Annotated in this window: 96 protein-coding genes, 1 tRNA gene and 1 riboswitch (2 of these 98 cut by a window edge); of the genes, 30 read left to right on the top strand and 67 right to left on the bottom strand. The window is 64.9% G+C overall.

Annotated features, from left to right (window positions below; genetic code table 11):
- The 6 genes from ACU4IU_RS03635 to ACU4IU_RS03660 all read right to left on the bottom strand — a co-directional run.
- Positions 1-1392, bottom strand: the 5' portion of a protein-coding gene (locus tag ACU4IU_RS03635) for a glycerol-3-phosphate dehydrogenase/oxidase (protein WP_446655890.1). The gene continues 327 nt to the left of window position 1, outside the view; 1392 of the gene's 1719 nt are visible here — the first part of the coding sequence; its start codon is at positions 1390-1392; its stop codon lies beyond the left edge, outside the window.
- Positions 1393-1580: 188 nt separating this feature from the next.
- The gene (locus ACU4IU_RS03640; protein ID WP_446655891.1) at positions 1581-2558 is read right to left on the bottom strand and encodes a Ppx/GppA phosphatase family protein; all 978 of its coding nucleotides are present in this window, start codon (positions 2556-2558) and stop codon (positions 1581-1583) included.
- 9 nt (positions 2559-2567) lie between these two features.
- On the bottom strand, positions 2568-3395 hold the full coding sequence (locus ACU4IU_RS03645; protein WP_446655892.1) for an enoyl-CoA hydratase/isomerase family protein: 828 nt from the start codon (positions 3393-3395) through the stop codon (positions 2568-2570).
- 24 nt (positions 3396-3419) lie between these two features.
- Positions 3420-4541 carry a bifunctional 2-methylcitrate synthase/citrate synthase gene (locus ACU4IU_RS03650; protein WP_139468626.1) on the bottom strand — a complete coding sequence of 374 codons (1122 nt, stop codon included), beginning with the start codon at positions 4539-4541 and terminating at the stop codon, positions 3420-3422.
- Complete coding sequence (prpB, locus tag ACU4IU_RS03655; protein ID WP_139468627.1) at positions 4538-5443, bottom strand: methylisocitrate lyase; 906 nt, start codon at positions 5441-5443, stop codon at positions 4538-4540. Before prpB ends, ACU4IU_RS03650 begins: the two co-directional genes overlap by 4 nt.
- Positions 5443-6939 (bottom strand): MmgE/PrpD family protein, encoded by a 1497-nt coding sequence (locus ACU4IU_RS03660; protein WP_139468628.1) that lies wholly within the window; start codon positions 6937-6939, stop codon positions 5443-5445. Before ACU4IU_RS03660 ends, prpB begins: the two co-directional genes overlap by 1 nt.
- Positions 6940-7134: 195 nt before the next feature.
- Between ACU4IU_RS03660 and ACU4IU_RS03665 the strand changes: the two genes are divergently transcribed.
- Both ACU4IU_RS03665 and ACU4IU_RS03670 read left to right on the top strand, forming a co-directional pair.
- A complete protein-coding gene (locus tag ACU4IU_RS03665) occupies positions 7135-7674 on the top strand; it encodes a DUF4916 domain-containing protein (protein ID WP_139468629.1) in 540 nt (179 codons plus the stop codon).
- Between the two features lie 157 nt (positions 7675-7831).
- Positions 7832-8749 (top strand): universal stress protein, encoded by a 918-nt coding sequence (locus ACU4IU_RS03670; RefSeq protein WP_139468630.1) that lies wholly within the window; start codon positions 7832-7834, stop codon positions 8747-8749.
- 36 nt (positions 8750-8785) lie between these two features.
- On the opposite strand, the gene ACU4IU_RS03675 is transcribed toward ACU4IU_RS03670, so the two are convergent.
- Positions 8786-10774 carry a fibronectin type III domain-containing protein gene (locus tag ACU4IU_RS03675; RefSeq protein WP_446655893.1) on the bottom strand — a complete coding sequence of 663 codons (1989 nt, stop codon included), beginning with the start codon at positions 10772-10774 and terminating at the stop codon, positions 8786-8788.
- A gap of 146 nt (positions 10775-10920) precedes the next feature.
- Positions 10921-11029: riboswitch (TPP riboswitch) on the top strand.
- 22 nt (positions 11030-11051) lie between these two features.
- On the opposite strand from ACU4IU_RS03675, the gene ACU4IU_RS03680 reads away from it, so the two are divergent.
- From ACU4IU_RS03680 to ACU4IU_RS03690, 3 genes are read left to right on the top strand one after another with little or no spacing between them, the layout of a single operon-like run.
- Positions 11052-11681: an ECF transporter S component gene (locus tag ACU4IU_RS03680; protein ID WP_139468632.1), complete on the top strand. Its 630-nt coding sequence runs from the start codon at positions 11052-11054 to the stop codon at positions 11679-11681.
- Positions 11681-13213, top strand: coding sequence for an ABC transporter ATP-binding protein (locus tag ACU4IU_RS03685; protein WP_139468633.1), 1533 nt, complete (start codon positions 11681-11683; stop codon positions 13211-13213). The genes ACU4IU_RS03680 and ACU4IU_RS03685 overlap by 1 nt, the downstream gene beginning before the upstream one ends.
- Before the next feature lie 10 nt (positions 13214-13223).
- Entirely contained in the window at positions 13224-14051 is an 828-nt protein-coding gene (locus tag ACU4IU_RS03690; RefSeq protein WP_248283961.1) for an energy-coupling factor transporter transmembrane component T family protein, read from the top strand.
- 89 nt (positions 14052-14140) lie between these two features.
- Here the strand turns inward: ACU4IU_RS03690 and ACU4IU_RS03695 are convergent, their stop codons facing one another.
- From ACU4IU_RS03695 to ACU4IU_RS03710, 4 genes are all read right to left on the bottom strand, one after another.
- Positions 14141-14683, bottom strand: a complete 543-nt coding sequence (locus tag ACU4IU_RS03695; protein ID WP_446655894.1) for a hypothetical protein — start codon at positions 14681-14683, stop codon at positions 14141-14143.
- Positions 14684-14733: 50 nt separating this feature from the next.
- On the bottom strand, positions 14734-15054 hold the full coding sequence (locus tag ACU4IU_RS03700; protein ID WP_139468636.1) for a putative quinol monooxygenase: 321 nt from the start codon (positions 15052-15054) through the stop codon (positions 14734-14736).
- Positions 15055-15129: 75 nt separating this feature from the next.
- Positions 15130-15732, bottom strand: coding sequence for a class I SAM-dependent methyltransferase (locus ACU4IU_RS03705; RefSeq protein ID WP_139468637.1), 603 nt, complete (start codon positions 15730-15732; stop codon positions 15130-15132).
- Between the two features lie 22 nt (positions 15733-15754).
- Positions 15755-16630: a LysR family transcriptional regulator gene (locus ACU4IU_RS03710; RefSeq protein WP_139468638.1), complete on the bottom strand. Its 876-nt coding sequence runs from the start codon at positions 16628-16630 to the stop codon at positions 15755-15757.
- Positions 16631-16808: 178 nt separating this feature from the next.
- Between ACU4IU_RS03710 and ACU4IU_RS03715 the strand changes: the two genes are divergently transcribed.
- From ACU4IU_RS03715 to ACU4IU_RS03740, 6 genes are all read left to right on the top strand, one after another.
- Positions 16809-18029, top strand: a complete 1221-nt coding sequence (locus ACU4IU_RS03715) for an NAD(P)/FAD-dependent oxidoreductase (RefSeq protein ID WP_446655895.1) — start codon at positions 16809-16811, stop codon at positions 18027-18029.
- A gap of 102 nt (positions 18030-18131) precedes the next feature.
- Positions 18132-19667: an L-piperidine-6-carboxylate dehydrogenase gene (gene amaB / locus ACU4IU_RS03720; RefSeq protein WP_446655896.1), complete on the top strand. Its 1536-nt coding sequence runs from the start codon at positions 18132-18134 to the stop codon at positions 19665-19667.
- A 195-nt stretch (positions 19668-19862) separates the two neighbouring features.
- Entirely contained in the window at positions 19863-20087 is a 225-nt protein-coding gene (locus ACU4IU_RS03725; RefSeq protein WP_172173788.1) for a PLD nuclease N-terminal domain-containing protein, read from the top strand.
- A gap of 725 nt (positions 20088-20812) precedes the next feature.
- On the top strand, positions 20813-21580 hold the full coding sequence (gene map / locus ACU4IU_RS03730; protein ID WP_139468641.1) for a type I methionyl aminopeptidase: 768 nt from the start codon (positions 20813-20815) through the stop codon (positions 21578-21580).
- A gap of 171 nt (positions 21581-21751) precedes the next feature.
- Complete coding sequence (gene radA / locus ACU4IU_RS03735; protein ID WP_446655897.1) at positions 21752-23119, top strand: DNA repair protein RadA; 1368 nt, start codon at positions 21752-21754, stop codon at positions 23117-23119.
- Positions 23120-23162: 43 nt separating this feature from the next.
- On the top strand, positions 23163-23555 hold the full coding sequence (locus ACU4IU_RS03740) for a VOC family protein (protein WP_139468643.1): 393 nt from the start codon (positions 23163-23165) through the stop codon (positions 23553-23555).
- Positions 23556-23559: 4 nt separating this feature from the next.
- Here ACU4IU_RS03740 and ACU4IU_RS03745 read toward each other — a convergent pair whose 3' ends face one another.
- Complete coding sequence (locus ACU4IU_RS03745) at positions 23560-24363, bottom strand: hypothetical protein (protein WP_248283963.1); 804 nt, start codon at positions 24361-24363, stop codon at positions 23560-23562.
- Between the two features lie 36 nt (positions 24364-24399).
- Between ACU4IU_RS03745 and ACU4IU_RS03750 the strand changes: the two genes are divergently transcribed.
- Positions 24400-25431 (top strand): A/G-specific adenine glycosylase, encoded by a 1032-nt coding sequence (locus tag ACU4IU_RS03750; RefSeq protein ID WP_139468644.1) that lies wholly within the window; start codon positions 24400-24402, stop codon positions 25429-25431.
- A 124-nt stretch (positions 25432-25555) separates the two neighbouring features.
- Here the strand turns inward: ACU4IU_RS03750 and ACU4IU_RS03755 are convergent, their stop codons facing one another.
- Together ACU4IU_RS03755 and ACU4IU_RS03760 are read right to left on the bottom strand one after the other, a co-directional pair.
- Positions 25556-26140, bottom strand: a complete 585-nt coding sequence (locus ACU4IU_RS03755) for an amino-acid N-acetyltransferase (RefSeq protein ID WP_446655898.1) — start codon at positions 26138-26140, stop codon at positions 25556-25558.
- 106 nt (positions 26141-26246) lie between these two features.
- On the bottom strand, positions 26247-28787 hold the full coding sequence (locus tag ACU4IU_RS03760; protein ID WP_139468746.1) for an ATP-dependent Clp protease ATP-binding subunit: 2541 nt from the start codon (positions 28785-28787) through the stop codon (positions 26247-26249).
- Positions 28788-28937: 150 nt separating this feature from the next.
- Here ACU4IU_RS03760 and ACU4IU_RS03765 point away from each other — a divergent pair, with 150 nt between their 5' ends.
- The gene (locus tag ACU4IU_RS03765; protein ID WP_139468646.1) at positions 28938-29828 is read left to right on the top strand and encodes a macrolide 2'-phosphotransferase; all 891 of its coding nucleotides are present in this window, start codon (positions 28938-28940) and stop codon (positions 29826-29828) included.
- A gap of 294 nt (positions 29829-30122) precedes the next feature.
- Here the strand turns inward: ACU4IU_RS03765 and ACU4IU_RS03770 are convergent, their stop codons facing one another.
- From ACU4IU_RS03770 to ACU4IU_RS03825, 12 genes are all read right to left on the bottom strand, one after another.
- Positions 30123-30452: a histone-like nucleoid-structuring protein Lsr2 gene (locus tag ACU4IU_RS03770; protein ID WP_092015973.1), complete on the bottom strand. Its 330-nt coding sequence runs from the start codon at positions 30450-30452 to the stop codon at positions 30123-30125.
- 218 nt (positions 30453-30670) lie between these two features.
- Positions 30671-32230: a lysine--tRNA ligase gene (gene lysS, locus ACU4IU_RS03775; protein WP_446655899.1), complete on the bottom strand. Its 1560-nt coding sequence runs from the start codon at positions 32228-32230 to the stop codon at positions 30671-30673.
- Between the two features lie 44 nt (positions 32231-32274).
- The gene (locus ACU4IU_RS03780) at positions 32275-33165 is read right to left on the bottom strand and encodes a Rossmann-like and DUF2520 domain-containing protein (RefSeq protein WP_139468649.1); all 891 of its coding nucleotides are present in this window, start codon (positions 33163-33165) and stop codon (positions 32275-32277) included.
- A complete protein-coding gene (locus tag ACU4IU_RS03785) occupies positions 33162-35021 on the bottom strand; it encodes a PH domain-containing protein (protein ID WP_248283964.1) in 1860 nt (619 codons plus the stop codon). Before ACU4IU_RS03785 ends, ACU4IU_RS03780 begins: the two co-directional genes overlap by 4 nt.
- A 2-nt stretch (positions 35022-35023) precedes the next feature.
- Positions 35024-35524 (bottom strand): PH domain-containing protein, encoded by a 501-nt coding sequence (locus ACU4IU_RS03790; RefSeq protein ID WP_139468651.1) that lies wholly within the window; start codon positions 35522-35524, stop codon positions 35024-35026.
- Positions 35521-35982 carry a DUF3180 domain-containing protein gene (locus tag ACU4IU_RS03795; RefSeq protein ID WP_139468652.1) on the bottom strand — a complete coding sequence of 154 codons (462 nt, stop codon included), beginning with the start codon at positions 35980-35982 and terminating at the stop codon, positions 35521-35523. The genes ACU4IU_RS03790 and ACU4IU_RS03795 overlap by 4 nt, the downstream gene beginning before the upstream one ends.
- 28 nt (positions 35983-36010) lie before the next feature.
- Entirely contained in the window at positions 36011-36967 is a 957-nt protein-coding gene (folK, locus tag ACU4IU_RS03800) for a 2-amino-4-hydroxy-6-hydroxymethyldihydropteridine diphosphokinase (protein WP_139468653.1), read from the bottom strand.
- On the bottom strand, positions 36964-37845 hold the full coding sequence (gene folP, locus ACU4IU_RS03805; RefSeq protein ID WP_218973642.1) for a dihydropteroate synthase: 882 nt from the start codon (positions 37843-37845) through the stop codon (positions 36964-36966). The genes folK and folP overlap by 4 nt, the downstream gene beginning before the upstream one ends.
- A gap of 23 nt (positions 37846-37868) precedes the next feature.
- Positions 37869-38492: a GTP cyclohydrolase I FolE gene (gene folE, locus ACU4IU_RS03810; protein ID WP_139468654.1), complete on the bottom strand. Its 624-nt coding sequence runs from the start codon at positions 38490-38492 to the stop codon at positions 37869-37871.
- A complete protein-coding gene (gene ftsH / locus ACU4IU_RS03815; protein WP_139468655.1) occupies positions 38492-40678 on the bottom strand; it encodes an ATP-dependent zinc metalloprotease FtsH in 2187 nt (728 codons plus the stop codon). Before ftsH ends, folE begins: the two co-directional genes overlap by 1 nt.
- A gap of 179 nt (positions 40679-40857) precedes the next feature.
- Positions 40858-41409, bottom strand: a complete 552-nt coding sequence (gene hpt / locus ACU4IU_RS03820) for a hypoxanthine phosphoribosyltransferase (protein ID WP_139468656.1) — start codon at positions 41407-41409, stop codon at positions 40858-40860.
- Between the two features lie 47 nt (positions 41410-41456).
- Positions 41457-42728, bottom strand: coding sequence for an MFS transporter (locus tag ACU4IU_RS03825; RefSeq protein WP_259357077.1), 1272 nt, complete (start codon positions 42726-42728; stop codon positions 41457-41459).
- A gap of 116 nt (positions 42729-42844) precedes the next feature.
- On the opposite strand from ACU4IU_RS03825, the gene ACU4IU_RS03830 reads away from it, so the two are divergent.
- The gene (locus tag ACU4IU_RS03830) at positions 42845-44119 is read left to right on the top strand and encodes an amidohydrolase family protein (protein WP_446655900.1); all 1275 of its coding nucleotides are present in this window, start codon (positions 42845-42847) and stop codon (positions 44117-44119) included.
- A 3-nt stretch (positions 44120-44122) separates the two neighbouring features.
- On the opposite strand, the gene tilS is transcribed toward ACU4IU_RS03830, so the two are convergent.
- From tilS to dacB, 3 genes are read right to left on the bottom strand one after another with little or no spacing between them, the layout of a single operon-like run.
- On the bottom strand, positions 44123-45145 hold the full coding sequence (gene tilS / locus ACU4IU_RS03835; protein ID WP_446655901.1) for a tRNA lysidine(34) synthetase TilS: 1023 nt from the start codon (positions 45143-45145) through the stop codon (positions 44123-44125).
- Positions 45132-46148, bottom strand: coding sequence for a zinc-dependent metalloprotease (locus ACU4IU_RS03840; RefSeq protein ID WP_446655902.1), 1017 nt, complete (start codon positions 46146-46148; stop codon positions 45132-45134). Before ACU4IU_RS03840 ends, tilS begins: the two co-directional genes overlap by 14 nt.
- The gene (gene dacB / locus ACU4IU_RS03845) at positions 46145-47638 is read right to left on the bottom strand and encodes a D-alanyl-D-alanine carboxypeptidase/D-alanyl-D-alanine endopeptidase (RefSeq protein ID WP_446655903.1); all 1494 of its coding nucleotides are present in this window, start codon (positions 47636-47638) and stop codon (positions 46145-46147) included. The genes ACU4IU_RS03840 and dacB overlap by 4 nt, the downstream gene beginning before the upstream one ends.
- Before the next feature lie 108 nt (positions 47639-47746).
- On the opposite strand from dacB, the gene ACU4IU_RS03850 reads away from it, so the two are divergent.
- Positions 47747-48235: an inorganic diphosphatase gene (locus tag ACU4IU_RS03850; protein WP_101545791.1), complete on the top strand. Its 489-nt coding sequence runs from the start codon at positions 47747-47749 to the stop codon at positions 48233-48235.
- A 26-nt stretch (positions 48236-48261) separates the two neighbouring features.
- Here ACU4IU_RS03850 and ACU4IU_RS03855 read toward each other — a convergent pair whose 3' ends face one another.
- Genes ACU4IU_RS03855 through lysX form a run of 3 tightly spaced genes read right to left on the bottom strand, consistent with a single transcriptional unit; the run spans position 48262 to position 53168 of the window.
- A complete protein-coding gene (locus ACU4IU_RS03855) occupies positions 48262-49167 on the bottom strand; it encodes an alpha/beta fold hydrolase (protein WP_180345609.1) in 906 nt (301 codons plus the stop codon).
- The gene (locus tag ACU4IU_RS03860; protein WP_180345610.1) at positions 49157-49891 is read right to left on the bottom strand and encodes a DUF998 domain-containing protein; all 735 of its coding nucleotides are present in this window, start codon (positions 49889-49891) and stop codon (positions 49157-49159) included. The genes ACU4IU_RS03855 and ACU4IU_RS03860 overlap by 11 nt, the downstream gene beginning before the upstream one ends.
- A gap of 1 nt (position 49892) precedes the next feature.
- Entirely contained in the window at positions 49893-53168 is a 3276-nt protein-coding gene (gene lysX, locus ACU4IU_RS03865) for a bifunctional lysylphosphatidylglycerol synthetase/lysine--tRNA ligase LysX (protein WP_446655904.1), read from the bottom strand.
- 121 nt (positions 53169-53289) lie between these two features.
- On the opposite strand from lysX, the gene ACU4IU_RS03870 reads away from it, so the two are divergent.
- Positions 53290-53931, top strand: a complete 642-nt coding sequence (locus ACU4IU_RS03870; RefSeq protein ID WP_101545790.1) for a VOC family protein — start codon at positions 53290-53292, stop codon at positions 53929-53931.
- A gap of 89 nt (positions 53932-54020) precedes the next feature.
- On the opposite strand, the gene ACU4IU_RS03875 is transcribed toward ACU4IU_RS03870, so the two are convergent.
- From ACU4IU_RS03875 to ACU4IU_RS03920, 10 genes are all read right to left on the bottom strand, one after another.
- On the bottom strand, positions 54021-56561 hold the full coding sequence (locus ACU4IU_RS03875; protein ID WP_446655905.1) for a PhoX family protein: 2541 nt from the start codon (positions 56559-56561) through the stop codon (positions 54021-54023).
- A gap of 191 nt (positions 56562-56752) precedes the next feature.
- Entirely contained in the window at positions 56753-57514 is a 762-nt protein-coding gene (locus tag ACU4IU_RS03880; protein ID WP_139468666.1) for a CPBP family intramembrane glutamic endopeptidase, read from the bottom strand.
- A 24-nt stretch (positions 57515-57538) separates the two neighbouring features.
- A complete protein-coding gene (locus ACU4IU_RS03885) occupies positions 57539-61540 on the bottom strand; it encodes an efflux RND transporter permease subunit (protein ID WP_446655906.1) in 4002 nt (1333 codons plus the stop codon).
- Between the two features lie 213 nt (positions 61541-61753).
- Complete coding sequence (locus tag ACU4IU_RS03890; protein ID WP_139468667.1) at positions 61754-63007, bottom strand: MFS transporter; 1254 nt, start codon at positions 63005-63007, stop codon at positions 61754-61756.
- A complete protein-coding gene (locus ACU4IU_RS03895) occupies positions 63004-63879 on the bottom strand; it encodes a nitroreductase family protein (RefSeq protein WP_139468668.1) in 876 nt (291 codons plus the stop codon). The genes ACU4IU_RS03890 and ACU4IU_RS03895 overlap by 4 nt, the downstream gene beginning before the upstream one ends.
- Positions 63879-64409 carry a peptide-methionine (S)-S-oxide reductase MsrA gene (msrA, locus tag ACU4IU_RS03900; protein ID WP_139468669.1) on the bottom strand — a complete coding sequence of 177 codons (531 nt, stop codon included), beginning with the start codon at positions 64407-64409 and terminating at the stop codon, positions 63879-63881. The genes ACU4IU_RS03895 and msrA overlap by 1 nt, the downstream gene beginning before the upstream one ends.
- A gap of 51 nt (positions 64410-64460) precedes the next feature.
- Positions 64461-65636, bottom strand: a complete 1176-nt coding sequence (locus ACU4IU_RS03905; protein ID WP_446655907.1) for a hypothetical protein — start codon at positions 65634-65636, stop codon at positions 64461-64463.
- Positions 65637-65723: 87 nt separating this feature from the next.
- Positions 65724-66389 (bottom strand): peptide deformylase, encoded by a 666-nt coding sequence (locus tag ACU4IU_RS03910; protein WP_139468671.1) that lies wholly within the window; start codon positions 66387-66389, stop codon positions 65724-65726.
- Between the two features lie 13 nt (positions 66390-66402).
- Positions 66403-67206 carry an HpcH/HpaI aldolase/citrate lyase family protein gene (locus ACU4IU_RS03915; RefSeq protein ID WP_139468672.1) on the bottom strand — a complete coding sequence of 268 codons (804 nt, stop codon included), beginning with the start codon at positions 67204-67206 and terminating at the stop codon, positions 66403-66405.
- A gap of 8 nt (positions 67207-67214) precedes the next feature.
- Entirely contained in the window at positions 67215-67745 is a 531-nt protein-coding gene (locus tag ACU4IU_RS03920; RefSeq protein ID WP_172173848.1) for a MaoC family dehydratase, read from the bottom strand.
- Between the two features lie 85 nt (positions 67746-67830).
- On the opposite strand from ACU4IU_RS03920, the gene ACU4IU_RS03925 reads away from it, so the two are divergent.
- On the top strand, positions 67831-68490 hold the full coding sequence (locus tag ACU4IU_RS03925) for a histidine phosphatase family protein (RefSeq protein ID WP_172173851.1): 660 nt from the start codon (positions 67831-67833) through the stop codon (positions 68488-68490).
- Between the two features lie 32 nt (positions 68491-68522).
- On the opposite strand, the gene ACU4IU_RS03930 is transcribed toward ACU4IU_RS03925, so the two are convergent.
- Positions 68523-69035, bottom strand: coding sequence for an SRPBCC family protein (locus ACU4IU_RS03930; RefSeq protein ID WP_446655908.1), 513 nt, complete (start codon positions 69033-69035; stop codon positions 68523-68525).
- Positions 69036-69118: 83 nt separating this feature from the next.
- Positions 69119-69481 (bottom strand): ArsR/SmtB family transcription factor, encoded by a 363-nt coding sequence (locus tag ACU4IU_RS03935; RefSeq protein ID WP_446655909.1) that lies wholly within the window; start codon positions 69479-69481, stop codon positions 69119-69121.
- A gap of 181 nt (positions 69482-69662) precedes the next feature.
- Here ACU4IU_RS03935 and ACU4IU_RS03940 point away from each other — a divergent pair, with 181 nt between their 5' ends.
- Together ACU4IU_RS03940 and ACU4IU_RS03945 are read left to right on the top strand one after the other, a co-directional pair.
- Positions 69663-70484, top strand: a complete 822-nt coding sequence (locus ACU4IU_RS03940; RefSeq protein ID WP_139468677.1) for an HAD-IIA family hydrolase — start codon at positions 69663-69665, stop codon at positions 70482-70484.
- A 312-nt stretch (positions 70485-70796) separates the two neighbouring features.
- A complete protein-coding gene (locus ACU4IU_RS03945) occupies positions 70797-71726 on the top strand; it encodes a hypothetical protein (protein WP_446655910.1) in 930 nt (309 codons plus the stop codon).
- Positions 71727-71835: 109 nt separating this feature from the next.
- On the opposite strand, the gene cls is transcribed toward ACU4IU_RS03945, so the two are convergent.
- The 4 genes from cls to ACU4IU_RS03965 form a co-directional block, all read right to left on the bottom strand.
- Positions 71836-73308: a cardiolipin synthase gene (gene cls / locus ACU4IU_RS03950; protein WP_172173863.1), complete on the bottom strand. Its 1473-nt coding sequence runs from the start codon at positions 73306-73308 to the stop codon at positions 71836-71838.
- 175 nt (positions 73309-73483) lie between these two features.
- Entirely contained in the window at positions 73484-74656 is a 1173-nt protein-coding gene (locus tag ACU4IU_RS03955; protein ID WP_434594242.1) for an acyl-CoA dehydrogenase family protein, read from the bottom strand.
- A 47-nt stretch (positions 74657-74703) separates the two neighbouring features.
- Positions 74704-76713 carry an acetyl-CoA carboxylase biotin carboxylase subunit gene (locus ACU4IU_RS03960; protein WP_446655911.1) on the bottom strand — a complete coding sequence of 670 codons (2010 nt, stop codon included), beginning with the start codon at positions 76711-76713 and terminating at the stop codon, positions 74704-74706.
- Positions 76714-76730: 17 nt separating this feature from the next.
- Positions 76731-78344, bottom strand: coding sequence for a carboxyl transferase domain-containing protein (locus tag ACU4IU_RS03965; protein ID WP_376906106.1), 1614 nt, complete (start codon positions 78342-78344; stop codon positions 76731-76733).
- Positions 78345-78478: 134 nt separating this feature from the next.
- On the opposite strand from ACU4IU_RS03965, the gene ACU4IU_RS03970 reads away from it, so the two are divergent.
- On the top strand, positions 78479-79105 hold the full coding sequence (locus ACU4IU_RS03970) for a TetR/AcrR family transcriptional regulator (RefSeq protein WP_139907209.1): 627 nt from the start codon (positions 78479-78481) through the stop codon (positions 79103-79105).
- Positions 79106-79169: 64 nt separating this feature from the next.
- Here ACU4IU_RS03970 and ACU4IU_RS03975 read toward each other — a convergent pair whose 3' ends face one another.
- The 3 genes from ACU4IU_RS03975 to ACU4IU_RS03985 form a co-directional block, all read right to left on the bottom strand.
- Positions 79170-80090 carry an NADP-dependent oxidoreductase gene (locus ACU4IU_RS03975; RefSeq protein WP_446655912.1) on the bottom strand — a complete coding sequence of 307 codons (921 nt, stop codon included), beginning with the start codon at positions 80088-80090 and terminating at the stop codon, positions 79170-79172.
- Between the two features lie 93 nt (positions 80091-80183).
- Positions 80184-82361, bottom strand: a complete 2178-nt coding sequence (locus tag ACU4IU_RS03980) for a 3-hydroxyacyl-CoA dehydrogenase NAD-binding domain-containing protein (RefSeq protein ID WP_446655913.1) — start codon at positions 82359-82361, stop codon at positions 80184-80186.
- A gap of 1 nt (position 82362) precedes the next feature.
- Positions 82363-83571 carry an acetyl-CoA C-acetyltransferase gene (locus ACU4IU_RS03985; protein ID WP_172173875.1) on the bottom strand — a complete coding sequence of 403 codons (1209 nt, stop codon included), beginning with the start codon at positions 83569-83571 and terminating at the stop codon, positions 82363-82365.
- Between the two features lie 252 nt (positions 83572-83823).
- Between ACU4IU_RS03985 and ACU4IU_RS03990 the strand changes: the two genes are divergently transcribed.
- Positions 83824-84228, top strand: a complete 405-nt coding sequence (locus tag ACU4IU_RS03990) for a hypothetical protein (RefSeq protein ID WP_139468687.1) — start codon at positions 83824-83826, stop codon at positions 84226-84228.
- A 405-nt stretch (positions 84229-84633) separates the two neighbouring features.
- Positions 84634-87297, top strand: coding sequence for a LuxR C-terminal-related transcriptional regulator (locus ACU4IU_RS03995; protein WP_446655914.1), 2664 nt, complete (start codon positions 84634-84636; stop codon positions 87295-87297).
- A gap of 85 nt (positions 87298-87382) precedes the next feature.
- Here ACU4IU_RS03995 and ACU4IU_RS04000 read toward each other — a convergent pair whose 3' ends face one another.
- Positions 87383-88213 (bottom strand): carbon-nitrogen hydrolase family protein, encoded by an 831-nt coding sequence (locus ACU4IU_RS04000; RefSeq protein WP_139468689.1) that lies wholly within the window; start codon positions 88211-88213, stop codon positions 87383-87385.
- A gap of 68 nt (positions 88214-88281) precedes the next feature.
- Here ACU4IU_RS04000 and ACU4IU_RS04005 point away from each other — a divergent pair, with 68 nt between their 5' ends.
- A complete protein-coding gene (locus ACU4IU_RS04005; protein WP_172173881.1) occupies positions 88282-88926 on the top strand; it encodes a GntR family transcriptional regulator in 645 nt (214 codons plus the stop codon).
- A 76-nt stretch (positions 88927-89002) separates the two neighbouring features.
- On the opposite strand, the gene ACU4IU_RS04010 is transcribed toward ACU4IU_RS04005, so the two are convergent.
- On the bottom strand, positions 89003-90373 hold the full coding sequence (locus tag ACU4IU_RS04010; RefSeq protein WP_258041893.1) for an MFS transporter: 1371 nt from the start codon (positions 90371-90373) through the stop codon (positions 89003-89005).
- A gap of 138 nt (positions 90374-90511) precedes the next feature.
- Between ACU4IU_RS04010 and ACU4IU_RS04015 the strand changes: the two genes are divergently transcribed.
- A complete protein-coding gene (locus ACU4IU_RS04015; protein ID WP_139468692.1) occupies positions 90512-91192 on the top strand; it encodes a DUF2848 domain-containing protein in 681 nt (226 codons plus the stop codon).
- Positions 91193-91200: 8 nt separating this feature from the next.
- On the top strand, positions 91201-91749 hold the full coding sequence (locus ACU4IU_RS04020) for an ureidoglycolate lyase (RefSeq protein ID WP_446655915.1): 549 nt from the start codon (positions 91201-91203) through the stop codon (positions 91747-91749).
- Between the two features lie 83 nt (positions 91750-91832).
- Here the strand turns inward: ACU4IU_RS04020 and ACU4IU_RS04025 are convergent.
- Positions 91833-91905: transfer RNA gene (locus ACU4IU_RS04025), tRNA-Thr, on the bottom strand.
- A 210-nt stretch (positions 91906-92115) separates the two neighbouring features.
- Between ACU4IU_RS04025 and ACU4IU_RS04030 the strand changes: the two genes are divergently transcribed.
- Positions 92116-93234 (top strand): M20/M25/M40 family metallo-hydrolase, encoded by a 1119-nt coding sequence (locus ACU4IU_RS04030; protein WP_446655916.1) that lies wholly within the window; start codon positions 92116-92118, stop codon positions 93232-93234.
- Positions 93235-93275: 41 nt separating this feature from the next.
- Here the strand turns inward: ACU4IU_RS04030 and ACU4IU_RS04035 are convergent, their stop codons facing one another.
- Both ACU4IU_RS04035 and tmk read right to left on the bottom strand, forming a co-directional pair.
- Positions 93276-94433 carry a DNA polymerase III subunit delta' gene (locus tag ACU4IU_RS04035; protein ID WP_139907200.1) on the bottom strand — a complete coding sequence of 386 codons (1158 nt, stop codon included), beginning with the start codon at positions 94431-94433 and terminating at the stop codon, positions 93276-93278.
- A gap of 1 nt (position 94434) precedes the next feature.
- Positions 94435-97323, bottom strand: a complete 2889-nt coding sequence (gene tmk, locus ACU4IU_RS04040) for a dTMP kinase (RefSeq protein ID WP_446657574.1) — start codon at positions 97321-97323, stop codon at positions 94435-94437.
- A gap of 109 nt (positions 97324-97432) precedes the next feature.
- On the opposite strand from tmk, the gene ACU4IU_RS04045 reads away from it, so the two are divergent.
- A complete protein-coding gene (locus tag ACU4IU_RS04045; RefSeq protein WP_248283969.1) occupies positions 97433-98188 on the top strand; it encodes a lipoate--protein ligase family protein in 756 nt (251 codons plus the stop codon).
- Positions 98189-98281: 93 nt separating this feature from the next.
- The gene (locus tag ACU4IU_RS04050) at positions 98282-98776 is read left to right on the top strand and encodes an N-acetyltransferase family protein (RefSeq protein WP_446655917.1); all 495 of its coding nucleotides are present in this window, start codon (positions 98282-98284) and stop codon (positions 98774-98776) included.
- A gap of 273 nt (positions 98777-99049) precedes the next feature.
- Here ACU4IU_RS04050 and topA read toward each other — a convergent pair whose 3' ends face one another.
- Positions 99050-101881, bottom strand: coding sequence for a type I DNA topoisomerase (gene topA, locus ACU4IU_RS04055; protein ID WP_446655918.1), 2832 nt, complete (start codon positions 101879-101881; stop codon positions 99050-99052).
- A 168-nt stretch (positions 101882-102049) separates the two neighbouring features.
- Entirely contained in the window at positions 102050-103708 is a 1659-nt protein-coding gene (locus tag ACU4IU_RS04060) for a methyltransferase (protein WP_446655919.1), read from the bottom strand.
- Positions 103709-103742: 34 nt separating this feature from the next.
- On the opposite strand from ACU4IU_RS04060, the gene ACU4IU_RS04065 reads away from it, so the two are divergent.
- A complete protein-coding gene (locus ACU4IU_RS04065) occupies positions 103743-106019 on the top strand; it encodes a DEAD/DEAH box helicase (RefSeq protein ID WP_446655920.1) in 2277 nt (758 codons plus the stop codon).
- Between the two features lie 9 nt (positions 106020-106028).
- Here the strand turns inward: ACU4IU_RS04065 and ACU4IU_RS04070 are convergent, their stop codons facing one another.
- From ACU4IU_RS04070 to ACU4IU_RS04110, 9 genes are all read right to left on the bottom strand, one after another.
- Positions 106029-106346, bottom strand: coding sequence for an Rv3654c family TadE-like protein (locus ACU4IU_RS04070; RefSeq protein ID WP_139468699.1), 318 nt, complete (start codon positions 106344-106346; stop codon positions 106029-106031).
- Positions 106343-106729 (bottom strand): TadE family protein, encoded by a 387-nt coding sequence (locus ACU4IU_RS04075; protein ID WP_139468700.1) that lies wholly within the window; start codon positions 106727-106729, stop codon positions 106343-106345. Before ACU4IU_RS04075 ends, ACU4IU_RS04070 begins: the two co-directional genes overlap by 4 nt.
- 6 nt (positions 106730-106735) lie before the next feature.
- Positions 106736-106981, bottom strand: a complete 246-nt coding sequence (locus tag ACU4IU_RS04080; RefSeq protein ID WP_139468701.1) for a DUF4244 domain-containing protein — start codon at positions 106979-106981, stop codon at positions 106736-106738.
- Between the two features lie 187 nt (positions 106982-107168).
- Positions 107169-107771, bottom strand: a complete 603-nt coding sequence (locus tag ACU4IU_RS04085) for a GNAT family N-acetyltransferase (RefSeq protein WP_092016110.1) — start codon at positions 107769-107771, stop codon at positions 107169-107171.
- A 42-nt stretch (positions 107772-107813) separates the two neighbouring features.
- Complete coding sequence (locus ACU4IU_RS04090; protein WP_229664004.1) at positions 107814-108410, bottom strand: type II secretion system F family protein; 597 nt, start codon at positions 108408-108410, stop codon at positions 107814-107816.
- Positions 108407-109102 carry a type II secretion system F family protein gene (locus ACU4IU_RS04095; RefSeq protein ID WP_446655921.1) on the bottom strand — a complete coding sequence of 232 codons (696 nt, stop codon included), beginning with the start codon at positions 109100-109102 and terminating at the stop codon, positions 108407-108409. The genes ACU4IU_RS04090 and ACU4IU_RS04095 overlap by 4 nt, the downstream gene beginning before the upstream one ends.
- Positions 109099-110271: a TadA family conjugal transfer-associated ATPase gene (locus tag ACU4IU_RS04100; RefSeq protein ID WP_172173911.1), complete on the bottom strand. Its 1173-nt coding sequence runs from the start codon at positions 110269-110271 to the stop codon at positions 109099-109101. Before ACU4IU_RS04100 ends, ACU4IU_RS04095 begins: the two co-directional genes overlap by 4 nt.
- Entirely contained in the window at positions 110268-111275 is a 1008-nt protein-coding gene (gene ssd, locus ACU4IU_RS04105) for a septum site-determining protein Ssd (protein WP_181270926.1), read from the bottom strand. Before ssd ends, ACU4IU_RS04100 begins: the two co-directional genes overlap by 4 nt.
- Positions 111276-111518: 243 nt before the next feature.
- Positions 111519-114185, bottom strand: a complete 2667-nt coding sequence (locus ACU4IU_RS04110) for a hypothetical protein (protein WP_446655922.1) — start codon at positions 114183-114185, stop codon at positions 111519-111521.
- 337 nt (positions 114186-114522) lie between these two features.
- Between ACU4IU_RS04110 and acs the strand changes: the two genes are divergently transcribed.
- Positions 114523-115343 carry the 5' end (the start) of an acetate--CoA ligase gene (gene acs / locus ACU4IU_RS04115; RefSeq protein ID WP_446655923.1) on the top strand. The gene runs 1117 nt beyond the window's last position, so the window shows 821 of its 1938 coding nt (coding positions 1-821); its start codon is at positions 114523-114525; the stop codon falls past the right edge of the window.

Consider the following 115343-nt stretch of genomic DNA (forward strand, 5'->3'; position numbering starts at 1 on the left):
GACGAGGTCGAGCAGATCCTCGATGAGGGTGCCATAGCGGCGGATGAGTCGTTTGACGCGGTCCTCGTCCCATCCGTACTTCTCCGCGATTCCGGATTGGCCGCGCCTCAGTGCACCGACGCCCTGGGCACCGAGCAGCGGCACGGATTCGGTGAGTGACCTGCGGTCCTTCGCATCGTCGCCGAGGACGAAATCGACGGCGTCTTCGGCCATCACTCGGTAGGTGGTGAACTTGCCGCCGGCGATCGCGGCGAGGGCCGGCTCGACCTCCATCACGGTGTGTTCGCGGGAGACCTTCGTCGAGGCCTGTCCTTCCTTGACGACCGGCTGGAGCAGCGGACGCAGTCCCGAGTAGACGCCGATGACATCCTCGCGGGTGAGTTTGTCGGCGAGGATGGCGTTGGCATGTTCGAGCAGGTAGTCGATGTCCTGCGAGGTCGCCACCGGTGCGTCGACGTCTTCGTTCCACGGGGTGTCGGTGGTGCCGATGACCCAGTAGCCTTCCCAGGGGATGACGAAGAGGACGGACTTCTCCGTCTTCGAGATGATTCCGGTGTTCGGGTCGGCCTTGATCTTGTCTTCGGCCACGGTGATGTGCACGCCCTTCGAGGCGAGCACCTTGAGCCCGGCATCGGCCTTCGCCAGATCCTGCTGCTCTTCGGTCCAGACTCCCCCGGCGAGGATGGTGCGGCGAGCGTGGATGTCGAACTCCTCACCGGTGATCTCGTCCCGGGCGTGGACGCCGGTGACCTGATCGCCGTCGTGGAGGTAGCCGATGACGGAGACGTGGTTGGCGGCAGCGGCTCCGTAGCTCACGGCCGAGCGGACCAGGTTCATGACGAAGCGGGCGTCGTCGACCTTCGCGTCATAGTATTCGAGGGCTCCGACGGCGGCGTCGTCGGCCAAGCCCGGGAAGTGGGCGCTCAGTGCCTTCTTCCCGAGGTGGCGGTGCATCGGCACAGCCCGTTTGCGGCCCGGCCGGGTGGCCATCGTGTCGTAGAGGAGCACGCCGGAGCCGATGAAGGCCCGGTCGATGAGGCGGTGCTCGAAGGGGAATACGAAGGCGACGGGTTCGACGAGGTGCGGCGCGGTGTGCTGGAGCAGCAGGTCGCGTTCCTTGAGCGCCTCCGCGACGAGCTTGAAGTCGAGCATCTCGAGGTACCGCAGTCCGCCGTGCATGAGCTTCGAGGACCGGGACGAGGTACCCGAGGCCCAGTCCTTGGCATCGACGACGCCGACCTTGAGTCCGCGGGTGGCTGCGTCGAAGGCCGATCCTGCTCCGGTCACTCCCCCGCCGACGACGAAGACGTCGAGCGGGTCGGCCGCGCTCGTCTTCTTCAGAGTCTCCAGCGCCTGGTCGCGGAAGTTCGGGGACAGCTCACCATTTCGCATCAGCAGATTCGTGCTTTCCGTCAGAAGATTCGGGCTTTCACCGATGTCGGCACGGGCAGATCAGTGCGGGTGCCGCCTCGGCGACTAATCAAAAACTAGCAGGCGAACCTGAATTCCGGTAGCAATCCGACAGATGCGAAGGCGGCTCAACCGTGTCCGGAAACGTCGGCGTGCGACCCGCCGAAGGCTCAGTCGAGGGCGGCGACGGGCTCGACGCGCATCGCCGATGACTGTTCGGCCGAGTCGAGGAGGTCGAGTTTGCGCATGATGATGCCTTCACGCAGCGCCCATGGGGAGATGTTCATGACGCCGATGTCGAAGATCGTGAAGGCCGCCTCGGCGACGATCGCTCCGGCCAGCACCTGTCCGGCTCGGGCTTCGGAGACGCCGGGCAGGGTGGCACGTTCCTCGGGGGTGCGGGAGGCGAGGGTGTCGATGATGCCTTCGAGGTCGCGGCGGAAGAGCTTCCGCGGAGCATAGATTCCGTCTCCGCTCGGGGCTGCGCCGGCGATGCGGGCCAGCGAGCGGAAGGTCTTCGACGACCCGACGACCTGGTCGGGCACTCCGACCCTGTTGATGTCGCCGGCGATGCGTCCGATCTGCGCCCGGGCATGTTTGCGCAGGCGGTGGATGTCCTCTTTAGTGGGCATCGGGTCCGGGAGGAACTCGGAATAGGTGCGTCCGGCGCCGAGCGGAACCGACACGGCCGCCTGCGGGTATTCGTCCTGACCCGCCGCGATCTCGAGCGAGCCGCCGCCGATGTCGAGCAGCAGGATCTTCCCGGCCGACCACCCGAACCAGCGGCGGGCGGCGAGGAAGGTCACGCGGGCCTCGTCCCGACCCGACATCACGTTGAGGGTGACCCCGAGCTGAGCGTTGATCGATTCGATGAGTCCGATCCCGTTCGGAGCTTCCCTGACCGCCGAGGTGGCGAAGGCGAGGATCTGCTCCGCGCCTTGGTCTTCGGCGATCTCGACGGCATCGGCGATGAAGGAGCGCAGCCGTTCCTGCCCTTCGGAGTCGATCGTTCCGTCGTCGCTGAGGAATTCGGCGAGTCGGAGCACCTCCTTGTGCGAGGTGGCCGGCAGGGGCGGTGCTCCGACGTGGGCGTCGACGACCAGGAGGTGGACGCTGTTGGAGCCGATATCGAGGACTGCTAGGCGCATTCGCTCAGTTTATCCTCTCCGCGGGACTCCGTGAGAACGAACCTGGGGACCGTTCTGCCATGCGGATTTGGCGAAGCCGAATTCCGGCGGCTCCTTGGCGAAGAAGGCTTCCTGACCGCGGATGATCTCGTCCCGGTAGGCGTCATCGAGCCACCGAGGCGGCTCCGTGTCCTCCGTCAGTTCACCGTCGAGGATCGCCTTGGCACCGACCTGGCTGAGCCGGGACAGTCCCACGATCCGCTCCCCCAGGGCCTGTGCCGTCTCGAGCGGGGTGTCGGAGACTTCGTGGAAGAACCCGAGTTCGGCCATCTTCTCGAACTTCACGATCGAGGCCGTGATGAGCAGGTACCGTGCCCAGGCGTCGCCGAGGATCTCAGCCAGCCGCTTCGTGGGTCCGGCCGGGTACACGAGTCCGAGTTTGGCTGCGGTGACGCCGAAGATCGATCCGGGGGCGGCGATGCGGATGTCGCAGGCCGCGGCGATCTCCGTTCCTCCGCCCACGCAGTTGCCGGTGATCGCGGCGATCGTCGGTGTCCGCGAGCTCGCAAGGGCCGCCTCGGCGGTGGAGTTGAGTTCCCAGAAGTCCGCGAGTGCGACGTTGAGGTCGGCGATGTCCGAACCGGCGGAGAAGTGCCCGCCGGCCCCGGTGATCACCAGCGCGCCGATCGAATCGTCGGCATCGACGTTCGCGATGATCTGCGGCAGCGCCCGCCACATGGGCCGGGAGATCGCATTGCGTTTTTCGGTCCGATCAATGACGAGGGTTCCGACCCCACCGGAGACGGTGAAGTCGAAACCCTCGAGATCGACCGGACGGTAGGAGCCGTCTGGTCTCATATGTGTGTTCTGCCTTTCGAGAGGTCAGCCCCGGTTGTCGGGAACCTCGCGCTGGTCCTCACCGTCGTAGGCGCTCAGGGGACGGATGAGGGCGTTGTTCGCCTGCTGCTCGAAGATATGAGCGGTCCAGCCGGTGATGCGTGCCATCACGAAGATCGGGGTGAACTGCTCGGTGTCGAAGCCCATGAGGTGGTAGGCCGGGCCCGAGGGGTAGTCGAGGTTCGGGTAGATGCCCTTGCGCCCGACGAAGTCCTCTTCGAAGGTGTTGTACAGATCCAGCAGATCGTTCGCACCCTTCACCGCGACCATGTCCTCGAAGGCCTTGCGCATGGTGGGAACGCGCGAATCTCCGTTCTTGTACACGCGGTGGCCGAAGCCCATGATCTTCGCCTTCTTCGCCAGTGCCTCGTCGATCCAGGCCGAAGCCTTATCGGCGGTGCCGACCTCTTCGAGCATCGCCATGACGGCTTCGTTCGCTCCGCCGTGCAGGGGTCCCTTGAGCGCCCCGACGGCACCGGCGACTGCCGAGTACAGGTCCGATGTGGTCGAGGTGATGACTCGACCGGTGAAGGTCGAGGCGTTGAACGAGTGCTCGGCGTAGAGGATCATCGACACGTCGAAGCAGCGTACGACCTCCTCGGCAGGAACTTCGTCGAAGACCATCTTGAAGAAGTTTGCGGCGTAGCCGAGGTCCTTCGTCGGGGCGACGGGGTCGAGGCCGTGACGGCGACGGTGGTCGATGGCCACGATCGTCGGCAGCTGGGCGTAGAGACGCTCGGCCTTCGCGAGGTTCGCCTCGGCACCCTCGGTGTCGGCCTCGGGGTCGACGGCGCCCAGGTAGGCCACAGCCGTCTGCACGACGTGCATCGGGTGGCAGTCCTTGGGCAGGCCGAGGATGAGGTCGACGAGCTTGCCATCGATCTCACGCTGGGAGCGTTCGCGTTCCTGGAATTCCGCCAGCTGCGCCTCGGTGGGCAGTTCGCCGTTCCAGATGAGGTAGGCGACGTCCTCGAAGCTGCGCTTGGCGGCGAGCTCCTGCACGGGGTAGCCGCGGTAAGTCAGCGAGTTGGTCTCCTGGACCACTTTGGACACTGCGGTGGTGTCGACCACGACACCGGCGAGGCCCTTCTTGATTTCTTCGGTCACTGGTGACCCTCCTGTGAGAAGTTGAAGACTGCGGCATCGAACTCGTTGTACGCCGCGTAGTCGATCGTGTCATACAGGTCCGCGCGGGTCTGCATGCCCTCGAGCAGGTCCACCTGAGTGCCCTTGTCCCGAATGGTCTGCAGGCCCGATTTGATCGCACCCATGGCGATGCGCAGAGTCGTGACCGGGTAGATCACAAGTTTGACTCCGACATTCGCCAACTGTTCGGTGGTGAACAGTTCGCTCTTTCCGAATTCCGTCATGTTCGCCAGGATCGGCACATCGACGCTGGAGGCGAATCTCTCGAACTCTCCGAGATCTCGCATCGCCTCTGGGAAGATCATGTCCGCTCCCGCATCGGCGTAGGCCTTCGCCCGGTCGATGGCGGCGTCGAGGCCTTCCCCTGCGCGGGAGTCGGTGCGGGCGCAGATGACGAAGTTCTCGTCTCGGCGCCCCTTGACGGCGGCCTTGATGCGCTTGGACATCTCGGCCGCGGTCACGACCTCCTTGCCGTCGAGGTGGCCGCAGCGCTTCGGGTTGACCTGGTCCTCCAGGTGCATGCCCGAGATTCCGGCGTCCTCGAACTCCTGGACGGTGCGGGCCACATTCATGGCTTCGCCCCATCCGGTGTCGGCGTCGATGAAGGTCGGCAGGTTCGTCACTCGGGCGATATTGCGTCCGTGGTCGGCCACCTCGGTGAGGGTGGTCAGTCCGATATCGGGCAGACCCATGGCCGCGGAGAACGCGCCACCGGAGATGTAGACGCCTTCGAAGCCGGTCTGCTCGATGATCTGAGCGTTGATCGGGTTGATGGCGCCGGGGAACTGGACGATCTCGTCGCCTGCGAGCAGCTCGCGGAACTTGGCGCGGCGCTCGGCGGGGGTTGCCTGTGCACCGAGCATCAGAAGATGCCCTTCGATCCGCTGTGCTCGAGTCCGTCGACCGTGAAGCTCAGTTCCGCAACGCCCTTGGCGTCGAGGCTCTCGAGGTTCTCGGCGAGATCGAGGAACCGGGTCTGCTCCGAATCGGAGACGATGCCCTCGGCCAGGGTCTTGAACTTCTCGATGTAGTTCGCACGGGCGAAGGGACGGGCGCCGAAGGGGTGGGCGTCGGCGACGGCGATCTCGTCGGTCAGCGTCGAGCCGTCCTCGAATTCGATCTCCACGCGTCCGCCGAAGGCCTTCTCGTTCGGGTCGATCGAGTGGTAGCGGCGGGTCCACTCGGGATCCTCGGTGGTCTCGATCTTGTGCCACAGCTCGACGGTGTCGGGACGGCCGGCGCGTTCGGGAGCGTATGAGTGCTCGTGGTGCCAGCCCTGGTCCTGCATGGCCACGGCGAAGATGTACATGATCGAGTGATCGAGGGTCTCACGGCTGGCCTTCGGATCCATCTTCTGCGGATCGTTCGCACCGGTGCCGATGACGTTGTGGGTGTGGTGCGAGGTGTGGATGACGATGCGCTTGATCTTCGAAAGGTCCTCGATCTGCCCGCCAAGCTTGCGGGCGAGGTCGATGAGCGCCTGAGCCTGGTACTCGGCCGAGTGCTCCTTGGTGTAGGTGTCGAGGATCGCACGCTTCGATTCGCCCTTGCCCGGCAGCGGGATGGTGTAGCGGGCTTCGGGGCCGGAGAGGATCCAGGCGATGAAGCCGTCCTCGCCTTCGTAGATCGGGTTCGGGGCTCCCTCGCCGCGCATCGCACGGTCGACGGATTCGACGGCCATCTTGCCGGCGAACGCCGGAGCGTGGGCCTTCCAGGACGAGATCTCGCCCTTACGCGACTGACGGGTCGCGGTGGTCACATGCAGGGCCTGCTGGACGGCCTGGAAGGTGATCTCGGTGGGCAGGTGGAGCAGGGCACCGATGCCGGCTGCGGCCGAGGGGCCCAGGTGGGCGACGTGGTCGATCTTGTGCTCGTGCAGGCACATTCCCTTGACGAGGTCGACCTGGATCTCGTAGCCGGTGGCGATGCCGTTGATGAGGTCCTTGCCGCCGATGCCCTTGTGCTGGGCGACTGCGAGCACTGCCGGGATGTTGTCACCGGGGTGTGAGTACTCTGCGGCGAGGAAGGTGTCGTGGAAATCGAGTTCGCGCACGGCCACACCGTTGGCCCAAGCGGCCCATTCCGGTGAGAAGCGGTCGGTCACCGGCAGGCCGAAGATGTTGGCACCGGGATTGAACGGGTGAGCTTGAGCCTGCTCGCGAGCGTGGGTGGGAGCGGAGCGGCGCACGGATGCGGCAGCGACGGAAGCGTTGTCGATGACGCGGTTGATGACCATTTCGGTGACTTCGGAATCGACCGGCGTCGGGTCGGATGCGACCTCGGCGATCTTCCATGCGAGCTGATCTTCGCGAGCCAGGTTCTCTGAGCTCTTGTAGGTGCGGACTTCATGATTGATCATGGATACCCCTTCATAGTCCTTGACCGGAAATGGTCACATAGTGCTGACACAACTGTAGGCCACGTCACTCGACAGGTCCCTGCCGGTCGGAAATTTATCTCGACATCAAGATATTTTACCCGAAGCGTGTCCCAGTTCACCAACGGGGTCCCCATGCTCTTCTGCCGCGAGGGATGGTTGTGGGAATATTGGGTCATGACTCGGACTGCCCTGGACTTCGACGAGAACTGGTTCGACGACGCGGAATACGCGCGCCTGCGCAGACGCATGCCGATCCCCTATGTCAACGCCATCCCAGTGCGGGTGGGCGAGACCGGCAATGTCGAACGCATCGGCCTGCTGCTGCGCAGCCTCGAGGACGGCACCCTCGGACGCGAGGTCGTAGGCGGGAGGATCCGCTTCCACGAGACGATCCGAACCGCATTGGTGCGTCATGCCGAGAACGACCTCGGCCCGATGGCGCTGCCGGTCATTCCGCCTGCGATCAGCCCGTTCCACATCGCCGAGTACTTCCCCACCGAGGGTTCGGCCCTCCTCCACGATCCGCGCCAGCATGCGATCGCCATGTGCTTCATCATGGAGGTCCGCGGCGAATGCACCCCGCGGGCCGATGCCCTCAGCCTCGATTGGCTGACCCCCGAGGAGACCATGCGTCCCGATATCGTCGGCGAGCTCTGCTACGGCCAGGACCATATCCTGCGCATCGCACTGGCCCATCTGGGCTTCCGCGTCTGAGCCAGATGCACGCCCAGGTGAGACGGACCTTCTCGCCCCACGTTTTTTCTACAAGTTGTAGAACCGTCTTGGTAGACTGAAAGCGACGCGGACGATATCGCCAGTCGGGGCCGTCGTCGGCGTCTGGGTTGGACAGGCCCCGATCGAGAGGTGCGAGATGTCTGCTCAAACCAGTTCGTCCGAATCCGGCCTCAGCCTCGAACTCGGCGTCCTCGTCGGCTTCGACGGCTCGGAACTCGCCGCCCAAGCCGTCCGCTACGGCGCAGTCGAGGCCGAACGCCGCAGAACTGTTCTCACCGTCGTCACCGCCTATGAGCTGCCGACGATGATCTATCCGAATATGGCCTCCATCCCCAGTGAACCCGAGGATGACAAGGCGAAGAAGGAAGCAGAGAAGACCCTCGCCGAGGCGGTCGAACTTCTGCGCGATTACTCCGGTGAGAAGTCCTTCCGCACGGCACCCGGCAATTCCGCCGGTGCGCTCGTCACGCTCAGCGCCGATGCCGAGGTCGCCATCGTCGGCGCCCGCGGCCGCGGCGGTTTCATGGGTCGAGTCCTCGGATCCGTGTCCACGGCGCTGCCTGCCCACGCTCACTGCCCGACGATCGTCGTTTCCGAACGGTCGGCCTCGGCAACGGCCGGCAACGGCCCAGTCGTCGTCGCGGTCGACGGTTCCGACAGCGGTCGGGTCGCAATGTTCACGGCAGCCGCCGAGGCCGCCTTACGCGGCACGGAACTCGAACTCGTCGTGGTGCTGCCGGCCGGTGAGGAATGGCTCTACTGGTACCCCGACCTCGAACTCAGCTCCGAGGTCACCGCGCGTCGGCAGAGGCAGCTGTCCGAATCACTCGAGACGGAAGCCGGGACGCTGTCGGAGCAGTTCCCGGATCTGACGGTGACCACCTCGGTGCCGGTCGGCGATCCGACTGAGACTCTTGTCGAGATCAGCTCCCGCGCACAGCTGACGGTGATGGGCACCCGTGGGCGCGGACGGATCCGCAGCGCACTGCTGGGATCCGTCTCGCGCGGAGTCCTCAACCACGCCGAAGGCCCGGTCATGGTGGTTCCCAGCTGATCGGCAGCGCCGTGCTGATCAGCCAGGAGGTGCTGATCAGCTGAGCCCGGCACCTCGACGGCGACGGCTCACCACGAGAAGTGTCGCGCCGAGTGCCAGCGCTCCCGCGCCGACGGCCAAGGGCAGTGCGAGCCCACCGCCGGTGCGGGGCAGGTCTCCATCCCCACTCGCCGAGGCGGTCCCGGATGAATCCGAATCATCGCCCGTTCCTGCGGCGTTCGCCTCGGTCGCATCTGCCTCGGCTGCATCTGCCTCGGAGCCGGAGTCGGCAGTGCCGGCATCTGCTGTCCCCGAGTCTGTTCCGTTCTCGTCATCGGTACCGTCAGACCCGACACCACCCGAGCCGGCACCGTCGGAGCCGGCACCGTCGGAGCCGGCACTGTCGGAGGCGGTGCCACGCGTACCAGCGTCGTCGCTGGTTCCGGCATCATCGGCACCTGCGTCCGCGTCGTCGCTCGTTCCTGCACTGTCGGCGTCATCATTCGCACCTGCATCATCAGCACCTGCCGCGGAGTCGGCACCCGCGCTGGCGCCGGAACCGGCGTCTGCACCGGCGTCGTCATCCGGGGCGGGTTCTTCCGCCTCGGCGCGCCTGAGTTCGACATCGTCGATCTGCTCGGCTGCGGCCTGCGCTTCCGCGCGCTCACCATCGGCCGGTGGCCCACCTGCCGGCACCTCATAGGTCGTCGCCCGCAGCGCCTCGTCGCTGACCCGGACCCGCGTGAAGGCGGGCACGTCGTTGTGGACGCTCTTGCCTTCCCAGTCGAGGCCGGGAACGTAGTCATAGAACTTCGACCCTGATGACGAGGTCAGCGTGAGGTAGAGCGTCTGCCCGTCTTCCTTCTCTTCCTCGGCTCCCGCTTCGGAGCCCTCAACAGGCTTGCCTTCGCCGTCCATGAGGAAGGTGCGGTTATAGATGTGGTCGTGGCCGGAGACGACGAGGTCGATGTCATTGCGGGCCGCGACCGGAGGGATCGCCTTCCGCAGCCGTTTGACGTCGAGGTCGTCCCAATGGGTTGCCGTCGAATAGATCGAGTGGTGGAACCCGAGAACAGTCCAGCGTGCCTGGTCTCCGTGCTCGGCGACGACCTCGTCGATGAACTCGGCGTGGGCATCCATGTCCGGGCTGTTCGAGTTGATGTTGAGGAACAGGACCCCGTCCTCGATGAACCAGTAGTCGCCGCCGGAGGTGATGACGCCGCCACCGCCGTGATCCTGGCTGACATTGGGTCGGTTGAAGTGCTGCTCGTAGGCTTTCGAAGACACATCGTGGTTGCCGATCGTCGTCGCTTGCGGGATCGTGCGGGTCGCTTCCGGTGCCAGGTACTGCGCGTACTGCTCCTGGTTGCCGGCGGAGTTGACCTGGTCTCCCAGCGAGTAGAAGAAGCTCGGGTCGTCAGCAGTGGCCGCCGCCGAGGACAGGGTCCGGTCCCAACCGGCAGCGTCGTCGGGATCCCCGCCTCCGGCACCGACCTGGGGGTCGCCGAAGACGAGGAATTCGTCGTCTCCTCCAGCAGACCCTGTGGTGAACTGCTGCACCTCGGTGTACCCGTCCTCTTCGCTGCCGACCTGGTAGGCGTATTCGGTGTCGGGTTCCAGGTTAGTCATGCTCGCATGGTTGAAGTGACGCTTGAGGTCGGTGGCAAGGCCCGAGTCCGTGGTCTCAGCCTTGTCAGCATCGGCGGGGAGCTTTCCGCCGTCGACCTCACTAGCCGGTGCCCACCGGACCTCTCCCCCACCGGCACTCTCGCTCATCCACGAGAGGTTGCGCGCCGTGGAGTCGGCCCCAACCTGCAACACGGTATCGGTGATCGCCTCGCTCCCCGCGTCCGCCTCGGCGGGCGAATCCGTCCGGTCAGGGCTCGGAGTCTGAGCAGAGTCGGCCTTCGCGCCCTGGGTCGCGGTCGACCCTCCGGAACCGAGAGATGGTTCGGCACGCACAGGCACCGGGGCCGCCACCAGAGCGGCGAGCAGGGTGGCGGCGGACAGGGCACTGAGCGGTCTCTTCAGTCGATGCGTATTCACCCGCCCATTCCTACTGACCAGTAGTGTCCGGTTGTTCGAGGCCCATCGACGGGAATGGGAACGGGAAGTGAATCCTCGATGACCGCCCCCGGCCTCCGCGTCGCCACGGATCCCGGTCGCTGCCCCGCTCCCCTGTTGTACAGTGGTGGCTACGACAGGGGAGCGCCGTCAGGGGCGCTGAGAGTGCAGAAGAAGCTGCAGACCCTCGAACCTGATGCGGTTAGCACCGCCGAAGGAAGTCGAGACTCTTCACCCCTCCTTGAAATGAGGAGGCACAATGCCGAATACCACTACGCCGAGCACCACCCCCACCTCTTCACGCGCCTTCACCGCGGCGCCGAAATCCAAACAGTGGCGGGTGGTCGACTATGTCACCACCGCCGTTCTCGGCATTGCCGTGGGGCTTGTGTTCTGGGTGTTGGCGCTGAGCTGGAAGGTCCTCGAACTCGCCTTCCAGGCATTCCCGCCGTCGATCGGTCTCATCGCAGGACTCTGGGTGCTGGCCGGTCCGCTCGCCGGTGCCATCATCCGCAAACCCGGTGCCGCGCTCCTGTGCGAACTCATCGCCGCCATCGTCGAAGCCGTCCTCGGCTCTCACTTCGGAGCAACCGTCCTGCTCTCGGGTCTGCTGCAGGGCCTCGGTGCCGAACTCGTCTTCGCCGCCTTCGGCTACAAGCGCTTCACCCTGTGGGTCACCGCCGCATCGGGCATGCTGGCGGCTGCGTTCATGGCAGTGAGCGAGAACATCATGTACAACGCCGAATGGCAGTTCGGCTTCCAGGCGATCTACGCAGTCTGCGCGATCGTCTCCGGCCTCGTCATCTCCGGGATCGGCGCCTGGTTCGCCTACCGGGCGATCGCGGCCACGGGTGCTCTGAGCTCCTTCGCCTCCGGCCGTCTGCGCTGATGGCGCTGCCGATCACGGCCGCCGGCTTCTCGTGGTCGCACACCGACCGTGACCGGCCGGCTGTCGGTCCGCTCGATCTGCAGATCGCGGCCGGAGAGAAGGTGCTGCTGCTCGGTGCCTCCGGGGCCGGCAAATCGACGTTCCTCCACGCCGTCGCCGGTGTCCTGCCCGAGGAATCGGGTGAGGCCACCGGTGAACTCCTCGTCGGCGGTGAGAAACCGGATCCCCGCCGAGGCAGCACCGGGCTGGTCCTCCAAGATCCCGATTCTCAGGTGATCTTCTCCCGCATCGGTGATGATGTGGCGTTCGGGATGGAGAACCTCGGACTCCCGTCCGAGACAATCGACGCTCAGGTCTCCGAGTCCCTGCAGGCGCTGGGACTCGATCTGCCGCCGGAGCATCCGAGTGCCGCTCTGTCCGGTGGGCAGAAGCAGCGGCTGGCTCTGGCCGGGATCCATGCGATGGCCCCGGAGGTCATCGTCCTCGACGAACCGACGGCCAATATCGATCCCGCCTCGGCCGCCGAGGTCCGCGATGCCGTGCTCACCGTGCAGGCCGAGACACAGGCGACCATGCTCATCGTCGAACACCGGGTGGAGCTGTGGCTCGATCACGTCGATAGGGTCATCGTGCTCGGCCGCGAAGGCATTGCTGCCCAAGGTCCGCCCGCGCAGATCTTCTCCGATCCGGACCTGACCGACACACTCGTCGACTGCGGAATCTGGATGCCGCGGCACTCCCCCGACCCGCGCCGAGGCGGAACCGCAGAAATCAATAGGACGACGGGCCGCCTCGGCGAGGTTCTGCTGCGCACCCATCGGCTCAGCGTTGCTCGACCGCGCATGGCCACCCCCGCCGCGACCGACCTTGACCTGAGCCTGCGTGCCGGTCAGGCACTCGGAATCGTCGGTGCGAACGGGGCAGGCAAATCGACCACGGCCCTGACCCTGGCGGGCCTTCTGCCCGAATTCTCCGGACAGGTCCTCGCCGAGGCGCCCCTGCGGGACGGAGCCAAACGGGCCCGGCCATTCGCCTGGCCGTCGAAGCAGCTGGCGGCGCGCATCGGCATGGTCTTCCAGGAACCGGCACACCAGTTCCTCACCTCGAGCGTGGCGACCGAACTCGAGCTGGGCCCCCGACTGGCCGGATGGTCTGCCGCCGAGTCGCAGGCACGGGTGGATGAGCTTCTTGAGGGACTCGGTCTCACCGGGTTGGCGCAGGCTCATCCGCAGAGTCTCTCAGGTGGGGAGAAGCGACGCCTGTCGGTGGCAACGATGCTGGCGCCCCGGCCACGGGTGCTCATCGTCGATGAGCCGACCTTCGGTCAGGATGCGCTGACGTGGGCGGGGTTGGTGGAGATGTTCCTCGACGCCTTGGTACACGGTTCCGCGGTGGTCGCGGTCAGCCACGATCAGGCGTTCCTCGAGGCCATAGGTGCCGATGTCCTCAAGCTCGGTGGCTGCCTGAGTGCAGATCGCGATGTCGTCGACGAGTCGGAATCGCGTGTCAGGGCGGGTGATCGCGGTGAGTGAGAGTCTCGATGTGCGTTCTCGCCCCTCCCCTGAGGTCGCCGTACAGGATCCGGGACAGCTCATCCCCGTGGTGCGTTCCACCGCTTTGGCTCGGTGCAATCCGCTGACGAAGATCGCAGTGGCCCTCATCCTCATGGTCGGGGCGCTGCTGAGCATTGATCTCATCTCTGCCGGGGTGGTGCTGCTCGCGGCAGTGCTGGCGCTGCCGGCGACGGGACTCGATCTGGTGGCCGCGGCCAAGCGGCTGTGGTTCCTCCCCGCCGGCGCTCTGCTCGCCGCTTGGGGCACGGCGCTGTTGGCGGAGAAGACTGGGGATGTGGTCGTCGACTTCGGTCCGATTCTGTTCACCACCGGGTCGCTGGCCGCGGCCGCGGCGATCTTCGTCCGTGCCTTGGCATTGGCGATCCCGCTCATCGTGCTCGCGTCGACGATCGATCCGCGTGATCTCGCCGATGCGCTCATTCAGCATCTGCGGCTGCCAGAGGTGGTTGTGGTCTCGGTTCTCGCGGCCTCACGTCTGCTCGGACTGCTGGTCAGTGAGTGGCAGGTGCTGGCGATGGCCAGGCGGGCCAGAGGTGTCGCGGGCGGTTCGCTTCTGCGGCGCACGGGCAGCCTCTTCAGCGGGGTATTCGTTCTGCTCGTGGTCTCGATTCGCCGGGCAACGAACCTGGCGATGGCGATGGAGGGACGGGCATTCGGTCGTCCGGGCCGCACGTGGCGCAGGCGGTCGAGTTTCGCGGTCCGAGATGTCGTGGCGGTGCTTCTCAGTCTGGCTGTCTGCGCGGTCGCGATCGGTGCGGCTCACATGTTCGGAGTCTGGAACCCGATCATCGGCTGAGGCGGATCGGGTGTCTCGGAGCTGCCGTGCTCACAAGAGGTCGGAGCTGTTCCACCGGCGGTCGATCAAAACTGCCGGACGGTCAGAGCTCAGAGCTGCTTGAGGAAGTCCTTGCCGAAGGCCCGCCATTCCTCGAGGGCTTCGGGGCTGGGAAGCTTTGACGTGGTGAGGACGAAGAGGGTTTTGTCTTCGCTCTTCGTCTCGGCTGCGGCTTCGACCTTGATGCCGCCGTCGAGGTTCGCTCTCCAGAAGGAGCGTTTCGCCGTCTCCGAGGTGCGGGGATCACCGTCGAGGGCTACCTCGTTGAGGGTGTCGCCGACGAGGGACGCGAATTTTTCGATGAGTGCGGAACGATCGCCGGGAATGGTGCGGGAGACGGCGACGTCGAAAGTGCCGTCGGCGCGCTGGCCGGGGACTCGGCGTCCGATCTCCTGCTCGTAGGCGACGACGGCGCCCTGGACCCACCAGCCGTGGTTGTCGACTCTGCCGTCGAACTGGGGATAGAGAGCGTCGGCGAGCTCTTTGTGACTCGCCGACGCTCCCCCGGCCGCCTCCAAGCGAGCACGGGTGGCGGCCCATGGTTCGCCGAGGGCCTTTTCGATCGATGCGATGTTCTGCGCTTTGGTCGCCATGGCAGAAGTCTATGTGCTCGATCGACCGGTGTTGAAGGCCTGGTAGGCGATCAGTCGATCTTCAGTTCGCCCATTTCGTCCCAGCCTTCACCGTCGATCTTGCGGGAGATGATCTTCGGGGTCGACACCAGGTGCGGGCGCATGGCTTCGAGGCCGGCGGCGAAGTGATCGCTGGTGACGTGCGGTTCTGCGCCTTCATCGGTGAATGCCTCGACGAGAACGAACTCGTTCGGGTTCTCCAGACTCTTCGACCATTCGAAGAAGAGATTGCCGGGTTCGGCGCGGGTCGCCTCGGTGAAGGCCCGAACGGCTTCGGGGAACTTCTCGACACTGTGGGGTTTCACGTCATATTTCACGACGATGAAGATCATGATCATTCTCCTTCAGTTGATCAGCAGTATGGGTCGATCCCAGCCTAATTCTGCCGCCCTTGCGAATCGACCGGCTCACAGCCTTTCGGCGATGAGGACGAGGAAGTCGCTGTCAGCTTCGAAGGGGCGGAGTTCCCAGGTGGAGAACTTCTGGTCGACGAACATCCCCGTGGCCTTGACGTCCTCGATGAAATCGTCGAAATCATACCCGCGTCCGGCACCGAAGCCGGACACGAACCGGCCGCCGTGTTTGAGCGTCGATTTGATATTGCCCAAGGTCTGCCGGCGCGAGGCGGGATCGAGGAAGGACAGGACGTTTCCGGCGCAGAAGGCCACATCGATCTCGGTGATCCCGGCGCCGGCGAAATCGAAGTCGGCGAGGTCGCCGGTGTGCCATTCACCGCTGGGGAAGTCCTCCTCGGCGACGGAGATGAGGAATTCGTCGAGATCCACGCCGAAGACGGTGTGCCCTTCGTCGATGAGCAGTCCGCCGGCCCGGCCGGTTCCGCAGCCGGCATCGAGGATGCGCGATCCCCGCGGAGCCATGGCGTTGACGAACCTGGCCTCACCGCCGATGTCATGCCCGGCGGCCGCAAGATCTCGCCACCGCTGCGCGTAGTTCGCCGAATGGTCGGGGTTGGCCCTGCGTACCTTATTCCACTGATGGTCGAAGCTCATGTCCTCATCCTAGGTCGGAATCTCAGGCGAAGACTTCGGTGACCACCTTAGCGACCGCCCGGACCGGATCGCTGGGGTCCGGGGAAGTCAGCACGATGATCTCGCGTCCGCCCGCCTCGACGACGGGGTGGAGGTCGACGTCGGACCCACCCAACGACATCATGATCGGCGTCGCCAGGGTCAGGCCGAGCCCGGTTCCGGCGAGCGCCAGCGCGACCGCGGTGTCCGTGACGATATGGGTCTCCTTCGCATTGATTCCCAGCGCCGAGGTGGCCAACCGCATCGCGCGGCCGAAGAGCTCCTCGGCCGGCGGTAGGATCCAGTCGGCCTCGGCCAGATCGTCATCGCTCGGCCGGGACGTCCCCGCGGGGACGACGATGCCGAAGTCTTCCTCGGCCACAGCTTCCCAACTCAGCCCGCGCATCGGCGGCAGCGGCGCGGCCGGGTAGTTGATCCCGATCCCCAGGTCGATGATCCCGTCGATGACGGCGGCCGACATGGTCTCGACATTGATCTCCCGCGCCCGGACTTCGATATGCGGATGGCGCTCGGCCAGCGCCCGCACCACCTTCGGCAGCGCCGTCGTCGATGCCGATCCGAAGACGCCGAGGGTGACGATGGCCTCGCTGCGGAAGTCCCGGCCGAGCATCGCCATCTCCGCCTGCTGCTGAGCGGCGAGGATGTTCCGCGCCCTGGGCAGCAGGGTGCGCCCGGCTTCGGCGAGGACGAGCCCACGGCCGCGCCGTCGGAACAGGTCGGAATCGACGACTCTGCGCAGGGCTGAGATGTGCTGGGACACGGCCCCGACGCTGTAGCCGAGGTGGTCGGCCGCCCGCGTCATCGATCCGAGTTCGGCCACAGCGACGAATGTGCGCAGCTGTCCGAGCGTCCATGTCATGGCAGCGCTCTCCTGTCTTTAGGTTTCTTGAACACAATGTTCACAAACTCTCCCTTGTTCTTAAGTGTGATGGCAACCACAATGAAGTCAAGACACAAACGCCGACATCGCCGTCGGCACTCTCCGTTTCCGGGGCGACCAACGACGGTCGCCCCGGCAGCAGACAGCGAGGTGAACCGTGGAATCCCCCACCGCATCAGCCACCACCCCTCACACCGACGGGGTCCCCGACACGTCCAGAGCCCTGCCCGCCGAAGCCTCCGTCGTCATCATCGGCGCCGGCGTCATGGGAGCGGCCATCGCCTACCACCTGGCCGAACGCGGAGTCCGCGACATCGTCATCGTCGAACGCAACACCCCCGGAGCCGGATCGACGTCGAAGGCCGCTGGAGGTGTGCGCTGCCAATTCTCCGACGAGGTCAACATCGCATTGGCCGCCCGCGGGCTCGAAGTGCTGCGGAACTTCGAAACCGATTTCGGCGTCGACATCGACCTGGTCAGCAACGGCTATCTGTTCCTCCTCGACAACGATGACGACGTGCGCGCGTTCACCGACAACGTGGCCCTGCAACAGCGGATGGGGCTGGATTCGCGGATGCTCACCATCGCCGAGGTGGCCGAGCTGGCCCCGTTCGTCAACACCGAAGGGCTGATCGCCGGGGCGTTCAATCCCGGCGACGGTCACTGCACCCCCGAGGCCGTCGTCGCAGGCTTCGTCACCGCCGCCCGCGAGCGCGGGGTCACGGTGGTCAAGAACTGCGAGGTCACCGGATTCGACACCGACGGCGGAACGGATCGCATGGCCACCTCGGTGATCACGAATCAGGGCACGATCAGCTGCGAACAGGTCGTCGTCGCGGCGGGAGCCTGGTCCGGCCCCATCGGGGACATGGCCGGGGTCGACCTGCCCGTGAAGCCGCTGCGGCGGGAGATCATGGTCTCCGAGCCCGTCGATTTCGACACCTCGCAGATGCCCTTCACGATAGATTTCTCCACCAGCTACTACGTCCACCCGGAAGGAACCGGGCTGCTGTTCGGCTGCCCCGATGAGGTCGATGACTGGTCCTTCAACGACAAACGCGACCCGAACTGGCTGGCCACCCTGGCCGAGCACATCGAAGCCCGCACCCCGGAACTCGGCGAAGTCGAGGCCAAACACGGGTGGGCGGGACTGTATGAGATGACGCCCGACCACAATGCCCTCATCGGCGAGGCCGAGGAGAGGCCGGGATTCTTCTACGCCTGCGGGTTCTCCGGTCACGGCTTCCTCATGGGCCCGGCCGTCGGAGAGGTCGTCGCCGACCTCATGACCGGCCGCATCCCCTTCGTCGACGTGGCTCCCATGGACAAACGACGCTTCGCCACCACCGGACTGCGCAAGGAGCTCAACGTGATCTGAGGCCTCGCACACCCGCCCCTCATCTCCCACCTCCCCGCAACGACTGAACTCCACCGACCGGCCAAGCGACCGATCGACACAGCAGACGACGAAAGGACAGCAATGACTGCACTGCCCACCGATCAGACCATCACCGACCTCCTCACCTCAGGATTGAGCGCCTGCGGAGTAGACGCATCCGCTCTCAAGGGATCGGCCGCCTCGGCGAGCCTTCCGGCCCGCTCCCCCATCACGGGACAGGGCCTCGGCACGATCGCCGCGGACACCGTGCAGACAGCGGCGGACAAGATCGCCGCAGCCCAGACCGCGTTCGAGACCTGGCGGGACGTGCCCGCTCCCGTCCGCGGTCAGCTGGTGCAGCGGTGGGGACAGCTGCTCGGCGAGCACAAGGAGGATCTGGCCAAGATCATCACTGTCGAAGCCGGCAAAACCCCTTCCGAGGCGGCCGGCGAAGTCCAGGAGATGATCGACATCTGCGAGTTCGCACTCGGTCAGTCCCGGCAGCTGTGGGGCAAGACCATGCCCAGCGAACGGCCGGGTCACCGGCTCATGGAGACGTGGCATCCCCTCGGCGTCGTCGGGGTCATCTCCGCATTCAACTTCCCCGTGGCCGTGTATTCCTGGAACACCGCCCTGGCCCTGGTCGCCGGTGACGCGGTCGTGTGGAAGCCCTCAGAGAACGCCGTGCTCGCCGCCCTCGGGGCACAGTCGCTGCTGACCCGGGCCGCCGCCGAGGTGGGGGCACCGGAGAACCTCGCACCCGTCCTCGTCGGTGGCCGGGACATCGGAGATGTGATGGTCCGGGATGAACGCGTGGCCTTGGTCTCGGCGACGGGATCGGTGCGGATGGGTCGCGAGGTCGGACCCGTCGTGGCCGAGCGCTTCGGCAAGGTCCTGCTCGAGCTCGGCGGCAACAACGCGGCGATCGTCGCCCCGAGCGCCGATATCGATCTGGCGCTGCGCGGAGTGGTCTTCGCGGCCGCCGGAACGGCCGGCCAGCGGTGCACGACGCTGCGGCGGCTCATCGTGCACGAGTCCATCGCCGACGAGTTCGTCGACAAGGTCGTCGCCGCATACAAGACGCTGAGCATCGGATCGCCGACCGATGACGGAGTGCTCGTGGGACCGCTCATCAATTCGGGTTCGTTCGATGCGATGCAGGCGGCCCTCAAACAGGCAGAGGCAGAGGGCGGCGAGATCCTCTGCGGTGGTGGCCGGGTGCTCGCCGATGAACGTCCGGATGCTCACTATGTCGAACCCGCCGTCGTGCGGATGCCCAGTCAGAGCGCAGTGGTCAAAGAGGAGACGTTCGCCCCGATCCTCTACGTCGTCACATATTCGGATCTCGATGAGGCACTCGAGATCCACAACGGAGTGCCGCAAGGTCTGTCCTCGGCAATCTTCACAGCCGAACTCGCCGAATCCGAGAAGTTCCTGTCCCGCTCCGACTGCGGAATCGCCAACGTCAACATCGGCACCTCCGGTGCGGAGATCGGCGGTGCTTTCGGCGGTGAGAAGGAGACCGGCGGCGGACGCGAGTCGGGTTCGGATTCGTGGAAGGCCTATATGCGCCCGGCCACGAACACGATCAACTACTCCGGAGAGCTGCCGCTGGCGCAGGGAGTCGAGTTCCTCTGAGAGAGCTGAGTCCTCTGGGGCGAAGTGAGGTCCTCGACCGGTGGGCCGGTGGGCTGATCGAAGCGCAGACCGGCCCACCGACGACCCTTCACGTCGTTCAAGTGCCAGCGCGGATATCACGTGGTACACGACGCGATATCCGCGCTGGCCCCTGAACGAGCGACTTTCGTACAAAAACCAAGGTAGATTGATGCCATGAGCAAAAATCCGCTACTGCCCGCCGCCTATGACGTGATCTGGTCCGGAGTCGTCCTAGTGCTCGTCGTCCTGCTCATCTGGGCAATGGTGAGCATCGCCCGATCAGGACTCGACCCTCGGGTGAGACTCGTCTGGGCGATCATCGTCCTGCTGCTGCCCGTCGTCGGACCGATCTGCTGGCTCATTGCACGACCGCAGAAGTCGGACACCAGTCTCAGCTGACGCGCAATCGCGCTCAGGTCACGCGAAACTCGAAAAAGTCGTCGCCAGTGACGACTCTTTCGAGTTTCGCGTTGACTGATCAACTCTCGTGCAGGACTGCGTCCTCAGCGATCTCTGCTCACGCTCTCGTCTGGCTCTGCACTCGAGGATGCAGAATCGTGCTTGCACTGGCTGTCTGCACGCTCCCGTCGCCGGTGGTCTCGGAGAATGAAGGCGAGGCAGAGCAGTGAGCAGGCGGGAAAGACGATGAGCGTGAGAACCCAGGGCCCGCCTGCACGGAGGTCCTCTTCACCCGACAACACCGAAGTTGCCAGAGCGATGCCTGCGCTGTAAGCCATGATGATGTGCCTCATGCTCCGCACCCTACGCACCGGGAAATCAAGACACAAGCATCCTTGCCCGTAGTCGGAACTGCTGCCTGGTTCACGACCCCACCTCCGAGAGGTCCCCTCCCTCTTAACGCCCGCCTTCGCGCATCGATCAAGGGCTCGCTCGAATCACACGACGTAAACGGGGCGATATTCGAGCGAACCCTTGAACGAGCAGGTTTCGGGCAGAAGTCGGCTGTCCGGTAGACCGAACAAAGTGACGCTGAGCTCCGACCGCGACTGTCTGCTTGCCCACAGATCCGGGTGCGGCCGCGACTTCGGCATTGCCGAGGACTAAAATCGAGTCTGGACCAGTGAACGCTGTTGAAACCCTGCACCCCGCCTAAGGAGACCCCTGTGATTGAGCTGAAGACGCCCGCCGAGATCGACAAGATGGCGGTGACCGGCCGTTTCGTCGCGAAGACCTTGGCCGAGCTGACCTCGATCGCAGAACCGGGCATGGACATCATGCACCTGGAGAAGACCGCGCGGAAGCTCATTGAGGATGCCGGAGCGAAGTCCTGCTACTGGGACTATGCCCCCTCCTTCGGCTCCGGCCCCTTCCGCAACGTCATCTGCCTGTCCGTCAATGACGGCGTCCTCCACGGCAAGCCCCACAGCTACGTGATGAAGGACGGCGACGTGCTCACCCTCGACTTCGCCGTATCCATCGACGGCTGGGTCGCCGACGCCGCACGCTCCGTCGTCGTCGGCAACGGCAGCGACGAGGACCAACGACTCATCGACACCACTTGGGCCGGCCTCGAAGCCGGAATCAGCGCCGCCCAAGCAGGCAATCGCCTCGGCGATATCTCGAAGGCCATCGGTGACGTGGCCGATGCCCACCGCATCCCCGTCAACCTCGACTTCGGCGGGCACGGTCTCGGCCACACGATGCACGAGGATCCGCACGTGCCCAACCGCGGAAAGGGAGGTCGCGGCTTGGTCCTCAAACCGGGTCTGACCTTGGCGATCGAACCCTGGTGGTCGTTCACCTCGAAGAAGTTGTCCGTCGACAAGGACGGTTGGACCCTGCGCCTGGCCGACGGTTCGAATGGTGCCCATTCGGAGAACACGATCGCCATCACCGAGGATGGTCCCCGAATCCTCACCACGCTCGACTGACCTGGCTGCCGCACTCTGCCGGCAGGGGCGTCCGACGAACTCATCGTCGGGCGCCCTTCTGCATTCACCGGGCTCCCCCGCTGCAGTGCGCACCGGCCAGCTCTCCTTGTCACTGAGGCCGGACTCTCGAGCAAGGACTCTCGTGTCAGCGGCCCGTGCCAGAATTGCGGTATGTCTTTCACATGCTCGGAATGCGGCTATTCGACAGTCAAATGGTTGGGACGCTGCCCCGAATGCCAGGCCTGGGGCACCCTTGAGGAAAAGGGCGCGAACTCGTCGAAGGTGAAGACGAAAATCAAGAAATCCAATGCGGCGAAGCCGATCAGCGAGATCGACTCGTCGCTCGCGCAGGCGAGATCGACGTTCGTCCCCGAGTTCGATCGGGTGCTCGGCGGTGGCATCGTGCCTGGCGCCGTTGTCCTGCTCTCCGGCGAGCCGGGGGTCGGCAAGTCGACGCTGCTGCTCGACGTCGCCGCGAAGATCGCCATGTTCGGGGTCAAGGTTCTCTATGTCACCGGTGAGGAATCCGCCGGTCAGGTGCGGCTGCGCGCCGAACGGATCAATGCCCTGGCCGACTCGCTGCTCCTCGCCGCCGAGACCGATCTGGGGTCGGTACTGGGAATGATCGAATCCGAACAGCCGGAGCTGCTCGTCGTCGACTCGATCCAAACTTTGGCATCCTCCGAGGTCGAAGGCATCCCCGGCGGAGTCACCCAGGTCCGCGAAGTCGCCTCCGCCCTCATCAGGGAAGCCAAGGCCCGGTCTCTGCCGACTGTGCTCGTCGGCCACATCACGAAGGACGGCACGATCGCCGGTCCTCGCCTTCTCGAGCACCTCGTCGACGTCGTATGCACCTTCGAAGGTGAGAGGCATTCGCGTCTGCGTATGCTGCGCGCGGTGAAGAATCGCTTCGGCCCCACCGACGACGTGGGCTGTTTCGATATGGAGGAGAACGGGATCAAGAGTCTCGAGGACCCGTCGGGACTGTTCCTCTCGCGCAGCGGTGCGAATCCGCCCGGCACTTGCCTAACGGTGACGCAGGAGGGCAAGCGACCGCTGCTCGTCGAAGTCCAATCGCTCATCACAGAATCCGCCGGCGGCCAGTCCCGTCGCTCGGTCTCCGGAGTCGATTCCTCCCGAGTGGCGATGATGCTGGCTGTGCTCAGCCAGAACGTCGCGCAGGCGGACCTCGCCAAGAGCGATGTCTTCACCGCCACCGTCGGCGGAGCGAAGCTCTCCGAGCCGGCCAGCGACCTCGCGATCTGCATGTCCCTGGCCTCGGCGCTGCTCGGCAAGCCGCTGGCTCGCCACCTCGTCGCGATCGGCGAAGTCAGCCTGTCAGGGGAGATCCGCAATGTCCCCAATCTCGGCCAACGCCTCAACGAAGCCAAACGACTGGGCATCACTCATGCCGTCGTCGCCAAGGGAGCCATGACCAATGTGGCGGCACCGGACAAGATGGAGGTCGAGGAGTGCGAACACATCGCCGGGGCGGTCGAACTGATGCTGACGAAGCAGGGTCTTCGGGAGCAGAAGTGAGAAAGTTCGGGACTTTCGCTTGGTTTTGGAGCATCCTGGTGTCATGACCACGACAGTTTTTCCCGCCTTCCGGACCACCGATGCCGCAGCGACGATCGAACTGCTGGTCACGCTCGGGTTCACCGAAAGACTGCTCGTGCGCAATGAGCAGGACCCGGCCCTCGTCGAGCATGCCGAATTCGCGCTCGGTGACAACGGCGGGATCATGTTCGGTTCGGTCCGCAACGACGGATCGGCACTCGATGCAGTGGGCGGAAGCTCGATCTACGTCGTCGTCGACACCGAACGAGAAGTGGACCGACTCTACCAGGAGATCGTCGACCTGGGGCATGCGATCGTGCGACCGGTAGCGACTCAAGACTACGGCGGCCGCGAATTCGACTTCCGCGACCACGACGGGAACTCTTGGGGAGTCGGCTCCTACCGTGGTGCCTGAGGACTCAGTCCTGCGGTTCCTCTGACTGCTTCTCATCCGAGGAGTCCTTCTCGCCGGATTCCTTTTCCGACTTCTTCTCCTCGTCGGCTTTCTTCTTCTCCTCCGCGGCCTTCTTCTCCTTGGCCTTATCGGCGGCGCTCTTCTCGAGCTCGAACGGCGTCGGTTCGCTCTTCTTGTCATCGAGCTTCACGATGAGCTCGTAGTCGCCGGGGGCGAAGTCAGCGTCTTCGCGGTTGCAGTTCTTGTCGACCTTGATCCGGTTCCATTTGAGTTTCGCAGTCTTCTCCGACTGCGGTGCGAACTCCGTGGAAGCTTCGGCATTCTCGTCTTTCGCCGCCGCGCAGTACTCCGACGACCACACGACATCACCGTTCTTTTCGACGATGAATTCCTGCTTATCGGTACCGACCTCGATGAGGCACGTGGCGGTGTGGCCGTTCTCGATGACCATGCCGAATTCGGGTTCTTTCCCATCCTTCACGGATTTCGGATCGACCTTCGCCTTCAGCGAGAGTTTGTCCTCCGGGCACTTTCCGCTCGCTGCCTTCTTATCCGGCACCGGTGCCGCCGTCGTCGATTCGGCCGGGGTAGTCTCCTCGGCTGCAACCTTGTCCGATCCGTCGCTGCGGCCGCCGATGGCTTTGACGATTCCGACGATTCCGAGCACGAGAAGCCCCAGGACGAGGAGGCTGGCCACAGCAAGCGTGATACGGCGTCGGCGGTACACGTGAGCAGGCAGCTTCCCGCTAGACTGGCGAGGCTGCCCGGCAGCTCTGTTCGGCTGCGAACCACGATTGGAAGGAGTCATCGCTTTGAGCCTAGGCCGAAGCGATTGAGCATCCAAATGACACACCGAGCCGGTCCCGAATCGAATCCCTCCGGGTCGACCTCCGCCTTCCCCGAGGTGTCCGAACCTGTGCTCAGACGAGTCCAGGACACCATCATCGCCTGGTTCGAGGACACCGCCCGCGACCTGCCGTGGAGGCACCCGAAGACGAGTGCCTGGGCAATCCTCGTCAGTGAGATCATGTCCCAACAGACCCCTGTCGCCCGAGTCGAACCGCGATGGCGTGCGTGGATGGACAAATGGCCGACACCAGCCGACCTCGCCGCCGCCCCGACCGCCGAAGTCCTCCACTCCTGGGATCGCTTGGGCTATCCGCGCAGAGCGCTGCGACTGCAGGAAGCCGCCGAAGTCATCGCCGCGGACCTGGACAACCGGGTTCCCGAAACGACCGAAGAGCTCGAACGACTGCCGGGCATCGGGTCCTATACCGCCGCCGCGGTTTCCTCCTTCGCTTTCGGCAGAAAGACGACCGTGCTCGACACGAACGTGCGTCGGGTCCTCATCCGCCTCTTCGCGGGCCGGGAACGCCCCACCACCTCACCTGGCCGGAAGGAGACTGCCTGGGCGGCCGCCCTGGTGCCCGAGGACAAGCACGTTGAGTGGAACGCCGGAGTCATGGAGTTCGGGGCCCTCGTCTGCACGGCACGCAATCCCGACTGCCCCGCCTGCCCGCTCCAGGACATCTGCACATGGAACCGATTGGGCAGACCCGCCTCGGCGACGAAACCGAAGACTCAGAAGTGGGCAGGCACCGATCGACAGCTGCGCGGCGCGATCATGGATGTCCTCAAGGCAGCGCACGTCGCCGGGGACGACCGACGCGGTGTCCGGCTCGACGTCTTCACCGCCTCGGTGACCGACTTCGACCCGGTGTTTCTCGACTCACTGGCCGAATCGACGGCCACGGCGGTGGCGCGAGTGCGTGAACTCAGTGCGGACCAGGACAGGATCAATCGGCTCATCTCCGACCTCGTCGACGACGGTCTGGCACAACAGGTCGATGGCCGATTGGCATTGCCGAACAGCTGAATCAGGACCCGAACATGGCAGACGTCGCCACTGGACGGTGCGTGTGCGGCAGTCGCCTACACTGGCCGGTGAGAGCGTGGCCAAGACCGACGCCCGCCGGTGACGGCCAGGATCAGGGTCTGCCTCAGAGGTATTTGATCATCCGTGAGTTGCCCAGGGTATTCGGTTTGACCCTGGCCAGGTCGAGAAACTCTGCGACGCCCTCATCGGTGGAGTGAAGCAGCTCGACGTAGACCTCGGGTGAGACGGGGATGCCCTTGATCGGTTCGAAGCCGAGCGAACCGAAGAATCCGGTCTCGAAGGTCAGGCAGAACACCCGGTCGACTCCGATCTCACGAGCATCGGCGAGCAGCTGCTGGATGATCGCCTTGCCCACTCCCCTGCCCCGATAGTCCGGTGACGTGGCGACCGTGCGCGCCTCGGCGAGATCCGCCCAGATGATGTGCAGGGCGCCGCAGCCGGCGAGGATCTCGGAACCATCGGGCTGCGGGTCGACGACCAGCCAGAACTCCTGCAGCGACTCGAAGTAGGTCACCGTGTCCTTGGCGAGCAGGATCCGCTCACCGGCCAGTGGGGCGACCAGGGCTTCGATGCCTTTGACATCGCCGGTCCTCGCTCGTCGCAGGTACAGACCTCCTGGGAGTTCGTGCTTTGAATGATGGTCCTCGGAGATCAGTCCGTGATCGAAGTCGCCTGCATGTGAGCTCATACCGACATTCAACACCATCGCCGGAGGCGAACACGAAAGAGTCCGGGGAGTCGGCTGCTGCCGACTCCCCGGACTCTTATGCGTTATCCGAGAAGGTGATGAACGATCAGGCCGAGGTCTCCGAGGATCCGCTCGAACCGGACGAACCCAGACCTGCGAGTTCGCCTTCGTCATCCTCAGCGGGCTTCAGGCTCTCGGTCTCGATGCCTTCGAAGGTGAACTCAGCGTCCTTTCCTTCGCCCTTGACGTCGACCTTGATGGTCTGGCCGCGTCCGATCTCCTTGAACAGGATCTTCTCCGACAGAGTGTCCTCGATCTCGAGCTGGATCGTCCGACGCAGCGGACGGGCACCCAGGACGGGATCGTAGCCGCGCTCGGCGAGCAGATCCTTCGCCTTGGCCGTGACGTCGACCTTCATGCCCTGATCGGCCAGGCGGACGTCGAGACGTTCGAGGAAGAGATCGACGATCTTGATGATCTCGACCATGCTCAGCTGCGGGAACACGATCGTGTCATCGACCCGGTTGAGGAACTCGGGACGGAAGTGCTGCTTGAGCTCTTCGTTGACCCGCTGCTTCATCCGGTCGTAGTTGGTCTTCGTGTCACCCTCGACCTGGAATCCGAGCTGGAGTCCGCTCGAGACATCACGCGTACCGAGGTTGGTCGTCATGATGATGATGGTGTTCTTGAAGTCCACCTCACGACCCTGCGAGTCGGTCAGTCGACCATCCTCGAGGATCTGCAGCAGCGAGTTGAAGATGTCCGAGTGGGCCTTCTCCACCTCGTCGAAGAGGACGACCGAGAACGGCTTCCGGCGGACCTTCTCCGTGAGCTGACCGCCCTCTTCGTATCCGACATATCCCGGAGGCGAACCGAACAGTCGCGAAACCGTGTGCTTCTCCGAGTATTCGGACATGTCGAGGCTGATGAGCGAATCCTCATCGCCGAAGAGGAACTCCGAGAGAGCCTTGGCCAGCTCGGTCTTGCCGACGCCGGTGGGGCCCGCGAAGATGAACGAGCCGGAGGGGCGCTTCGGATCCTTCAGCCCGGCGCGGGTACGACGGATCGCCCGCGAGATCGCCTTGACCGCATCGTCCTGACCGATGACGCGCTTGTGCAGCTCGTCTTCCATCCGCAGCAGACGCGAGGACTCTTCCTCGGTGAGCTTGAAGATCGGAATGCCGGTGGCAGAGGCGAGCACTTCGGCGATGAGATCGGCATCGACGACCTTCGAGGTGTCGGTGCCGGACTTGCGCCACGCCTCGGTCTGCTCTTCCTTCTCCTTCTGCAGCTTCATCTCGGAATCGCGCTCCGAGGCTGCCAGTTCGAAGTCCTGAGCATCGATGGCGGCTTCCTTGCGGTGGCGGGCCTCGAGGATCTTCTCCTCCAGGTCACGCACCTCCTGGGGAACCGACAGACGCGAGATGCGCAGCTTGGCACCGGCTTCGTCGATGAGGTCGATCGCCTTGTCCGGCAGGTACCGGTCGTTGATGTAGCGATCGGACATGTTGACAGCGGCTGCCAGGGCTCCGTCGGTGACGGTGACCTTGTGGTGCGCTTCGTACTTGTCACGCAGACCCTTGAGGATCTCGATCGAATGCGCCAGCGACGGTTCGGGAACCTGGATCGGCTGGAACCGGCGCTCGAGAGCGGCATCCTTCTCGATGTGCTTGCGGTACTCGTCCAGCGTGGTCGCACCGATGGTCTGCAGCTCTCCGCGAGCCAGCATGGGCTTGAGGATCGAAGCGGCATCGATCGCACCTTCGGCGGCTCCGGCACCCACCAGGGTGTGGATCTCGTCGATGAAGAGGATGATGTCGCCGCGGGTGCGGATCTCCTTGAGCACCTTCTTCAGACGCTCCTCGAAGTCACCGCGGTAGCGGGAGCCTGCGACCAGCGAACCGAGGTCGAGTGTGTAGAGCTGCTTGTCGGCGAGGATCTCGGGGACATCGCCGTTGACGATGGCCTGTGCGAGTCCTTCGACGACAGCCGTCTTGCCGACACCGGGTTCACCGATGAGCACCGGGTTGTTCTTCGTGCGACGCGAGAGGATCTGCATCACGCGCTGCATCTGCTCGTGCCGGCCGATGACCGGGTCGAGCTTGGCCTCGCGGGCCGCAGCGGTGAGGTTGGTGCCGAACTGGTCGAGCACGAGCGATCCCGAGGGAGTTCCCTCTTCGCGGCCGCCGGCGGACACGGGTTCCTTGCCCTGGTAGCCCGACAGCAGCTTGATGACTTCCTGGCGGACGCGTCCGAGGTCCGCGCCGAGCTTGACGAGCACCTGCGCGGCAACGCCCTCGCCCTCACGGATGAGGCCGAGCAGAATATGCTCGGTGCCGATGTAGCTGTGACCCAGCTGCAGTGCTTCACGGAGGCTGAGCTCGAGGACCTTCTTCGCCCGCGGGGTGAAGGGAATATGGCCGCTCGGAGCCTGCTGTCCCTGACCGATGATCTCCTGGACCTGGTCGCGCACCTGCTCGAGGGAGATGTCCATACCCTCGAGTGCCTTCGCTGCCAGACCTTCACCCTCATGGATGAGGCCGAGCAGAATGTGCTCGGTGCCGATGTAGTTGTGTTTGAGAAGTTTCGCTTCTTCCTGCGCGAGCACCACGACGCGTCGTGCTCGGTCGGTGAACCGCTCGAACATATTCATCCTCCTCGGTCTTCTGATTCTTCTGAGCCTAACCACCACGACCGCGGTTCTATTGCAGGTTTCGCCATCAGCCGAAACCGTTTGGCTGTGGGCGAAATTCTCTAGACTCGAGACCCACACAGCAACGTCAGAGAGGACGCAGACATGCCCACCGATCCCACGATCATCCGGGACCTGGCCCGGGCCCACGGTCTCGACATCATCACCGATTCCATCGTCATCAACGAGCTCGGCCTCGACTTCCAGGTCGCCATCGCCGAGGCGGTCGACGGCGGAGCGTGGGTGCTCCGGATCCCTCGGCGTCCGGATGTCTCTGCCCGCGCCGCCGTCGAGGGCCGGTTCCTGGGCGCCATCGCACCGCATCTGAGCGTCGCGGTCCCCGATTGGCAGATCCACTCGAATGACCTCATCGCCTACCCGCTGCTGCCGGGAACACCCGGACTGACGATCGATGACAGTGGTCAGCCGCAGTGGCATTTCGATGTCGAATCCTCCGAGTATGCCGCATCGCTCGGATCAGTCCTCGCCGAACTTCACACCGTCGACCCGGCTGTCGTTCGGGACACAGGCATTCCGGAGTTCTCCCCCACCGAGATCCGACAGCGCAAGCGCGAAGACATCGACAACGTCGCCGCCGAGTTCGAGGTGGCGCCGTCCCTGCTCCGGCGGTGGACCGCGTGGCTCGACGAAGACAGCTATTGGCCGTCGTTCTCAACCGTGACTCATGGCGAGGTGTACCCGGCTCATCAGCTCATGGACGGACCCGTCAATCTGAGCATCCTCGACTGGACGACCGCGGCAATCGGCGATCCGGCCAGAGATTTCATGTTCCATCACGCCAGTGTCTCGGCCTCAGCGTTCGAGAACACGAGCGCGCGATACGTGGAAGCCGGCGCTCGGATCTGGCCCAGGTTCGCCGAGCACTGCGGCGAGCTCTACTCGACGTCGCCCGTCGAATTGGGGCTGTACGCTCTGCAGACCGGAGACCCGGAGCATATGAGTGCGGCACGAATTCAATTGAACCCGGAGAACTGAACCGACTTCAACAGCCGTGCGGTGAGCAGAGGTCTTTCCTCAGCCGCAGTGCAGGCTCCCTTGATTCGTGTGCAGCTTCTTCGAATCATTTGGCTGCGGCATCAATCGATATGATTTTCAACTACTCTCCACCTGGCAATTGTCTGTGATGATTCATCACTGCTGTGTTGCCGCATCGCCGGATGAGGGCAATTGATATTTCCGAGGTCGAGCACAAAAAGACCGAGGGGCCAGCGATTCAATTCGCTGACCCCTCGGGTCTAATCGGAAGTTATCGGCTTTCGAATGAGCCTCTTACTTCTCCGCTGCTTCGTATGCTTCGACGATCTCCAGCGGGATCCGTCCACGATCACCGAGCTGGTACCCGTTGTTCTGAGCCCACTCGCGGATCTTCGCCGTGTCCCGCTTGGGGCCCGACGAGCCCGCACGGCGGCCACGGCCACCGGTGTTGGCTACACGACGTGCTTTGGCGATGAATGGGGCGAACGTCTCACGGAGTTTGTCGGCATTCTCGGTTGAGAGCTCGAGTTCGTACGTCGCCTGGTCGAGGCTGAAACGAACGGTTTCCGCCGCTTCGCTTCCGTCGAAATCATCCGTGAGAACGAGGCGCATTTCCCTTGCCATGTTCACTCTTTTCGTAATCAGAGGTTTTTGTCGCTGTCATCTTAACATCCGTTCGGGGATTATCGTCGACTTCGCTAACGTCAATCTCTGAATAGTATTTATCTACCTGTTCGCGTTCATTGCGATCTGCGCGGACGATATTCCGGAACACATACCAGAACAGCAATCCCACACAGATCGACGGGAGCAGCGCTTTGAGGATATCCAACATAATCAGATCAGCCCTCCTGAGCCGAGTCCTCCTGCGAAGAAGCCAAAGGCTTGGTGAATGGGAACAGAATGGTTTCACGAATTCCCAAACCGGTCAGCGCCATGAGCAGACGGTCGAGTCCCATGCCCATTCCGCCGGTCGGCGGCATTCCGTGCTCAATCGCCATGAGGAAGTCCTCGTCGAGGCCCATCGCCTCGTCGTCACCGCGGGCGGCGTCCGCGGCCTGAGCCTCGAAACGCTGACGCTGGATGATCGGGTCGACGAGCTCCGAATAGCCGGTGGCCAACTCGAAGCCGCGCACATACAGATCCCACTTCTCCACGACGCCCTTCTTCGTCCGGTGCTCACGCACCAGTGGTGAGGTGTCGACCGGGAAGTCGGTGACGAAGGTCGGAGCCCAGAGCTTGTCCTGGTAGAAGTGCTCCCACAGCTCTTCGACGTACTTTCCGTGTGAGCGGAAGACTCCGCCCATGTCGACGCCGTTGTCGGCGGCGATCTTGTCGAGGACGTCCAGTCCGGTCTCCGGGGTCACCTCGACGCCGGACAGCTCGGATAGGGAGTCGTACATGCTCACGACCGGCCAGTCTCCGCCGAAGTCGTAGTCCGTGCCGTCGTCGAGAGTGACGACGAGCGATCCGGTGGCTTCCTGGGCGGCGTTCTGGATGAGGGTCTTCGTGAGATCGGCGATCGAATGGTAATCGCCGAAGGACTGATAGGCCTCGAGCATCGCGAATTCCGGGGAGTGAGTGGAGTCAGCACCCTCGTTGCGGAAGTTGCGGTTGATCTCGAAGACGTTCTCGATTCCGCCGACGACCGCCCGCTTGAGGAACAGCTCCGGGGCGATGCGCAGGTACATGTCGATGTCGTAGGCGTTCATATGCGTCTTGAACGGGCGTGCCGAGGCACCGCCGTGCATGGTCTGCAGCATCGGCGTCTCGATCTCGACGAAGTCCTGGTCCGCGAAGGTCTTCCGGAGCGACGACATCACCTTGGCACGGGTGAGCATCGTCTCCCGAGCCTGCTCGCGGGTGATGAGGTCGAGGTAGCGCTGGCGGACGCGGGTGTCCTCGGCGAGTTCGGTGTGCAATCCGGGCAGCGGGCGGAGGGCCTTCGACGCCATGGTCCAGGAGTCCGCGAGGACGGAGAGCTCACCGCGCTTGGACTTGATGACCTTTCCGTGCAGGAACAGGAAGTCGCCGAGGTCGACGTCGGTCTTGAAGTCGTCCAGGCGCTCCTGACCGACTTCACGCAGCGAGAGCATGCCCTGCAGGCGGGTGCCGTCACCGGACTGCAGTGTGACGAAGCAGAGTTTGCCGGTGGTGCGGACGAAGACGACTCGGCCGATGACGCCGACGACAGCCTCGGTCTCCTCCCCCGCTTCGAGACCGTCGTGGGCGGCGTGGACCTCGGCGAGGCTGTGGGTGCGGGGCACCGTCACCGGGTAGGCATCGGTTCCGTCGTCGAGGAGACGCTGGCGCTTGTCCTTTCGAATCCGGATCTGTTCCGGATCGAGGTGTTCGGGTGAAAGGTCTGCGTTCTCAGGTGTCTTCGAGTCGGTATTCGCCATGCTTCAAGGCTACCGTGGACGGGCCGCACGGGGGAATTCGGCGGTCAGTCCAGAGCGCTCAGGATCTGCTGTGCCTGAGCTTCTGTGATCCGTCCCATCGCCAGTGCTTTCGCGGCCGTCGATCGGGCGAGTGCGATGTAGCTGTTGCGCACGGCCGGGTTCGATCGGCTGAGGCTGAACTCGCTCAGTGCCGCCAGGTGCGCTTCGATGGTTCCGACATCACCACGGCTGATCGGTCCGGTCAGCGCCTTCGGTCCGTTCTGCATGGTGTTGGCGACGCTGGCGTCGACGAGGGCGTGGAGGACGGCCGACGGATCGGCGACCCCTGCCTCGGCGAGCAGTTCCATGGCCTCGGCGAGGATCGTGATCGAATGGTTCGACGCGTGGGTGATGGCCGCATGGTAGAGAGGACGGTCCGCCTCGGCGATGTCGATCGGTTCGGCACCGAGTTCGACGACGAGAGCCTCGCCCACCGGACGGATCGGCGCGGGCGCAGTGACCGCGATCGTCGCCTGCCGCAGACGGCTGAGATCGACCTCGGTGCCTGTGAATGTCAGGGATGGGTGCAGAGCGATGGGCAGAACGCCGAGGCGGGTCCCGGCCTCGAGGACGTCCGTTCCGTATCGGCCGGAGCAGTGCACGAGGATCTGCCCGGCATGGATGCGGCCGAGGTTCGCCAGTCCGGTCACCAGTGGTGCGATCTCGTCGTCGGGGACGGCGATGAGCACGAGTTCGGCGCGTTCGGTGATCGCGTCGGGGTCGAGGACCGGCACTCCGGGCAGCATGTCCTCGGCACGTTCGAGGCTGGCCGTCGAGGTGGCGCTGACTCCGATGATCGCGTGACCGGCCTGCCTCCAGGCGGCACCGATGCTGGCTCCGACTCGGCCGCAGCCGATGATTCCGATGCCCAGCCGTGGTGCGTCGTCCTGGCTCATCCGTTGTCTTCCTCGTGAGTCTCGATGGGGCCGGTGTGTGCCGACTTCGCGGCGGCGTCGAAGCGTTGGCGGGCGATCCGAGTACGTTCGGCATGTTCGGTGAAGAAGCGTTTGGCAGCTTCGGCGTCCTGATGCTTCACGAGCGGGGTGATGGGTCCGGCGGTCGAGTGCACGGCCACGCTGCCCAGTTTCAGCGACCTCATCAGCGGCCCTTGGTAGTAGCGCAGGGACTGGACCCTGACATGGGGCACGAAGTCGACCCGGCGATCGAGGACTCCCAGGCGCAGCACGAGCAGGGAATCGGTGAGGGCATAGGCCCGTCGTCTCCAGACGAGGGGGTCGAGGATCCGTGAGGAGCGCGGCTGCGCGTGGAACAGCTCCTCGGCCGCCGCTGCGTCGGGGTGTGTGGATTTCCTGTCGTACATGGCCGACCGGACGAGGCCGTCGGCCGAGATGCCTTCGGGCAGCTGCGGGTCGGGCAGAGCGAGACCCACCATGAGCAGTGCCTGGTCGATATCGCCGACCGGCAGGAGCAGGTTCTCGTCGCTCTTTCCGCCGTCGCTGGCGATGTTGTATTCGGCCCTCCACCAGCCGGCCCAGCGCCACAGCAGCGGCTGGTGGAGGCAGACGGCCTGGAGCCGGTCGAGCGGGATGACTTTGCGGGAGGTGGAGAAGAGTCCGTGGCTGACGGCCAATCCGTCTTCGCTGATGCGGACGACGAAGTTGGCATTGTCGAGGTTCTTCTTGAACCCGGCGAACGCGGCGAAGATGCCGGGCAATCCACCGATGAGGATCGGGAGGAAGGCCTCCTCGATTCCGACGAGGAGGAACACGACGGCAATGGCGACGAGGACGATGATGACGCCGACGGAGATCAGCGTTCCGGTGTTGAGCAGGGAGGACACGATGACCCGATGGGCGGGGACACGGATGATCTCTCCCTCTTCGCCGACATCGGCCGAGAGGTTGTACGGAGCCAGCAGGTCGTTGAGGCTCCGTTCCGCTTCGTGGGAGACGTCGTCGGCCAGGACGCCCAGGCGCTTGCTCAGTCGCACTCCGATGCTGTCGGCGCTGCGTTCGGGCACTGAGCGGTCGATGCCCGGCTGTTCTCCGTCCGCACCTGGGTCCGGGCTGTCGTGGCCACCGGCGCCGAAGCGTGCAGTGTCGCCCGCAGATGCATCGGCTCCTGCGCCGCCGCCTGCCTCTGTATCGGCCTCGGTCCCACCGTGGTCGGCTGCGACTCCGGGCACCGCATCGGTGGACGTCGCAGACGTCGCGGATGCGTTCTTCTTCGCTTTCACCGCGGCGAGAAGTTCATCGCGCAGCTCTTCGGCACGTTTCTTCGACAGGTACTTCAGGGAGATGTTCGAGTCGGTGCCGCCGGCGACATCGAAGACGAGTTCGGCCATGCCGAGCATGCGCGGCAGCAGCTTCTGCTGCAGATCGATCGACTGGACGCGGTCCAGACGGGCCTTGCGCAGCTTCTTCGACAGCAGCCCCCGACGGTAGTAGATCGCCTCGGCGTCGACCCGATACCCCATGACTCGCCACGCCAGCCAGCTGAAGAAGGCGGTGAGGACCAGGATCAGGATGATTCCGCCGACGACGGCGAGGATCACCAGCGGGTGAGCGCCCAGCCATTCGGCGAAGGTGAGGTTGACGGACCGGCCGGAGGCGAGGTCTTCGACGGCGCTCTGGAAGAAGTTCTGCAGACCGTAGGCCGCGGCGATGAAGATGCCGACGAGGACGCCGAGGCTCTCGAGGATCGGCGTCAGCGGATGGACGCGGTGCCAGACCTCCGGTGCGGCCGCCTCGGTGCCGGGGTTCGGGGTTTCGGGTGAAGATGCGTCGCTCATGGTCATAGCCCGGCGAGATTGGCCTGGCCGAGTCCGGCGAGGCTGTCGCGCAGGCGATCGGCTTCGGCGCGGGGCAGTCCGGGGATCGTCGCGTCGGTGGCGGCCGACGCGGTGTGCAGTTTGACGGTGGCCAGGCCGAACATGCGGTCGATGGGGCCGGCGTCGACGTCGACGAATTGGAGTCGGCCGTAGGGCACGACGGTGGCGCGGTGGAACATGATGCCGCGGCGGACGAGCAGGTCGTCCTCCCGTTCGGCATAGCCGATGGCGCGAGCCTGACGGAGGATGATGATCGTCGAAATGATGCCGTAGACGAGGACGGCGATCCAGATGAGGTGCAGCCAGGGCACCTCGGAGTTGAAGATGATCGCGAAGGCCAGCCCGGCGATGAGCATCGGAACGAGCAGCGTCAGTGACGCCAGAACCTCTTTCAGCCCGTACTTCGGACTCACCCTGTTGAAGGGCACATCGGCTCCGATGGAGAAGGAGAGGTCGCGGTTCATGCTGTTTCAGCTCCCGGCGGGTCTTGGGGTGGGATCTCGCAGAATCCCTCGACGATCATACCGACGATCATGAGCACTGCGGCCGAGATCATCGCGACAAGCATACCTGCGGCCAGATCATTGCGGATCCCGGGGGCTGACAGGAAGTAGTAGCCGGCGTTGCCCAGGTACCAGCCGGCCAGTCCGGCCCCGGTCAGGGCACTGGCCTTGGCCATGATCGCCACTCTCGCCGCTTGGATCGGGTCGATCTCCTTCGTCCGGTCACCGTCGTTCCATTTCTTGATGGGCCAGCCGAGCAGGAACAGGATGGCTGCGAGGACGAGCATGCCGATGATGGCGAACCACGGCAGTCCCGGCAGTGAGAACCCCTGGCTTTCGAGCACCACGTCGACCACGATCGCGAGAACCGTGCCGATCACGGCCCAGACGGCGAGGGTGGACGAGGAGGTTCTCTGCATGGTTCCCAGTCTCTCAGATCGCGGGCGGTTATCCAGAGGTGATCCGAGCGATGTCCTGGTCGTCGAGTTCGGCCAGGACCGCGCTGATGGGGCGGCGTCCCTGTGGGGTGTCGATGAGTGTGTCTCCGACGAGTTCCGCCCATGGCGCGAGGACGAAGGCACGTTCGTGAGCGTGCGGGTGCGGCAGCGTCAGTCGCGGGGTCTTGCTGCGCTGCTCCCCGTCCTCGTCTCCGAAGCGGATGAGGTCGATGTCGAGGGTGCGGGGTCCCCACCTGAGTTCGCGCGTCCGCCCGCAGGCGACTTCAATGCCCTGTGCCACCGAGAGCAGTTCGAGAGCCGACAATGTGGTCGTCACGAGCACTCCGAGGTTGAGGAAGTCGGCTTGGTCGACTCCGCCCCAGGGGGCGGTGCGGAAGAGTGAGGACCGGCGGGTGACGGTGATGTCCGGATGCCGGTCGAGGGCGGCCACCGCCTGGTCGAGGGTGTCCGCGGCATCGCCGAGGTTCGCCCCGAGATTGAGATACGCTTCGGTCTCGCCCTCGGCCGTGTCGCCCGAACCGCGCGGCGCGTCCGCGGCCCTTGCAGGCTCCCTCACCGAGGCGGCGGCAGAGTCGACGCGTCTGCGTTCGACTCGGATGCGCACATCGTCGAAGGTCCGTTGGATCGGTGCCGAGGGTTTGTGGACGACGACCTCGACGTGTTCGCACAGGCTCAGGCAGTGGTCGGCGATGCGTTCGGCCAGCGTTTCGATGAGGTCGAAGGTGTTGTTCTCGACGATTCCGGCGACGTCTTCGGCGAGTTCGCCGTAGTGGATCGTCTCGGCGAGGTCGTCGGTGGCCGCGGCACGTGCGACGGAGGTGTGGAGGGTGACGTCGATGATGAAGTCCTGACCCTCGCGCTTCTCGAAGTCGAAGACGCCGTGGTTGCCGCGCACCGTCAGTCCGCGCAGTTCGATGCGGTCGGGGGCCGACTCTGCGCCGGTCATCGCCCGGATCCCTCAGTCCCGGAGTCCGCTGCCGGGTGTGCCGCTGCTGCGGAGTGTTCCCTGACCGCGGCGATGACCTTGCAGGCGACCGCCGAGGTGGCCGGATCGTGGACGCGGACCGCCCAGGCACCGGCCTGCGCGGAGATCGCGGAGATCGTGGCCGTGGCCTGATCCTTCGCCGCCTGTTCGGCCTGTTTCGGGTCGTCGGGGCTGAGCAGGGAGGCGATGAAGCGCTTCCGGCTGGCGGCGACGAGGAGTCGGTGGTCGAGGGCGGCGAATTCGTCGAGCGCGGAGAGCAGCTGCCAGTTGTGTTCGGCGTTCTTCGAGAACCCGAGGCCGGGGTCGACGATGATATTCGCCGGTTCGACGCCGACGTCGATGGCTTCGTCGATGCGGGTGCGCAGCTCGGAGATCACCTCGGCGACGACATCGTCGTAGTGGAACGTCGCCGAAGCCTGATCGAGGTAGCCGCGCCAGTGCATGAGCACGATGGGAGCTCCGGACTCGGCGGCGACGCTGAGCATGGTGGGGTCCGACTGTCCGGCGGAGACGTCGTTGATGATATGAGCTCCGGCTGCCAGGGATTCTGCAGCGACGCGGGCACGCATCGTGTCGACGCTGATGACAGCTCCGGCTGCGGCGAGCTCACGGACGACCGGGACGACTCGGCGCAGCTCTTCGGCTTCGTCGACGCGGGCCGATCCCGGACGCGTCGATTCGCCACCGACGTCGATGATGTCGGCACCGGCTGCCATGAGTTCGAGTCCGTGGGCGACGGCTCGGTCATGGTCGAACCACAGCCCGCCGTCGGAGAAGGAGTCGGGGGTGACATTGAGGACGCCCATGATCTGCGTCGTCTTAGCGGCTGTTTCGTCCATCGCTGTGTGATCCGTGTTCTGCCTCAGCGACCGAGGATGAGACTCATCGCTTCTGCTCGGGAGGCGCTTTCGCGCAGCTGCCCGCGCACGGCCGAGGTGATGGTCGAGGCTCCGGGCTTGCGCACTCCGCGCATGGTCATGCACAGGTGTTCGGCTTCGACGACGACGATGACGCCCTGCGGTTCGAGATGATCGACGAGCGCGTCGGCGATCTGTGAGGTCAGGCGTTCCTGCACCTGGGGGCGCCGCGCATAGATCTCGACGAGGCGGGCCAGTTTCGACAGTCCCGTGACCTTGCCGTTCTTGCTCGGAATGTAGCCGATGTGGGCGACTCCGTGGAAGGGCACGAGGTGGTGTTCGCAGGTCGAGTAGAGGTCGATATCGCGGACGAGGACGAGTTCCTCGTGGCTGATGTCGAAGGTGACGCCGAGGACTTCGGCCGGGTCGCGGTGGAGTCCCGCGAAGATCTCCTCATAGGCTCGAGCCACCCGGTGCGGGGTCTCGACGAGTCCTTCCCGGTCGGGGTCTTCGCCGACGGCGATGAGGATCTCACGCACGGCAGCGGCGATGCGCTCCTGGTCGACCTTGTTGTCCTGCCCTGCGGGGGCGGGGCCGAGACCGGCGGAGACCTCTTCGATATCGGCCATCAGTCGTTGTTCCCTCTGTCTTCGTTCGTGTCATTCGTCGCCGGTCCCCCGGTTCCCGGACCGCTTGTGCCTGGTCCTCCGGTCGGTCCCCCGGTGGGGCCGCCCGTCGGGCCGGTCGGGCCGTTCGGGTTCTCGGGTCCGGGCGGGTTGTGCGGGACGTGGGGTCCGCTGACGCCCGTGGGTCCGGCTCCGGGGATGTCGGTGGTGTCCACCTCGGCGCCGGTCGATCCTTCACCGTCGCTGCGTTCGCTCTGCGGTGCGGGCGGAACGATGGGGCCGCGTTCGGACACGGGGCGATCGTCGTGGGCCAGCCACACTTCGCGGGTGGCGCGTTTGACGACGGGGGCGAAGATCTCCTCGAGGGCGGCCTGGTCCAGCGTTTCGCGTTCGAGCAGCTGGTAGGCGAGGTTGTCGAGCACATCGCGGTTGTGCGTCAGCGCCCAGTAGGCGTCGGCGTGCGCGGAGTCGATGAGACCGCGGACCTCGCGATCGATCGAGGACAGGGTCGAATCCCCGTATTCGTCGCCGCCGCCGTAACCGCGGCCGGCGAAGGGTTCGGACTGGTCGTCGCCGATCTTGACCATGCCCAGTTTCTCGCTCATTCCGTACTGGGTGACCATCTTCCGGGCGATGTTCGTCGCCTTCTCGATGTCATTGCTGGCACCTGTGGTCGGGTCGTGGAAGACGATCTCCTCGGCCACACGCCCGCCCATGGCGTAGGCGAGCTGGTCGAGCAGCTCGTTGCGGGTCGTCGAGTATTTGTCCTCGCTGGGCAGCACCATCGTGTAGCCGAGTGCGCGTCCGCGCGGGAGGATCGTCACCTTCGTCACCGGGTCGGTCTGGTTCATGGCCGCGGCGACCAGTGCGTGCCCGCCCTCGTGGTAGGCGGTGACGAGGCGTTCCTTGTCGTTCATCAGTCGCGTTCGCTTCTGCGGGCCGGCGATGACACGGTCGATGGCCTCATCCAGGATCCGGTTGTCGATGACCTTCGCATTCTCACGTGCGGTGAGCAGGGCCGCCTCGTTGAGGACATTGGCCAGGTCCGCACCGGAGAATCCGGGGGTCCGCTTCGCCACCTGCCCGAGGTCGACCTCGTCGGCCAGCGGCTTGTCGGCGGCGTGGACCTCGAGGATGTGCTTGCGGCCCTTCATATCAGGGGCTTCGACGGGGATCTGCCGGTCGAAGCGACCGGGACGCAGCAGCGCCGGATCGAGAACGTCGGGACGGTTGGTCGCGGCGATGAGGATGACGTTCGTCTTGACGTCGAATCCGTCCATCTCGACGAGCAGCTGGTTGAGAGTCTGTTCGCGCTCGTCGTGTCCGCCGCCCATTCCGGCGCCGCGCTGGCGGCCGACGGCGTCGATCTCGTCGATGAAGATGATGCAGGGGGCGTTCGACTTCGCCTGTTCGAACAGGTCACGAACTCGGGAGGCACCGACGCCGACGTACATCTCGACGAAGTCGGAACCGGAGATCGAGTAGAACGGGACTCCGGCCTCACCGGCGACGGCTTTGGCCAGCAGGGTCTTGCCCGTACCGGGCTGTCCGTAGAGGAGCACGCCCTTGGGGATCTTCGCTCCCACGGCCTTGAACTTCTCCGGCTCGGCGAGGAACTCCTTGATCTCTTCGAGCTCTTCAAGCGCCTCGTCGACTCCGGCGACGTCCTTGAAGGTGACGTCCGGGTTCTCCTTGTTGACGAGCTTCGCCTTCGACTTGCCGAAGTTCATCATCTTCCCGCCCGACATCTGCGAGATGAGGAACCAGAAGACGACGAAGATGATGACGAACGGGATGAGCGTGCCCAGCAGCGACATCAGCCAGCTCTGCTTGGGCACCTCGTCGGTGAAGCCCTTGTCCGGGCCGGCGGAGTCGACGGCCTTGACGACCTGCTCTCCGCGCTGTTCGACGTAGAAGAACTGGACCTTCTTGCCGAAGTCCTTGCCGTCGACCTTGTAGTCGTCCTTGAGAGTGAGGTCGACGCGCTGGTCCTTGTCGACGATCTTGGCCTGTTCGACCTTGTCGTCCTTGAGTAACTGCAGACCCTGTTCGGTGTCGATCTGGCTGAACCCGGACTGACTGAACAGCAGAGCACCGATCGATACGACGAGCAGCGCCAGGACGATCCAGACCAATGGGCCCTTCGTCGCCTTGTTCAGCAGGGGGCGACGTTTGTTCGACTCGGCCATAAGTCCTCTCAGGAAAAAGATGTGGGCAACCGTTTCAGGCTACCGAGGCTGCCTGGGAACATCCCCCACAGCCTAGTACTTCGCACCCCTATAGCCCGAATGCGTGCCGAATCTATTCCGTCACAGACCCCGGACTCGGCCCGGGTTCGCCGCGGGCGTAAAAAGCGGTGCCAGCGGACTCAGCTGTAGACGTGCTGGGCCAGGGTCGCCACGAACGGCACATTGCGGTACTTCTCCGCATAGTCGAGTCCGTAGCCGATGACGAATTCATTGGGCACGTCGAAGCCGACGTACTTGACGTCGATGTCGACCTTGACGGCTTCGGGTTTGCGCAGCATAGTGCAGATCTCGACGGTGGCAGCTCCGCGGGTGCGCAGGTTCTGGACCAGCCAGGACAGAGTGAGGCCGGAGTCGATGATGTCTTCGACGATGAGGACGTGCCGATCGGTGAGGTCGGTGTCGAGGTCCTTGAGGATCCGCACAACGCCGGAGGACTTGGTGCCCGAACCGTAGGAGGACACGGCCATCCAGTCCATCGTCACAGGAGAGTGCAGGGCGCGGGCAAGGTCGGCCATGACCATGACGGCGCCTTTGAGGACGCCGACGAGGAGGATGTCCTTGTCTTTGTAGTCTGCATCGATGGCGGCGGCCAGTTCAACGAGTCGTGCGGCTATCTGCTCTTCCGAGACGAGTACTTTTTCGATGTCATTGCCGAGATCGTTGATGTCCACGAGTGTCGATTCTCCTCAGATGCGGGTCCTGGAGATTCCATTATGGGTCACTTTGCCTCACCGGTGCCAGTGGGCCCGGATGTCGGTGCCAGTTCGTCGTCGACGGTCCCCGGACCGGCCGACAGCCAACCGGTGATCGCCATGAGTGCGGAGATGATGACCATGAACCACAGCGGCACCTGCCAGCCGCCGCTGACCCCGAGCAGTCCGCCCACGGCCAGGGGGCACAGTGCGGCGAGCACATAGCCCGAGGACTGGACGAACGCCGAAGTCGAGGCGGTGACGGAGACCTCGCGAGTGCGGGAGGTGATGAGCGCCAGCGCGGCGGGGAACGCGAATCCGCCGTATCCGAGCAGAGCCGCCCACAGCCAGGGGAGGCTGACCGGGCTGAGCAGCAGTCCGGTATAGCCGGCGACGGCGCTGGCCCCGAAGGAGACGAGGAAGGCGCGCGGGGCGATGCCCCGGACGATGATCTGCGGGGCGAGGAATCCACCGGGCAGACCGCCGAAGGTGACGATCGTGAGCATGATCCCGGCGAGGAAGGGGTCGAGCCCGGCGTCGCGGTAGATCTGCGGCAGCCATCCGAACTGGAGATAGGCATTGGCCGATTGGAGGCCGAAGAACATGGCCATATACCGCGCCTTGGGCGAGGTGAAAACCGCTCGCCGAGGCGGCGCCTCCTCCTGCTGCCCACCGGGCTCCGCGGCCTGTCCGGAGAGGACGGGCACGGACTTCAGTGTCCGCAGCACCGTCCAGGTGATGAGCGCGGACAAGGGCAGGACCAGCCAGAAGCCGAGACCGAAGCGCCACCCGCCGAACTGTTCGGCCAGAGGCGCAGTCAGCAGCGAGGGCAGCATCGAACCGAGGCCGAGCGAGACCGTGAACGTCGTCGCGCCCAGGGTGGGCCGGTGCGGGAAGCGGGACTTGACGTAGACCGGCAGGATGACGTTGCCGATCGACATTCCGGCCAGGGCGAGGACCGTGAGCAGAGCGAAGGCCACCCATTCGGTGACGATGGCGCGCAGACCGATGCCTGCCACGATGAGGGCGGCGCTCAGGGCTAGAGCGGAGAACAGACCGAGGCGCTTGAGCAGGGGTACGGCGATGATGCCGCAGATGGCGAACACGAGTCCCGGCAGAGCCGTGAGCAGACCGGTCTGCCATTCGGCCAGGGAGAATCCGTCGCTGACTTCGGAGAGAACGGGCCCCAGGGAGGAGGCGGCTGGGCGCAGCGAGGCGGCGATGAGGACGAGGCAGGCCAGGGCCAGAACGTCGAGGCCGCGGTTGCGTCGGAATCCCTGCACGGGCGAAGTCGTCATGGCCTCATCCTTTCAGACCGCTGCAGTCGTCGTGCGCGCGGGCCGCGGCCCCATAGAGGCACGCAGACAGGCACAGCTTCCGATGGTATACCGTTTGACGGTCGTAGGCTGAGCACATGATCGTTGTGAAGAATGTGCGCCTGTTCCCTCGCACGCCCGATGCTCCCGCCGTCGACGTCGAGATCACCGAGGGACGGTTCTCTCGCCTCTCCCCCGCCGAGGATGCCGCCCCCGATTCCGCGCCACCGGCGACCGGGACGACATCGACCAGGACCGAGGTCATCGACGGGGCGGGGCGGATCCTGCTGCCTGGCCTCGGCGATGTCCACGCTCATCTGGATTCGAATCGGATGGGCCAGACGTTCCGTCCGCACACCGCCGACGGCACTCTGCACGGGTACATCATGAACGATCGCGAGAACTGGCGGCAGGGCGAGCGCAGCGTCGCCGATCAGGCCGCGTACGCAATTGCGAAGATCATCGCGTCCGGAGGCACGCGCATCCGCTCACACGCACAGGTCGATGCCGACTGCGGTCTCGAGCGCTTCCACGGGGTCAGGGCCGCGCTCGAGGCTCATGTCGATGTCCTCGACTTCCAGATCGTTGCCTTCCCGCAGGCTGGAATCGTGCACGAGCAGGGCGTCGAAGAGCTGCTCGATGCGGCTCTGGGCGAGGGCGCGGACCTCGTCGGCGGACTCGATCCGCTGCTCTACGACCGGGATCCGGTCTCCCACCTCGATGTCGTCTTCGGCCTGGCTGAGAAGCACGGCAAGGGCATCGACATCCACCTCCATGAGGCGGGCACCGCGGGACTCTTCACGCTCGAGGAAATCGCTGCGCGTACTCGAGCCGCGGGTATGGCCGGGCAGGTCACGGTCTCCCATGCCTTCGCTCTCAACACGAACCCGGAACCCGCGGTCGCTCGGATCCTCGATGTCCTCGCCGAGGCGGGAGTGGCCCTGACGACGGTTGCCCCGGCCAAGGGTGCGCTGCCGCAGAGACTCATCCGTGAGCGCCGAATGGCTCTGGGACTCGGCGAGGACGGTCAGCGGGACTACTGGAGTCCCTATGGTGACGGCGATCTGCTGCGCCGGACCTGGCAGCTGGCGTTTACGAACGGGTTCCGTGCAGACGCAGATATCGAAGGCTGTCTCGACATCGCCTCACGCGGAGGAGCGCAGGTCATGGCCGGTGCTCGTTCCGACGGTTCGGCTCTGGTCGACGATTCCCGGTTCGGTCTGGCGGTGGGCGCTCCCGCGGACTTCGTGCTCGTCGACGCCGACACGGTCACCTCGGCGATCATGGACTGCCCGAGGGACAGGGATGTGTTCAAGGGCGGTCGACTCATCGCCTCCGGCGGCGAACTGGCGGGCGGGCCGCGGCTGAGCTGAGTCTCAGCGGGCCTTCGCGGCCGGCTGGAACACGGCCCGCCCGTCGGAGACGACGACTTCCGTGTCCCCGGGCAGGGACAGTCGACCGCGCCTGCGGTCACAGATGAGGGCACAGAGTTCGGCGACCCGCACCGCTCCGAGGTTCTGTCCGGGAACTCCGAGTGAGATCGCCCAGTCGCGCACGACGCGGCTGAGCACGGCATAGTCGAGTGCGGTGAAGACCTCCACCGGCACCGAGGCGGCTCCGCGGATCGTCTGCCCTGCTGCTTCGGCGTGGGCGTCGATGAAATCGGCGTCGGCTCGGCAGAGGTCGGCGGTGCGGGCGAGGTTCGCGGTGATCGGTTGGCCGAGATCGGCTTCGAGTCCGGCCAGCAGCTGCCGAGCCCGGACTCGGGTGAACGCGGTGTCGGCGTTCATCGGATCGTTCCAGATCTCGATGCCCTGTGCCTGACAGGACGCTTCGGTCTGGTCTCGGTCGAGGCCGAGCAGGGGACGAATGAGGCGACCGGCCAACGGGCTCATCCCGGCCAGGGACCGGGTGCCCGATCCGCGCATGAGGCCGAGCAGAACGGTCTCTGCCTGGTCGCTGCGCGTATGGGCCGTGAGAATCCAGTCGGCTCCGGCCGCGGCCCGAGCGGTTTCGAGGGCCGCGTAGCGGGCGGTGCGCGCCGCGGCTTCGAGGCCTTCCTCACCGGCATCGATGCTCACCCTCATCACCTCGGCGGGCACGCCCCAGGATTCGGCGGTGACAGCAACCCGGTCGGCCACCTCGGCGGTGACGGTCTGCAGGCCGTGGTCGACGGTGACGGCACGGGCCCGGATCTCACCGCGTCGATGGAGAAATGCGGTCGCGTGGAGCAGCGCCATCGAATCCGCTCCCCCGGACACTGCGACGATGAGGCCCGGGACAGACGATTCTGCGACGGCGAGCGCTGCGCGCACGGCATTGCGGATGGCTGCGCTGGCCGGGTCGAGGGTCGGCCGCCTCGGCGACGATGCGCTGCGCGGCCCCTCAGCCGTGGACACGGTCGAGCCAGAGCTGCGGTTCGTGGATTTCGGCCGTGCGCGGCAGGTTCGCGGGTTCGGCATAGATGCGGGAGAAGCCCTTCTGTCCGACCTCGCGGCGGACGGCACGGACGAACTTCGCTCCGTCGCGATATTGGGCGAGTTTGAGGTCCATTCCGAGCAGATTCGTCAGGAACCCGCCTTGGGCGGCATCGCGGCGGGCCTCGAATTTGCGGCGCAGCCGGCGCACGCTCGGGATGACACCGGCTCCGACTTCGTCCATGACGACATCGGCGTGGCCTTCGAGCAGGGATAGGATCGCGGTGGCCTCGTCGAGTGCGGTGCGCATGTTCTCGTCACGGATGAGGTCGATGATGCTGGCCTCGCCCTTGACGATGCGGCCGAGGGTGGCGAAGAGGTCGACGATCCCGCCGACTCCCGGCATCGTCAGTCGGGTCGACACGGCTCCGGAGAGCAGGGTGCGCATATGTTCGCGCAGCCAGGGCGCGGTCGCGAACTGCACTTGGTGGGTGGCTTCGTGGAGGGCCACCCACATGCGGAAGTCACGCGGATCGACGTCCATGGCCCTCTCGGCGATGAGCACGGCGGGGGCGACGAAAATCAGCCGTCCCGTCTCCACGGCGAAGGGGTCGAACTGGCCGAGCACGCGAGTCGACAGGAGTGAGAGCACCCCGGCGACCTCGACGGCGCCGGCCTTCGCGGTGGCGGGGCTGACCGGGGCGGGCAGGGCCGCCTCATCGAGCATTCCATTGACGGACTGCGCGTTGGCTTTGACCCAGCTGACCTGGTCGAGGACGAGCACGGAACCGGCGGCGAGCCGTCCGCGCACATCATCGGCGTGCTCCGGCGGCAGCAGAAACGAGTCGAGCACGAGGTCCTGGGCGGTCAGCGCATTGTCCTTCATCCCCTCGACGAGTCCGTCGAGCACACCCGGTTCGGGGACCTTCGCCGCGGAGACGAGCTCACGGGCGGTGCGGGCGGCGAAGTTCTCGTCGATGATCATCGGCAGCCGCAGTTCGCGAGGGCTGTGACGATATCGTCCACGGTCTTTCTGGCTTCCAAGATCTTGTCCTTATCCACGTCGTCGATCTGGATGGAGAATACGAGGTAGCGGTCTTCCGCGTCGAGCACTCCCCCGGCCAGGGAGGTCACGGTCGACAGCGTTCCGGTCTTCGCATGCACCACCCCTGAGGCGTTCCTCTCGTCGAGGAATCGGTCGTGCAGGGTGCCGGTCAGTCCGCCGACGGGGAAGTAGCTGACGAGCCCTGCCAGCGAGTCATCGGCGACGACCGAGGCCTGCAGCACGGTCGTGAGATCGTGCGGGGCGATCCGGTTGTCATAGGACAGCCCCGAGGTGTCGACGAGGTGAGTGCGCCCGAGATCGACGGATTCGCCGAGGGCCTCCAGGACCGCCTTGGGACCGTTCTCGAGGCTGCCGTCCTGCCCCTGAGCGATGGCGACCTCGTTGCCGAGCATCTCGGCGACGACGTTGTCGCTGTGCACGAGAGCGTATTCGACGATCTCGGAGATCGTCGCCGATTCCACCCGGGCAAGTTCCTTCGGGTTCTCGGACTCGGACGGCGCCTCGGATTCGGACCGGTCGGTCGCCTCGGTGACGGTGATCCCGGTCTTCTTCAGCTCTTTTTCGAAGATCGAGAACGCGTCCTTCGCCGGGTGTTCGCTGCGGCCCCGCCAGTCGGCGTTCTTCGACCCGACGTAGGCGGTGTCAACCATGATCGGCTGGATCGGGGTGATCACGCCCTTGGCGATATCGGACCGGGACCAGCCGGAGTCGAAGTCCTCGCCGACGTAGCGGCTCGTGTCCAGGTTGAGGGCCACCTCGGTGATGTTCTGGTCCTTGAGGGCGGCCGCGGTGTCTTCGGCCAGGGTCCGCAGTCCCCCGTGCCCGTTGACCGAACCGGGATCGGAGTCTCCGGCCGACAGGAGCACATCGCCGCCGCCGGTCAGCGTCAGGGTGTTCGTGTCCGCGTCGAAGTCCGTCGTCGTCGCCAAACGCTTCTCCCCGCCGATCGCGGACAGTGAGGCGGCCGCTGTGAGCACCTTCGTCACGGAGGCGGGAGTGCGCGGCTTCGTCTCGTCCTTCGCGTAGAGGACGTCGTCGCTGATCCCGTCACGGACCTCGAGGCCGAAGCCCTTGACCTTCGAATCCTTGAGCACGGCGTCGATCGTCTTCGGGATCTGTGTGGGCACAGGAGCGGAATCGTCGACCGCCGAGGCGGGGGCGGGCACCTGCTGGGCGTGGGCCTGCGGAGTGGGCACGGTCTGGACCTCGACCTGGGGTTCGGTGGTCAGCACGCCGGGCAGGCCGGGCACGAGGTCGTAGGCGTCGACGGCGGCATAGGCACCGAGGGCGAGGACGATGATCCCTGCGGTGATCGCACCGCCCTTCTTCCGCCGCGAGGTCGCCTCTCTGCGGTCGCGGCGCGGGGAGCCGGAGTCCGACGGGTTCTGCGGCGCATCGGTGTCGTTCAAACGCAGGCTCTCATTCCTCGACGACCGTGAGGCGGTCGCCGTCGGTGGGCGGTGACGGGGACTTGTACCATCTATTCTAGTGATGCACCCCTAACGTGAAGGAGCACTATGGAACTGCTGGCCACAATCGAGATCCCCCAGGGGTCCCGCAACAAGTACGAAGTCGATCATGAGACCGGTCGGGTCAAGCTCGATCGCTACCTCTACACTTCGATGCAGTACCCCGCTGATTACGGCTATATCGAGGACACGCTCGGAAACGACGGCGACCCTCTCGATGTGCTCGTGCTGCTGCCCGAGCCGCTGTTCCCCGGTGTGCTCATCGACATCCGTCCCATCGGCATGTTCCAGATGGAAGACGAGGCCGGAGGCGACGACAAGGTCCTCGCCGTGCCCGCCGGAGATCCTCGCTGGGACTCCTACACCGACATCTCGGACGTGGACAAGTTCATGCTCGACTCGATCGAACACTTCTTCTCCCGGTACAAGGACCTCGAGCCCGGCAAGTACGTCAAGGGTTCCAGCTGGGCCGGCCGCGAAGCCGCCGAGGCCGAGATCAACGCCTCGATCGAGCGTTTCAAGGCCGAGGGCCACTGAGCCGACTTCGGACAAGCGCTGACGTCTCAGCGCGCAGCGTTCTCCTCGACCGCCCGGATGATCTCATCCGGGCGGTCGATCATCATGAGATGTGCCGAACCGGAGACAACGCGGGTCTCGAGGCGGGTGAGTCCGGCTTCGAGGGCGCGCAGTCGTCGTTGCCCCGGCAGGCCCGAGGCGAAAAGGGCCGAAGTGGGCACCCGGACTTCTCCCGTGCTCGCCCGCAGGGCGGTGAGGTCTGCCGCCTGCGAGCGGTAGCTCAGCCATTCCGCGAACGCCGAGGTCAGGGTTTCTGGATCAGCGTAGGGGTCCTTGAACACCCCCTCGTCGAGGACCGTGCCGGACACCGTCTCCCGCACAAAGCCTCGGTGCGCGATCGAAGCGCTGATCGACCTGATCTTCCGCGATGAGAGCAGAGTACGGACCGACCGCAGTTGGGACCCTCCGAAGAGTCGATCCGCCAGGCCCCTGACCCTGTCGAACTCGACCGAGGGGTCGACGAGAACGATCCCGGCCACGAGTTCCGGACGGAGCCTGGCAAGAGCCTCGGCGCGGAAGGCCGCCATCGAATGCGCGACGATGACAGCCCGCACGGTCATGGAGCGGGCAGCTGTGCTGGGGGCTGTGAGTCTCGTGACCCCGTGCCGGGTGAGGACCTGCTGCAGCAGTGCCGTCTCCCCGGCGAGGTCGGGTACTCCCCCGCCGAACGGGGTGCCGGCGAAACCCGGACGATCGAGCGCGAGGACGTTATGGCCGGGAAGACCCTCGATGACCGGCGACCACCCGCCTGCCGGGATCGCACATCCGTTGAGGAGGAGCACCGGCGGCCGGTCATGCACGGGCTGTCCTGCCGTTCGAGCGGCAATGCGATAGATGGTGTGCCCGTCGATGGTTTCGACGGCCCACCGGGCCAGCGGGTTCTCAGCGACCATCGGCGAGGGCTTCGGCATCGGAAAGGACGCGCTCGATCATCAGTGGGCGGTGCACATCGACGGCGAGCCAGCCGATCCAGCCGGAGACGATGAGGATCTGCGAGATCTGCACATAGCCCTGGCCCGAGCGCATGAGCTCTTCGATGGCCCCCGAGACCGCCGAGGACAGCACGATGAGGACCGTGAGGATGACCGGCACCCAGCGTCGCGGCCCGCGGCTGGGGATCGCTGCAGCGATCATGCTCGCGCACACCGCCACAGTGACTACCGAAGAGGTGATGGTGTGGGCGAGAAACTCCGGCTCCAGCGCACCGGAGTCGGCGGCGGCCCGGCACGCATCGTCGAAGCTCGGCGAACATGGCATGTTCCAGATGACATCGGCGATCGTTCCGATCCCCGTCAGCGCCGTCCCGGCGGCGACTACCCACCTCCAGTCGCGCACTTGGACGCGCGAGCCGGATAGCGTGCGGCAGGCGATGAGGACCATCAGCATCCCGGAGATGAGGTCACCACCGCGGAACACCCAGGCAGCAGGCTGGTTGTCGGCGGCGAGTTCAGAGATGTAGCCGGCCAGCGGATCCGTGTACGGACTGAGGAAGGCCAAGGTCCAGGTGTTGTAGAAGACGATGACGGCCACAGCCAGTCCCCACCCTGCAAACCGCTCGAAACCGGTGATCGTCTCTGCCCTCGCCGTCGGCCCTGTCCCCGCGATCCGCCCCGGCACCTCAATATCCTTTCGGCTTGGCCAAGGGGAAGGCGATGGTCGAGCGGATCGACTGATTCGTCAGCAGCATGACGAGTCGGTCGAGTCCCATTCCCATGCCACCGGCCGGGGGCATTCCGTGTTCGAGGGCGAGGAGGAAGTCTTCGTCGAGCGCCATCGCCTCCGGATCGCCTCCGGCTGCGGCCAGTGACTGTGCGGTCAACCGCTGACGCTGGATCACCGGGTCGACGAGTTCGGAATATGCGGTTCCGATCTCGGAGCCGAAGATGATGAGGTCCCATTTCTCAGCGAGCATCGGGCTGCGGCGATGCTGCCTGGTCAGCGGCGAGGTCTCGGCCGGGAAGTCCGTGTAGAAGGTCGGAGCGATGGTCGATGACTCGGCGACCTGCTCATAGATCTTCTGCAACAGAGTCCCCCATCCCCAGTTCGGACGCGGTTCGAGCCCCACCGCCCGGGCGTGGGACCGCATCGTCTCGACGTCGGTGGCTGTGGACACCTCGATCCCCAGTTTGTCCGAGACGACCTCGGTCAGAGAGACCGTCGTCCAGTCGTCGGCGAGATCGACCTCGTGTTCGACGCCGTCAACGGTTCCTCGCACCACGGTGGTGCCCAGAGATGCTTCGGCGGCGGTGACGATGAGAGTGCGTGTGAGTTCGCGCATGGTCGAATAGTCGCCGCCGGCCTGATAGGCCTCGAGCATCGAGAACTCGGGATTGTGAGTGGCGTCGACTCCCTCGTTGCGGAAGTTGCGTCCGATCTCGAAGACGCGGTCGAACCCGCCCACGAGGAGGCGCTTGAGATACAGCTCGGGTGCGATGCGCAGGAACAAGTCGAGGTGGTAAGCGTTGATGTGCGTCTGGAACGGTCGGGCATTGGCTCCTCCGTGCACCGTCTGCAGGATCGGCGTCTCCACCTCGAGGAAGTTCCGGCTCTGCAGGGTCTCACGGAGCGAACGGAAGGCGTTCGCCCGGGCGACCATGACGTCGCGTGCAGAAGTGTTGAGGGTGAAGTCGAGGTAGCGTCGGCGGACCTTCGTCTCCGGGTCGCGCACACCCTGTCGGAGGCTGGGCCACGGCTGCAGCGACTTCGCGGCCATCGACCAGTCAACAACGAGGAAGGACTCCGTGCCGGTTCGGGAGCGACCGGGAGTTCCTGTCACGTCGATGCGATCTCCTCGGGCGACCCAGCGGTGCAGTCTTGCGAACGACTCCGAGTCCATTGCCTGCCGTTCGATGAGCAGCTGAGTGCCACGGCCTTCCGAAAGCAGATCGATGAAGACGACTCCACCGTGGTTGCGGACGCTGAGCACACGCCCGCTGAGCGCCGTGACCTTCGCTTCGGCGGGATAGGGCTCCACTCCGGCCGCGAGCATCGACTCACGCACTCTGAGCCGGTACTCGACTTGATCGGATACGCGTTTCGGCGCCGCGGTCGGTTCGTTTGCGGGCGGGACGGTCAGCAGCTCCGCGGCTTCCTCCCGGCTGTAGAGAGGCTGGCCGACTGGGCCGGAACCGAAGATCGACGGCGGCGTGAGAAACCCCTCGGCGATGCTGACAGCCAGGCCGATGCGGGCGAGATACGAGCTGTCGGGATAGCAGAGCATCCGCGGCACCCATTCGGGATGGTACTTCTCGTTTGAGCGGTAGAGCGATTCGAGCTGCCAGAACCGTGAGGCGAAGAGCAGGATATTTCGCCATAGCCTCTTAACCGGTCCTGCTCCGAGTTCCCTGCCCTGCTCGAACGCGGAGCGGAAGACTGCGAAGTTCAACGACACAGAGGCGATGCCGATCTCACTTGCTTCGGTCATGAGACCGGCGACCATGAACTCGGTGACCCCGTTCTCGGCCAAATGGTGCCTCCGCATGAGGTCGAGGGAGACTCCATTGTCTCCCCACGGCACGAAGCTGAGCAGTCCTGCGGTGGTACGCGCGTGAGTGGTGTCGCCGTCGGGGAAGAGAGCCTCGACGACGAGACACTGGCCATCGGCACCGTCGCCGAAGCGCCCGAGTGCCATGGAGAATCCGCGTTCGGTCTCCCCCGCGCGCCAATCTTCGGCGAAGTCGGCCAGGGCGGCGAGCTCGTCGATGGAGATCTCCGATTGACGTCGGATCCGGACGGCGTATCCGGCGGCGGTGAGTTTGGCGACTGAGCGGTTGACCTCTGGCAGCGACCGCAGGGAGAAGTCGCGACTGTGGAGCACGGCCTCGTCTCCGACGAGAAGGACGCGCAGCCCGGCGGCCTGATACGCCTGAGCGCCCTGTCTGCTGGCGGCGAGAACCGCCGGAATCCAGCCATAGGACCTCGCGTGGGAGACGAATTCACGGGCCGCTTCGTTCCACCGGGAGTGCGGGCCGATCGGGTCTCCGGCGACGAGGCACACGCCTTTCTCCACGCGGTAGCTCACGATGCAGCCGCCGGTGAAGAGGGCGGAACGGTCGCGACGGGTGCCGAAGTAGCCGAGGGAATCCGAGTGCTCAGCGGCGAGAAGGCCGCGGATCGACTTCTCCTCAGCGAAGCCGATCCGTTCGGTCTGCCGCTGCGAGCGCAGCAGCGTCCAGAAGGCGACGATGATCACTGCGCCGGAGCAGAAGCCGAACAAAGTCAGCATCCAACTCGATTCGGTCTCCTCCCGCAGCCCGAAGAGCTCAGCCAGGATCTGTTTGGCTTGGACCGTATTCAGGCCTCCGATGACGTACTGGATCGTGAGCACGAGTGCACAGGCGATGACGATTCCGACGATGAGGATGAGGAGGGCCTTGAGGAATCCGCGCGGCTGGGTCTTCGCCGTGTAGTGCCGGCGGTGACGGACGAGTTCGATGAGGGTGAACAGCGGCAGCACGGAACCAGTGGCGAAGTCCCAGGTGAGCAGCCTCGGGTCGACGAGGGCGTAGAGCACCGCGATCAATCCGAGGGCGAGGAGAACGAGCGCGATGAGGACGAGGAAACTCCACCAGGCGACTCGCTTTCCGATTGCGAGCGCCCCCGCGAGGATGACGAGCACCACGGAGGAGACGAAGTCGACCGGTGTGATCGGTACCAGCCAGGTCCAGACCCAGTTCAGCGCCGCATCCGCCCAGCCGCCTGTCGGAACCACGAGGTGGGCGAGCATGAGGAGAGCGAGCAGGGTGAGCACCCGCGGCAGCCACCGGACGAAGAACGTCGATCGACGTGGATTCGCGCCGACATCGGAGGTCCTGCTTCCGGAGGAGACCTGCTTCGCCGTGTAGGTGTGTGGACGAGCACCGTGGGGGACGGGGATGCGCGCGGAGGGGTCCATGGACGAATAGTGCCACAGGAGGCTGATCTCCACTGTCAGGCACTGCAATCAGTGACATCGGTCACGATTTCTTAGGTAAGCCTAAGGGGCAGTGTGAGCCAGGTTATGCGATTGTCGAGTCATGAAACTCGATCATGTGTCATACGCCAGTGAACCTGACGGCTATCGTGCGACCGCCGAGCGGATCGCGGAGAAGCTCGGAGTGGCTCCCTACGACGGCGGTGTGCATCCTCGATTCGGCACCAGAAACCTCATCTTCCCCCTAGCGAACGGCCATTACCTCGAAGTCGTGGAAGCCTTGGAGCATCCGGCCGCTCTCTCGACCCCTTTCGGTCAGGCGGTCCGGGCTCGTTCCGAGCTCGGCGGTGGCTGGATGGGCTGGTGCGTCTCGGTCGACGATCTCACCGCAGTCGAAACCCGCCTCGAGCGCAAGGCTGTCGATGGAAACCGGACGCCGGAGTCCGGTTTGGAACTTCGGTGGCTGCAGATCGGTGTCAAGGGGCTCATCGCCGATCCCCAGCTGCCGTTCTTCATCAAGTGGTCCGCCGACTCCTCGCAGCACCCGTCGACGTACAAGACGAATGAGGGCGTCGACATCGACACCCTGCAGATCGCCGGGGACCGCGATCGTCTGCGCGATTGGCTGGGCACTCAGGATGCCAAGCCGATCTCTGAGATCAACATCGACTGGTCCGCACCCCACGGGACGCCGGGCATCATGTCGGTGAGCTTCAACACGGAGAACGGCCCCGTCACCATCTGAGCACATCAGAGTCCGCACGCACTGCGGAGTCGAAGAAGGCCAGAGGCAGTGTCGCCTCTGGCCTTTTTCAGCTTATGGTCCTGGAGTCATCAGTCGCTCTGAGTCTCCGTCGGCAAGCCCTGCTCGCTTTCCGTCCCGTCTGCGTTCTTCCGACGCAGATGAGCGGCCGTCGCCATCGCACCGCCGACGGCGAGGAGACCTGCTCCGCCGCCGAGCAGTGGCAGAGTGCTGTCCGAACCGGTCCACGGCAGTTCACCGCCGTCCGAGCCGGACCCACCTGAACCGGACCCGCCTGAACCCGAGCCGTCGTTCGAAGAACCGCCGCCCGAATCGGATCCGCCGGAGCCGCCCGAACCGGAGCCGCCGTCGCTTCCGGCGCTCGCGGCCGCACCAGCTGCCGCGGCATCCTTCGCACCGTCCTGCGACCCGGCAGTCGATCCGGAGCTGTCGGCGTCCGTTCCGGTCCTGTCACCCTTGGCATCGGTGTCCTCACCCGTTCCGGCACCATCTGAGCTGCCGTTCTCATCCGAGTCCTTGGCCCCTTCATCTGTGCCGTCGGCGTCGGAGTCCTGGTCCTTCGGCGGTTCAGTCGGATCCGGTGCCGATCCGCCGTCGCCCTTGATGACCTGCACGACCGTGGGCCGCGGCATCGCGGCCACTCCCTTATCGACATCGGTCGCGTCGACATAGTCGGGGAACTGCGAGTGCTGATCGGCATAGGAGCCGTCCTCACCTGGGTGCTGGACCGCAACGAAAGCTGACTCATACTCGTCGTGGACGAGTGGTCCGCAGACCTCGGCTTCGCGAGGCACGGACAGGAACTGTTCGACCCGACCGCGCTGGTCACCGTCGATCGTGACCTTGAACAGCCCGTCGCAGTAGCCGATGCCGTCGGGAGCACCGTCGGTGGAGATCCACAGGTTTCCGGCGGTGTCGAAGGCGACATTGTCCGGGCAGGAGATCGGTGAGACCTGATCGGCGGGGAAGCCGGAGAAGTAGGTGGCGTCGCCCTGCTTCGGGTCTCCGCAGACCAACAGCAGCGTCCAGTCGAATTCGGTGCCCGTATGATCGCCGGAGCGCTCGGTGATCTCGACGATGTGCCCGTCGCGGTTCTCCGTGCGCGGATTGGCCTCATCTGCGGCGGCCTTCCCGTCGGTGCCGCGGTCGGAGTTGTTCGTGCAGGCGACGTAGATGCGGCCGTTGACCGGGTTCGGTTCGACGTCTTCGCAGCGGTCCATCTTCGTCGGTCCGACCTTGTCGGCGGCCAGTCGGGTGTTGACGAGGACCTCTTCGACGGAGAATCCGGACACCTGCGACTTGCCGTCCTTGACCAGCGGAAGCCACTGTCCGCTGCCGTCGAACTCGCCGTCAGCGGGCACCTCACCGCTGCCGTCGATCTCGGACTTCGGTGAGTTGCCGGTGAACTTCGCGACGTAGAGGTCGCCGTCGGTCAGCAGCGTCTTGTTGTGTTCGCGGTCGCCCTCGACGTAGGTGTCCTTCGAGACGAACTTGTAGAGGTAGTCGAACTTCTCATCGTCTCCCATATAGGCCACGGCGTGGCCCGAATCGGAGATCGTGATGTTCGCCCCTTCGTGTTTGAAGCGGCCCATGTTCGTGTGCTTATGAGGGGTGGAGTTCGGGTCCCAGGGGTCGACTTCGACGATCCAGCCGAAGCGATTCGCTTCGTTCGCGTAGCCCGGGTTGTTCGTATCGAATCGGTCGACATCGGCTTCCCACCCGTTGGCCGAGTCTTCGCTGTCGAGACCGTAGCGCTTATCGGCCGCCGAGGTGCCCTGCGCCTTGAAGTACGAGTTGAAGTTCTCCTCACCGGACACCAGAGTGCCCCAGGGCGTGAGCCCGCCCGAGCAGTTGCCGAGAGTGCCCTGCGCCTTGTCACCGTTCGGGTAGTCCTTCGTCCGCAGCAGATCGGAACCGGCAGCGGGACCGGTGAACTCGTATTCGGTGTCGATGAGGAACCGGCGGTTCTTCTTTCCGTTGACATCGATCGTCCACGTCGACTTCTCGTCCGTGCGGATGAGTTCGGCAACGGTCAGCCCGTGGGCTTCGCGACTGATCGCCCGCTGATCGGCTCCGTCCATGTCCTCGGGGTACATGATGGCGTCGTTCGTGTATTCCTGGTTGGCGAAGAGCACGGCCCGGTTGGAGTCATCGGGGTCGATCTGGATGGACAGGAAGTCGTTGTTGTAGCCGAACTGGCGGCGCTGCGCCTCTGGGCTCTGATTCTCCGGGTCGAATTTCGGGGAGTCGGGGAACAGGGGGTCTCCCCAGCGGACGATCGGATGCCAGGAGTAGCCTTGGGGGACGACGAATTCGTCGACCTCATGCTGGACCGGGTCGATGGCGGTGAAGGCCAGACTGCCTGCGGTGGCTGCGGCGGCAGAGCGTGCGGTCGGACTCGGTGCGGTGGTCACTGCGATGGCCAAGGCACCTGCAGCCGAGGCACCGAGAACCGCGCGACGGCTGAGCTTCGCATTGACGATATCGCGGAAATACCCATTTGCCGATGTGTTGCAGGTGGCCTTGAGGCAGGCGTTGTCGCACTTCAGTGCGCACGTGACGGGGCTGCGCTTGCCACGCACATGGTCGGCCATCGGCAGAAAGGTTCGCATCGATTCTCTCCTTGTATCGGGTATCTTCCCAGTCCGGGGCCCACCCGGTACAGAGGGCGGAACCGGAAGGACTCACCCGATCGAGACTGTCACCGGCAAGCGGCCCTGGAACTACCCGTCGGTGAATCAGAGGTGAACCCGGAGGGAGGAATGAGTGTCCCGTTCGCCTGTCCCGACCTCGCCTGCAGCACTCAGCCGAAGTCGACGAGGGCGAGCACTCCCGGGGCGAGGAATCCGACGGCGTCGATGATGACATGCGCCCACACCAACGGCATGAGTCTGCCCTTGCGCAGGAAGTACCAGCCGAAGATGATGCCCATGACGACGTTGCCGATGAACGGGCCGATGCCCTGGTAGAGGTGGTAGCTGGCGCGGAACATCGCCAGGGAGATGATGATCGGCCAGGGCCCGAAGCCCAGCTGCCGCAGTCGCAGCGCCCCGAAGCCGAAGATGAGCACCTCTTCGAGGATTCCGTTCTTCGCGGCCGAGAGCAGCAGCACGGGAATCGTCCACCAATGATCGCCGAGGTTGGACGGCTGGATCTCGGCAGTGATCCCCAGTGCCCTGCCGCCCGCGTACACCCCGAGGGTGCCGATGCCGATCACGAGGAAGATGAGTACACCGTGGCCCAGGTCGCGCAGTCGGTGCCCGTCGACTCCGAGCCTGATCGGCAGCGGCAGGGCCGGTCGGTCTCGACTGAGCAGGTAGATCGCGAGGGCGACGGGCACGAGGGTGAAGCCGATGTCGAGAAGCTGGTAGATCAGATCGAAGGCCGGCCGGGGCGAGATCGAGGTGTTGAGCTTGGCCTGGGCGTCGCTGATCGGTCCGCGCGTGGCGATGTCTGCCAGACGGACGATCGCATAGACGGATGCCTGGCCCAGGGACAGGGCCGCAATGAGACCGAGCTCGAACCACAGGCGCTTTCTCTCCTGTGGTTCGAGCTCGGTCGTCATGGACTCAACTCTAGCCGGGACGGGTCAGTGTTTGGGTTCGCCGTCCCCGTCATCACGACGCGGCTGCTGGCTGCGCAGGGTGAAGTCCGTTCCCGGCCCATCGCCCCGGATCCCGTCGTCGTCGCGTCCGTCGCTGCCGGTCGGTTCGTCGTCGCGGCGGTCACCGAGGCGGTCGGCGTCCGTCGATCCATCCGACGCCGAGACGGCCCTGCCCGAATCCGCGGACGTCGAGTCCGCGGTCGGTGCGGTCGCCTCAGTGGGGGCCTCCCCTTCTGCCCGTGCCCGAGTGTCGTCGGAACTGACGGCAGCGGCCCCGGCACCGGCTGTCACAGCGGCGGTCTCCCTCTCATGTGCCCGTGCCTCGGCGGCGTCGAGGACCTCACCGCGAGCCATGTTCTTCACGTACTTCTTCTCAGCCCGGCGTTCCTTGACTCCTTCGAGCAGCAGGTAGAGCACGGGCACGAGGATGAGCGTGAGCAGCGTCGAGCTGACCAGGCCGCCGATGACGACGATCGCCAGCGGCTTCGAGATGAACACTCCCCCGCCGGTGAGCCCGAGGGCCATCGGCAGCAGAGCGAAGATCGTGGCGGCCGCGGTCATGAGGATCGGACGGTAACGCAGCCGGGCACCGTGGACGATGGCCGTACGCAGATCGACCCCGCGCACTCGGAAGTGATTGATGAGGTCGATGAGCACGATCGCATTCGTCACCACGATGCCGATGAGCATGAGCAGACCGATCATCGACGTCAGCCCCAGCGGAGTGTCGGTGATGAGCGAGAGCGCAACCGAACCGGTGGCCGCGAACGGGATCGAGACCAGCAGGATCAGCGGCTGCAGCAGCGACTTGAACGTGGCGACCATGATGACGAACACGATGAGGATCGCCGCGAGCATCGCCAGCCCCAACTGCGAGAACGCTTCGTTCTGCTCCTGGGTGGCACCGCCGGTGTCGACGGACACCGTATCGGGCAGGTCCACCTCGTCGAGGGCGGACTGGACCTCGGTCGACACGGCTCCGAGGTCATCGCCTTCCGGAGTCACGGACACGGTGGTCGAACGCTGCGAATCCGTGTGGCGGATCGTCGGTGCGGTCTTGACCTCCTTGACGTCGGCGACCTCATCGAGTTCGATGAAGCGCGGCTCCGAGGTCACGGGAGCACCAGCATTCGGATCGCCGCCTGTCGCACCGGCACCACCGGCCGCACCACCAGCACCGCCTGCGCCGCCGGCACCGCCAGCGCCTCCGGCACCACCAGCGTCACCCGAACCTCCGGCACCACCGCCAGCGCCTCCGGCACCACCAGCGTCACCCGAACCTCCGGCACCACCGCCAGCTCCTCCGGCACCACCGGCCGCGCCGGCGTCACCTGAGCCACCGGCACCTCCGGCCGCACCACCGGCGCCGCCTGCCGCACCTGCGCCGGCTCCTCCGGCGGGAGCCGTCTCTTCCGGCTTGCCCGGGATCTTGAGTTCGCGCAGCTTCTCCACGGTGTCGGCATTGCGATCGAAGAGCAGCACCGAATGGGAGACATCGTCGATGACGACCTCACCGATCTGCTGGCCATGCATGGCACGCTGCACATACTGGCCGATGGCCGCCTCGGTGAGGTTCTCCTCTGCGGCCTTCTCATGATCGACCTTGACTTCGATCACGGGCTGGACCGCGGCGGTATCGCTCGTCACCGACTGCGCCGACGATACGCCCTCGAGCTTGTCGCTGACCTTGTTCGTCGCGTCCTCGAGTTCTTCGGGATCGGTGGCCGTGAGTGTGACGTCGATGGTCTGCGCACCCGGGGTCGAGCTCTGGCTTGCCACCTCGACGTCGCCGGCGCCCTTGAGGCCGTCGAACTGCTTCTGCAGATCTGCGGAGATCGACTGCGCCGAGACTCCGGACTTTGTGTTGACGATATAGGTGCCCGTCAGCGACGAATCGTCGGTGAAGCCGAACGACGTGCCGCCGAGCGACAACTGGTAGTTGTCGACATCGGATTCGTCGGCGAGGATGTCCTCGACCTTCTTCGCCTGTTCCGAGGCCTCATCGAGGTCGGTGCCCGGGTCGAAGGTCTGCGAGATCTGCAGTGAGTCCTGCCCGGTGTCGCCGAAGAGCTCTGTCTTCAGCTGTGGGATCATCGCTCCGGTGCCTGCGAGCACGAGCACGGCGATGAGGATCATGATGATCGGGTGCTTCGTCGAGAACCCGATGGCCGGCATATAGGTCTTCTGCAGTCGCGTCACCGGCGAATGCATTCCGGCGAGCTCGTCGACCGCTTCCGTTCCGTCTTCGGATTCGCCGTAGCGCGGTCCGCCCGCTGCCACTCCGGTCGCATCGGTTCGAGTCGTGGCACCGGCCTGTGCGGAGGCATCAGCGCGCGGGAACGATTCAACACTGTCTCGAGGACCGGTGTCCTCGGCTTCGGCACCGGCGGCGACGAGGTCGCGCTTCCTGTCGGCCTTCTTCGCTTCCTTCTTCTCTGCCCGCCACTGCGACAGCATCGACTTGCGGCTGCGACGGATCTCCGCCTTCTCCGCACGGGTGAGCTTGACCTTCGCTTCACGCTGACGCAGGAACCAGTACGCGAGGACGGGCACGATCGTCAGTGCCACGAACAGGGACGAGAGCAGGGCGATGGTCGCGGTCAGGGCGAAGGGCCGGAACATCTCTCCGGTCTGCCCGGTCACGAATGCCAGCGGCAGGAACACGGCCACCGTGGTCAGCGTCGATGCGGTGATGGCACCGGCCACTTCGGAGACGGCGGCGAGGATGTTCGAGAACTTGTCGCCGCCGGAGGCGTGGCGTCTGCGGATCGCCTCGATGACGACGATGGAGTCGTCGACGACGCGGCCGACGGAGATCGTCAGCGCACCGAGGGTGAGCATGTTGAGGGTCTCCCCGCCCATCCACAGCCCGATCATGGCGATGAGGAGGGAGAGCGGGATGGAGATGGCGGTGATGATCGTCGCCCGCACCGAGAGCAGGAAGACGAGGATGACGAGGACCGCGAAGATCAGGCCCAGCCCACCCTCGTTGAGCAGGTCGTGGATGGACTGTTCGATGAACGGGGCCTGGTCGAACGCGGAGACGAACTCCGTGTTGTCACCCATCATCTTCTCGAGTTCGGGCAGCTTGTCGGCCACCGCGTGAGAGACGTCGACGGTGTTCGCGTCGGATTCCTTCATCACCGACACGGACAGCGAGGGTTCGCCGTTGGTGCGCGAGATCGACTCGATCGGCTCGTCGACGAGTTTGACGTCGGCGACGTCGGAGATCTGGATCGGCCCGTCCTTGCCGGAGATGACGAGGTCTTTGATCGCATCGATCGAGCGGATGCGGGTGCCGACCTCGACCGGGGCCGCGCCGTCGTCGCCCTTGAGCTCACCGGCCGAGGTGGGCACACCGTTGGACTGGAGGATTCCGGCCACCTCGTCGAGGTTGGCTCCTTCGTCCTCGAGGTCGTCGCGGCGGATGCTGATCTCGACCTGTTTGGTCTTCGCTCCGGCGATCTGGACCTGGGAGACGCCGTCGACCTTCTTCAGCTCCGGTTCGACGATGTCCTCGAGATTCGCCGCCAGCTGGTCTTCATCGGCATCCGAGGTCACGGACAGGGCGAGCACCGGAATATCATCGGTGCCCATCATCATGACGTTCGGTTCGACCCCGTCGGGCAGGGTCGGCTGCACCTGGGAGACAGCGCGCTGCAGGGCACGGACGACGTCATCGGAGTCGTCGCCGTACTTCGTGCTCACGGTGATCTGCGAACTGCCCGCCGAGGAGGTCGAGGTCATGTCCTCGACCTCGGGCAGTGCGGTCAGCGCCCCTTCGAGTGGGTCGGTGACTTCGGATTCGACGGCCTCGGGGGTGGCTCCCTCATAGGAGGCGGTGACCGTGGCCTGTGGGTTGTCGAGGGACGGGAAGAGCTCTTGCTTGAGAGCACCGGCACCGATGACGCCGAAGATGATGGCGACGACGGAGATGAGCGCGATGAGCGCCCGGTTCTTCAGACTCAGCCGGGTCAGGAAACTCACGAGGGGGACTTTCTTTGTCGTAGACAGGGCGACGACGCAGAACGCCGACTCAACCAACCATCCTAGTGAGTGTCCCCTGAACCGCACATGAGGAAAACCTGACTTTTCGGAATCAGAATCCCGACGCGTCGCGTTTCGTGCGACAGCTCGGTGAACCGGCAACAGCTCGGTCCGTGCACCGAGCTGTTGCCGGTGCGCCGAGCTGTCGGCAGGCTATTGAACGCCGGCCGGTCGGCGGGGACGGGTCTCACGGCCGAAGAACCACAGGCCCGCGGCGACGATGCCGAGGACACCGGTGAGCAGGAACGCCCACGAGTAGTCGAAGTGATCGACGACGGCTCCGGCGATGATCGGGCCGAGGATGGCTCCGCCGTCGAGGGCCATCTGGTAGCGGGCGAGCACTCGGCCGCCCTTGCGGTCGCGGCCGATGACGTCGGCGACGGTGGCCTGCTGAGCGGGGTTGGCCAGGCCGGAGCCGATCCCGGCGATGATGGAGAAGACGAAGAACAGCCAGATCGAATCGATGAAGGCCAGCGCCGCGGTGGTCACGCCGAGGACGAACAGGCCCCATTGGATGAAGGGTTTGCGCCCGACGGTGTCGGCAAAGCGTCCGACCACCGTCACGGCCGAGGCATTGCCGATGGCGAACATGGTCAGCGCCAGTCCGGCCACTGCGGTATCGGCCTTAAGGGCCTGGATGGCGAAGAGCGGGTAGATGGCCACGCGGATGCCCATCGCCGACCAGCCTTGGACAAAGGCGGAGATGAGCGCCGACCGGTAGGCCGAATCCTTCCAGGCTTCCCGGAAGGACATGACTTCCTGCTGCTGCTTGTCCTTCTCCGCTTCCAGCCGGGCACGCCCGGATTTCGTCGAGGAGCCGAAGGATGCGGTGGAGGCGAGGAAGACGCGGACGACGATGGCGGCGATGAGCAGACCGACGGCATAGATGATGAACGGAATGCGCATCCCCCATCCGGCCATGGCACCGCCGAGGACGGGTCCGGCGATATTGCCGACGAGGAATGCGGTCGCATACGTCGACGATGCCTTCGCGCGGGCGTCGATCGGGGCGAGGCGGACGATGAGCGCCATCGCGGAGACGCTGAACATCGTCGAGCCGATGCCGCCGAGTCCGCGGAAGATCAGCAGCTGCCAGTAGTTCTGAGCGAAGGCGACGGCCGCGGTGGAGGCTGCGACGATGAGGAGACCGGTGATGTAGATGCGGCGTTCGCCGAAGGCATCGACGAGGCGCCCGGATGAGGGTGAGAACACGAACCGGAAGAATGCGAACGAGGAGACGACGATGGTTGCGGCGGTGACCCCGAAGTCGAAGCTCGCCGCGAACTGCGGCAGGACGGGTGCGATGATTCCGTAGCCCAGGGCAACGATGAAGGCCGCTGCCACGAGGACATAGATCTCCTTGGGCAGGCGGCGCGTTTCCGGAGTGTCGGTGCCGGGAGTGCTCACAGGGTATCGAGGAACTGTTCGGGCTTCGGCAGGGGGCGAGTGCTCGTGGTCAGGCGCTGTCGGTAGCGTTCGGGGACGGCTCCGATGTAGAACCAGCCCATGAGCAGTTCATGATCGTTCAGGCGGTGGAGGCGGCGGACCGGTTCGGTGTTCGTCAGGGTTCCCGAGCGCCACATGACTCCCCAGCCGGCTTGCCACAGGGCGAGTTCGAGCAGGTGGCCGGCACCAGCGGCGGTCGCGTGCTGCTCCCATTCGGGAACCTTGTCATGTTCGACCGGTGAGGAGACGAGGGCGAGCAGAAGTTCGGCCCGCAGCGGCTTCGTATTGGTCTCGCCGGGTTTGCGGACGACGCCGGCGGCTTCGTCGAGGGCGTCGCCGAGGCGGTGCCGGTCGTCTCCGCGGATGATGAGGAAGCGCCAGGGGCGCAGTGACTTGTGGTCGGCGACCGAGGAGATCGATCGGATGATCTCAAGCAGGTCGGAGTCGTTCGGGGTCACCGGGTCGACCTTTGAGATCGACCGTCGGGTGCTCAGGGCGTGGAGGACGGGATCGGCGACGATGTCGATCGACGACGGCGCTGAGTAGTCGGGACCGCGGCGAGTGGGAGTCACGGCTGAGGTGCGGTCACTCGCCGAGACGGCGGCCGCCTCGGTGGGGTGAGCCCCGTCCCGCGGGGACACATCGAACTGTGCGCCCTGGATGTTCTGGGCTTCCTGCGCGGCCAGGCTCTTCGCCCATGGTCCGGTGTTGCCGTCGAGGAAGTGGGCACGGACGCGGTCTTTCGTCACATCGCAGGCCTTGCCCGAGTCCTTGGACCGTTTGCGGTCCTTGTGTTTGGACTTCTTGCATCTGTCCTTTTTGTGACTGCCCATCAGCTCACCCATTCGGCGAAGGCGGTGCGGGCCTTGTGCAGTTTCGGGTCGATGATGACACGGCAGTAGCCGTTGTCCGGGTTCGCGGTGTAGAAGTCCTGGTGGACCGCCTCGGCGGGATAGAAGGTACCGAGAGGTTCGAGGGTGGTGACGATCGGATCGTCGAACAGGTTCTGCGCGGATTCGATGGCCTCGGCGAAGTGCTGCTTCTCGGTCTCGTCGCGATAGAACATGGCCGACCGGTACTGGGTGCCGACGTCGTAGCCCTGGCGGTTCAGGCTCGTGGGGTCGTGGCCGGTGAAGAACAGGCCGAGGATGACGTCTTCGGGAACGATGTCGGCGTCGAAGGTCACCTGCAGGGCTTCGGCATGGCCGGTCATCCCGGAGCAGACCTCACGGTATCCGGGGTTGTCGGTGTGTCCGCCGGTGTAGCCGGAGATCACTTCTCTCACGCCGGTGGTCCGCTGGTAGACGGCGTCGAGGCACCAGAAGCAGCCGGCGCCGAGGGTGAGGGTACGAAGATCGCTCATGCAACGTATAACGATGACGCGAGCAGGTTATTCCCGGCCCCAGCGGTACGATCAGCTGCCATCGGCGCGGAAGGTCAGCTGATCGGGGGCAGGCCACGTCGCCAGCACGGTCATCTGTTCGTCCTCGTCGAGGATCTCGAAACTGCTCGAGTAGCCCGCATAGTCTGACTCCTGTTCGAGGCCCTCGGGATGCAGCGTTCCCGGCACAGAGTCCTCGGGAAGATCCTCGGAGACCCTGAAATCTGAATCAGGCGAGCTGAACGAGATGGCGTCGAGATAGCCGTTGACGATGCTCAGACTCAGTTCCCTCTCAGCCGTCTCTCCCCCATCTTGGTCCGCGCTGTGCCTGATCCCAACGACCGGGTATGTCTGCGTTGCCGGGACCACCCGCGGGGATGATGCTGCGGGGTAGACGTGGATGCTCTCGATGTCTTCGTTCCTGATGATCTCGGCCAGCCGGTCGGGGTCCAGAATGATCGGCTCGTTTCCCGGATACTCAGCTCTCGGGTAGGTGACCCAGACGAAGAAGCGCGCGGTGTCGAGCTGCTCGGACACTGCCTCGGCGGTGGCTTGTGCGACGGGATGCGGCTGTGACAACAGGAGGTTCACCGACTCCCGGATGCGGGTGGGCAGTTCGATCTCGACCGGCGCGTAGTCGAAGTCCTCGACGTCGTCGGCCCATTTCTCGACCTTGTCGATGAGGACCGCTGTCACCGCGACGAGCCCGCCGTTGACGACGGCATTGAGACCTCGGCCGACGCCCGTCGGCAGTTTCGCATCGATAGCCTCCGCCAGCCGCTCCGTCAGCGGCCAGAGCGCCCATGAGGCCGCTCCCGCTGCTGCCGCGGTGACCGCATTGAGGAACGCCGGGGAAGTCACGCTCGCCTGTTCGTCCCACCAAGTATCCGCGGCGGCATCGCCGTCGAGTACTCCGACGTCAGAGATGTGCGCAGGAGAGGAAGCATATCGGACGGGACCGCTCCCTCTGGTGGAGAAGGCTCCGAGGAATTCGTCGATGCCGCTCGATCCGCCCACCTTGCCGAGGAAGGCCCGGGACCCGGTGAGCCAGGTCAGGCCCGCATTGGCCAGGGCGGTTCCCGCTCTCAGGCCGGTCTGGCGTTCGGCGGAGACGTCGCGGCGGCGCACCAGCGCGAGGGCGCCGGTGCCGAGTGCGGCAGCGGTACGGACGGTTCGGTGATGACGAAGGGGGATGTCGGGAAGTCGCATGTCCTTATCGAAACATGCCCGCCTGTGACGCAGATGAGAGCGGTCAACAGTCTCGGCGGTATCCGGACCGGCGACCGCGGCGGAGGTTCACATCACCATGCCCGAAGGCAAGGAGAAGCCGAGTTCTGCGGCGGCCTTCTGTGTCGAGGGCTGGTGCCAGAACTTCGCCACGGATTCGTTCGTCGCCAGGGATCGCATCTCGGCTTTGTCGAGGAAGAGGATCCCGGATAGGTGGTCGGTCTCGTGGGCGACGATGCGCGCCGACCAGCCGGAGACCTCCTCGGCGATGGGGTCGCCCTGCAGGTCGATGCCCGTCAATGCGATGTTGCGGGGGCGGGCCACGACGGCTTGGTAGCCGGGGATCGACAGACATCCTTCATAGAAGGCGACGTCCTCACCTCCGGCGCGTTCGCAGCCCGCGTTGAGGACCACCCTCAGCGGCATCGGCTCCCGTTGCCGGACCTTCGCGACCTCGGGATCGCGGGCACCAGGATCTTCGGCGACGAACATCGACAGGCCGATGCCCACCTGCGGGGCGGCAAGGCCGACTCCCGGGGCGGCGAGCATGGTCGCTCGCATCACCTCGGCGAGCTGCTCGAGCTCGGCGTCGTCGACCTGCCCGTCGAAAGGGCGGGTCTGGGACCGGAGGACCGGGTTCCCTGCCTCGACGATGGGCGCGGTCCCGTCCCCCGTCTCGGCGGCGGTGAGGACGGCACGGATCTGGTCGGCGATGAGCGCATCGGAGACGTTCACGAGGTGGTGTCCCTCAGTTCGCGCGGGCGACGATGAGTTCGGCGTGCTTGAGCAGCGGGGCGTCGATCATCTTGCCCTCGAAGGAGAATGCGCCCTTCTCCGTCTTCGCCAGGTCGAGCACGGACCGCGCCCAGGTCAGCTGTTCGTCGCTGGGGCGGAAGGCGTCGCGGACGACGGGCACGTGGTTGGGGTGGATGGAGACCTTGCCGGAGAACCCCGACTGTACGGCGTCTTCGGCCTCGGCTGCCAGTCCTTCGAGGTTCGGGATGTCCGCCCAGATCGAGTCGAGCGCGAACTTGCGATGGGCCCGAGCGGCGAGGAGGGTCTGACTGCGCACATGCTTGGCCACCTCCCGGTAGCCACCATCGGCCCTGCGGGAGGAGCCTCCGCCGAGGTCGGCGATGAGATCCTCCGAACCCCACATCAGCGCATAGACATTCGGCGCAGCGGCGATCTCGGCGACGTTGACGGCTCCGAGCGCGGTTTCGATGAGCGCGATGACCTGGAACCCGGACAGGATCGACACATCAGATGCAAGCTCCGCCTTCGGCAGCATCACGGCCGTGTACTCGGTGCGCGCGAGCATCTTCAGATCTTCGCCGAGGTGGCCCGAATCGTGGGAGTTCACCCGCACGACCGTGCGGGTCGGGTCGAGCGGGAAGTCGACGATGGACTCCCGTGCGGCAGCTTTGTCGGCCTCGTTGACGGCGTCTTCGAGGTCGAGGATGACGATATCCGAGCGTTCGGCTGCTTTCGTGTACCGATCGGGACGATCGCCGGGGACGAAGAGCCAGGCGGGTTTGAACTCGAGGGACATCTGGGGGCTCACTTTCCGGTGTCGGTCTGATCGGCGGTGTCGGCGGCGGACTTCGCCGCCGTGGACTCGTGGCTGGAGTCGAACATCATCGCCTGGCGCACGGCCTTCGCGACGAGTTTGCCGTCCTGGTTGTAGCCGCGGTGTTCGAAGGTGACGATGCCCTGGCCCGGACGGGACTTCGAATCGCGTTTGTCGAGGATCGTCGTCTCTGCGTAGAGAGTGTCGCCGTGGAACATCGGTGCCGGGAAGCTGACCTCGGAGAAGCCGAGGTTTCCGACTGTCGTTCCCTGCGTCAGCTGGGACACGGACAGACCGATGAGGGTGGCCAGGGTGAACATCGAGTTGACGAGGCGCTCGCCGAAGGGTTCGGTAGCCGACCATGCCGCGTCGAGGTGCAGGGCCTGGGTATTCATCGTCACGGCCGTGAATAGGGTGTTGTCCGCTTCGGTGACTGTGCGGCCCGGTGCGTGCTTATAGGTGGCGCCAACTTCCATCTCGTCCAGCCACAGACCTCGTTGTGCAATGACCTTGTCACTCATGTAACGCTCCTCACTCGTCGTGATTTGAGTTTATCGCCATTCACCGGACCCCTGCGACCCGGGGGTCGGTAGGATCGAGCACACCATGGCCATCACACGATCCCTCTTCGTCGTCACCCACCCGGAGGCCCGACACCATCTCGAGGCCCGGGTCGGCGGGTGGCACGATTCCGAGCTCACCGTCCGCGGCGAACTCCAAGCCGATCGCATCGCCGCCGAACTGCGGTCGCGGATCCCGACGGCCGCCTCCGCGCCGGTATTCACCTCTGATCTCAAACGGACGCGCAGGACCGCCGAAGTGATCGCCGATCGACTCGGCACGCGCGCAATCGACCACCCGGGTCTGCGCGAGAAGTCGTACGGAGTCGCGGAGGGACGGGAGCAGTCCTGGCTGGACGCGCGCTTCATCTTCCCACCCGTGCCCGACGACGCCTTCGACCACACGATGCGCCTCGATCATGCCGAAGGCATCGACGGCGCGGAGACGCGACGCGAGGCCGGTGCTCGGATCTACGCCGCGGTCGGCGAGATCCTCACGCAGCGAGCCTCGCACCAGGTGGTCGTCACCCACGGCTTCGCCCACACGTTCGTCATCGGTCGGTGGCTCGAACTGCCTCTCGAGGCGATGGGGCGGGCGACGTTCGCCGCGCATTCCGGGTGCATCACCGAACTGACCGAGGACGATCGATTCGGCAATCGGACCCTGCGGTCGCTCGCTGCGGTGGACCACCTCGGCGATGCCTGAGGCGGTCCACCGCCGTGATCAGTCGGCACCGGTCAGGACCCGAGCTCTGTACCGAGTTCGTTGAAGGCCGATGACCATCCGTCGTAGGCACTGGCGTCTTCACCCGAGTCATTGGGCAGGCCGGTCAGCGTGAACGTCATGCGAGTGCGGTCGGCGCCGATCTCCTCAAGTGCGACGCTGACGCGCGGGGCATCGTCGACCTCGCCGGGACTTCCCCAAGTGAAGTCGAGGCGGACGGGCTCGTCGATGTGAAGGTACTTCCCGGCGGTCGGGAACTCCTGCCCCGTATCGGGTATGCGCATCGTATAGGTGTATTCGCCGCCGACCCGTAGGTCGACGGATACGGATTCGCGTGGAGTGACCAGCGTCTCGGGGTGGAACCAGCGGGCCATGACGTCCGGGTTCGTCCAGGCTTCCCAGACGCGGGCGCGCGGGGCGGCGAATTCGCGGACGATGGTGAATCCGGGTTCTCCCGCCTGTGCGCTGTTCGGATCAGTCACTGTGTTGGCTGTGGTGTCTGTGTTGGCTGTGTTCTCGGCGTTCATCGCTGTTCTCCTCCTTGAGTCGTGCATGATGTCTGCGTCATACGTGATGTCTGCGTCATTCGGTACGTCGTTGCGGTCGATGGTCAGTCCGCAATTCGACCTGCGGTCGACGGATCGGTCGTCGATGTATCGGTGGGCACCTCCTCGGCGAGGATGAGGTCGAGGCTGTCGAAGCGCTGCTGCCATTCGTCGTGGGCCGCCTGCAGCCAGCCGGCGGCCTCAGTGAGGGCATCGGCGTTGAGTGCGACGATGCGCTGCTGCGCGGATTTCGATCGGGTGATCAGCCCCGCCGTCTCGAGCACCTTGAGGTGTTGGGAGACCGCGGAACGACTGATCGGCAGCGGTTCCGCGAGCTCACCGGCGGTCTTGTCTCCCCCGCGCAGACGATCGATGATCGCCCGACGCGTCGGATCGGCTAGCGCCGCGAAGACGTGATCCATACTCATTTAAGCATCCCCTTAATTAAGAGATTTCTACAATACACTCTTCGACCGCTCCGCCAAGGGGGCTCGGGGACGATCCGCAAAGGGGGTACGGCACCCCGGATCGGACTTCTCAGCACACTTGCGCCCAACCCGACTAGGCTGGAAGCAGCCGCTTCGGCCCACCCCGAGCTCGAGGAGAGACATGGATCGCGATTCGATCGACTGCTGGCTGACCGATATGGACGGTGTCCTGGTCAAGGAGAACAATCCTCTGCCGGGAGCCGCAGAGCTGCTCGCCCAGTGGCGTCAGGCCGATATCCCCTACCTGGTGCTGACGAACAACTCCATCTACACCGCTCGTGATCTCTCCGCCCGGCTGCGCTCGAATGGGCTCGACGTCCCCGAGTCGAACATCTGGACCTCTGCGATGGCCACCGCGGATTTCCTGTCCAATCAGGTCGAGCACGGCACGGCCTATGTCGTCGGCGAGGCGGGGCTGACCACGGCGATCCACGAGGCCGGGTTCGTCATGACCGAGCACGACCCGGACTTCGTCGTCGTCGGCGAGACCCATTCATATTCGTTCGAGGCGATCACGAAGGCGATCCGCCTCATCGACGCCGGCTCCCGCTTCATCGTCACGAACCCCGACGCCACCGGCCCCTCCCCCGAGGGCGTCCTGCCTGCCACCGGCGCCATCGCCGCTCTCATCACGAAGGCGACGAACCGCGAACCCTACGTCGTGGGCAAGCCCAACCCGATGATGTTCCGCTCGGCCCTGAATAGGATCGGCGCCCATTCGATGAGCACCGCAATGATCGGCGACCGCATGGACACCGACATCATCGCGGGCATGGAAGCGGGCATGCACACGGTCCTCGTGCTGTCGGGAATCTCCACCGCCGAGGATGTCCGCCGCTTTCCGTTCCGACCCAACGAGATCGTCGACGGCGTCCACAATCTGCTGGACGTGCCGCTGGAGAGCCGCGGCGACCTCGGCCCCGACCCCACGGGTTCCGCCTGAGGCACGCACTCCTTCGCCGAGAGACAGGGGGCATGCACCCCGGGCCGCCGAGAAACGGGCTGAGTGTCGAAACACGGGTGCGTACACCCGTGTTTCGACACTCAGCCCGTTTTTCGATGGAGCCGGCGACCTTGCAACCCAGCACAGGCCCGTGCTGCATCAATCCCTTCACCTTCGCCGTCGCCGAAGCTGCACCATCTGACCACACAAATAAACCACGTTTAATAGTATTTGCTTGCATTTGGTATATTTTAAGAGCATCCTTGATAGATGTTCCAAGTGCTGACAGCGCAACAGCTCCGTGGACTCGGCATGTCCCGCAGACAGTTGGCCGAAGCCAAACGATGCTGCCTGCGCCTAGCCAGGAAGGGTCACTACGTGATCCGCAAGTCGTGTGATGATAGCCATCACGGACCCATCCGCGGTCTTTCCACGGATCACGACACTTCGTTTCCAAAAACCTTCGGAGATCTGCGGGACGAAGCCGAGGAGCTGCGGGTCCAGATCGCATGCCGCCTCGGTGAGCTTCTGCCGGGAGATGTGTTCTCTCATGTTTCGGCCGCGCTCATCCACTGTCTTGACCCCGCTGTGCTCGAATCGTCGAAAGTCGAGATCTCCAGGAACTCCCCTACCCGCAACTACGACGGCGTGTTCATCTACTCGCGCAGACTTCCACCGGAACAGGTCTCATCCGAGTTCGCCTATCCGGTCACCACTCTGCCCAGGACTCTGGCTGACGTTGCTCTTGACCGTTCGCTCGAAGTTTCTGTACCGCTCATCTCTCAAGCACTCCGTTCGGGAGAGGTGGACCGGGCAGACATCACCGATCTGTTGGCGAAAGGGCAACGCGGACGCCGAAGAGCCCTCTTGGCCGTTGATCTCTCGAGCGCCGAATATGAATCTCCAGCCGAGGCGGTCTGCGCAGTGAAGTTCCATCGCTTCGGAGTAACCGGAATGGTCCCGCAGGTCGACACGTTCACAGAGTCGGGCAAGTTCATCGGACGCAATGACTTTCGGCACAGGTCCGCTGCTGTCGCAGTGGAAGTCCACGGTCTCGGCAAGTTCTATCTCAACCCTCACGGCCCTGATGAGGCGGCCAAATTGAGTCATCAGCGCAATATGGATCTTCTCAACGCCGGCTTCAAGGTCTTCAACCTGAGCTTCGGCGACCTCTTCAGACCTCGCATCTTCGCTGCGATCAAGCGGGCCATCGAGACGACTGATCAGCGAAAAACGGGCTGAGTGTCGAGACACGGGCGCGCACGTGCGTTTCTCGACACTCAGCCCGTTTCTCGGCGAAGCAGCCGTGCCTCAGCCCGTTTCTCGGCGAAGCAGCCTGTCCCTAGCCCGCCTACTGCAGCGACGACGTCAGGCGCATGACGGATTCCATATAGCGGCGGGGCCATGGCCGCTTCTCCCATTCCTCCAGGGTGAGTTCGTCGCTGACGCCCTGGTAGTCGGCGACGACATCGATGATGTCGTCGACCAGGTCGCCGCCGGTGGTCAGCAGGCTGATCTCGTAGTTGAGGCCGAACGAGCGCATGTCCATGTTGGATGAGCCCATCACAGCATAGAGGTCGTCGACGATGAAGCACTTCGTGTGCAGCACGGCGGGTTTCGGGTACAGGAAGATCCGCACCCCAGCTTCGAGCAGCGACCGGTAGTAGGACGACTGTGCCCGGTCGACCATGTACTGGTCCGCCTGCTCGCTGACGTAGAGTTCGACGTCGACCCCACGCCTGGCCGCGGTCTCCACGGCGGCCAGCAGCGATTCGTCGGGCACGAAGTAGGGGCTGACGATGGCCAGACGCTTCTGCGCCAGGTACATCATCGAGGTGAAGACCTTGAGGTTCGGAGCGGTCGTGAACCCGGGCCCCGAAGGAACCAGCTGCATCGCGCTCGTCGCCCCGCCGACTTCGGGCTCGTTGCCGTCGCGCTCGTACGGGCGGATGCCCAGAGCCTGTCCCGATTCGGAATACCAGTCGGTGGAGAACACCGCCTCGATTCCGGCGACGATGGGCCCGGAAAGCTCGACCATGATGTCGTGCCAGTTCCGGCCGATCTGTGAGTTCTTCCTGTTGAGGTAGCTCGAATCGATCATGTTCTGCGAACCCATCATCGCCCGCTTGCCGTCGATGACGAGCAGCTTGCGGTGGTTGCGCAGGTCGATGCGCCTAGCCTTGCCTCGCCATGGAATGAACGGCAGCATCAGGTGCCATTCGATGCCGGCCGCGTTCAGTCGTTTGCCGAGCCGGTGGAATCCCGGATACTTCCGGGATCCGATGTGGTCGAAGAGGACACGGACTTCGACCCCGCGCGCAGATGCTCGCTCGAGCGCCTGGAAGAAGACGTCGGTCGTCGAATCCCACGCCATAATGTAGATCTCGACGTGGACGTATTCGTGTGCTTCGTCGACGAGTTCGGCCATCCGCGCGATCGACGCTGCGTAATCAGAGATCACCCCATGGCTGTCGCCGGTGACCATCGGCAGCGCGGTCAGTGCCCGCCCCAGCTGGGCGACGGAGACGAATTCGGGCTCGGCGACCAGAGACGGCGGCACATCGGGCAGGTCGTCGGCGCCTTCGTGCATGAGTTCGTTCGCTTCGGCCTGGATCCGCGCCCGGCGCTGGTTGATATAAGGGCTGCCGAGCAGCAGGAATGCGGGAATTCCGACGATCGGCACGAACAGGATGAGCAGCAGCCATGCCGATGACGATGACGGGCGACGGTTCTCCGGCACCACACCGACCGCGATGATCTTCACGATGTATTCGATGACGATCCACGTCGTCGTCGCCACCGATGCCACCATGCTGAGATCCATGTGCTCCCACTTCCCCTTCGGTCGACGTCTCACCTCACGGTGTTATCGGATAAGAATATCGCCCGCCGAGGCGGACCTGCACGTCCGTACGGATGTGCGGCACCGCCTCGGCGGGCGATTTGGCATGGGTGGCCGACGGAAGGTCGGCACCTGCTCTCAGATCAGGAGCGGGAGCTCAGAGTCCGAGTTCGCGGGCGATGAGCATGAGCTGGACCTCGGTGGTGCCTTCGCCGACTTCGAGGATCTTCGAGTCGCGGTAGTGGCGAGCCACGAGGTATTCGTTCATGAAGCCGTAGCCGCCGTGGATCTGGGTGGCGTCGCGCGCATTGTCCATGGCTGCTTCGCCGGCGATCATCTTCGCAATAGCCGCTTCCTTCTTGAACGGGAGTCCGGCGAGCATCCGCGAAGCCGCGAGGTAGTACGCCGACCGGGCTGCGACGACGCGTGCTTCCATGCGGGCGATCTTGAAGGAGATGCCCTGGAAGTCGGCGATCGGCTTGCCGAAGGCCTGGCGTTCCTTCGCGTACTTCACTGATTCGTCGACGCAGCCCTGGGCGGCGCCGACGGACAGGGCGCCCACGGCGATGCGGCCCTCGTCGAGGATGCGAAGGAAGTTCGCGTAGCCGCGTCCGCGTTCGCCGAGCAGGTTCTCTTCGGGCACCTGCACATTGTCGAAGGTGAGCGGGTGCGTGTCCGAGGAGTTCCAGCCGACCTTGTCATAGGCCGGTTCGGCGGTGAAGCCGGGGGTGCCGGTCGGGATCATGATCGTCGAGATCTCAGGCACTTCGCGGCCCGACTTCGAGGTTCGGGTTCCGGTCACGGCGGTGGCGGTGACCAGGCGGGTGATGTCGGTGCCGGAGTTCGTGATGAAGCACTTGCTGCCGTTGATCGTCCAGGTCCCGTTGTCCAAAGTGGCCTTGGTCCGGGTGCCGCCGGCATCGGATCCGGCCTCGGGTTCGGTCAGGCCGAAGGCGGCCAGGCCCGAGGCGTCGGTGAGCTTCGGCAGCCATTCCTTCTTCTGCTCTTCGGTGCCGAAGCGGTAGATCGGCATCGCTCCGAGCGAGACCCCGGCTTCGAGCGTGATGGCCAGGGACTGGTTGACCCGGCCGAGTTCTTCGATGGCCAGGCACAGAGCGAAGTAGTCGCCGCCCATTCCGCCGTACTCTTCGTCGAAAGGCAGACCGAACAGCCCCATCTCGCCCATCTTCGCAACGAGGTCGTAGGGGAACTCGTGCTTGGCGTCGAGTTCGGCTGAGACGGGTGCGACCTCTTCGTCGGCGAATTTCGCGACACCTTGACGCAGGTCTTCGTATTCTTCGGGCAGCATTCCCGGAACAAAGGTTTCCATTGTTTCCTCCCCGCTTGTGGCGTGGTTGTGGTGTGAGTGGCTGATGATTATTCGGTGGCGTCTGCGACGACCTCGGCGGCGGCTTCGTCGACGACTGTGGCGAGCACTTCGTCGAGAGCGACTTGGGCGCCTTCGACAGTGGCGACGGTGACGATTCCGGCTGCGGGTGCGGTGAGCACGTGCTCCATCTTCATCGCCTCGACGACGACGATCGGATCGCCCTGTTCGACGTGGTCGCCGGTTTCGACCTTGATATCGACGACGGAGCCGGGCATCGGTGCGAGCACTTGCGAGCCTTCCAGCCCAGGCGTCAGCGACGCATCGGCCAAGGGCCGGGTGAAGACGTGGATTCCGGTGTCGGTGCTCACCCAGATGCTGCGGTCACGGGCATCGGAGAAGATCCGCGCCGTGTGCTGAATCCCGTCGAGGGTGACATGCCACAGTCCGTCGGCATCGACCTCGACGGCTCCCGCTCGAGTCTCGACGTCGACCGTCTCTCCGCCCGTGGCCAGGGTGACCGTGGGGTGGAAGTCCGGACGTGAGGTGCGCCAGGCGCTCGGTCCTGCCCACGCCGAGGCGGCCGACCGATTCGCGGTCAGTTCGGCGTCCGTGACCGGTCCGGTCAGGGTCGTGCCTGCCGCTCCCCCGGTGACCGTGACAGCGGCGGCCGCCAGCTGCGCGTGGGTCTCACCGGCGCTGTGCGCCAGCTGATCCTCGCCGAGGTTGTCGATGAGTGAGGTGTCGAGGTCCCCGGAGATCACCTCGGGCAGTGCGAGAAGGGTGCGCAGGAAGTCGATGTTCGTCACGATTCCCGGCACCGCCGAGTCGGCGAGCGCGGCATCGATCCGCTTGAGCGCCGCTGCCCGATCGTCGGCACGGACGATGAGTTTCGCGATCATCGGGTCGTAGTCAGAGGCGATGGTCTGGCCAGCGTCGAGGCCGGCATCGACGCGGATGCCCTCACCGGTTGGGAAGACGACGTCGAGGGCACGCCCACCGGTGGGCAGGAATCCGCGCGAGGGATCCTCGGCGTAGATTCTCGCTTCGATCGAATGCCCGGTCAGTGTGATGTCATCCTGCGTCAGCGGCAGCTCTTCGCCCGCGCCGACGCGCAGTTGGAGTTCGACGAGGTCCACTCCGGTGACCTCCTCGGTGACGGGGTGTTCGACCTGCAGTCGGGTGTTCATCTCCATGAAGAAGAACTCATCGGGACGGTCGGCCCCGACGATGAACTCGACAGTACCGGCTCCGACGTAGCCGACGGACTTCGCGGTCTCGCAGGCGGCCTGGCCGATTCGGGCGCGGGTCTCTTCGTCCAGCAGCGCAGAGGGTGCTTCCTCGATGACCTTCTGGTGACGGCGCTGCAGGGAGCATTCGCGTTCGCCGAGGTGGATGACGTTGCCGTGCGCGTCGGCCATGATCTGGACTTCGATATGGCGCGGGGTGGCGACGAGGCGTTCGAGGAACAGCGTGTCGTCGCCGAAGGAGCTCGCGGCTTCGCGGCGGGCGGTCCGCAGCGCCTCGGCGAGTTTGTCGGCTTCGAACACCGCGTGCATTCCTTTGCCGCCGCCGCCGGCGGAGGGCTTGATGAGCACGGGGAAGCCGACGTCCGTCGAAGCCGCAATGAGGGCCTCGTCGCTCATCGCGGCGTCCTTCGTGCCGGGCACGAGCGGCACCCCGCGGGAGGAGACAGCCTGCTTCGCGGTGATCTTGTCGCCCATCGTCCGGATCGCGTCGGCTCCGGGGCCGAGGAAGACGATTCCGGCGTCGGCGCAGGCAGCGGAGAATTCGGCGTTCTCCGACAGGAACCCGTAGCCGGGGTGGATGGCTTCGGCTCCCGTGGCCTGTGCTGCGGCGATGACCTTGTCGATGCGCAGATAGGACTCGGAGGCGGCGGCCGGCCCCAGGTGGACCGCGGTGTCGGCGGCCTTGACGTGGGCCGCACGGGCGTCGGCGTCGGAGTAGACGGCGACGGTGCGGATGCCGAGTCGGCGGCAGGTGCGGATGACGCGCAGGGCGATCTCGCCGCGGTTGGCGATGAGGACTGTTGTGAACATTTTCGTCATGGTGGGGCTCACATTCTGAAGACGCCGTAGCCGCTGGCATTCAGCGGGCGTTCCATCGGTCCGAAGCGGGCGAGTTCGAGGGCCAGTGCCAGTACCTGGCGGGTGTCACCGGGTTCGATAATTCCGTCATCCCACAGGCGAGCCGTCGAGTAGTACGGGTTGCCCTGGGCTTCGTACTGGTCGCGGATGGGCTGTTTGAACGTGTCTTCGGCCTCGGCGCTCCACTCCTCGCCGCGGGCCTCGAGCTGGTCGCGCCTGACGGTCGAGAGCACGCTGGCGGCCTGTTCGCCGCCCATCACGGAGATGCGGGCATTGGGCCACATCCACAGGAAACGCGGGGAGTACGCGCGGCCGCACATCGAGTAGTTGCCGGCGCCGAAGGAGCCGCCGATGACGACGGTGAACTTCGGGACGCGGGCGGTGGCGACGGCGTTGACCATCTTCGCACCGTGTTTGGCGATGCCGCCGGCTTCGTAGTCGCGGCCGACCATGAATCCGGAGATGTTCTGCAGGAACACCAAGGGCACGCTGCGCTGGTCGCAGAGCTCGATGAAGTGGGCGCCCTTCTGCGCGGATTCGCCGAAGAGGATTCCGTTGTTGGCGATGATGCCGACGGGGTGTCCGTCGAGGTGAGCGAATCCGGTGACGAGGCTCGTGCCGTATTCGGCTTTGAACTCGTGGAACTCGGATCCGTCGACGAGGCGGGCGATGACCTCGCGGACGTCATACGGTGTGCGCGAGTCCACCGGCACCACCGAGGTCAGCTCCTCCGGCGAGTGCGCCGGCATGCGGGATTCGATGACGTCCCAGTTCGGAGTGCTCTTCGGCCCGAGAGTCGAGACGATGTCGCGCATGATCTCCAGTGCATGGGGGTCATTGGCCGCGAGGTGGTCGGTGACGCCGGAGACCCGGGAGTGCAGGGCTCCGCCGCCGAGCTCTTCGGCGGTGACTTCCTCGCCGGTGGCGGCCTTGACCAGAGGTGGCCCCCCGAGGAAGATCGTGCCCTGCTCGGAGACGATGATCGATTCGTCGGCCATCGCGGGGACGTAGGCGCCGCCGGCGGTGCAGGAGCCCATGACGGCGGCCAGCTGCGGGATTCCGGCAGCGGAGAGTGTGGCCTGGTTGAAGAAGATGCGACCGAAGTGCTCTCGGTCGGGGAAGACGTCGTCCTGATTCGGCAGGTTCGCGCCACCGGAGTCGACGAGGTAGATGCACGGAAGGCTGTTCTCTTTGGCGACTTCCTGGGCCCGGAGGTGCTTCTTCACGGTCACCGGGTAGTAGGTTCCGCCCTTGACGGTGGCGTCATTGGCCACGATCACGCATTCGCGGCCGGCGACCCGCCCGATTCCGGTGATGATTCCGGCGCCCGGGCTGGCGTCGTCATACATGCCGTTGGCGGCCAGCGGAGAGAGTTCGAGGAAGGGAGTGCCGGGGTCGAGGAGATGCTCTACTCGCTCACGCGGCAGCAGCTTTCCGCGATCGATATGGCGCTGTCTGGACTTCTCGGAACCGCCGCGGGCTGTGGCCGCAATGCGCTCCCGGAGTTCAGCGATGAGTTCGGCGTGGGCCTCGGAGTTGACCTGCCCCGTCGCCGGACTGACCGCAGTTCCCACTGCTCTCATTCCATCCTCATTTCAGTTAATGATTCTTAACTGACTGCTATGATACTGCTCACAGGCAGAACTGACAACGCACGAGCCAGCCCGCACCGACGTCGTCCCAGGCGGTGGGCATCAGGCTCAGGGAAGGAGGCCGGATGTCGATCTCGGACGAGGCCAAGCCGACGGCGCGGGCAGCGGCGAAGGCAGCCAGGCGCGAGCAGCTGCTCGAGGTCGCGAAGACGCTCTATGCCCGGCACGGCTTCCATGGGGTGCGCCTCGACGACCTGGGCAAAGGTGCGGGGATCTCGGCGCCGGCGGTCTACCGGCATTTCTCGTCGAAGGAGGCCGTGCTCGAGGAACTCCTCGTCGGCATCTCTGCGTATCTCCAGTCCGGAGGCGAGGAGATCGTCTCCGCGGCATGGGACACCGCGTCGGGGATCTCTCCCACCGAGGCGGTCCCGACCCTGCGGCGTCTCATCGACTTCCATGTCGACTTCGCCATGAGCGAGCCCGAGCTCATCCGCATCCAGGACCGTGACCTCGAGGCGCTGCCGGACGAATCGCGACGGACCGTGCGCCGTCTCCAGCGTGCCTATGTCAGTCGGTGGGCGGAGGTCGTCGAGGCCGCCCATCCGGCGTGGACTCTGGAATCGGCCACTGTGCGCGTGCATGCGGCGTTCGGGATGATGAATTCGACCCCGCACCAGGCTCGTCGCTCCAGCGCCGAGGTGGTCGGGGTCGAATTGCGCGCCGCAGCGGCTGCGGCGCTGGGACTCAGCTGATCACCGGATCAGCCGAGTCCCGCCTCGGCGATATTTCGATCACCGAGGACGGTATAGCCGATATTCAGGGCACGATGACGAGCTTGCCGCGGACGTGACCGGTGGCGCTGTCCTTGAAGGCCCGGGGAACATCGTCGAGGCCGTAGGTGCCGGCGATGTCGACGGTGAGTTTTCCTTCGTCGACGAGGAGACCGAGGCGAGCAGTCTCGGAGCCGTCGGGACGCACCCAGATGTAGCGTCCGCCGTGCTCTGCGACGCTGGGATCGGCCACCGAGGCGTGCGCTCCGCCCTCGGCGAGCACGGCCAGGGTGTCGTCGAGGACTCCCCCGACGAAGTCCGCGACCCCGTCGACCTGGCCGCCGGCAGCCTCGAGAACGCGCTCGACCAGGCCGTCGCCGTAGGTCACGGGCTCGGCGCCGAGTCCGCGCAGGTATTCATGATTGGCTTCGGACGCGGTGCCGATGACGCGTGCTCCGGCGGCCCGGGCGATCTGCACGGCGAAGCCGCCCACTCCCCCGGACGCTCCGTGGATGAGCACGGTCTTGCCCTCCAGGTCGCCGAGGGACTCGAGGGTCCGCAGAGCGGTGCCGCCGGCCAACGGCAGTCCGCCTGCCTGTTCCCAGCTCAGACTCTTCGGCTTCGGGGCGACCGCACGCACGGGGACGGCGACCTTCTCGGCGAAGGTCCCGCCGCCGAGCACGTCCTTGCGTGCATAGGCGACGACTTCATCGCCGATGGAGAATTCCGGGGTGTCGAAGCCGAGTCCGACGACGACACCGGCGACGTCCCAGCCCGGGATGACGGGGAACTGCGTGGGCATGACCGGGTCGAGGTGCCCGCCGACGAGCTTCCAGTCGACCGGGTTGACTCCGGCAGCCTTGACTTCGATGAGCACCGAGGCGGGCGGCAGCTTCGGATCGGGCAGCTCGCGGACGGTGATGTCGTCGAAGTTCTCGGTGTAGGCGTCATAGACGGCGGCGCGCATGGCAATGGCCTTCCGGTAGATGTCAGTGACACTGAAGTCTCAGTGTGATTGGACAACACCGGAAGGCCATCAGGCTATTCCAGGGGTCTCCTCTTACTCGTAGGTTTCCCCGGTCTTCGCGCGTTCGACCAGCGAGGCCGGCGGTGTGAAGTGCTCGCCGTACTTCGCAGCCAGATCATTCGCCCGGTCGACGAAGCCGGCCAGACCGCCTTCGTACTGGTTGACGTACTGGAGCACGCCGCCGGTCCACGCGGGGAATCCGATGCCGAAGATCGAACCGATGTTCGCGTCCGGCACCGAGGTGAGCACACCCTCGTCGAGGCATTTGACCGTCTCGATCGCCTCGGCGAAGAGCATCCGCTCCTGCAGATCGGCGAAGGGCTGATCATTCGATCCCGATTCGTACTTGTCGCGCACACCCTGCCACAGCGTGGTGCGTTTGCCGTTCTCGTCGTAGTCGTAGAAGCCGGCGCCGTCCTTGCGTCCAGTCCGTCCCTGCTCGACCATCCAGTCGAAGACGGCTTCGGAGGGGTGGGCTATCCAGGTGCCGCCAGCGGCCTCGACCGCGTCGCGGGTCTCCTTGTTGATCTTCTGCGACAGGGTCAGCGTCAGTTCGTCGAGCAGCTGCAGGGCACCGGTGGGGTACCCGGCCTGCAGTGCCGCCTGTTCCACGCTGGCCGGCTCCACGCCTTCGCCGACGGCGGCGACCGCCTCGGCGATGAAGGTGCCGATGACGCGGGAGGTGAAGAATCCGCGCGAGTCGTTGACGACGATCGGAGTCTTCCGGATCTGCTGCACGAGGTCGAAGGTGCGGGCGAGGACCTCGTCGGAGGTGTTCTCACCGCAGATGATCTCGACCAGCGGCATCTTGTCGGCCGGTGAGAAGAAGTGGACACCGATGAAGTCCTTGTCCCGGGTGACGCCCTTGGCCAGGTCGGTGATCGGCAGGGTCGAGGTGTTCGAACCGAGGACCGCATCAGGCTCGACGATGTCCTGGATCTCCTGGAACACCTTCTGCTTGAGATCGACGGACTCGAAGACCGCCTCGATGACGAAGTCGACACCGGCGAAATCCTCGGCCGAGGCACTCGGGGTGATCCGGTCGAGGACAGCTTGCGACTTCGCCTCGGTGGTCTTGCCCTTGGCCAAGGCCGATTCCTCACGCTTGGCGGCGTAGGCCTTGCCCTTCTCCGCATTGGCGAGCTCGACGTCCTTGAGGACGACCTCGATACCGGACTTCGCTGCGCTGTAGGCGATCGCCGCCCCCATCATTCCGGCACCGATCACGCCGAGCTTCTTCACCTGACGAGGTGTGACACCGTCAGGGCGCGAGCCGCCGGAGTTGATGTGGCCGAGGTCGAAGAAGAACGCCTTGATCATGTTCTTCGCCACCGGAGTATGGGTGACGTTGACGAAGTAGCGGGACTCGACCGTCAGCGCGGTGTCGATGTCGACCAGTGCGCCTTCGACCGCAGCGGCGACCACAGCTCGCGGAGCCGGCATCGGCGCACCCTTGCCCTGCTTGCGCAGCAAGGACGGCAGCGCGGGAAGCATCGCGCCGATCTTCGGCGAGGACGGGGAGCCGCCGGGGATCTTGAAGCCCTTGACGTCCCACGGCTGCACAGCCTCGGGGTTGGCCTTGATCCAGGCCTTGGCCTTGGATTCGAGTTCGGCCGCGGGGGCGAGTTCGTCGATGAGGCCGAGCGCCTGGGCGTCGGCGGCCTTGAACTTCGTCGACGGCAGGATGGCCTTCTGCAGTGCGGTCTGGATGCCGAGCATGCGCACCGACCGGGCGACTCCGCCGCCGCCTGGCAGCAGGCCGAGTGAGACCTCGGGGAAGCCGAAGCGGGCGCTCGGGTTGTCATCGGCGGCGATCCGGTGGTGAGCAGCCAGGGCGAGTTCGAGTCCGCCGCCCAGTGCCGCACCGCCGAGGGCGGCGACGACCGGCTTGCCGAAGGTCTCGAGGCGACGCAGCACCTTCTTGAGGTGTTCGACGGTCGCGAACTCCTCTTCAGCATTGGCCGGATCGGCCGCACGCAGCTTGTTGAGGTTTCCGCCGGCGAAGAAGGTCTTCTTCGGAGAGGTCAGCACGACGCCGGTGATGTCATCGACATTGGCTTCGAGCCACTCCACGGTCGCCTCCAGGGCAGCTGCGAAGTAGTCGTTCATGGTGTTGACCTTGGCACCGGGTTCGTCGATGACGACGGTGACGATGCCTTCGGCATCGGTGTTGCGCTGGTAGTCGGCAGCTGTGGTTTGAGTGTTCGTCATGTCAGACCCTTTCGATGATCGTCGCGATGCCCATGCCTGCGCCGATGCACAGGGTGACGAGTCCACGCTTGAGGTCGCGGCGCTCGAGTTCGTCGAGGACAGTGCCCAGAATCATGGCGCCGGTGGCTCCCAGCGGGTGGCCCATGGCGATAGCTCCGCCGTTGACGTTGACCTTCTCGTGGGGGACGTTGAGGTCCTTCATCCACTTGAGCACGACGGCGGCGAATGCCTCGTTGAGTTCGAACAGATCGATGTCATCGACGGTCATGCCGGCTTTGTCGAGGGCCTTCTTCGTCGCCGGAGTCGGACCGGTGAGCATAATCGTGGGTTCCGAGCCGGTGACCGCGGTGGAGACGATGCGGGCACGGGGTTTCATCCCCATCTTCTGGCCGACTTCCTCGTCGCCGAGGATGACCAGCGAGGCGCCGTCGACGATTCCCGAGGAGTTCGCGGCGGTGTGGACGTGGTCGATGGCTTCGATCCAGTGGTACTTCTGCAGAGCCACCTCGTCGAATCCGGTCTGTGCGGCGAGCTTGGAGAATGCCGGTGGCAGCTGCGACAGCGATTCGACGGTCGAGCCGGGACGCATGTGCTCATCGCGGTCGAGCACGGTGATGCCGTTGATGTCCTTGACCGGGATGATCGAGTTTTCGAAGAGGTTGTTCTCCCAGGCAGCAGCGGCACGCTTCTGCGATTCGGCGGCGAAGGCATCCACGTCTGCCCGGCTGAAGCCCTCTGTGGTGGCGATGAGGTCGGCACCGATGCCCTGCGGCACGAAGTACGTGTCATAGTTCGTCGACGGATCCTGTGCCCAGGCTCCGCCGTCGGATCCCAGCGGCACACGGGACATCGATTCGACGCCTCCGGCGAGGACGAGGTTCTCGAAGCCGGAGCCGACCTTCTGGGCGGCGATGTTGACGGCTTCGAGCCCGGAGGCGCAGAAGCGGTTGACCTGAACGCCGGCGACGGACTCGTCGAGGCCAGCAACGATGGCGGCGACGCGGGCGATATCCGACCCCTGCTCGCCGACCGGGGACACAACGCCGAGGACGATGTCGTCGATGGCTTTGTCGTCGAGATCGGGGTTGCGCTCGCGAATGGCGTCGATGAGTCCGGTCACGAGATCGATGGGTTTGACGCTGTGCAGCGCTCCGCCGCGGTTCTTGCCGCGTGGGGTGCGCACTGCGTCATAGATGAACGCTTCGCTCATGTGTTCCTCACAGTCTGGATGGAAGACCGACCATAAGATCTGATCGATCGTTCAGTAATATTCGCACCCCTATTGTGTCCCAGTTTCGAGTGACGGGCAACACACGCACGAGCGCCGGCGCAAGCAGAGTGAATTCGGTTGCACACTCGCACTTCCGCAACTTCTTCAGTTGTCGAATATTCCGCGTTTCCTTTCGACGACAGACGTGATTATGATAAGTCGACGCATCAACTCGGAACCCATTGGAGAATCATGTCCTTGACCACCCTTGCCCGCACGAAGACGGGCTCGAAGCTCATGGCACTGACCCTTGCTGTCGGCCTGCTCGCCGGCCCCATCGCCGTCGACGCGGCACCCGCCGAAGCTGCGACGAAGAAATGCGCAGTGAAGATGTCGAATTCGAAGCCCCGCCAGTACTCGAACACCTGGGTCAATGTCTCGAAGGTCGGCTCGAAGGCCAAGGTCGAGACCCTTGCCCACTACAAGACGACGAAGACGAAGAAGAAGGCCACTGCGTCGAAGAAGGGCAAGGCCTCTCTGAAGTACTACATCTCCGGCGCTACCCCAGGTAAGGCTGTCAAGGTGACCGTGACGGCAAAGAAGGGCAAGACGACGTGGAAGTGCTCGACGTCGTTCAAACCGGTGAAGAAGCGCTGACGGCTGAGTCACACTGCGCTCGGACCTCGTGCCGATTCTCTTTCCGGCGGCGGGGATGCCCCTTCGCAATTCTCGGGCCCGTCTCGACATGGCAGATCATGTCGAGACGGGCCCGATGTCTTCCGTGGCTCAGATCCCGCAAATTCCACAGTTTCGCGAAACTATTCAATGACTGAAACATTTTCTCCGCGGAAATCGCCTGATGTTCGGTAGCATCATCTGCAGTTTCCACCCCGGGAACACGTTGATCCCCTATCCGCAGACCACTCCCCCAGATGCGCGACCCACCCATTGCGCCAGGGTTTCCCGCTCCCCACCTTTCACAGGCTTCTTCTGAGCCTGGTGCGTTCCTCGTTTCGCACCGCGGTCTGTGGAGCAGGCGATACCGAGAAGCGAGCACCTTCGATGATCCAGAACCTACGCGAAAACGAGCTCAGCGAACTGCTGAGCGTAACCAGAGGAGCCGGGTCCGACACGGTCGTCGTCACCGGCCCTGCCGGTTCGGGGCGTACCACTCTCCTCACTTCTGTGGCTGATGCAACCACCCTTTCGGTGAGCATCGTGCGTGCCAACCCGGTCGAAAGGGAGTGGCGACTCTCCGGACTTTCTGCGTTCCTCGCGGCTGTCGACGATGCCGTCGGGACGAGCCTACGGTCGCTGATCACGTCGTCCACCGATGAACGATCGACCTTTGCCGTCGCAGAGAACCTCGACGCTTCTCTGCGGCAGAGAGCTTTCAACGCTTTCGCGGTCATCGTCGATGATGCCGATCTGATGGATCCGGCCAGTCTCGAGGTGATCGGCTATCTGCTGCGACGTCGCAGCGTCAAGAATCTGCGCGCGATCCTCTCGGTCCGGTCGATCGACAGATCCGGACCCCTGAGCAGCTTTCCACGGGTCGTCCTGAGCCCGCTCAAGGTCGAATCGCTCATCGAGTTGGGATTGTCCTCGACGTCGCCTCTGGCGTGGAAGAGCGTGCTCGAAATCGTCGCCAGGTGCAGTGCAGGCAATCCCGGGTCATTCGAATCGCTCCTCTCGGCGATTCGCCCTGGAGCGCTCTACGAGAACGAAGCTCTCTCGCTTCCCCTCAGGCCCGGTCCCGAGCTTCAGGAGACAGCGGGGCGCTCGTTCGAGAACTGCTCCATACAGATGCTGGATGCGCTCAGAGTCATCTCATGCGGTGCGTACATTCCCACCCACATCGCCGTGCAGGTCGCGCAGGTCGGTGAGGGAAGCATCGAGGACCTCGTCGCACAGGGATTGGTCCGACAGATGCGGAACGGCGTCGAGGTCTGCGATCCACGCATCCGATCGGTTGTCTACTATTCGATAACCGACACCGAACGTCATCGTCTTCATGCGGCGATCGCCGATGAGCTCGCGGACGATGAGGCTGTGCTGCACATGTGGCACACCAGTTTCGCTGCCATCGATGCCGAAAGAGTCGTCGGCCTGTTGATGTGTGCAACCGAATGTGTCCGAGGCGGTCGGATACTTCACGGACTGGAATTGGCAGAACGAGCTCTTCTCCTCTCTGACGGCCCTGCGCCTGAGTCGGCGGTCGAGGAGCTGACCGCAGAACTCATGGCACAGTGCCAGTACACCCTTGCGCGCAGATATCTGCGGTTTCTGCAGGGGCGGAAAGGTACCGATGAGGTCAGTCCCTCGGTGCTGAGGCTGCGAATCCTCATCGACTATGCCGAATTGAGCGTGATCAACGATCAGCATGTGATGAGAGTCGTCGACAGCAATGCGGAGAAATCACCGCAAGCCTGTGCCTCCCTGTTGGCCAGTACGGGATTCTGTTATCTCCAGCAATGGGACGCAGAGAATGCACGAGCAGCAGCTGAACGGATATCAACTCTGCTCGGCCCAGATGCAGAGGTGGCTCAGGTCGTCGAATCAGTCGTCGATCTCTTCGACGCAGCCCTCAATGGACGATGCCTTCCCTCCACCGAGGAACTCGTTGTCATCGGCTACCGTATTCGCCGGACCTTCGCCGTCGAATTCTCATGGATCGTCATCGCCCAGATTCTGTCCTTGGCAGACCGGTTCGACGAGGCTCGTGCAGCGTTGAGCAACTTCTTCGACCAGTCATCTCATCTCACACCCCTGTGGGCGAGGTTGTCCAGGGTCGTGGCGTTCGACAACGAGTGCCGTGCCGGAAACTACCATCGCGTTCGCGAATTGGACGAACTGCTCACCGCCGGCAATGACCATCACGAGAGTGTGTCCGTCAACGATCACATTCGAACCGCGATGATGGCGGTCCTCGACGGCCATTCGGATCTCGCCCGCAACGCAGTGCACGACGCCCGCCGACTCACGGCGCAGGGGTCGAGTTGGCTGCTGAGATGCAGGCTCGCGGCGATCGAAGCACGAACAGCGATGCAGGAGGGCGATTTCGCCTCCGCGAACAGGCATTTCGCGCGTTGCCACCGCCTGTCGACGCGACTGCCCAGCCCTCACCTTCTGCGCTATCTCGACGACTTCATCGAGTCCCTCGTCTATGTCGGCGATATCTCCAAAGCCAAGCGGATCCTCGCCGAGCTCGAACAGGCACAGCGGGATGTGCCGATGACCTGGACTGCAGCGGCGGCCGCGCGCAGCAGAGCGCTGCTGATGTCTGGCGATGAGGCTTGGAGGGAGTTCTCCCGCCTCCTCGATTCGTGGACGAGTCCGGAACTCGAATATGTGCGCGGCCGGACGTTCTTGGCCTATGCCCATAAGCTCAAGGAACTCGGCTATGACGCTGACAGCGAAGAGATGAAGGCGATCGGTCGGTCCGTCCTCGCCGACATCGGCTTCGGGGACGCTCGAGTCGTGGGAGAAACGCACGCCGAGTCGTCCGGGTCGATCACGGATTCCCTCAACGACAAAGAACTTCCGGTCGTCGAACTGCTCACTCAGGGCTACAAAAACCATGTCATCGCCCATGAGCTCTTCGTCTCGGTGCGGACGGTGGAGCTGAGACTGACGAATATCTACCGCAAAGTCGGTGTGAAGTCCCGGTTCGAGCTGATGCGGGCTCTGGACCAGGAGAACAAGGCCCGCTCCGAGGACGAGTGAGCAGCACCGGCCGCCTTGCTTGTCCATTCATCGACCGGCGGCCGAAGTCATCCGTCTCTTCGCCTGCTGGCCGAGGCGAGTCGGTTCAGACGCCCTCGACGAAAAGGGCACCTTCAAGACGCGAGTTCTGAAGGACAGGCAGGGTCCCACGGATTTCCGCCACTCGACTGTGGTCGATGTCAGCGAAGATGATCTCCTCACCTCGCCCTGCCTCGGCGATCAGCGTGCCGTTCGGTGACGCCACATAGGAGTGTCCGATCCCCGTCGGACTGCCGTCCTTCACCGGAATTCCTGTGACCGCGGGGTCGGCTTGGTCGCAGGCGAGCACGTAAGCGGTCGAATCCAGGGCGCGGGCTGGACCCAACAGCTTCCACTGCTCGGCTTTTCCAGGGCCCGCGCCCCATGAGGTCGCGACGATGATCGCATCTGCTCCTGCTCGAGCTTGAGCTGTGAACAGTGCCGGGAAACGTACGTCATAGCAGATGGCCAGGCCGAAAGTGAGTCCGCCCAGGCGGAATGTGCGCACCGACTCCCCTGCAGTCACTGTGTCCGATTCGCGATGTCCGAATGCATCGTAGAGATGGATCTTGTCGTAGTCGACACTGATCTCGCGGCCTTCGTCGACTCCGCGCACGATGAGAGTGTTGACCACCGTCCCATTTTCACCCGCGCGGAAGGCACCGACAGCAATTACAGTGTTGTTCTCTGCAGCAATCTGCGCAATCGACTCAGACCACTGACCGTCATCCTCAGCGGTCGCACGCGCCAGGTCGTTCCCGAAAGCGATCTGGGCAGCTTCAGGGAAGACGACGAGGCGAGCTCCCTTCCGAACTGCCGAGGCAGTGTGCTCGGCGACTCGGTCGAGATTCTCCTGCTGGTCCCCAGTCGAGTTCATCTGCACCATTGCGATCTTCATGTATCTCTCCTCTTTTTCTCTTGTCGTGGCCGATGCTGGTTATCCGGCAAACGACTAAGGTGGGTTGTATGCAAACATCGTCAGGTCCCGCTGCACGCCGGACTGCCTATGAGCGCCTGCGCGACCTCGTACTGACGGACCCGGCTATACAAGGCACCTTCCTGACCGAAGGGGATCTGGTCAAGAGGTTCGGCCTGTCCCGCACCCCAATTCGTGAAGCGCTTATCATGCTCGCCTCTGACGGCCTCGTTGACCTCATTCCGCACCGCGGGGCATACATACGGCCCAGTGACGATCGAGAGATCCGCGAGACGATGGAGGTCCGGCAGATGATCGAGCTCGAGACCGCTCGGCAGATCTTGGCATCCGGAGAAGCGCCGATCGCAGCCATGGATGACCTCTACCAGCAGCAGGTGGAGCTGCCGGTCGCCGACGACACGATTCCGGATTTCATCAGTCTCGACCAGCGTTTCCATGCCGCAATGGTCGATGCCGCAGGCAATAGGGTGCTCAGCGACATCTACACCCGATTGCGAGTTAAACACGTCCGCTTCGGCATCTCTGCAACCTGGACGAGCGCCGACCGTCCGGCACAGGTGCTCGAAGAACATTCCCAGATCCTTGAGTCGCTGCGCTCCGGTGATGCCGAGGCGACTACCAACGCTATCTGCGAGCACATCACTCAGACGCAGAATCTGCTGCTGTCCCGCTGAGTGCCACATTCGCCGCGAGAAGGCCAGTCATGTGCCCCGACTGTTAGTCGCAGTCGGAGCACATGACTGACCGAACTCAATGACTCGGCGCCACCTCATCGATGACTTCAGCCGAACGCTGCGCAGCGGCGAGCTTCTCAAGATGGTCGACGTCCTCCTGCACGTTGTTGTTGCGTCCCATGATCAGACCGATCAACGTGAGAGTCACGGCTCCGGCCAAATACACGGCCACCCAGACCCAGGTTCCGGTGTTGTCGAGCAGCAGCGTGAACATCATCGGAGCGATCGCCCCGCCGAGCACACCGGCGATGGTGTATGCCAGTGACGAACCTGTGTACCTCAGTCGAGGTGTGAACTGCTCGACGACGAACGCCGCCTGCGGCCCGTACATGAGCGAGTGGAAGAACAGTCCGACGGGGATGCCGACATACATCCAGGTGGCGTCTCCTGCTTCGAGCTTGGTGAAGAAAACGAAGGTCCACGCCACTGCGCCCACCGCAGCGACACCATAGACAAGACGCCGGTTGATGATGTCTGAGAGGTAGCCGGCCAGCGGGATGCAGATGACCTGGAAAGCTGAGCCGAGCATGACCGCGCCCAACACCGTGGTCCGGTCGAGGTCGAGCACAATCGTGCCGTAGGCGAGGGTGAAGACTGTGAAGAGTGCGTAGGTGACATCGGGCCCGATGCGGGCGAGGATCGCCGAGAACAGCGGGCGCGACTCGGTCTGCAGAAGTTCTGTGATCGGCTTCTCGGGACGCTCACCCGACTGTTCGACTGCCTTGAATACCGGGGTGTCTTCGAGCTTGAGACGGATCCACAGACCGAAGAGCACGAGCACCGCCGACACGAGGAACGCCACACGCCAGCCCCAAGCGAAGAACTGCTCTTCGCTGAGGGCGAGAGTCAGACCCGCAAAGGCACCATTGGCCATGAGGTTGCCGGCCGGAGGTCCGATCTGAGCAGCTGACGACCAGAAGCCGCGATAGCGCGGATCTCCGTATTCGCTAGACAGGAGGACAGCGCCGCCCCATTCACCGCCGACACCGATGCCCTGAGCGAAACGCAGGAGCACCAGTAAGAGCGGAGCCCACAGGGAGATGCTCTGGTAGGTCGGAAGGATGCCGATGAGACATGTCGAGACTCCGATGAGCACAAGAGTCCAGACCAGGACTTTCTTTCGACCGACTTTGTCGCCGAGGCGGCCGAAGACGATTCCGCCCAACGGCCGAGAGACGTAGCCGACTGCATAGGTCGAGAAGGCCAACAGCACGCCGACCATCGGGTCGCCCGAAGGGAAGAAGAGCACGGGGAAGACGATGGCCGCCGCTGCCGAATAGATGGCGAAGTCGTACCACTCGAGCGTGGTGCCGCTCAGGCTGGCGGCGAATGCCTTGATGAGATCCTTCCGCGCCACCGGCGGACGGGTTGTTGATGCACTCTGCATAGCAATCCTTTTCATCTGTCTGGACAATGCTCGCCTGCGACTCTGCGGCAAGAACTGTGATTGCGCTAACAGTATACAGGCTGTATACAATGAGACAACATCACGTGAAACCTCATCGACGACAAGGAAGAACACACGATGCTTACCTTCGAACTCCCGGACAAGACCACCGTTGACGTACACGTCGACAGGCTTCTCAACGCGGGCTATGCCGGTCGAAACCAAGAAGCGGTTCAGCATCACATTGACGAGCTGGCCGCTCTCGGAGTACCTGGCCCCAGCCAGGTGCCCGCCCTATACCCCGTGTCTCCTTACCTTGCTCAGCAGGCTGAGACCGTGACGGTCCAGCACGGAAAATCTTCTGGAGAGGCGGAATGGGCGCTGGTCGTATCGGACCGCGGCGTACTCATCACCGCAGCCAGCGATCAGACCGATCGCGACCTCGAAGTGTATGGAGTGGCATGGAGCAAGAATGCTGCACCGAACATTCTGGCCAAGCGTGCATGGGTCTATGAGGAAATTGCCGATCACATCGACGAGATCCGCATCGAGTCCTTCGTCACTGATGCGGGTGGCGTCGAATCACAGCTTCAGGATGGAAGCTTTGCCGATCTGCTGCCTCCGAGCTATTGGCTTGACGAACTCAAGGCCAAGGAGGTCGCGCAGCCGGGCACCGTCCTCATCTCTGGCACCATCCCCATGGCTGAAGGTGTTGACCAGTTCGCCTCACTCTGGCGAGTGCGCCTGTTCGACCCGCGCACCGAGGACAGCATCGAAATGTCCTACACCGTGGAAAAGATGCCTGAGCCGGTCGGGTGAAGTGAACCGTGAAGTCTCCTTCCCGCTCTCACGTGACCTTGGGTCGGCGCGAGAACTCCGACCTCGCGGGGGACGGAATGCTCGAGCTGACGCCGGAAGCCTTCGCGCCGTTCGGCAGGGTGATGGATTTCCACGCCCAGCAGGTGCCCGGTTCGTCAGCATTCCTGTCAGCAGCGACCTCGTTCTTCCGTGCTTCCCTTTTCGAACCAGGCGCCGACGGAACGACCGATCTGCTGTGGGTTTCTTACGACCGCGCAGAGCCACCGGAGGATTTCGAAGCGCATCTGCTCACGGAGCAGGCGCTCGTTCCGATCACCGGTACGATCGTCCAGCACTTGTTCCGAGACGATGTCGACGACGGAACGGTCAATCGGTTTCTTGTCCGCCCGGGGCAGGGAATCGTCATGTCTCCAGGCAGCTTTCACACGACGACGTCCGTCGATGGCGAAGCGCTGTGTCTGATGGTCAGCCGAGTGAGCACCACCGACGATCTCAGCCGCAGCCTGCAGACGGGTTGCCAAGCAAGTGAGACCGTCTTCGCTCCGCCTCCCGGCTGAGAGGGTCTCGCCTAACAGGCACTTCGGCCACGAGAAAGCCCCTCCCGCACCAGAGTCTGTCCTGGGGGGAGGGGCTGTTGCCGAGCCGCCTGCGGGAATCGAACCCGCGACCTATTCATTACGAGTGAATCGCTCTGCCGACTGAGCTAAGGCGGCAACCGAACCAACTTTAGCCAACTTCTCTGCCGGCGGTCAAAACGACGATCACCCTCCAGAGCGGTTCCGGCAGAGAGCTTCGTCACCCCCTCGCCGGACGGCGACAAATGACCACCTGGCCCGCCCCTGAGCGGGTGCCGCCGGGCCGCAACCGGGCACCAGTTAACCTTGAAAGAACAGTTGGCTGACAAGCGAGAAGGTGAGACATCCATGGCAGAGTTCGACTCCGACGATTTCATGAGTGATTTCCAGGCGCTCATCGAATGCGAGTCGTTCTCCAACGACCTCTCTTCCCTGGCCCGCAGTGCACGGCTCGTCTCGCGAATCGGCACCGGAATGCTCGGTGCCGCACCTCAGATCGTCGAGACCGACGGCCACCCGCATGTGCTGTGGCGCTTCGGCACCGGACCGCGCAAAGTCGTGCTCATCGGCCACCACGACACCGTCTGGCCGACGGGAACGCTCGCTGATTTTCCGTATTCGGTCAAGGACGGAGTTGTTCGCGGACCCGGCGCCGATGACATGAAGGGCGGACTGCTCATCGCCATCTACGCGTTGGCGAAGGTCCGCGCCGAGCTCGGCCATCTCGATGGCGTCAGCCTCCTCATCACTGCCGACGAAGAACTCGGTTCCCCTGGTTCCCGGCAGATCATCGAAGACGAAGCGCGCGGGGCGAAGGCCGCCCTTGTGTTCGAAAGCGGTGCCGCCGACGGTGCCGTCAAGATCGCTCGCAAAGGCGTGGCGATCTACCAGCTCGAAGTCACCGGTCTGGCATCGCATGCCGGAGTAGAACCGGAGAAGGGCATCAACGCCACCATCGAAGTGGCCAACCAGGTCATCGAGATCGCTGCACTGCACAAACCCTCTGTCGGGACCTCTGTAGTCCCGACCGTGATGACCAGCGGATCGACCACGAACACCGTACCGGCCAAAGCCGTCGTCGGCATCGACTCCAGGGCAGCCTCGGCGGATGAACAGGTGCGCATCGATGAGGCTCTGCGCGCCCTGACGCCCAGCGTGGCCGGTGCGAAGATCGAACTCAAAGGCGGAATCAACCGCGCCCCGCTCGAAGAGGACATGGCGATGGGCCTGTATGCCCGTGCCCAACGACTGGCAGGACGACTCGGGCATCCCCCGCTGCGGTCAGTCGCAGTCGGCGGCGGGTCGGACGGCAACTTCACCGCCGGAGTCGGGACGCCGACCCTCGACGGCCTCGGCACCGTCGGCGGAGGTTCCCACGCCCGGACCGAACACGCTCTGCAGATCTGGATTCCCCGCCGCATCGAACTCACCGCAGCACTCATTGCAGAACTCCTCGGCGACGACTGAGCGTCTTCGGCCATTCCCCCGGCGCGCCCAACCGTCGGCGATCAGAGTGCGCCCGTGCGGTCCTCTTGCAGCCAGGGGTTCGACAGCAGCACGAAGGCTGCTTCGACGATGAGCACGGGCGACATGTTCGTCTGCAGGCGCTGCCGGGCCTCGGTGATCGCATCGATGCGCAGCAAAGTGGTGTCGGGGCCGTCCCGGTTCGCCTGTTCGGCGATGAGATCGACTTCGCCGGCGTTGATCCACCCGTCTCGGATCCCCAGCTGGTACATGAGGATGTCACGGTAGAGGCTCATGAGCTCGAGGAAGATCCGGTCGAGCTCATCGTTGCGGGCCCGCACCGAACGGCGCTTCTGCTCTTCCTCGAGCTTTCTGATCTGCGCTCTGGCCGAGGGCGGAATCGTCTTCTCCCCTTCGACCCCCAATGTGGTCAGAAGCTGAGTCCGCTCGGCGGCATTGCGCTCTTCGACTCGTGACTTCGCGGTCTCTGCCGCTGCGTCGACGATGCGACCGGCCAAACGTATCGTCGCCCCCACCGAGGTGAGTTTGCCCGGGATGGCGAGGATCTGTTTGCGTTCGGCGTCGGCCGACTCGTTGAGCGCCAGGTATTTCGCGCGCCCGATGTGGTTCTGAGCCACGGCCGCAGCCCAATGGGCACGATCCTCCGAGACACTGTCACGCTGCATCAGCAGCTGTGCCACGGCCTCCCGAGAAGGAATACGCAGGCGTACCGGGCGACACCGCGATCGGATGGTGGTCAGCACATCGATCGGGCTCGGTGCACACAGCAGCCACACAGTTCCCGGAGGAGGTTCTTCGATGGCTTTGAGCAGCACGTTCGCCGTCCGCTCCATCATCCGATCGGCATCTTCGATGATGACGACACGCCATTTCGAGTTCACCGGCGACGACTGAGCCTTGGATACGAGTTCGCGGACCTCTTCGATCGAGATGACCGACTTCTGCGTCGACATGATCGTCAGCGACTCGTGATGTCCCGACAGCACCCTGGCGGTCACGTCGTTCGATTCGGTGCCACCGGAGATCAGGGCCGCGGCGAAGGCCCGAGCCGCATTGGATCGCCCTGAGCCGGGAGGTCCGGTGAACAGCCACGCATGGGTCATCGCCGCCGGGTTGTCCAGGGCATAGCCGAGCTGGGTGATGACGTCATCCTGGCCGACGAGTTCGTCGAAGACGCTCACTTCAGGAATCCTCCGGGTTGGTGAAGCGGCGGTTGCTGCGTTCACGCTGCCTGCGCAGACGTTCCCGAGCCTGCCGTTCGATCTCGGCTTGCGCCTGCAGCCGTTCACGGCTCATCTCCCGGGCACTGCGGACCGGCAGCACTGTGGTCTCCGCATCCCCGGCATCGGCCGAGTCCTCGTCTGCGTCAACCGCACCTGCCTCGGCACTCGAATCGGCCCGGTGAACGACACGGGTTTCGGCGTCTTCGGGATCGACACGGTTGACGATGCGGGTTTCCGCGTCTTCATCCGTGGCGATTCGGTCCGTCGGCACACCATCGGCATCGTCGCTGTCATCGATGATCGCGTCGGAGTTGGTTCCATGGGTCGGCAGCACCGTGGTGGCATCATCCTCGTCGGATCGGCGCGCACCCTTCTGCTCGAGGAACGACGGGAGCTCCTCCTCATCATTCTCCGAGTCCCGGTCCGCGGCCTCACCGGCGACCCCCGGAGCACTGGTAGCACCGGATGGTTCCTCACTCGCCGAGGCAGTCGGATCTTCTCGCAGATCCGCTCCGAGGTCGACGCGTTTGGTGGGAACAGCACCCGAGATCTCGGCCTCGGCGTCGGTGACCGCAGAGGGAACGAAGCGATCGCCGGAGGCGGGGACGAAACGCGGTCCGCGTTCGTGCATCTCGTCTTCGCCGCGCGTATCGCGTTCGTCGGTGTCGTCCGCATCGGTGTCATCCTCGGCGGAGCCATCTGCCGTATCCCGGCTGTCGACAGAGTCGTCTGCAGTCTCAGGTGCACCGTCCACTTCTGCGGAGGAGTCGGGAGAGGATGTTTCGTCTTTGTCGTCGTCAGGCACGGTTCCGGCGGCCACGGCAGCGATCGGCACGGAGCTGCGTTCCGGACCGCTGTCGGGCTCAGCATTCGATGTTGAGGCGGGGGCCGCCTCGGTGCCGGTGTCGCGCTTGACCAGGGTCTGCGGAAGCCGAGCGCGGATGGCCGCGAGGATCTGCTCGGTGAGTTCATCGGCGTCGACCGAAGCGTCGAGGACGACATACCGGTCGAGTTCCTTGTGTGCGCGGGACAGGTAGGTCTGGCGCACGCGCTGGTGGAACTGCTGGTTCTCGTCGTCGAGGTAGTTGCTGTCGCCGCGCTTGCCCATCCGCTCGGCCGCGACCTCGGGTTCGATGTCGAGGACGATCGTCAGGTTCGGTACGAGCCCCTGGGTGGCCCACCGACTCAGCGCGAGGATCGTCTTCTCGTCGAAGCTGCGACCGGCTGCCTGGTAGGCGATCGTCGAATCGATGTACCGGTCGGTGATGACGATGTTTCCGGCGTCGAGGCTGGGGTCGACCAGGGATGCCACATGGTGGGCACGGTCAGCGGCGAAGAGCAGGGCTTCGGTGCGCGAGCTCGGCGGGTCGGAGTCGAAGAGAACAGAACGGATCTTCGTGCCCAGTTCGGTGCCGCCGGGTTCGCGAGTGGCCTCCACGTGATAGCCGTCATCGGCCAGAGCCGCGGAGATGCGTTTGATCTGTGTGGTCTTGCCGGAACCATCTCCGCCTTCGATGGCGATGAAGAATCCGGCGCCGAGGCGTTCGGCCGAGTTCCCGAGTCCGCCGGCCGCAGTCTCCGGCTGGCTGGGCGGGCGGAATCCGTGGACGATGTCGACGGACAGCCCCTGCAGTCTGTGCGGGTCGAAGGTGAAGAGTCCGATGACTCCGGCGACCAGGGCGGCGATGCCGAAGATGAGGAACGCGACGTCGCTGGGAGCCAGGATCCAGTCAGGACTTGAACCGACTTCGACCGTGCCGCCGAGATCGAGGGCGTTGATCACCAAGGCCAGACCGGCGCCCGCGACGGCACCGTAGCGGCGGGAGAAGTCATAGGGCTGAGCGCGCACGCCGATGCCGACGAGGAACGCGATCGCGGCCGAGAGCACGACCTTGCCGGAGAGTTCGTTGATGGCGCCGGTGGCGAGCAGCAGCACACCGGAGACGAGCAGAGCGAAAGTGGACACACGCGGACGGGACATTCCGGGGGCGAAGGTCGGCCCCATCTCGAATCCGACGGCCCACCCGACGAGGCAGCAGGCGATGATGAGCGCGAAACCGGCCTGACCATAGCCGTGGCCGATCGCCGTCGGCTGGGCAAGCATGAAGGTCGCGCCGAGGACGGCGAAGAGGCCGATGCACACCCACGGATTCGCGATCGCCTCGGCGGGGCGGGCGACCCGGGCCTTGAGTTCGGGGAACTGCCCGGTCGTCGCAGACTCTGCGTGCAGGGCACGTTCGGGGGTGAGGAAGATGATGACGGAACCGGCGGCCATGCCGATGCCCACCAGCAGGGACACCCAGCCGAGCGCTTGAGTTCCCGCTGCAGAGCCGCCGAGGATCTGGAAGGCACAGGAGACGAAGACGAGGACGGCCGCGGGAATGCCGACACGGCGCCACGGCTTCTCGTGCCTGAAGGGGTTGATGCTCATGAGCAGACCGACCACGGCGCCGAGGAACAGGGCCGCGACCCAGGTCAACCAGGCGCTGGGAGCCAGGCTGAGGACGACGAGAAGTGCGGCTTCGACGATCGCTGAGATGCTCAGAGCTGTCTTGCGCACCGCCGGCGGTCGGGAGGCGAAGACCTTTGCGGGAATGAAGAGACCTGTGCAGGAGAGGGCGAAGACGATGAGCAGCGACAGACTGCCCATCTGATTGTCGAATCCTCCGGCGCTGAGAGACTCTCCCATGGCGGTGTAGGCGCGTCCGCCCACCGTCGCGACGAGTCCGCTGGTTCCTGCCACGACGTAGCTGATCGCGACAAGAACGATCAGGGCACCCCAGGCGGCGGTCTCGGTGACCAGGCGGCCGGGGGCTCCGGGCAGTCGGTGTCCTGTAGTCGTCAACATGCTCACAGCCCTACACTATCTGGCCGAACTGACATATCTCTTGGAAACGAGTGCGATCTGCGACAACCCGAACCCGACCGGGGCCTGCCGATCCTCTACCCTTGAACTCGTGCACACAGACTCACTGGCGATGACCACGGTGGCGGCGGAAGGCTTGGGCCCCGTGGAGGAACTCGCATTCGCCCGCGTCCTCCTCGATTCGGTCAAGGCCGGACGCCGCGGAGCGACTCTGCGGATGTACCGACCGGCCCCGACCTTGGCGTTCGGTGCCAGGGATCGTTTCCTGCCCGGCTTCGCCGCCGCCATCGAAGCGGCCCGGGATCACGGTTTCACGCCTGCTCTGCGCAGCCTCGGCGGGCGCGCGGCCGCATACCATCCGGGTTCGCTGGTCATCGATCACATCGAACCGAGTGATTCATTCATCACGAACACCAACGCACGGTTCACCGGTTTCGGCCAGGACTATGTCGAGGTGCTGCGCGGGCTGGGCATCGATGCCCGCCTCGGCGAGATTCCCGGCGAATACTGTCCCGGTGAACACAGCGTCAACGTGGCCGGGCGGATCAAGGCGATCGGCACCGCCCAGCGCGTGGTCTCCGGTGCCTGGCTGTTCTCGTCGTCCGTCGTCGTCGAGGACCCGGATCCGATCCGCGCGGTACTCACCGATGTCGAAGCCGCTCTCGGAATCGACTGGGATCCGTCCACGGGCGGATCGATCAGCGAGGTCCATCCGGAGGTGACGATCGATTCCGTCGCCGAGGCGTTCGCCGCCTACTATGCCGACGCGAATCCGGATTCGCCCCTGTCCCCCACCGCCGAGGAGCTGGCCGAGGTGGCCGCCCACGCGGACAAGCACCGGCTGTGAGGTCGGCGAAGGCTGTGGTCGGCACAGGCCGCGACAGCGCGCGAACCGCGGAGACTGAATTCCTTTGACCGAACGACTTTGGGAGCACACACCATGATCGTCACCATTCGTGAAGCAGAACGCTCTGATCTGCCCGAGATCCTGCGGCTCGTCCGCGCGCTGGCCGTCTACGAGAAGGAACCGGATGCGGTCGAAGCCACCGAGGCGGATTTCGCGACAGTGATGTTCCCCGAAGGTGGTCATGCGAACACGTTCGGTCTCGTGGCCGAGTCGGGCGGCGAGGTCATCGGCATCGCGATCTGGTTCCATTCGTTCTCGACCTGGACGGGCAGGAACGGCATCTGGCTCGAGGACCTCTTCGTCTTGCCCGAACATCGCGGCTCGGGAGCCGGAAAGGCGCTGCTCGGCCGGCTGGCGCAGATCTGCCAGGAGCGCGGACTGACGCGGCTCGAATGGTGCGTGCTCAAATGGAACACCCCGTCCATCGGGTTCTACGAATCGCTGGGTGCGAAGCCGCAGGACGAGTGGGAGACCTACCGACTCGACGGCCAGGCGCTCACGGACTTCGCAGATTCGTCGCGCGGCTGACCTCGTCCCTGAGGCACTGTTGTCCTCGTCCCTGAGGCACTGTTGTCCTCGTCCCTGAGGCACTGGAGTACGTGGCCGGCGCCGGCAAACGGCGATTGTTGGGTCGATCCACGGTGTTTTCGACGTCGAGATCACCGTGGATCGACCCAACAATCACGGGCCACGGGGTGTCACAGGCGACGGGAGAAGAAACGACTTTCGCCACCTGCCGGACCATCAGGCAGGTGGCGAAAGCAGTGACAGGTGAACGCCGCGGGCTCGGCGGACGTCGACTCAGGGAGTCTTCGGCTTGGCCGTGCTCGTCTTCTTCGCAGCCGTAGTTCTCGCCGCCGTGGACTTCGACGCAGTCGACTTGGAAGCCGTCGTCTTTTTCGCGGCGGTGGTCTTCGACGCGGTGGTCTTCGACGTAGTCGTCTTGGCGGCCGTCGTCTTCTTCGCATTCGACTTCTTGGCGGGGGCCTTCTTGGCCGGAGCTTTCTTCTTCGCCGGCCCCTTCGCGCGCTTCTCAGCGAGCAGAGTCGCGGCGCGTTCGAGCGTCACGGCTTCGACGGAGTCGTCCTTGCGCAGGGTCGCATTCGTCTCACCGTCGGTGACATACGGTCCGAAGCGACCGTCCTTGACGACGACGGGCTTCTTCGTCTCCGGGTCCTCGCCGAGTTCCTTCAGCGGAGCCGCGGCCCGACGACCGCCGCGCTGCTTCGGCTCGGAGTAGATCTTCAGCGCCTCTTCGAGGGTGATGTTGAAGATCTGCTCCTCATCGGTCAGGGAGCGGGAGTCGGTTCCCTTCTTCAGGTACGGTCCGTATCGGCCGTTCTGCGCGGTGATGTCCGTGCCCTCTTCGTCCTGTCCGACCACGCGCGGCAGGCTGAGCAGCTTGAGCGCGGTCTCGAGGTCGATCGAGTTCAGATCCATCGACTTGAACAGGGAACCTGTGCGCGGCTTCGGCTTCTTCGCGCCGCGCTTCGGCTTCTCCTCGGGTTCGGGCAGCACCTCGGAGACATAGGGTCCGAAACGACCGTTCTTCGCCACGATGGTGTGTCCGGTCTCCGGGTCGACGCCGAGCTCGCGGTCGCCGTCGCCTTGGGATTCGATGAGTTCGGCGGCCTTCGCCGCTGTCAGCTCATCGGGTGCCAGATCGTCGGGGACAGAGACCCGCTTCGGGTCCTCTCCGTCTTTCTCCGAGGCGACTTCGAGGTAGGGACCGTAGCGGCCCACGCGCAGGTTCACGCCCTCGCTGATGGCGACGGTGTTGACCTCGCGGGCATCGATATCGCCGAGGTCGTCGACGATGGCTTTGAGTCCTTCGCGATCCTGGGTCTTGTCACCGAAATAGAATCCGGCCAACCAGTCGTTGCGATCCTCCTCGCCCATCGCGATCCGGTCGAGTTCGGATTCGAGGTCAGCGGTGAACGCATAGTCGACCAGACCGGTGAAGTGCTCTTCGAGCAGGCGGACGACAGAGAACGCCAACCAGCTGGGCACCAATGCATTGCCGCGAGTGGTCACATAGCCGCGGTCCTGGATCACGGAGATCGTCGCAGCATAGGTCGAGGGTCGGCCGATGCCGAGCTCTTCGAGCTGCTTGACCAGGCTGGCTTCGGTGAAGCGCGGCGGCGGAGCGGTGGTGTGGCCGTCGGCTTCGGCCTTGACGACCGATAGCGATTGGCCCTCTTCGACCTGCGGCAGCCGCGATTCTCCGGACTTCGTGTCGTAGCGGGACGCGTCCTGGCCCTCTTCATAGGCGGCAAGGAACCCGCGGAAGGTGATGACGGTGCCGCTGGCGCTGAAACCGGCCTCGTGGCCGTCGGCGAGAGCAGCGCTGACCTTGATCGTCGCGGTCTTGCCCTTCGCGTCGGCCATCTGGCTGGCGACGGTGCGCTTCCAGATGAGGTCGTAGAGACGGAACTCGTCGCCGTTGAGCTGCTTGGACACCTGTGCCGGGGTGCGGAAGGAGTCACCGGCGGGACGGATCGCCTCGTGGGCCTCCTGCGCCGATTTCTGCTTGCTCGCGTACTGGCGCGGCGACTGCGGAACGAATTCGGGACCGTAGAGTTCGGTCACCTGCTTGCGGGCGGCAGCGATGGCCTGACCCGACAGCGCCGAGGAGTCGGTACGCATATAGGTGATGTAGCCGTGCTCGTACAGCGACTGAGCGGTGCGCATGGCCTGACGAGCGCTCATGCGCAGTTTGCGTCCGGCTTCCTGCTGCAGGGTCGAGGTCGTGAAGGGTGCGGCCGGGCGCCGGGAGTACGGCTTCGACTCCACCGCGGTCACCGTCAGCGCATCCTTGGCGCTGCCGTTCAGCTCCGTGGCCAACGACTCCGCTCGCGCCTGGTCGACGATCGTCGCCGAGGTGTTCTTCAGCTCGCCCTTGTCGTTGAAGTCACGGCCGCTGGCCACCCGCGATCCGTCGAGTGTGGTGAGATTCGCAGCGAACGGGTTCGTCCCGTCCGGCAGACCGAGATCGATATCGAGGTCCCAGTAGTCAGCGGGCACGAAGGCCATGCGTTCGCGTTCGCGTTCGACGACGAGGCGGGTGGCCACGGACTGCACACGTCCGGCCGAGAGCCCGGCACGGATCTTGCGCCACAGCACGGGTGAGACCTCGTAGCCGTAGAGACGGTCGAGGATGCGGCGGGTCTCCTGCGCGTCGACGAGCGAGGAATCGATATCGCGGGTGTTCTCCAGGGCCCGTTCGATCGCCTCAGGCGTGATCTCGTGGAAGACCATGCGCTTGACCGGAATCTTCGGTTTGAGGACTTCGAGCAGATGCCAGGCGATGGCCTCTCCCTCGCGGTCCTCATCCGTTGCCAGATAGAGTTCGTCGGCGTCCTTGAGCAGACGCTTGAGTTCGGTGACCTTCTTCTTCTTGCCCGGATCGATCCGATAATAGGGATCGAAGTTGTTGTCGACGTCGACAGCGAACTTTCCGTACGGCCCCTTCTTCATATCGGCGGGCAGCTCCGAAGGGGTGGGCAGGTCGCGGATATGACCGACGGAGGCCTCGACGTCATAACCGTCGCCGAGGTATCCCACAATCGTTCGCGCCTTCGTCGGAGACTCGACGATGACGAGGCGACGGGGCTTCTTCTCGGTTGTGGTCACGCTTTCACATTCCTCTCACGGCATCAGCTGCCCGCTGCAACGGACGATCCGGCCCAATGTAACACTGTTGAACGGACACGTTCCTCATCGGCACTTGCGGCCCGGATGCTGCCCGGACCTCGTCCGATCTCGGCTCGGACACGGGGTCAACGGTTTCCGATCCTATCCCTATTCCGCCGACGTCCCAGTCGTCGAGGTCCCGATCGAACCGCCGTCGGGCAGCAATGCACCCGCCGCGCACAGGGCTCTGACCTGCGCCACGAGCTGATCTTCCAGAGCCGTGGGATCGACCTCGAGAAGCTGGGCCAAGGCCCCGGCCGTCTGTCGCAGGGTCAGCGTCCCATCCGCGACGGACACGAATCCGGCCAGTGCCGTGTCGAGGTCGAAGACCTGCCCGAAGCCGATCCCCTGTTCCAAGGTGATCGAGTTGGGTTCCGGCGCCCCGGGAAGGAAATGGCGATGTTCGACGAGGTCCGGAGAGCGTGTGAAAGCAGTCGCGGCGATCTCATCCGGTCCGGCCGCTGCCAGCCACGACCGGATCGCGATGATCGTGGTGAGGAACTCTGCGAGTCCGTGCGGATTGTTCGCCGGCGCCGAGGTGACTCTGACCCGGGTCTTGAACACTCCCTCGGCCGTCTCCAACGGTCCGCGGTCGACGTCCGAGGTGACGTCGCCGATCGCGGGATCTTCGGTACCAATCGTTGGCACATCGTTATCGGACTTCGCGATCAGCACGTACCCGAAGACGACTTCGTCCACAGCTCTGGTGGCGAAGTCGTCGAGCCATGCGGCGACTGCGTCGTTCCAGGCGGTGCTGGCGCGAGGGATCCCGCTGTCGCGGATCCAGGTCTCGGCGTAGGCGATGGGGTCCAGGGCTTCGCGTTCGATGACGAACACTGACGTGTCGTCATCGCTGACCCAGGACTCCGGTCCTTCGTCCTTCCCCGAGGCGGCTTCCCAGTTTCCGAGGCAGACGCTGCGTCCGCCCGGGGCGAGGTTCTCAGGGATCCGGGTGAAGAGCTCCCGAACGAGTCGGTCCCCAGTCATTCCGCCGTCCCGGTATTCGAAGGTGGTGTCCGTGCTGCGCGGGGTGATCACGAACGGCGGATTCGACACGAGCAGATCCACGGGTTCCTGCAATGGTTCGAGAAGCGAGCCGTGCCGGAATTCGATCGTCGTCACACCGTTGAGTCCGGCCGAGAGTTCGGCCAGACGCAGGGCCCGGTGGGAGATGTCGGTGGCGATGACTCGGTCGCTGTGGCGGGTCAGCAGCAGAGCTTGGATTCCGCAGCCGGTGCCGATGTCGGCGGCCACCCCGACGTGGTCGCGCGGGGTGATCGACACCAGTGTCCGGCCGGCTCCGCCGAGTCCGAGTACGAACTCGCCGTCGAGGACATCCGGTGTGGTCAGGGTCCCGTGGTCGGCCACGAGGTAGAGGTTCTCGTCCCCGGGACGGAAGCCGCGGGGAACACCCACGGGAAGTTCATAGGGGGTCAGGGCGAAGGGGGCGGTCACCTCGTCGTCGTCCACGGTGATCAGCCCCGCCTCGGCGGCGGTGTCGAAGGACTCCCCCAGCAGGGCGCGGACCTGGGCGACCGGGACTGTGCGGTGGAAGTGGAAGAGCAGCGCCGCGCTGGCCATGGCACGGTCGGCGGCCGTCGACGACTGGTCCGCCAGCGTCCGGGCGCAGTGGTGGATGGCGGGTGCGGCGTTGTTGCGCAGCAGCGCCTCCGAGGTCGGACCACCCCAGAACTGGCGCAGCCGTGGTTCGGTGTATCCGGAACGGTAGAGGGTCTCGCCCAGGTGGGCCAACGGCAGATCAGTCACAGAAGAATCCTAGCGACTGCGCCATAATTGACTCATGGCCTCCTCTGCTCTTCTCGACATCGTCACCGGTTTCGGTGCCCGGGATGAGCGGATCGTCCATGTCCGCGATATCCCGCAGCGTTTCGAACGGGATGCCGAGTGGCCGGACTGGATCGACGAGGAACTCAAGCACGCATGTCATTCCATCGGCGTCGACGCTCTGTGGCAGCACCAGCTCGAGGCGGCGCAGACGGCCAGGGACGGTTCCGACGTCGTCATCGCCACCCCCACCGCGTCGGGCAAGTCGTTGGGATTCTGGCTGCCGGTGCTCGAAGCGATCCAATCGACTCGCGGGAAGCTGCGCACCGCCTCGGCGATCTACATCGCTCCGACAAAGGCTCTGGCCGCCGATCAGCTGGCCAAACTCGAACGATTCGTCATCCAGGGCATGCGTCCCGCCAGCTACGACGGGGACACCTCACAGGTCTCGAAGGACTGGGCGAGACGGCATGCGAACATCATCTTCACCAACCCGGACATGCTCCACCGCAGCATTCTGCCCCAGCACGAACGCTTCGCCCGGATGTTCAAGAACCTGCGCTTCATCGTCATCGATGAGGCCCACCGCTACCGTGGAGTGTTCGGGTCCCACGTCGCACTCATCCTCCGCCGCCTGCTGCGCATCGCCGCCCACTACGGGGCCTCACCGGTCGTCATCGGAGCCTCGGCGACGATGGCGGACCCGGACGCAGCCTTTGCGAAGCTGACCGGGCGGCCCGCAAACGCGGTGACCGAGGATTCTTCACCCCGGGCAGCAGGCAGCTTCGCACTGTGGGAGCCTCCTGTGTCACCGGGCGGGGACCGGCGCAGCGGCCTCGTCGAGGCCGCCGATGTCATCACCGATTCCATGTGCGCCGGATATCGATCGATCACGTTCATCGCCTCCCGCCGAGGCACCGAAGCCCTGGCGCAGACGGTCCGTGACCAGGTGGGTGAGGTGGACGAGACCCTGACCGGCAAGGTCGCGGCATACCGGGGCGGGTATCTGGCCGAAGAGCGCAGGATGCTCGAGACGGCTCTGCGTTCGGGTCAGCTGCTGGCCGTGGCGTCGACGAATGCTCTGGAGCTGGGCATCGACATCTCCGGACTCGACCTGGTCATCATCTCCGGCTGGCCGGGGACCTTGGCGTCCCTATGGCAGCAGGCGGGACGCGCGGGCCGAGCCGGGCAACGGTGGATGGCTGTGTTCATCGCCCGCGATGATCCGCTCGATACCTTCGTCGTCCACCACCCCGAAGTCATCTTCGACTCCCCCGTCGACGCCGGCGTCATCCATCCGGGCAATCCGCACGTGCTTTCCGGTCACCTGTGTGCGGCCGCCGCCGAGGTGCCTCTGAATGCGGCCGATCTCGTGCACTTCCCGGACGATTCGTCCGAGGTCATCGACGATCTCGTGGAGCGGAAGATGCTGCGAGCACGGCCGACCGGATGGTTCTGGGCAAAAGACCAACCGGCGACCGACCTGTCCGATATCCGCGGTTCCGGCGGCGGACAATTCAGCCTGGTCGAAGCGAGCACCGGCACTCTGCTGGGCACGGTCGACGAATCGGGTGCACATACGGGAGCCCATCCGGGCGCGGTGTACACGCATCAGGGCATCGACTTCACCGTCCTCGATCTCGACCTCGAGGACCGGATCGTCGCCGTCGAACGTGCCGAGGTCGACTACACGACTCAGCCGCGCTCGCAGACGGAGATCTCGATCGTCGACACCGATGCGCAGCGGGTTCTGCCCTCCGGAGTGGCTGTGTGCAGCGGCACCGTCGACGTCAAGGATCAGGTCGTCGCCTACCGGATGCGGGCCAAGCGAGGTGGAGCGATCATCGCCGAACACGAGCTCGACCTGCCGGAGCGCACGCTGCGGACGAAGGCCGTGTGGTGGACGATTCCGCAGAGCGTCCTCGACGAGGCCGAAGTCGTCTCCGGAGACCTGCCCGGAGCCGTCCATGCCGCCGAGCATGCTTCGATCGGTCTGCTGCCGCTCTTCGCCGGCTGTGACCGGTGGGATATCGGCGGAGTGTCGACGGCTCTGCATGCCGACACCGGACTGGCGACAGTGTTCGTCTATGACGGTCTGGCCGGTGGTGCCGGTTTCGCCGAACGCGGCAGCGAGGTCATCGAAGGATGGTTGGGTGCGACAAGGGATGCCATCGCCGCATGTGAGTGCATCGACGGCTGCCCGTCGTGTGTGCAGTCGCCGAAGTGCGGCAACGGCAACGAACCGTTGGAGAAGGACGCTGCGCTGAGGCTGCTGCGCACCGTGCTCAGGTAGCGATCCCCCTCATTTCCCGGCGACGGCCTCCTCTCTGACCTTCGGCAGAGGTCCCGGGATGTCGACTTCGATGACGACATAGGCGGATTGCTCACTCAATGAGGCACGGCAGTCCTTGAGGTGTCCGCCGTTGCGAATCGCGACCTCCTTCGCCGTCTCACACGGTTCCCCGGTGGCCAGTCCGCGCACGGCGTCCGCGGCGGCGAGCGCCGCCAGATCCGCGGCACTCTGTGCCCGACTGTGGGCGACGAACGCCTGGCCGAGGCTGCCGATGGCGGTGACGAGGACGAGCACGATCGAGCAGAGACCCACGACGATGTTCGTCATGACGGTCCTCCTCTGTCCCCTTCGAACCGTGCGGTGGCATCCGCGTCGACGGTGTCGAGGAAGAAGATCGCGGCCGGCAGCTCGATCGTGACCGTGACGACCGAGTATCCGCCGTCGGCTCGGACACGGACCGAGGATGAGTCACCGGCGTGCTTCTTCGCTTCGGACACGACGGCGGCCTGTGGTTCGCCGCGGGCGATCTCACGGGCCGCGGACCGTGCCGCGTCGAAGGCTCGCAGCTGGGAGAACCCGACAGCGGCGGCTCCCGCGAGCAGCACGATGAGAAGAACGACAGCCGGCATGACGACGGCGAATTCCGCCGTCGCCGTTCCCGCATCGCGATCCCATCCTCGCTGCCGCTGACGGGAGCGTCCGCGTGCCATGACGGTTCAGCTTCCCAGACCGAGCGCCGAGGAGATGACCCCCGTGATGAGTTCCTTGATCGGTTCGGATTTGAGGACCACGACGAGAAGTGCTGCGAATCCGCACGCGGCCAGAGTGGTGATCGCATATTCGGCTGTGGTCGCTCCGGCGTCGGGTTCCCAGAACTGTTCGATCTCGCTGTGGTCCTCGACCGGTTCCACGTGCCCGGTCGGCGGGTCCTCGATCTGCGGGGACGGTGATGTGGTGGCCATGCTCTCCTCCTTGGCTGAAACCCCGTTCGCACTCTGCGAGCGGACCTTCAGCCTGGGAGTCGGCATGCTGCCGTGTCCAGGGCCGGATTCGCACCTGTGGAAACGTGTTCTGCATCCACAAGCTCACCGTGTGTGAGTGAAGGCGCCGTCCACAGGAAACGGCGTGCGAGTCAGCGCAGCCCGAGCATCAGCTGTTGCCGGCCCAGTCGTCTCTGAGGATGGCCATGATGACTTCGTCGTGGCGCCGGCCGTTGAAGAACACGGCTTCGCGTCGACGGCCTTCTTCGACGAATCCGGCTTTCGTATAGGAGGCGATTCCACGGGTGTTGAACGCCCAGGTCTGCAGCTCGATGCGATTGAGTCCCAATTGGAGGAACCCGTATTTCACGGCCAGTCGCACGGCATCCGAGCCGTATCCGCGACCGTGGAATTCAGGGCCGAGGACGATCGCCAGAGTGGCGGACTGGTTGATGGGATTGCGTCCGTAGAGGGTGACATGGCCGACGAACTCCTCGGTTTCGGTCAGCTCGATGCTGAAGCCGACTGCCTCGCTCGAGGTGTTCGCACTCCACTGCGAGAACTGCTCGGACACACCCCCTTCGGGCCGCGGCAGAACCGTGTGATTCTGCAGGACGACGATCGAGGGATCGAACCACCACTGTTCGAGGTACGGCAGATCATCCTCCCTCAGCGGCCGCAGGCGCACGGATCGACCGACGAAGAGATTCTCGGCGTAGTCCTCGGCTTGTTCGACATTGGACAGCTGATTGAAAGGTGTGACCGGTGCCATGTCCCGAGCCTATCGGTCGAGTCTGAAAACCCGGTCACCACTTCAGAAGAACACGGTCGTGAGGTCGGTCAGCAGTGAGATGACGACCGGAACGACAGACAGCAGCAGGAACGCCGGCAGAATGCACACGCCCAAAGGCAGCACCAGCTGCACACCCAAAGAGGCGGCCGCCTCCTGCCGACGCCGACGGGACGAAGCCCGCAGCTCCTCGGCCACTGACTCGATGAGAGGTGCCGGGCCGACGCCGGTGTGTTCGGAGAACTCGAAGACCTCGAGCACCGGCAGCAGGCGATCATCGTCGGCGAGCCTGCGCCCTCCGATCGTCATTGCACGGGCGATCCTCTGCAGACCCGACCGGTCGTCGGTCGCCTCGGCGGTCAGGGTCAGCGCCACGGGAATCGGCAGACCGGAGGTCAGGCAGATCGCCACAAGGTCGAGGTCGAACGCCAGCTGATCATCGGCCACTGCTCCTGCCGTCCCCGACTCCGGCGTTCCCGCCTCCCCGGCAGCCGCCTCGGTGTCGGTGGGAACGGATCGGCCCTCGCCGAGGAGGCTCTGCAGTCTCCCGCGGGTCGGTCCGGACCACAGCAGCACGCCGAGTCCGACGCAGACACCGATGAGCACAATCAGCATGGTCATCTCTGTGCTCTGAGCATCATCGTCCGCATCCACCACCGGCCGGCCCCGTACAGGAGGAGACCGGCACCGATGCTCAGCTGTCCCGGCAGTCCGGTGATGAGTTCCAGAGGGCGGACGCCGATGAGCAGGCCGAGACCGACACCGATGAGCGGCAGCCAGCTGAGCACCCGCACCGTCGACCTCGGTCCGGCCATCGCGATGCGGCGTTCGCGTTCGGCATCGAGGGCGTCCCTCTGCGCTGCCGCATACCTGAGGATCATCTCCGCTGCCGGTGCTCCGGAGCGTTCGGACACCGTCCACACGGCGGCCATTCCCGACAGCACGTGAGCGGCGGTCTCCGACAGTCCGGAGCTGCGGGTGGCGATGGCGCGTCCGGGTTCCTCGCCCAGGGAGATGGCTCGTGAGATCGGGGTCAGGACGTCGTTGCGGCGGCTCAGTGTGCTCATCACCGCCGGTGGGGTCATCCCCACCTTGAGCAGGTGGGCGCAGTTCTCCACGGCGGCGATCGCCCACAGACGCTCGGCCTGATCGTCGGCGGTGTGACCGCCTGGGCGAAAGAAGGCACGCACCCCTTTCCGCACCGATTCTCCGGCCTCCCCACGGGGCAAGAGCTCGCGCAGCCTGGAGCCCGGGTCCGGAGGCGCGGCGAGGATGATCCCGGCCGCGATGAGGACGGCGGTGACGACGATCATTGCGCGGACTTCTGTTCGAGCACGGCTTCGAACCGGGCCAGGGCACGCCGATTGACAGTGCCGGCCGTCGACGGCGAGGGGCGACCCCACACCGGTTCCATCACCACTCCCTCGGATCCAGTCCTCGTCGGGATCGCCAATTCCGTGACTCCCCGCTCGGAACCCGTGCGACGCAGATGGATGACGAGGTCGATGGCGGTGGAGAACTGCGAATACACGGCGTCCGGACTCATCTGCGCCAGCGCACCGAGCGCGGCCACCCGGCTGGGCACGGCCTCGGCGGTGTTCGCGTGGATCGTCGCACACCCACCCTCGTGCCCGGTATTGAGGGCCGTGAGCATGTCCCGGACCTCGGCACCGCGGCATTCCCCGACGACGAGGCGATCGGGCCGCATCCGCAGGGCATTGCGCACGAGGTCGGTCAGGGTCACTTCGCCGCCGCCTTCGACGTTGGCCTGACGCGCAGCGAGCTGCACGGTGTGCGGGTGGGTGACGATGAGCTCGCGGGAGTCCTCGACGATGACGATGCGTTGGATCGGTTCGACCAGCGACAGCAGAGCGCCGAGGAGGACGGTCTTTCCCGTGCCCGTTCCGCCGGAGACGAGGATGTTCGCCCGCGAGGTGACCGCCTCGGCGACGAGGGGGCTGATCTCAGCGGGGACGAACCCTTCGGCGCAGAGCTGGGAATAGGGGAATCCGGCCCGTTTGGGTACGCGGAAGCTGATCGTCGTCGTCTCCCCGGAGATCGGTGGGACGATCGCGTTCATCCGCACCCCGTCGGGCAGACGAACGTCGACATAGGGGGAAGAATCGTCGAGGCGGCGCCCGCCGAGGGCGGCCAAACGCACCGCCAAGGACCGCACGTCCTCTTCGGATCCCAGCGTCAGGTCGAGCAGCTGGGGACCGTCACCGGTGTCGGCGAAGACCTCCCGCGGCCCGTTGACGAACACGTCCGTGGTGCCGGGCACCTCGAGCACGGACTGCAGGGGTCCGGCCCCGGACAGCTGCGCGGACAGCCGGGTGACGAGTTCGAGCAGGGCGGAGGAACCGAGCACGCGTCCGGTGCGCTGGACCGCCTCGGCGACGGCGGCCGTGGTCACCGGTCCCGGATTGTCGAGCAGCGTTTTGCGGACATCGGCGACGAGCGAGGCGTCGAGCCATTCGCTCATTCCACCCACTCCCCCAGCAATCGGTCGACGAGGCGGCCGAGGTGCGCCCCACCTGGGATTCCCTCGCCGCGGTCGACGGCGGCGGACAGGCCCCGATCGTCGCGGATGCTTCCAGCCAGGCTCAGCCCGATGGAATCGGCGAGGAGGTCGGCGTCGAGCCCGCCGGCCCCGGTTTCACGGACGACGAGGCGCACATCCGGGTGGGCTTGGGAGAGCCGCTTGGCCACTTGGGAGGAGGCGACGGCGGATCTGACCCGGGCCGGGGAGACGAGGAGGACATGATGGCAGCGCCGGGTCCACTGGGGTGGGGCGTGGCGGGGCAGATCGACGATGACGAGGTCGAAGGCCTGGCCGGCCGCGGCGAGGAAGTCGTCGAAGACGTCCGGGTCGAGGTCGACGGTGTCGTCTCGCCCCCAGGACAGAAGGGCGAGCCCGTCGTGGCGGGGCAGCGCTTCGGCCAGGGTGGAGGGGCGCAGCTGTCCGCGGGAGGCACTGAGGTCGGTCCATCGCGGACCGGGGGCCTGTTCGGCACCGAGGACGAGGTCGAGTCCCCCGCCGAGCGGGTCGGCGTCGACGAGGACGGTGCTGTGATCGGCTCCGGCCCGCCGGGCGAGTGCGCAGGCGAGCACGGAGGCTCCGGCTCCCCCGCATCCGGCGACGACGCCGACCGTGGTCCCGGGTGCCGTCGGCGGTTCGACAGCGGCGATCATCCGCCCGCTCAGCCATTCCGCAGCAGCAGGCAGCACGGCGAGCTGGTCGACGCCGAGGTGCGCGGCCCTCGCCCAGGTCGAGGAGGGTTCGTCATCGTCGAGGACGACGAGGATCGTGTCTGCCCGGTCGGTGGCGGGGGCTTCGCGGACGTCTTCTCCGAGGAGGATGAGCGACGCGGACTGCCAGCCTCCGGAGTCGGGAGGCAGGACGGTCAGCGAGATGCCGATGCTTTCGGCCACTCGGGCGCATTCTTCGGTGATCGCACCGAGGTCGGTGATGAGGGCTACCTGCATGCACCGAGCCTGGATCCGCCCGGCTGTCACCGGCCAGGCCGGAGTGCCGCCCTGTGGATGGAACGACGAAGGGACGCCTCCTGTGAGGTTGAGTCACAGGAGGCGCCCCCAGCGGCAGTCGGCGGCCTCCGTCCACGTCAGCCGCAGTGGGCCGACCGGCCGGTCACATCATGTGGTGCCGGTGGGCACCGATTCGACCGAGGTCTGTCCACAGCGTTGACGCGTGAGTGGATTCCAGTCGGCTCAGCCGCGCTGGATTCCTTCGATATTGCGCAGGATGCCAGTGGTGCTGCCGTCGGAGTCGCGGACCTTGAACCAGGATCCGTTGTCTTCGAGGCTGAGGTACCAGTCGCCGGGGTAGATCGTGAACACCGGCATTCCGGTGGTCTCGTCCACGGCTTCGCGCGGTTCGGGAACGGCGAACCAGAAGGCCTGGATGATGGGGCGTCCACCGTCCTGGTTCTCGGCCTGACCATTGTCCTGATCGGCGTTCCGTCCGTCGTTCGGCGCATCACCGGACCGGTTCTGCCCCGCATCGGCGGGCACCGGCTGGTTGTCGACGGCCGTCTGTGCCATGGTCTCGTCGTTCGACCTCTCCGCGCCCCCGTCGGTCTCCGGCCGGTTGGCGTAGTCGGCCACGGGAACGTACTGAGTCGGCTCTTCGCTTTCGGGAGCGGTGGTCCGCTCCGAGCTGACTGCCGGCTCCATCACAGCGGTCGCCTGTTCGTCGTCGTCCGCGCCCGTCTTGCCAACTGAGGTGGGTTCATCATCTGACACGACCTTGTCGTCGGCCGGGGTGCTGACGACGGTGGCATCGGTGGAGCGGATGTTGGCGTCGTCGTCCGGGTCCTGCGCCGTAGTTCCGTCGGTCGATGCCGGGGAATCCGATCGCGAATCGTTCGACGCCGTATCTGCCGAGGCCGCATCTTCCGATGCATTTCCTGTCGAGGCCTGACCTGCATCGGTCGAGGACTGCGCAACCGAATTCGCGCCGGCGACGTTCGCACCTTCGGCGGCGTTCGTGTCGGACGATTTGGCGTTGACCTTGGAGACCAGGTCGCTGCTCTCGGACGGTGACACCACCGTGGGGGTTTCGTCTGACTCCGACGAGGCGGCCGTGGACCGGTCCGCGGACGTGTCGTCGTTCGCTTCATCCTTCTGAGCAGCCGACCCGGTGTCGGTCGATTCCGCACCGGACGTCGATTCCGCACCAGGCGTCGATTCCGCGTCGGACTCCGTTTCGGGAGCGGCGTGGCGGCCACGGCGACGTTCGGAATCCGAATGCGCGGCAGCGACGCCGGCAGCACCGGCACCGATCACTCCGGCGCCTGCGGCAGCGGCCGCTGCGCCCGAGTGTGACTTGTCATCGGACTGCCTGGACTGGGCGTCAGACGCTGCAGGCTGGCTGCCCGACTCAGCAGCCCGGCTTCCCGCAGCGGCGGTCTGGTCTCCGGTCGCATCGGTCTGCGGCTGTCCGGCTCCGACACCGAATGCCTGAGTCGGTTCGCTCTGCGAATGCTGTGGGGCGCCCGAATCGTGACGACCCAGGTAGGTCTGTCCGTCACCGGTGCTGTGCACCGGTCCGTCGTCCGAGGCCTGGTCGGATGCCACGTCCGCGGATTCGGGCGCAGCGCCCGCGCCCGAGGTGCCGGAAGCGGCGGGTGCGGCGAAGGAGCTAGCCGAACGCTCGGAGTCCTGCTCCTGCGGCGGAGCGTAGGGGCTGGGCTGGTTCTGCTGGTCGGAAGGCTGGGCCCGCTGTTCCGGAGCGGCGAACTGGTTCTGCTGTTCCGGACCGCCGAACTGTCCTGATTGACCGAACTGGTCCTGCTGCCCCTGCTGTGCAGGCTGACCCGACTGTCCTGGTCCGCCGAACTGGTCCTGCTGTCCGGGCGCACCGAACTGAGTCGGCTGGGCGGACTGTCCCGGGCCGCTCGGCTGACCGAACTGATCCGGCTGACCGGGCGCCGCCTGTCCCACACCGGCCGGAGCCGCTCCGTAAGGCGCGAATCCGGGTGCACCGGTGCCCGGGCCGGCAGCACCGGGCACATTGGCCACTGGTGCCGGATGCTGGGTGTGCTTGGTGACAGGGCGAGCCTTCGGATGGGTTTCGATGTCCTCGCGGCCGGCGAATTCCTTAGCGAAGAACGGCAGCATCGTGAATACTCCGGCGAAGAACGCGATGAGGCCGGCGAAGAACGTCAGGTACGAACCCACATGCCAGTAGACCGCCGAAGTGAGCAGATCGACGAACACATAGGTGAAGGCGATCGCCGAGAGCACGGAGATGAACTGGTCGAGGCTGAGCGATCCGACTCGCAGTCGGCTGTTGCCGAGCTTGTTGACGAGCACGGCCGCCACGATGAGCAGAATTGTGAGCACTCCGAACACGAGCGCGCCCATATCGGCGACATTCCAGTGCCACAGAGTGGTCGTCTCACTGCCGAGGCCGTAGTCGTAACCCCGGTAAGGCACGAACAATGCGATGAAGGCGAGCAGTCCGGCGAACAGGAGGAAGAGATCGCGCAGAGTCAGCGGGCCGAGGATTCCCGGGCCGGTCTTCTGCTTCGGCGCAGGCGCCTGACCGAACTGGCCCTGTCCCGGAGCCGAACCATAGGGTCCCGGCGCCGATCCGTACTGACCGGGAGCAGAACCGTACGGGCCAGGTCCCGAACCGTACTGAGCCGGAGCCGAACCATAGGGTCCTTGTGCGGCGGGCTGTCCCGGTGCCGAACCGTAGGGTCCCGGTGCGGAACCATAGCCCGGCCCGGGAGCAGAACCGAACTGCCCTGGCCCCGAACCGTAGGCCGGCGGCTGACCACCAGGCTGCTGCGCGTTCTGGCCCGGGTACTGCGGGGGCTGATCCTGCCACGGCTGTGGCCCGGACCCGGTTGGATGCTGCGGCGAACTCATCGCTGACTCCAGTCGATCTCGGGGAAAAGCTAACAGTGTTTCCGTGTCCGCGCGGGACGGATCCCGACAGACTCTGACCCCATCCTTGCAGAACACAGGCCACCTGTGCACTCATATGCGCATTCTCAGGCACGTCGAAGACTCCTCAGTCCCCCGCCGAGGCGGCCCTTCCGTCGCCGCGTAGCCGTCGAAATCGCGTGAGCTATACCACGATAGAAGCACGGTGGCTACCCCCGATTTGCCTGTTCATCGAGTGAAACTGCTCTCCCCAGCCCCCGACCGCAGGTATACAGTGCAACTAGAATTTTCGATCCACCAAGGAAGTCGGAGGGAAAGCATGACCGAAACCGCTGCCGAGCAGACCGAGACGTTTGCCCCACCTGAGCAGTTCGCGGCCGCAGCCAACGTCAAGGCCGATGAATACGAACGCGCCGAGGCGGACTACCTGGGTTTCTGGGCCGAACAGTCCCGTGAGCTCGTCGATTGGCACGAAGACTTCGGCGAGGTCCTCGACTGGACGAACCCGCCGTTCGCGAAATGGTTCGTCGGCGGAAAGCTCAACGTCGCTTATAACTGCCTCGACCGTCACGTCCTCGCAGGCAACGGCGACCGCGTGGCCATCAACTTCGAAGGCGAACCGGGCGACTCCCGCACCTTCACCTATGCCGAGCTCCTGGCCGAGGTGTCGAAGGCGGCGAACACGCTGATCGACCTCGGCGTGAAGACCGGCGACCGGGTGGCCATCTATCTGCCGATGATCCCCGAAGCGGTGATCTCGATGCTCGCCTGCGCCCGCCTCGGTGCGGCGCATTCCGTCGTCTTCGGCGGATTCTCCGCCGATGCTCTGCACTCGCGCATCATCGACGCCGAGGCCCGCGTCGTCATCACCGCCGACGGCAGCTACCGGCGCGCCAAACCCACGAGTCTCAAGCCGGCCGTCGACGAAGCGATCGCCCAGGGCGACACTCCCGTCGAGCACGTCCTCGTCGTCAAGCGCACCGGTCAGGACGTCGACTGGGTCGAAGGCCGTGACCAGTGGTGGGAGGACTCCGTCGGCCAGGCCGGCGACACACACGAGTGCGAATTCTTCGACTCGGAGCACCCGCTGTTCATCCTCTACACCTCCGGTACGACAGGAAAGCCCAAGGGCATCCTCCA

The sequence above is a fragment of the Brevibacterium sp. CSND-B09 genome, from assembly GCF_052906525.1.

Coding starts and splice junctions, on each gene's coding strand:
- ACU4IU_RS03875 (WP_446655905.1), bottom strand. CDS start 56,561: ATGCGAACCTTTCTGCCGATGGCCGACCATGTGCGTGGCAAGCGCAGC.
- ACU4IU_RS03695 (WP_446655894.1), bottom strand. CDS start 14,683: ATGGCGACCAAAGCGCAGAACATCGCATCGATCGAAAAGGCCCTCGGC.
- folE (WP_139468654.1), bottom strand. CDS start 38,492: ATGGCCGATATCGAAGAGGTCTCCGCCGGTCTCGGCCCCGCCCCCGCA.
- ACU4IU_RS03850 (WP_101545791.1), top strand. CDS start 47,747: ATGGAACTGCTGGCCACAATCGAGATCCCCCAGGGGTCCCGCAACAAG.
- ACU4IU_RS03905 (WP_446655907.1), bottom strand. CDS start 65,636: ATGCGACTTCCCGACATCCCCCTTCGTCATCACCGAACCGTCCGTACC.
- ACU4IU_RS03745 (WP_248283963.1), bottom strand. CDS start 24,363: ATGACTCCTTCCAATCGTGGTTCGCAGCCGAACAGAGCTGCCGGGCAG.
- ACU4IU_RS04095 (WP_446655921.1), bottom strand. CDS start 109,102: ATGATCGTCGTCACCGCCGTCCTCATCGCGGCCGGGATCATCCTCGCC.
- ACU4IU_RS03855 (WP_180345609.1), bottom strand. CDS start 49,167: ATGGTCGCTGAGAACCCGCTGGCCCGGTGGGCCGTCGAAACCATCGAC.
- ACU4IU_RS04010 (WP_258041893.1), bottom strand. CDS start 90,373: ATGCAGAGTGCATCAACAACCCGTCCGCCGGTGGCGCGGAAGGATCTC.
- ACU4IU_RS03920 (WP_172173848.1), bottom strand. CDS start 67,745: ATGAGTGACAAGGTCATTGCACAACGAGGTCTGTGGCTGGACGAGATG.
- ACU4IU_RS03955 (WP_434594242.1), bottom strand. CDS start 74,656: ATGGAAACCTTTGTTCCGGGAATGCTGCCCGAAGAATACGAAGACCTG.
- ACU4IU_RS03665 (WP_139468629.1), top strand. CDS start 7,135: ATGACTCGGACTGCCCTGGACTTCGACGAGAACTGGTTCGACGACGCG.
- ACU4IU_RS04075 (WP_139468700.1), bottom strand. CDS start 106,729: ATGGCACGCGGACGCTCCCGTCAGCGGCAGCGAGGATGGGATCGCGAT.
- ACU4IU_RS04085 (WP_092016110.1), bottom strand. CDS start 107,771: ATGGCACCGGTCACACCTTTCAATCAGCTGTCCAATGTCGAACAAGCC.
- ACU4IU_RS03710 (WP_139468638.1), bottom strand. CDS start 16,630: ATGACATGGACGCTCGGACAGCTGCGCACATTCGTCGCTGTGGCCGAA.
- ACU4IU_RS03840 (WP_446655902.1), bottom strand. CDS start 46,148: ATGATCATCGACGAGAACTTCGCCGCCCGCACCGCCCGTGAGCTCGTC.
- ftsH (WP_139468655.1), bottom strand. CDS start 40,678: ATGGCCGAGTCGAACAAACGTCGCCCCCTGCTGAACAAGGCGACGAAG.
- ACU4IU_RS03660 (WP_139468628.1), bottom strand. CDS start 6,939: ATGATCAATCATGAAGTCCGCACCTACAAGAGCTCAGAGAACCTGGCT.
- ACU4IU_RS03935 (WP_446655909.1), bottom strand. CDS start 69,481: ATGAGTATGGATCACGTCTTCGCGGCGCTAGCCGATCCGACGCGTCGG.
- ACU4IU_RS03915 (WP_139468672.1), bottom strand. CDS start 67,206: ATGTCCCTCGAGTTCAAACCCGCCTGGCTCTTCGTCCCCGGCGATCGT.
- ACU4IU_RS03870 (WP_101545790.1), top strand. CDS start 53,290: ATGAAACTCGATCATGTGTCATACGCCAGTGAACCTGACGGCTATCGT.
- ACU4IU_RS03970 (WP_139907209.1), top strand. CDS start 78,479: ATGTCGATCTCGGACGAGGCCAAGCCGACGGCGCGGGCAGCGGCGAAG.
- ACU4IU_RS04015 (WP_139468692.1), top strand. CDS start 90,512: ATGCTTACCTTCGAACTCCCGGACAAGACCACCGTTGACGTACACGTC.
- ACU4IU_RS03880 (WP_139468666.1), bottom strand. CDS start 57,514: ATGACGACCGAGCTCGAACCACAGGAGAGAAAGCGCCTGTGGTTCGAG.
- ACU4IU_RS03755 (WP_446655898.1), bottom strand. CDS start 26,140: ATGAGCTCACATGCAGGCGACTTCGATCACGGACTGATCTCCGAGGAC.
- ACU4IU_RS04000 (WP_139468689.1), bottom strand. CDS start 88,213: ATGAAGATCGCAATGGTGCAGATGAACTCGACTGGGGACCAGCAGGAG.
- ACU4IU_RS03670 (WP_139468630.1), top strand. CDS start 7,832: ATGTCTGCTCAAACCAGTTCGTCCGAATCCGGCCTCAGCCTCGAACTC.
- ACU4IU_RS03685 (WP_139468633.1), top strand. CDS start 11,681: ATGGCGCTGCCGATCACGGCCGCCGGCTTCTCGTGGTCGCACACCGAC.
- radA (WP_446655897.1), top strand. CDS start 21,752: ATGTCTTTCACATGCTCGGAATGCGGCTATTCGACAGTCAAATGGTTG.
- ACU4IU_RS03925 (WP_172173851.1), top strand. CDS start 67,831: ATGGCCATCACACGATCCCTCTTCGTCGTCACCCACCCGGAGGCCCGA.
- ACU4IU_RS03780 (WP_139468649.1), bottom strand. CDS start 33,165: ATGAGCCAGGACGACGCACCACGGCTGGGCATCGGAATCATCGGCTGC.
- ACU4IU_RS03795 (WP_139468652.1), bottom strand. CDS start 35,982: ATGCAGAGAACCTCCTCGTCCACCCTCGCCGTCTGGGCCGTGATCGGC.
- amaB (WP_446655896.1), top strand. CDS start 18,132: ATGACTGCACTGCCCACCGATCAGACCATCACCGACCTCCTCACCTCA.
- ACU4IU_RS03930 (WP_446655908.1), bottom strand. CDS start 69,035: ATGAACGCCGAGAACACAGCCAACACAGACACCACAGCCAACACAGTG.
- ACU4IU_RS04065 (WP_446655920.1), top strand. CDS start 103,743: ATGGCCTCCTCTGCTCTTCTCGACATCGTCACCGGTTTCGGTGCCCGG.
- ACU4IU_RS03790 (WP_139468651.1), bottom strand. CDS start 35,524: ATGAACCGCGACCTCTCCTTCTCCATCGGAGCCGATGTGCCCTTCAAC.
- ssd (WP_181270926.1), bottom strand. CDS start 111,275: ATGCAGGTAGCCCTCATCACCGACCTCGGTGCGATCACCGAAGAATGC.
- prpB (WP_139468627.1), bottom strand. CDS start 5,443: ATGCTCGGTGCACAGGCAACCCCCGCCGAGCGCCGCGCCAAGTTCCGC.
- ACU4IU_RS03995 (WP_446655914.1), top strand. CDS start 84,634: ATGATCCAGAACCTACGCGAAAACGAGCTCAGCGAACTGCTGAGCGTA.
- ACU4IU_RS03990 (WP_139468687.1), top strand. CDS start 83,824: ATGTCCTTGACCACCCTTGCCCGCACGAAGACGGGCTCGAAGCTCATG.
- ACU4IU_RS03700 (WP_139468636.1), bottom strand. CDS start 15,054: ATGATCTTCATCGTCGTGAAATATGACGTGAAACCCCACAGTGTCGAG.
- ACU4IU_RS04080 (WP_139468701.1), bottom strand. CDS start 106,981: ATGGCCACCACATCACCGTCCCCGCAGATCGAGGACCCGCCGACCGGG.
- ACU4IU_RS03740 (WP_139468643.1), top strand. CDS start 23,163: ATGACCACGACAGTTTTTCCCGCCTTCCGGACCACCGATGCCGCAGCG.
- ACU4IU_RS03945 (WP_446655910.1), top strand. CDS start 70,797: ATGTCCCGCAGACAGTTGGCCGAAGCCAAACGATGCTGCCTGCGCCTA.
- ACU4IU_RS04100 (WP_172173911.1), bottom strand. CDS start 110,271: ATGAGCGAATGGCTCGACGCCTCGCTCGTCGCCGATGTCCGCAAAACG.
- ACU4IU_RS03770 (WP_092015973.1), bottom strand. CDS start 30,452: ATGGCAAGGGAAATGCGCCTCGTTCTCACGGATGATTTCGACGGAAGC.
- ACU4IU_RS04005 (WP_172173881.1), top strand. CDS start 88,282: ATGCAAACATCGTCAGGTCCCGCTGCACGCCGGACTGCCTATGAGCGC.
- ACU4IU_RS03760 (WP_139468746.1), bottom strand. CDS start 28,787: ATGTTCGAGCGGTTCACCGACCGAGCACGACGCGTCGTGGTGCTCGCG.
- ACU4IU_RS03645 (WP_446655892.1), bottom strand. CDS start 3,395: ATGAGACCAGACGGCTCCTACCGTCCGGTCGATCTCGAGGGTTTCGAC.
- ACU4IU_RS03940 (WP_139468677.1), top strand. CDS start 69,663: ATGGATCGCGATTCGATCGACTGCTGGCTGACCGATATGGACGGTGTC.
- ACU4IU_RS03980 (WP_446655913.1), bottom strand. CDS start 82,361: ATGACGAACACTCAAACCACAGCTGCCGACTACCAGCGCAACACCGAT.
- ACU4IU_RS03765 (WP_139468646.1), top strand. CDS start 28,938: ATGCCCACCGATCCCACGATCATCCGGGACCTGGCCCGGGCCCACGGT.
- ACU4IU_RS03785 (WP_248283964.1), bottom strand. CDS start 35,021: ATGAGCGACGCATCTTCACCCGAAACCCCGAACCCCGGCACCGAGGCG.
- folP (WP_218973642.1), bottom strand. CDS start 37,845: ATGGACGAAACAGCCGCTAAGACGACGCAGATCATGGGCGTCCTCAAT.
- ACU4IU_RS03830 (WP_446655900.1), top strand. CDS start 42,845: ATGATCGTTGTGAAGAATGTGCGCCTGTTCCCTCGCACGCCCGATGCT.
- ACU4IU_RS03725 (WP_172173788.1), top strand. CDS start 19,863: ATGAGCAAAAATCCGCTACTGCCCGCCGCCTATGACGTGATCTGGTCC.
- ACU4IU_RS04030 (WP_446655916.1), top strand. CDS start 92,116: ATGGCAGAGTTCGACTCCGACGATTTCATGAGTGATTTCCAGGCGCTC.
- ACU4IU_RS03895 (WP_139468668.1), bottom strand. CDS start 63,879: ATGGGCAGTCACAAAAAGGACAGATGCAAGAAGTCCAAACACAAGGAC.
- ACU4IU_RS03640 (WP_446655891.1), bottom strand. CDS start 2,558: ATGCGCCTAGCAGTCCTCGATATCGGCTCCAACAGCGTCCACCTCCTG.
- ACU4IU_RS03705 (WP_139468637.1), bottom strand. CDS start 15,732: ATGAGCTTCGACCATCAGTGGAATAAGGTACGCAGGGCCAACCCCGAC.
- ACU4IU_RS04050 (WP_446655917.1), top strand. CDS start 98,282: ATGATCGTCACCATTCGTGAAGCAGAACGCTCTGATCTGCCCGAGATC.
- ACU4IU_RS03975 (WP_446655912.1), bottom strand. CDS start 80,090: ATGCGCGCCGCCGTCTATGACGCCTACACCGAGAACTTCGACGACATC.
- lysS (WP_446655899.1), bottom strand. CDS start 32,230: ATGGCGAATACCGACTCGAAGACACCTGAGAACGCAGACCTTTCACCC.
- ACU4IU_RS04090 (WP_229664004.1), bottom strand. CDS start 108,410: ATGACCATGCTGATTGTGCTCATCGGTGTCTGCGTCGGACTCGGCGTG.
- ACU4IU_RS03750 (WP_139468644.1), top strand. CDS start 24,400: ATGACACACCGAGCCGGTCCCGAATCGAATCCCTCCGGGTCGACCTCC.
- folK (WP_139468653.1), bottom strand. CDS start 36,967: ATGACCGGCGCAGAGTCGGCCCCCGACCGCATCGAACTGCGCGGACTG.
- ACU4IU_RS03680 (WP_139468632.1), top strand. CDS start 11,052: ATGCCGAATACCACTACGCCGAGCACCACCCCCACCTCTTCACGCGCC.
- ACU4IU_RS04070 (WP_139468699.1), bottom strand. CDS start 106,346: ATGACGAACATCGTCGTGGGTCTCTGCTCGATCGTGCTCGTCCTCGTC.
- msrA (WP_139468669.1), bottom strand. CDS start 64,409: ATGAGCGATCTTCGTACCCTCACCCTCGGCGCCGGCTGCTTCTGGTGC.
- ACU4IU_RS03985 (WP_172173875.1), bottom strand. CDS start 83,571: ATGAGCGAAGCGTTCATCTATGACGCAGTGCGCACCCCACGCGGCAAG.
- ACU4IU_RS04110 (WP_446655922.1), bottom strand. CDS start 114,185: ATGAGTTCGCCGCAGCATCCAACCGGGTCCGGGCCACAGCCGTGGCAG.
- cls (WP_172173863.1), bottom strand. CDS start 73,308: ATGGATCTCAGCATGGTGGCATCGGTGGCGACGACGACGTGGATCGTC.
- ACU4IU_RS03965 (WP_376906106.1), bottom strand. CDS start 78,344: ATGAGAGCAGTGGGAACTGCGGTCAGTCCGGCGACGGGGCAGGTCAAC.
- ACU4IU_RS03960 (WP_446655911.1), bottom strand. CDS start 76,713: ATGTTCACAACAGTCCTCATCGCCAACCGCGGCGAGATCGCCCTGCGC.
- lysX (WP_446655904.1), bottom strand. CDS start 53,168: ATGGACCCCTCCGCGCGCATCCCCGTCCCCCACGGTGCTCGTCCACAC.
- tmk (WP_446657574.1), bottom strand. CDS start 97,323: ATGTTGACGACTACAGGACACCGACTGCCCGGAGCCCCCGGCCGCCTG.
- ACU4IU_RS03825 (WP_259357077.1), bottom strand. CDS start 42,728: ATGACGACTTCGCCCGTGCAGGGATTCCGACGCAACCGCGGCCTCGAC.